The organism is Streptomyces sp. NPDC047917 (assembly GCF_043204345.1).
Classification (GTDB): domain Bacteria; phylum Actinomycetota; class Actinomycetes; order Streptomycetales; family Streptomycetaceae; genus Streptomyces; species Streptomyces sanglieri.
Genome location: NZ_JBIDCA010000004.1, coordinates 261,527 through 374,616 on the forward strand (window position 1 = coordinate 261,527; position 113,090 = coordinate 374,616).

99 protein-coding genes, 3 pseudogenes and 1 riboswitch (2 of these 103 running past the window's edge) are annotated in these 113,090 nt (G+C 70.7%); of the genes and pseudogenes, 50 read left to right on the plus strand and 52 right to left on the minus strand.

Annotated elements, in window-relative coordinates:
• Positions 1–503, minus strand: partial view of an SDR family NAD(P)-dependent oxidoreductase gene (locus ACGF8B_RS10940; protein ID WP_392736849.1) — the start only. It extends 6,310 nt beyond the left edge of the window; only the first 503 of its 6,813 coding nucleotides appear in the window; the start codon lies at positions 501–503; the stop codon falls past the left edge of the window.
• Between the two features lie 863 nt (positions 504–1,366).
• Between ACGF8B_RS10940 and ACGF8B_RS10945 the strand changes: the two genes are divergently transcribed.
• Both ACGF8B_RS10945 and ACGF8B_RS10950 read left to right on the plus strand, forming a co-directional pair.
• Positions 1,367–1,831, plus strand: coding sequence for a hypothetical protein (locus tag ACGF8B_RS10945; RefSeq protein WP_392736851.1), 465 nt, complete (start codon positions 1,367–1,369; stop codon positions 1,829–1,831).
• 215 nt (positions 1,832–2,046) lie between these two features.
• Entirely contained in the window at positions 2,047–2,886 is an 840-nt protein-coding gene (locus ACGF8B_RS10950) for an SGNH/GDSL hydrolase family protein (RefSeq protein ID WP_392736852.1), read from the plus strand.
• A gap of 221 nt (positions 2,887–3,107) precedes the next feature.
• Here ACGF8B_RS10950 and ACGF8B_RS10955 read toward each other — a convergent pair whose 3' ends face one another.
• The 4 genes and pseudogenes from ACGF8B_RS10955 to ACGF8B_RS10970 form a co-directional block, all read right to left on the minus strand.
• Positions 3,108–4,139, minus strand: a complete 1,032-nt coding sequence (locus ACGF8B_RS10955) for an alpha/beta fold hydrolase (protein ID WP_392736854.1) — start codon at positions 4,137–4,139, stop codon at positions 3,108–3,110.
• Positions 4,140–4,207: 68 nt separating this feature from the next.
• The gene (locus tag ACGF8B_RS10960; RefSeq protein ID WP_392736856.1) at positions 4,208–5,497 is read right to left on the minus strand and encodes an esterase/lipase family protein; all 1,290 of its coding nucleotides are present in this window, start codon (positions 5,495–5,497) and stop codon (positions 4,208–4,210) included.
• Positions 5,498–5,587: 90 nt separating this feature from the next.
• Entirely contained in the window at positions 5,588–5,866 is a 279-nt protein-coding gene (locus ACGF8B_RS10965; protein WP_392736858.1) for a hypothetical protein, read from the minus strand.
• A gap of 196 nt (positions 5,867–6,062) precedes the next feature.
• Positions 6,063–6,226, minus strand: a pseudogene (locus tag ACGF8B_RS10970) (pirin family protein); the annotation flags it as partial.
• A gap of 93 nt (positions 6,227–6,319) precedes the next feature.
• Here ACGF8B_RS10970 and ACGF8B_RS10975 point away from each other — a divergent pair.
• On the plus strand, positions 6,320–6,832 hold the full coding sequence (locus ACGF8B_RS10975; protein ID WP_392736860.1) for a hypothetical protein: 513 nt from the start codon (positions 6,320–6,322) through the stop codon (positions 6,830–6,832).
• 327 nt (positions 6,833–7,159) lie between these two features.
• Here the strand turns inward: ACGF8B_RS10975 and ACGF8B_RS10980 are convergent, their stop codons facing one another.
• Positions 7,160–8,035 carry an SCO0930 family lipoprotein gene (locus tag ACGF8B_RS10980; RefSeq protein WP_392736862.1) on the minus strand — a complete coding sequence of 292 codons (876 nt, stop codon included), beginning with the start codon at positions 8,033–8,035 and terminating at the stop codon, positions 7,160–7,162.
• A gap of 343 nt (positions 8,036–8,378) precedes the next feature.
• On the minus strand, positions 8,379–9,974 hold the full coding sequence (locus ACGF8B_RS10985; RefSeq protein ID WP_392736864.1) for a hypothetical protein: 1,596 nt from the start codon (positions 9,972–9,974) through the stop codon (positions 8,379–8,381).
• Between the two features lie 158 nt (positions 9,975–10,132).
• Between ACGF8B_RS10985 and ACGF8B_RS10990 the strand changes: the two genes are divergently transcribed.
• From ACGF8B_RS10990 to ACGF8B_RS11000, 3 genes are all read left to right on the plus strand, one after another.
• Entirely contained in the window at positions 10,133–16,222 is a 6,090-nt protein-coding gene (locus ACGF8B_RS10990; RefSeq protein ID WP_392736865.1) for a hypothetical protein, read from the plus strand.
• A gap of 97 nt (positions 16,223–16,319) precedes the next feature.
• Positions 16,320–16,616, plus strand: coding sequence for a hypothetical protein (locus ACGF8B_RS10995; RefSeq protein ID WP_342281611.1), 297 nt, complete (start codon positions 16,320–16,322; stop codon positions 16,614–16,616).
• A 97-nt stretch (positions 16,617–16,713) separates the two neighbouring features.
• Positions 16,714–21,102 (plus strand): FtsK/SpoIIIE domain-containing protein, encoded by a 4,389-nt coding sequence (locus ACGF8B_RS11000; RefSeq protein WP_392736867.1) that lies wholly within the window; start codon positions 16,714–16,716, stop codon positions 21,100–21,102.
• A 162-nt stretch (positions 21,103–21,264) separates the two neighbouring features.
• On the opposite strand, the gene ACGF8B_RS11005 is transcribed toward ACGF8B_RS11000, so the two are convergent.
• The 3 genes from ACGF8B_RS11005 to ACGF8B_RS11015 all read right to left on the minus strand — a co-directional run bounded on the left by ACGF8B_RS11005 (position 21,265) and on the right by ACGF8B_RS11015 (position 22,944).
• Positions 21,265–21,891: a hypothetical protein gene (locus ACGF8B_RS11005; protein WP_392736869.1), complete on the minus strand. Its 627-nt coding sequence runs from the start codon at positions 21,889–21,891 to the stop codon at positions 21,265–21,267.
• An 80-nt stretch (positions 21,892–21,971) separates the two neighbouring features.
• The gene (locus ACGF8B_RS11010) at positions 21,972–22,307 is read right to left on the minus strand and encodes a hypothetical protein (RefSeq protein ID WP_392736871.1); all 336 of its coding nucleotides are present in this window, start codon (positions 22,305–22,307) and stop codon (positions 21,972–21,974) included.
• A 139-nt stretch (positions 22,308–22,446) separates the two neighbouring features.
• Positions 22,447–22,944 (minus strand): hypothetical protein, encoded by a 498-nt coding sequence (locus ACGF8B_RS11015; protein ID WP_392736873.1) that lies wholly within the window; start codon positions 22,942–22,944, stop codon positions 22,447–22,449.
• Between the two features lie 204 nt (positions 22,945–23,148).
• Here ACGF8B_RS11015 and ACGF8B_RS11020 point away from each other — a divergent pair, with 204 nt between their 5' ends.
• The 5 genes from ACGF8B_RS11020 (at position 23,149) to ACGF8B_RS11040 (ending at position 28,251) form a co-directional block, all read left to right on the plus strand.
• Complete coding sequence (locus ACGF8B_RS11020; RefSeq protein WP_392736875.1) at positions 23,149–24,075, plus strand: CHRD domain-containing protein; 927 nt, start codon at positions 23,149–23,151, stop codon at positions 24,073–24,075.
• An 87-nt stretch (positions 24,076–24,162) separates the two neighbouring features.
• Positions 24,163–25,161: a DUF1996 domain-containing protein gene (locus ACGF8B_RS11025; RefSeq protein WP_392736876.1), complete on the plus strand. Its 999-nt coding sequence runs from the start codon at positions 24,163–24,165 to the stop codon at positions 25,159–25,161.
• A 122-nt stretch (positions 25,162–25,283) separates the two neighbouring features.
• Positions 25,284–25,856 carry a sigma-70 family RNA polymerase sigma factor gene (locus ACGF8B_RS11030; RefSeq protein ID WP_392736878.1) on the plus strand — a complete coding sequence of 191 codons (573 nt, stop codon included), beginning with the start codon at positions 25,284–25,286 and terminating at the stop codon, positions 25,854–25,856.
• Positions 25,853–26,572 carry an anti-sigma factor family protein gene (locus ACGF8B_RS11035; protein ID WP_392736880.1) on the plus strand — a complete coding sequence of 240 codons (720 nt, stop codon included), beginning with the start codon at positions 25,853–25,855 and terminating at the stop codon, positions 26,570–26,572. The genes ACGF8B_RS11030 and ACGF8B_RS11035 overlap by 4 nt, the downstream gene beginning before the upstream one ends.
• 620 nt (positions 26,573–27,192) lie before the next feature.
• On the plus strand, positions 27,193–28,251 hold the full coding sequence (locus ACGF8B_RS11040; protein WP_392736882.1) for a zinc-dependent alcohol dehydrogenase family protein: 1,059 nt from the start codon (positions 27,193–27,195) through the stop codon (positions 28,249–28,251).
• Between the two features lie 141 nt (positions 28,252–28,392).
• On the opposite strand, the gene ACGF8B_RS11045 is transcribed toward ACGF8B_RS11040, so the two are convergent.
• From ACGF8B_RS11045 to ACGF8B_RS11055, 3 genes are all read right to left on the minus strand, one after another.
• On the minus strand, positions 28,393–28,518 hold the full coding sequence (locus tag ACGF8B_RS11045) for a hypothetical protein (RefSeq protein WP_392736884.1): 126 nt from the start codon (positions 28,516–28,518) through the stop codon (positions 28,393–28,395).
• A gap of 502 nt (positions 28,519–29,020) precedes the next feature.
• Complete coding sequence (locus ACGF8B_RS11050) at positions 29,021–29,242, minus strand: helix-turn-helix transcriptional regulator (RefSeq protein ID WP_342281601.1); 222 nt, start codon at positions 29,240–29,242, stop codon at positions 29,021–29,023.
• Positions 29,242–29,733, minus strand: coding sequence for a DUF2975 domain-containing protein (locus ACGF8B_RS11055; protein WP_342281600.1), 492 nt, complete (start codon positions 29,731–29,733; stop codon positions 29,242–29,244). Before ACGF8B_RS11055 ends, ACGF8B_RS11050 begins: the two co-directional genes overlap by 1 nt.
• A 539-nt stretch (positions 29,734–30,272) precedes the next feature.
• On the opposite strand from ACGF8B_RS11055, the gene ACGF8B_RS11060 reads away from it, so the two are divergent.
• The 4 genes from ACGF8B_RS11060 to ACGF8B_RS11075 all read left to right on the plus strand — a co-directional run bounded on the left by ACGF8B_RS11060 (position 30,273) and on the right by ACGF8B_RS11075 (position 33,870).
• Entirely contained in the window at positions 30,273–30,500 is a 228-nt protein-coding gene (locus ACGF8B_RS11060; RefSeq protein ID WP_342281599.1) for a ferredoxin, read from the plus strand.
• Positions 30,490–31,884, plus strand: coding sequence for an NAD(P)/FAD-dependent oxidoreductase (locus tag ACGF8B_RS11065; protein ID WP_392736886.1), 1,395 nt, complete (start codon positions 30,490–30,492; stop codon positions 31,882–31,884). Before ACGF8B_RS11060 ends, ACGF8B_RS11065 begins: the two co-directional genes overlap by 11 nt.
• Before the next feature lie 40 nt (positions 31,885–31,924).
• Positions 31,925–33,133 carry a cytochrome P450 gene (locus ACGF8B_RS11070; protein WP_392736887.1) on the plus strand — a complete coding sequence of 403 codons (1,209 nt, stop codon included), beginning with the start codon at positions 31,925–31,927 and terminating at the stop codon, positions 33,131–33,133.
• 137 nt (positions 33,134–33,270) lie between these two features.
• The gene (locus ACGF8B_RS11075) at positions 33,271–33,870 is read left to right on the plus strand and encodes a GPP34 family phosphoprotein (RefSeq protein ID WP_392736888.1); all 600 of its coding nucleotides are present in this window, start codon (positions 33,271–33,273) and stop codon (positions 33,868–33,870) included.
• 464 nt (positions 33,871–34,334) lie between these two features.
• On the opposite strand, the pseudogene ACGF8B_RS11080 reads toward ACGF8B_RS11075, so the two are convergent.
• Positions 34,335–34,627: pseudogene (locus ACGF8B_RS11080) on the minus strand (UBP-type zinc finger domain-containing protein); the annotation flags it as partial.
• Positions 34,628–34,833: 206 nt separating this feature from the next.
• Between ACGF8B_RS11080 and ACGF8B_RS11085 the strand changes: the two are divergent.
• Entirely contained in the window at positions 34,834–35,766 is a 933-nt protein-coding gene (locus tag ACGF8B_RS11085; protein ID WP_392736889.1) for a Crp/Fnr family transcriptional regulator, read from the plus strand.
• Positions 35,682–36,473 (plus strand): NAD(P)/FAD-dependent oxidoreductase, encoded by a 792-nt coding sequence (locus ACGF8B_RS11090; protein ID WP_392736891.1) that lies wholly within the window; start codon positions 35,682–35,684, stop codon positions 36,471–36,473. The genes ACGF8B_RS11085 and ACGF8B_RS11090 overlap by 85 nt, the downstream gene beginning before the upstream one ends.
• Before the next feature lie 550 nt (positions 36,474–37,023).
• Here ACGF8B_RS11090 and ACGF8B_RS11095 read toward each other — a convergent pair.
• The gene (locus tag ACGF8B_RS11095; protein ID WP_392736893.1) at positions 37,024–37,989 is read right to left on the minus strand and encodes a pirin family protein; all 966 of its coding nucleotides are present in this window, start codon (positions 37,987–37,989) and stop codon (positions 37,024–37,026) included.
• A 178-nt stretch (positions 37,990–38,167) separates the two neighbouring features.
• Here ACGF8B_RS11095 and ACGF8B_RS11100 point away from each other — a divergent pair, with 178 nt between their 5' ends.
• Both ACGF8B_RS11100 and ACGF8B_RS11105 read left to right on the plus strand, forming a co-directional pair.
• Positions 38,168–38,551, plus strand: a complete 384-nt coding sequence (locus ACGF8B_RS11100; RefSeq protein ID WP_392736895.1) for a tetratricopeptide repeat protein — start codon at positions 38,168–38,170, stop codon at positions 38,549–38,551.
• A gap of 167 nt (positions 38,552–38,718) precedes the next feature.
• Entirely contained in the window at positions 38,719–39,225 is a 507-nt protein-coding gene (locus ACGF8B_RS11105; RefSeq protein ID WP_392736897.1) for a GNAT family N-acetyltransferase, read from the plus strand.
• Positions 39,226–39,305: 80 nt separating this feature from the next.
• Here ACGF8B_RS11105 and ACGF8B_RS11110 read toward each other — a convergent pair whose 3' ends face one another.
• Positions 39,306–40,079: a CbtA family protein gene (locus ACGF8B_RS11110; protein ID WP_392736899.1), complete on the minus strand. Its 774-nt coding sequence runs from the start codon at positions 40,077–40,079 to the stop codon at positions 39,306–39,308.
• Between the two features lie 27 nt (positions 40,080–40,106).
• The gene (locus tag ACGF8B_RS11115; RefSeq protein WP_124720415.1) at positions 40,107–40,322 is read right to left on the minus strand and encodes a CbtB-domain containing protein; all 216 of its coding nucleotides are present in this window, start codon (positions 40,320–40,322) and stop codon (positions 40,107–40,109) included.
• 262 nt (positions 40,323–40,584) lie between these two features.
• On the opposite strand from ACGF8B_RS11115, the gene ACGF8B_RS11120 reads away from it, so the two are divergent.
• The 3 genes from ACGF8B_RS11120 (at position 40,585) to ACGF8B_RS11130 (ending at position 45,132) form a co-directional block, all read left to right on the plus strand.
• On the plus strand, positions 40,585–41,184 hold the full coding sequence (locus ACGF8B_RS11120) for a histidine phosphatase family protein (protein ID WP_392736901.1): 600 nt from the start codon (positions 40,585–40,587) through the stop codon (positions 41,182–41,184).
• Positions 41,185–41,296: 112 nt separating this feature from the next.
• Positions 41,297–41,513: riboswitch (cobalamin riboswitch) on the plus strand.
• Between the two features lie 161 nt (positions 41,514–41,674).
• The gene (gene metE, locus ACGF8B_RS11125) at positions 41,675–44,011 is read left to right on the plus strand and encodes a 5-methyltetrahydropteroyltriglutamate--homocysteine S-methyltransferase (protein WP_392736903.1); all 2,337 of its coding nucleotides are present in this window, start codon (positions 41,675–41,677) and stop codon (positions 44,009–44,011) included.
• Between the two features lie 257 nt (positions 44,012–44,268).
• A complete protein-coding gene (locus tag ACGF8B_RS11130; protein WP_392736905.1) occupies positions 44,269–45,132 on the plus strand; it encodes a family 16 glycosylhydrolase in 864 nt (287 codons plus the stop codon).
• A gap of 128 nt (positions 45,133–45,260) precedes the next feature.
• Here the strand turns inward: ACGF8B_RS11130 and ACGF8B_RS11135 are convergent, their stop codons facing one another.
• Entirely contained in the window at positions 45,261–46,703 is a 1,443-nt protein-coding gene (locus ACGF8B_RS11135) for a dihydrolipoyl dehydrogenase family protein (RefSeq protein WP_392736907.1), read from the minus strand.
• 113 nt (positions 46,704–46,816) lie between these two features.
• Between ACGF8B_RS11135 and trxA the strand changes: the two genes are divergently transcribed.
• The gene (gene trxA / locus ACGF8B_RS11140; protein WP_342281585.1) at positions 46,817–47,188 is read left to right on the plus strand and encodes a thioredoxin; all 372 of its coding nucleotides are present in this window, start codon (positions 46,817–46,819) and stop codon (positions 47,186–47,188) included.
• Positions 47,189–47,326: 138 nt separating this feature from the next.
• Here the strand turns inward: trxA and ACGF8B_RS11145 are convergent, their stop codons facing one another.
• Both ACGF8B_RS11145 and ACGF8B_RS11150 read right to left on the minus strand, forming a co-directional pair.
• Positions 47,327–47,662 carry a hypothetical protein gene (locus ACGF8B_RS11145; protein ID WP_392736909.1) on the minus strand — a complete coding sequence of 112 codons (336 nt, stop codon included), beginning with the start codon at positions 47,660–47,662 and terminating at the stop codon, positions 47,327–47,329.
• 90 nt (positions 47,663–47,752) lie between these two features.
• A complete protein-coding gene (locus ACGF8B_RS11150; protein ID WP_392736910.1) occupies positions 47,753–48,775 on the minus strand; it encodes a LacI family DNA-binding transcriptional regulator in 1,023 nt (340 codons plus the stop codon).
• A 49-nt stretch (positions 48,776–48,824) separates the two neighbouring features.
• On the opposite strand from ACGF8B_RS11150, the gene ACGF8B_RS11155 reads away from it, so the two are divergent.
• From ACGF8B_RS11155 to ACGF8B_RS11165, 3 genes are all read left to right on the plus strand, one after another.
• Positions 48,825–49,043, plus strand: a complete 219-nt coding sequence (locus ACGF8B_RS11155; RefSeq protein WP_392736912.1) for a hypothetical protein — start codon at positions 48,825–48,827, stop codon at positions 49,041–49,043.
• Positions 49,044–49,182: 139 nt separating this feature from the next.
• On the plus strand, positions 49,183–50,697 hold the full coding sequence (locus tag ACGF8B_RS11160) for a flotillin family protein (RefSeq protein WP_392736914.1): 1,515 nt from the start codon (positions 49,183–49,185) through the stop codon (positions 50,695–50,697).
• A gap of 93 nt (positions 50,698–50,790) precedes the next feature.
• The gene (locus tag ACGF8B_RS11165) at positions 50,791–51,258 is read left to right on the plus strand and encodes a type II toxin-antitoxin system PemK/MazF family toxin (protein ID WP_392736916.1); all 468 of its coding nucleotides are present in this window, start codon (positions 50,791–50,793) and stop codon (positions 51,256–51,258) included.
• Positions 51,259–51,389: 131 nt separating this feature from the next.
• Here the strand turns inward: ACGF8B_RS11165 and ACGF8B_RS11170 are convergent.
• Positions 51,390–52,205: pseudogene (locus tag ACGF8B_RS11170) on the minus strand (TIGR02452 family protein); the annotation flags it as partial.
• 148 nt (positions 52,206–52,353) lie between these two features.
• Here ACGF8B_RS11170 and egtA point away from each other — a divergent pair.
• Genes egtA through egtD form a run of 4 tightly spaced genes read left to right on the plus strand, consistent with a single transcriptional unit; the run spans position 52,354 to position 56,727 of the window.
• On the plus strand, positions 52,354–53,673 hold the full coding sequence (gene egtA, locus ACGF8B_RS11175; RefSeq protein ID WP_392736917.1) for an ergothioneine biosynthesis glutamate--cysteine ligase EgtA: 1,320 nt from the start codon (positions 52,354–52,356) through the stop codon (positions 53,671–53,673).
• The gene (egtB, locus tag ACGF8B_RS11180) at positions 53,670–55,013 is read left to right on the plus strand and encodes an ergothioneine biosynthesis protein EgtB (RefSeq protein ID WP_392736919.1); all 1,344 of its coding nucleotides are present in this window, start codon (positions 53,670–53,672) and stop codon (positions 55,011–55,013) included. The genes egtA and egtB overlap by 4 nt, the downstream gene beginning before the upstream one ends.
• On the plus strand, positions 55,013–55,768 hold the full coding sequence (gene egtC, locus ACGF8B_RS11185; protein ID WP_392736921.1) for an ergothioneine biosynthesis protein EgtC: 756 nt from the start codon (positions 55,013–55,015) through the stop codon (positions 55,766–55,768). The genes egtB and egtC overlap by 1 nt, the downstream gene beginning before the upstream one ends.
• A complete protein-coding gene (gene egtD, locus ACGF8B_RS11190; protein WP_392736923.1) occupies positions 55,765–56,727 on the plus strand; it encodes an L-histidine N(alpha)-methyltransferase in 963 nt (320 codons plus the stop codon). The genes egtC and egtD overlap by 4 nt, the downstream gene beginning before the upstream one ends.
• Here egtD and ACGF8B_RS11195 read toward each other — a convergent pair.
• From ACGF8B_RS11195 to ACGF8B_RS11205, 3 genes are all read right to left on the minus strand, one after another.
• Positions 56,670–57,584: a lysophospholipid acyltransferase family protein gene (locus tag ACGF8B_RS11195; protein ID WP_392736925.1), complete on the minus strand. Its 915-nt coding sequence runs from the start codon at positions 57,582–57,584 to the stop codon at positions 56,670–56,672. The two genes, egtD and ACGF8B_RS11195, sit on opposite strands and share 58 nt — an antisense overlap.
• Positions 57,581–58,405: a GNAT family N-acetyltransferase gene (locus ACGF8B_RS11200; protein WP_392736927.1), complete on the minus strand. Its 825-nt coding sequence runs from the start codon at positions 58,403–58,405 to the stop codon at positions 57,581–57,583. The genes ACGF8B_RS11195 and ACGF8B_RS11200 overlap by 4 nt, the downstream gene beginning before the upstream one ends.
• Positions 58,406–58,716: 311 nt before the next feature.
• Positions 58,717–59,973: an extracellular solute-binding protein gene (locus ACGF8B_RS11205; protein ID WP_392736929.1), complete on the minus strand. Its 1,257-nt coding sequence runs from the start codon at positions 59,971–59,973 to the stop codon at positions 58,717–58,719.
• Positions 59,974–60,174: 201 nt separating this feature from the next.
• On the opposite strand from ACGF8B_RS11205, the gene ACGF8B_RS11210 reads away from it, so the two are divergent.
• Positions 60,175–60,390 (plus strand): dodecin, encoded by a 216-nt coding sequence (locus ACGF8B_RS11210; protein WP_093546549.1) that lies wholly within the window; start codon positions 60,175–60,177, stop codon positions 60,388–60,390.
• A gap of 83 nt (positions 60,391–60,473) precedes the next feature.
• Here the strand turns inward: ACGF8B_RS11210 and ACGF8B_RS11215 are convergent, their stop codons facing one another.
• Together ACGF8B_RS11215 and ACGF8B_RS11220 are read right to left on the minus strand one after the other, a co-directional pair.
• Complete coding sequence (locus ACGF8B_RS11215) at positions 60,474–60,962, minus strand: hypothetical protein (protein WP_392736931.1); 489 nt, start codon at positions 60,960–60,962, stop codon at positions 60,474–60,476.
• Positions 60,963–60,974: 12 nt separating this feature from the next.
• On the minus strand, positions 60,975–62,054 hold the full coding sequence (locus tag ACGF8B_RS11220; RefSeq protein WP_392736933.1) for a hypothetical protein: 1,080 nt from the start codon (positions 62,052–62,054) through the stop codon (positions 60,975–60,977).
• Between the two features lie 252 nt (positions 62,055–62,306).
• On the opposite strand from ACGF8B_RS11220, the gene ACGF8B_RS11225 reads away from it, so the two are divergent.
• From ACGF8B_RS11225 to ACGF8B_RS11235, 3 genes are all read left to right on the plus strand, one after another.
• A complete protein-coding gene (locus ACGF8B_RS11225) occupies positions 62,307–63,698 on the plus strand; it encodes a polysaccharide pyruvyl transferase family protein (RefSeq protein WP_392736934.1) in 1,392 nt (463 codons plus the stop codon).
• 151 nt (positions 63,699–63,849) lie between these two features.
• Positions 63,850–66,279, plus strand: a complete 2,430-nt coding sequence (uvrA, locus tag ACGF8B_RS11230) for an excinuclease ABC subunit UvrA (RefSeq protein ID WP_392736936.1) — start codon at positions 63,850–63,852, stop codon at positions 66,277–66,279.
• Between the two features lie 248 nt (positions 66,280–66,527).
• A complete protein-coding gene (locus tag ACGF8B_RS11235; RefSeq protein WP_392736938.1) occupies positions 66,528–68,294 on the plus strand; it encodes a glycosyl hydrolase family 18 protein in 1,767 nt (588 codons plus the stop codon).
• Positions 68,295–68,390: 96 nt separating this feature from the next.
• Here ACGF8B_RS11235 and ACGF8B_RS11240 read toward each other — a convergent pair whose 3' ends face one another.
• Positions 68,391–68,570 carry a fumarylacetoacetate hydrolase family protein gene (locus tag ACGF8B_RS11240; RefSeq protein ID WP_392737420.1) on the minus strand — a complete coding sequence of 60 codons (180 nt, stop codon included), beginning with the start codon at positions 68,568–68,570 and terminating at the stop codon, positions 68,391–68,393.
• Here ACGF8B_RS11240 and ACGF8B_RS11245 point away from each other — a divergent pair.
• Positions 68,498–69,004, plus strand: coding sequence for a DUF6537 domain-containing protein (locus ACGF8B_RS11245; protein WP_392736940.1), 507 nt, complete (start codon positions 68,498–68,500; stop codon positions 69,002–69,004). The two genes, ACGF8B_RS11240 and ACGF8B_RS11245, sit on opposite strands and share 73 nt — an antisense overlap.
• Positions 69,005–69,060: 56 nt before the next feature.
• On the opposite strand, the gene ACGF8B_RS11250 is transcribed toward ACGF8B_RS11245, so the two are convergent.
• Genes ACGF8B_RS11250 through ACGF8B_RS11260 form a run of 3 tightly spaced genes read right to left on the minus strand, consistent with a single transcriptional unit; the run spans position 69,061 to position 72,462 of the window.
• A complete protein-coding gene (locus ACGF8B_RS11250) occupies positions 69,061–69,807 on the minus strand; it encodes a succinate dehydrogenase/fumarate reductase iron-sulfur subunit (protein ID WP_392736942.1) in 747 nt (248 codons plus the stop codon).
• Positions 69,804–71,753, minus strand: coding sequence for a fumarate reductase/succinate dehydrogenase flavoprotein subunit (locus ACGF8B_RS11255; RefSeq protein WP_392736944.1), 1,950 nt, complete (start codon positions 71,751–71,753; stop codon positions 69,804–69,806). The genes ACGF8B_RS11250 and ACGF8B_RS11255 overlap by 4 nt, the downstream gene beginning before the upstream one ends.
• A gap of 1 nt (position 71,754) precedes the next feature.
• Positions 71,755–72,462 carry a succinate dehydrogenase gene (locus ACGF8B_RS11260; RefSeq protein WP_392736945.1) on the minus strand — a complete coding sequence of 236 codons (708 nt, stop codon included), beginning with the start codon at positions 72,460–72,462 and terminating at the stop codon, positions 71,755–71,757.
• A gap of 96 nt (positions 72,463–72,558) precedes the next feature.
• Between ACGF8B_RS11260 and ACGF8B_RS11265 the strand changes: the two genes are divergently transcribed.
• The gene (locus tag ACGF8B_RS11265; RefSeq protein WP_392736947.1) at positions 72,559–73,449 is read left to right on the plus strand and encodes a LysR family transcriptional regulator; all 891 of its coding nucleotides are present in this window, start codon (positions 72,559–72,561) and stop codon (positions 73,447–73,449) included.
• Between the two features lie 48 nt (positions 73,450–73,497).
• Here the strand turns inward: ACGF8B_RS11265 and ACGF8B_RS11270 are convergent, their stop codons facing one another.
• Together ACGF8B_RS11270 and ACGF8B_RS11275 are read right to left on the minus strand one after the other, a co-directional pair.
• Complete coding sequence (locus ACGF8B_RS11270) at positions 73,498–75,672, minus strand: putative bifunctional diguanylate cyclase/phosphodiesterase (protein WP_392736948.1); 2,175 nt, start codon at positions 75,670–75,672, stop codon at positions 73,498–73,500.
• Positions 75,669–76,487 carry an SAM-dependent methyltransferase gene (locus ACGF8B_RS11275; protein ID WP_392736950.1) on the minus strand — a complete coding sequence of 273 codons (819 nt, stop codon included), beginning with the start codon at positions 76,485–76,487 and terminating at the stop codon, positions 75,669–75,671. The genes ACGF8B_RS11270 and ACGF8B_RS11275 overlap by 4 nt, the downstream gene beginning before the upstream one ends.
• Positions 76,488–77,605: 1,118 nt before the next feature.
• On the opposite strand from ACGF8B_RS11275, the gene ACGF8B_RS11280 reads away from it, so the two are divergent.
• The 3 genes from ACGF8B_RS11280 (at position 77,606) to ACGF8B_RS11290 (ending at position 79,226) form a co-directional block, all read left to right on the plus strand.
• Positions 77,606–77,737, plus strand: a complete 132-nt coding sequence (locus ACGF8B_RS11280) for a hypothetical protein (RefSeq protein ID WP_384751064.1) — start codon at positions 77,606–77,608, stop codon at positions 77,735–77,737.
• A gap of 16 nt (positions 77,738–77,753) precedes the next feature.
• The gene (locus ACGF8B_RS11285) at positions 77,754–78,521 is read left to right on the plus strand and encodes a hypothetical protein (RefSeq protein ID WP_392736952.1); all 768 of its coding nucleotides are present in this window, start codon (positions 77,754–77,756) and stop codon (positions 78,519–78,521) included.
• A gap of 174 nt (positions 78,522–78,695) precedes the next feature.
• Positions 78,696–79,226 (plus strand): hypothetical protein, encoded by a 531-nt coding sequence (locus tag ACGF8B_RS11290; protein WP_392736954.1) that lies wholly within the window; start codon positions 78,696–78,698, stop codon positions 79,224–79,226.
• A gap of 197 nt (positions 79,227–79,423) precedes the next feature.
• On the opposite strand, the gene ACGF8B_RS11295 is transcribed toward ACGF8B_RS11290, so the two are convergent.
• The gene (locus tag ACGF8B_RS11295) at positions 79,424–80,266 is read right to left on the minus strand and encodes a polysaccharide deacetylase family protein (protein ID WP_392736956.1); all 843 of its coding nucleotides are present in this window, start codon (positions 80,264–80,266) and stop codon (positions 79,424–79,426) included.
• Positions 80,267–80,431: 165 nt separating this feature from the next.
• Between ACGF8B_RS11295 and ACGF8B_RS11300 the strand changes: the two genes are divergently transcribed.
• The 3 genes from ACGF8B_RS11300 (at position 80,432) to ACGF8B_RS11310 (ending at position 83,396) form a co-directional block, all read left to right on the plus strand.
• On the plus strand, positions 80,432–80,893 hold the full coding sequence (locus ACGF8B_RS11300) for a universal stress protein (protein WP_259929010.1): 462 nt from the start codon (positions 80,432–80,434) through the stop codon (positions 80,891–80,893).
• Between the two features lie 108 nt (positions 80,894–81,001).
• On the plus strand, positions 81,002–82,444 hold the full coding sequence (locus ACGF8B_RS11305) for an amino acid permease (RefSeq protein WP_392736959.1): 1,443 nt from the start codon (positions 81,002–81,004) through the stop codon (positions 82,442–82,444).
• Between the two features lie 382 nt (positions 82,445–82,826).
• Positions 82,827–83,396 carry a sigma-70 family RNA polymerase sigma factor gene (locus ACGF8B_RS11310; RefSeq protein ID WP_392736961.1) on the plus strand — a complete coding sequence of 190 codons (570 nt, stop codon included), beginning with the start codon at positions 82,827–82,829 and terminating at the stop codon, positions 83,394–83,396.
• On the opposite strand, the gene ACGF8B_RS11315 is transcribed toward ACGF8B_RS11310, so the two are convergent.
• Entirely contained in the window at positions 83,330–83,527 is a 198-nt protein-coding gene (locus tag ACGF8B_RS11315) for a zf-HC2 domain-containing protein (RefSeq protein ID WP_392736963.1), read from the minus strand. The genes ACGF8B_RS11310 and ACGF8B_RS11315 overlap by 67 nt on opposite strands.
• 125 nt (positions 83,528–83,652) lie before the next feature.
• Here ACGF8B_RS11315 and ACGF8B_RS11320 point away from each other — a divergent pair, with 125 nt between their 5' ends.
• Positions 83,653–84,171, plus strand: a complete 519-nt coding sequence (locus tag ACGF8B_RS11320; RefSeq protein ID WP_392736964.1) for a hypothetical protein — start codon at positions 83,653–83,655, stop codon at positions 84,169–84,171.
• Positions 84,172–84,190: 19 nt separating this feature from the next.
• Here the strand turns inward: ACGF8B_RS11320 and ACGF8B_RS11325 are convergent, their stop codons facing one another.
• From ACGF8B_RS11325 to ACGF8B_RS11370, 10 genes are all read right to left on the minus strand, one after another.
• Complete coding sequence (locus ACGF8B_RS11325) at positions 84,191–85,381, minus strand: sensor histidine kinase (protein ID WP_392736966.1); 1,191 nt, start codon at positions 85,379–85,381, stop codon at positions 84,191–84,193.
• Positions 85,378–86,859, minus strand: coding sequence for a cation acetate symporter (locus ACGF8B_RS11330; RefSeq protein WP_392736968.1), 1,482 nt, complete (start codon positions 86,857–86,859; stop codon positions 85,378–85,380). Before ACGF8B_RS11330 ends, ACGF8B_RS11325 begins: the two co-directional genes overlap by 4 nt.
• Positions 86,856–87,218, minus strand: a complete 363-nt coding sequence (locus ACGF8B_RS11335; protein ID WP_124720456.1) for a hypothetical protein — start codon at positions 87,216–87,218, stop codon at positions 86,856–86,858. Before ACGF8B_RS11335 ends, ACGF8B_RS11330 begins: the two co-directional genes overlap by 4 nt.
• Positions 87,219–87,280: 62 nt before the next feature.
• On the minus strand, positions 87,281–88,033 hold the full coding sequence (locus ACGF8B_RS11340; protein WP_342280958.1) for a LytTR family DNA-binding domain-containing protein: 753 nt from the start codon (positions 88,031–88,033) through the stop codon (positions 87,281–87,283).
• 88 nt (positions 88,034–88,121) lie between these two features.
• Positions 88,122–88,982 carry an Fpg/Nei family DNA glycosylase gene (locus tag ACGF8B_RS11345; protein ID WP_392736971.1) on the minus strand — a complete coding sequence of 287 codons (861 nt, stop codon included), beginning with the start codon at positions 88,980–88,982 and terminating at the stop codon, positions 88,122–88,124.
• Positions 88,983–89,015: 33 nt separating this feature from the next.
• Entirely contained in the window at positions 89,016–89,873 is an 858-nt protein-coding gene (locus ACGF8B_RS11350) for an amidohydrolase family protein (RefSeq protein WP_392736973.1), read from the minus strand.
• Position 89,874: 1 nt separating this feature from the next.
• On the minus strand, positions 89,875–90,186 hold the full coding sequence (locus tag ACGF8B_RS11355; RefSeq protein ID WP_392736975.1) for an L-rhamnose mutarotase: 312 nt from the start codon (positions 90,184–90,186) through the stop codon (positions 89,875–89,877).
• A 1-nt stretch (position 90,187) separates the two neighbouring features.
• The gene (locus ACGF8B_RS11360; protein ID WP_392736977.1) at positions 90,188–91,180 is read right to left on the minus strand and encodes an aldo/keto reductase; all 993 of its coding nucleotides are present in this window, start codon (positions 91,178–91,180) and stop codon (positions 90,188–90,190) included.
• 146 nt (positions 91,181–91,326) lie between these two features.
• The gene (locus tag ACGF8B_RS11365; RefSeq protein WP_392736979.1) at positions 91,327–92,715 is read right to left on the minus strand and encodes a wax ester/triacylglycerol synthase family O-acyltransferase; all 1,389 of its coding nucleotides are present in this window, start codon (positions 92,713–92,715) and stop codon (positions 91,327–91,329) included.
• A 211-nt stretch (positions 92,716–92,926) separates the two neighbouring features.
• Positions 92,927–94,993 carry a SpoIIE family protein phosphatase gene (locus ACGF8B_RS11370; RefSeq protein WP_392736981.1) on the minus strand — a complete coding sequence of 689 codons (2,067 nt, stop codon included), beginning with the start codon at positions 94,991–94,993 and terminating at the stop codon, positions 92,927–92,929.
• Between the two features lie 259 nt (positions 94,994–95,252).
• Between ACGF8B_RS11370 and ACGF8B_RS11375 the strand changes: the two genes are divergently transcribed.
• Positions 95,253–96,620 (plus strand): FAD-dependent oxidoreductase, encoded by a 1,368-nt coding sequence (locus ACGF8B_RS11375; RefSeq protein ID WP_392736983.1) that lies wholly within the window; start codon positions 95,253–95,255, stop codon positions 96,618–96,620.
• A gap of 104 nt (positions 96,621–96,724) precedes the next feature.
• Here the strand turns inward: ACGF8B_RS11375 and ACGF8B_RS11380 are convergent, their stop codons facing one another.
• Positions 96,725–97,777, minus strand: a complete 1,053-nt coding sequence (locus tag ACGF8B_RS11380) for a chitinase (RefSeq protein ID WP_392736985.1) — start codon at positions 97,775–97,777, stop codon at positions 96,725–96,727.
• A gap of 409 nt (positions 97,778–98,186) precedes the next feature.
• On the opposite strand from ACGF8B_RS11380, the gene ACGF8B_RS11385 reads away from it, so the two are divergent.
• The 6 genes from ACGF8B_RS11385 (at position 98,187) to ACGF8B_RS11410 (ending at position 104,802) form a co-directional block, all read left to right on the plus strand.
• Positions 98,187–99,236: an iron-siderophore ABC transporter substrate-binding protein gene (locus ACGF8B_RS11385; protein WP_392736987.1), complete on the plus strand. Its 1,050-nt coding sequence runs from the start codon at positions 98,187–98,189 to the stop codon at positions 99,234–99,236.
• A 17-nt stretch (positions 99,237–99,253) separates the two neighbouring features.
• Positions 99,254–100,291: a FecCD family ABC transporter permease gene (locus ACGF8B_RS11390; RefSeq protein WP_392736989.1), complete on the plus strand. Its 1,038-nt coding sequence runs from the start codon at positions 99,254–99,256 to the stop codon at positions 100,289–100,291.
• Positions 100,288–101,352 carry a FecCD family ABC transporter permease gene (locus ACGF8B_RS11395; protein ID WP_392736991.1) on the plus strand — a complete coding sequence of 355 codons (1,065 nt, stop codon included), beginning with the start codon at positions 100,288–100,290 and terminating at the stop codon, positions 101,350–101,352. The genes ACGF8B_RS11390 and ACGF8B_RS11395 overlap by 4 nt, the downstream gene beginning before the upstream one ends.
• A gap of 627 nt (positions 101,353–101,979) precedes the next feature.
• Positions 101,980–102,825, plus strand: coding sequence for a YndJ family protein (locus ACGF8B_RS11400; RefSeq protein ID WP_392737422.1), 846 nt, complete (start codon positions 101,980–101,982; stop codon positions 102,823–102,825).
• Positions 102,822–103,346, plus strand: a complete 525-nt coding sequence (locus ACGF8B_RS11405) for a DUF1990 family protein (protein ID WP_392736993.1) — start codon at positions 102,822–102,824, stop codon at positions 103,344–103,346. The genes ACGF8B_RS11400 and ACGF8B_RS11405 overlap by 4 nt, the downstream gene beginning before the upstream one ends.
• A 19-nt stretch (positions 103,347–103,365) precedes the next feature.
• On the plus strand, positions 103,366–104,802 hold the full coding sequence (locus ACGF8B_RS11410) for a lipase maturation factor family protein (RefSeq protein WP_392736994.1): 1,437 nt from the start codon (positions 103,366–103,368) through the stop codon (positions 104,800–104,802).
• Here the strand turns inward: ACGF8B_RS11410 and ACGF8B_RS11415 are convergent.
• From ACGF8B_RS11415 to ACGF8B_RS11445, 7 genes are all read right to left on the minus strand, one after another.
• Positions 104,780–107,143, minus strand: a complete 2,364-nt coding sequence (locus ACGF8B_RS11415; RefSeq protein ID WP_392736996.1) for an alpha-L-fucosidase — start codon at positions 107,141–107,143, stop codon at positions 104,780–104,782. The two genes, ACGF8B_RS11410 and ACGF8B_RS11415, sit on opposite strands and share 23 nt — an antisense overlap.
• A 141-nt stretch (positions 107,144–107,284) precedes the next feature.
• Positions 107,285–108,634, minus strand: a complete 1,350-nt coding sequence (locus ACGF8B_RS11420; RefSeq protein ID WP_392736998.1) for an ammonium transporter — start codon at positions 108,632–108,634, stop codon at positions 107,285–107,287.
• Between the two features lie 70 nt (positions 108,635–108,704).
• A complete protein-coding gene (locus ACGF8B_RS11425) occupies positions 108,705–109,670 on the minus strand; it encodes an urease accessory protein UreD (protein ID WP_392737000.1) in 966 nt (321 codons plus the stop codon).
• A 1-nt stretch (position 109,671) separates the two neighbouring features.
• On the minus strand, positions 109,672–110,292 hold the full coding sequence (ureG, locus tag ACGF8B_RS11430) for an urease accessory protein UreG (protein WP_342280940.1): 621 nt from the start codon (positions 110,290–110,292) through the stop codon (positions 109,672–109,674).
• Positions 110,293–110,325: 33 nt separating this feature from the next.
• On the minus strand, positions 110,326–111,093 hold the full coding sequence (locus tag ACGF8B_RS11435) for an urease accessory protein UreF (RefSeq protein WP_392737002.1): 768 nt from the start codon (positions 111,091–111,093) through the stop codon (positions 110,326–110,328).
• 4 nt (positions 111,094–111,097) lie between these two features.
• Positions 111,098–112,822, minus strand: coding sequence for an urease subunit alpha (gene ureC / locus ACGF8B_RS11440; RefSeq protein ID WP_392737004.1), 1,725 nt, complete (start codon positions 112,820–112,822; stop codon positions 111,098–111,100).
• On the minus strand, positions 112,822–113,090 hold the 3' portion of the coding sequence (locus tag ACGF8B_RS11445; RefSeq protein WP_392737006.1) for an urease subunit beta. Its footprint extends 211 nt past the window's final position; the window shows 269 of its 480 coding nt (coding positions 212–480); its start codon lies beyond the right edge, outside the window; the stop codon is at positions 112,822–112,824. The genes ureC and ACGF8B_RS11445 overlap by 1 nt, the downstream gene beginning before the upstream one ends.

The window sequence follows — 113,090 nt, forward strand, 5'->3', positions numbered from 1 at the left end:
GCGACCGCCGCCGCCGCGGTGTACGCGCCGATTCCGCCGCAGGCCCATACCGGCAGCCCGTCGGCTTCGTCCGCGAGCAGCCGCTGGAGCAGCACGAACGTGCTCAACTCACCTACTCTGCCGCCTGCTTCATGGCCACGGGCGATGAGTCCGTGGGCCCCGGCCGCCACGGCGTCCCGCGCCTCGGAGCCGGAGGTCACTTCGGCCAGCACGCGACGCCCGGGGAAGTCGGTGGCGGTCGCCTCCGCCCCGGCGGCGAGGACCACGGTGTGGACACATGCGGGAAGGTCCGGCGCAGGGATGCCGTGCCCCTCGCCCAGCCGTACGCCGAATCCGGAGCGTGTCCACTCGGCGGCCAGGCGCAACTGCTCACGGGCGGACCTGACATCACCCGTCAGGTCGAGTACTCCCAGGCCGCCCGCACGTGCGGCGGCCGCGGTGAACCGTGCCGACGCGACACCGAACGGATGCACTGCGAGAACGAGATCGGTCGTCGCGGACATGCCACGATCAATGCCGAAACAGGGCGTGCGCATGGAAACACTCCAGGGGACGAGAAGGCGCGCGAAATCAAATATCCAGCAACGACGCCAGTCACTCTCTTCACAGGGCGCGCGAAAGCACGCGAGCCTGACTCGGTCTCTAAAAGAGGAGCGATCTGTCGCGAATCAAGCGCCTCGTGGGGGGTTGGGGAAAGGCATTCGAGGACAGGCAGTCGCGATCGTACTACGGAGTACGGCAATCCACTCGGCTCTCGCGGTTACAGCTTGACATCGGCGGATTGAATTTCCGGGACATCGAGTCCACAACTTCTCTTGATACGAGTCAACCCGACATTGAAGTGAATTAAGCAACAAAATTTCCCAAATCACCCGAACATGCCATTCCGAATGTGCCCGCATGATCAACATGGATACGCATTCACCATTCACGGCAGCCATCGCCACTCGACACAGGGAAAGACGACCGGGACCTGACACACCACGGGCACCCGCACCACACGGATTGCGCCAAAGCTGAACGGCATGCCTATACCAATGAAAGCGGAGGTGGCGTGATCATTTATCCACGCCGATCGCCGGATCCGGCTCACGAGAATCCCGAGAAGCGCCTCGACACCGGCCGACTAAAGAACGTCTCGGATTCAACAATTACGACATTGACGCGTACACGTCGCTTGAGATAAGGTCCGCCGAATTAGCGCGCAACCCCCCACACAAACAGCTTCCGCTTCGGTGGCTTGAGGCGGGAGCTGGAAGGAGACATTTCAATGTCCAGCCTGCCCAAAATGTCTCGATTACGGTTTCCCGGAACATTCGCACGTGCAGTAATTGCCTTGGCAGCGGGAGTTCTGCTCGCAGGGAACGTGACTGCGGGGACCGCTTTCGCGGACACCGGCGATGCCCCCCGCCACCGCGCAAACGCCGAACTCCAGGACATCCGCTGCGCGGTTCCGGCGGACCGCGCCCTGGACATCACCCAGACCGTGTACCGGACAGCGGCCGGGCGCGGCGTCACCGCCAAGGTGCTGCTCGCCGCGTTCGAGACGGGCTGGGTGGAGTCCCACATGAACAATCTGGACTGTGGCGACCGCGACTCGCTCGGCGTCTTCCAGCAGCGCCCGAGCCAGGGCTGGGGCACCCCCGAAGAGTGCATGGACCCGGTGCACGCCACCAACGCGTTCCTGGACCAGGCCATTCCGAATGATGCCGGCAACCCGGAATTCACGGCGGGTGAACTGGCGCAGAGCGTACAGCGATCGGCGTTCCCGGACCGGTACGACGAGAGCGAGGCCAAGGCCCTCTCGCTGATCGCGGAAGTTCAGGGCTGACACTCCCCGGACACGCCAGCCGATCGGCTTCCTGCGCCGACGGGGCGCCGGGCCGCACGGACAGCTCGTCGCCCCGGACCGCCGCCCCGGGAAGCACCACGCTCCGCACACTGCCGACTCCAGCTCCCGGTCGCGCAGCGCCCTTGGTCGTCCACCTGCTCCCGCAGGTCCTCCAACAGGTCCTCCAGCACCCTCACACACTCCAGGAGTGAAACATGCGCTCATCACGAGCCCGCAGACGCCTCGCGTCCCTATCCCTCGCGTTGGCTGCCGTCTGCCTGTCTGTCCCGGCTGCCTCAGGTGCGTACGCCGCGGACATCGAGCCGACGACCGCCGCCGGCAAGTACGTGGCACTCGGCGACTCCTACGCCGTCGCGCCCGGCACACGCGAATACGACAACCCCGACGACCCGTGCCGTCGTGGCCCGTCGACGTACTCCCGGTTGTGGGCCCAACAGCACCCCTCGTACTCGTTCGTGGAGGCGTCGTGCTCCGGCGCGACCACCGCGGAGCTGACCAGCCAGCAGGTTCCGCAGCTCACGACGGACACCACACTGGTGACGGTGCATGTGGGCGGCAACGACGTCGGTTTCGTCGATGTGCTGAAGAACTGCATCCTCACCATCGACGACAAGGACTGCATCGCCGGGGTGGAGGCCGCGAAGGCCGCCGCGACCAGCAGTCTGCCGACCGCTCTGGCGAGCACGTACGCGGCGATCCGGGCAAAGGCGCCGAGCGCCAAGGTCGTGGTGGTGGGATACCCCCGGCTGTACACGATCGGCGGCAGTTGCGGCATTCTCGGTCTGAGCGACCGCGAGCGGACAGCGCTCAACTCGGCCGCCGACACCCTCGCCTCGGTCCTGTCGGCCGAGGCCGCGAAGGCCGGATTCACCTTCCTCGACCCGCGTGCCGCGTTCGACCCGCACACCATCTGCTCCGACAACCAGACCTGGGTGACGAGCCTGGAGTGGGACAAGATCAACGAGTCCTACCACCCCAACAAGGCAGGGCACAGCCAAGGTTACCTGCCGTTGTTGAACGCGATCACGGGCTGATCGCGTTCAACGACGTCGGGCTGTTCAGCGGGGCCGGACACCCGGTGGACTCGTGAATCCGGTGGCACAACCTCCGGCACGCCGGTGTGCCACCGTTCTCCGACCGCGGGTTCGCACCGCACCCCGCCGGCACCGGTTCGGCCTCCTGCGGGCCGGTCCCCCGGTCGCTGCTGTGGCTCGGTTGTCCAGAGCCGCAGCAGCGACCGGGACCACGCTGTGCGTCATGTCGCCATGACGTCCAGCAGCGCCGTCAGGAACTCGTCCGGGCGTTCCAGATGTACCGCATGCCCGGCGTCGGCGACCACGACCTCCCTCACCGCACCGCCCTCGGCCGCGTAGCGGGCCAGGACGTGGCGGGTCTGCGCCACCATCGGCTGGGCCGGGGTGCCGTCCCAGCCGGGCACCGCACCGGTCGCGCCCAGGTGTGCCAGGTCGAACATCGAGGTGTCCGAGACGATGACGTCGTCCTCGCCACGGATCCAGAGCACCGGTGGCTTCGGGGCGATCACATGCAGGTCGTCGAGGCGGATGTGAAGCGGGGAAAGACAGTTGAGCACCCCTCGGGTGCCGGGCGCGACCCCGGGCCAGGACGGGGACGGCACGCTGTCGCCCGGGTAGTGGTCGTCGCCCGTCCGCGTGGTGAGCATCGACTCGACATAAGCGTCCTCGCGCTCGGGCCGCCAGTGCGCCTTGCCGTAGTAGTTCGTCAGGACGGCGCGGGGTGAGAACGGAGAACCGTCTCCGCGGTCGCTCTTGGCGAGCCCCGCCACGAAGTCGGGGTTGGCCGTACCCCCGCCCGAGCCTGCGCCGTCGGGCGAGTTGAGAACGCCGTCGTTCCCGTGCGTGCCGCCGAAACCGTATGGGGACACCGGGTTCACCAGGGTCATGGAGCGAACGGCAGCCGGATGGTCGCGCAGGTACTGCATGGCCACTCCCCCGCCCATGGACCAGCCCACGAGGTGCGCCCGCTCGATCCCGAGGGCCGTCAGCAGCGCCGCGAGGTCATCGGCATGGTCACGCAGACCGCGGGTGGCGTCGATGGGCAGTGGGTCGGTGGCGCCGAATCCGCGCAGGTCCGGCGCGATGGGACGGTAGCGGTCCGGGAGCAGCTGAAGTGTCGGGTGCCAGAAGGCGGCGGAGGAGACGTTGCCGTGCAGGAAGACGACCGGTTCACCTTCGTCCCGGACCTCGGTGATCTGCACGGTCAGCCGCTCGGTGGGCACGCGGCGGGTGCGGTTGCCACTCGTGGTCATGTGCGGTCCTGCCTTTCACACGTTCTCTGAACAGTCACGTCGGTGGGCACTCACGCCGGTCCACGTTGCTACGCAAGCCAGGCGGCGATCTGGGCGGCGGCCGAGGAGTTCCATCCCAGTTCGAGGTGGTTGGCGCCGAGGACGGTCTTCCTGCCGCCGACCGTGGGGATGCCGGTGGTGTCGAGCGCGCTGTCGATGAAGACGACACCGTCGCTGGGTCCGCGGTTCTCATTGAAGATGCCGAGCACGTCCGGGGATCCGCCGGCCAGCAGATACGTCGTGACCGAGGCCGGCACCGCGGCGTCGTGCAGCGGCTCGATCAGCGAACCGGCGTCGATCGCGGCCTGGATTCCGCTGCCAGCGGTGTAGAGGCCCCGGCCGCCGTAGTACGTCGTGTACCAGTCCTGGGCTGCGCCGTCGACTCCGTACACACCGTCCCAGCGGGCCAGCATCTGCCGCTGGCCGGGGTAGTTGTCGTGTCCGCCGGAGGGTGTCATCGAGAATTCCGGGTGGGCCGTGTACTGCCCGTAGCACGTCATGTGCGAGTGCGGGGAAGGAGCGTTGACCTTGCCTCCGCACTCCGGCCAGATGGAGAAGTCGTGCGCCCAGCCGTGCGCGTAGGGGTAGTCGTAACCGCCGTTCGGGCCGCCGACGGTCATGAGCTTGCGCACGTCACCGGCGTACGCCCGTCCCCAGCCCGGCTTCACGGACGACACATACGCACGGGCCGACATCTCGCCCTTGCTCCAGCCGACCAGGTCCACCTTGTCGACACCCAGTTTCGCCTTGATGACAGCGATCGCGTCGCCCACGATCTGTGCCTGCCTGAGGTTGTCGCCCTGCTTGTGCGCGAAGCCGACGGCGAAGACGCGGTGACCGCGCTCGGCAAGGTACTGCATCAGCCCGGTGGACGGGCAGGCGGCGGCGCCGCATCCGTAGCCGCCCGCCTCGCCGGGGTTGGCCCAGGCACGGTCCGCGGTGTCGTTGGCGCCGTGCACGAGGAGGACGGGGGTGGTCCGGCTGCCGGTGTTCCAGCCGGGTGCCGAGTAGAGCAGGAACCTGCCCGAGGAAGGCCGGGGCACACCGCCGAAGTACGTGACGCGCTTGCCGTCCTGATCACCGCGGCCGTCCGACGGGTAGTTCTCGGTGCCGAATCCGCTGGTCGTGTCGAGATAGCGCTCGACGGAGTCCCAGCCGTTGGTGACGGTCCCCGCTCCAAAACTCGCTTCGAGGGAGAGATGGGAGGGCAGTTGCGTGGCCGACGCGGTTCCGCTGGTGATCGGCCACCCGACAGCCGCTGTCAGCAGGAAGGTGAGCAGTAGGCGCCATTGCCTTGTCCGGCTTCGTCTGTGCCCCATCGTCCCGTCCCCATCTTCCCTGTCGTCCGTCCGACCGGTTTCGCCACACTGCTCTGCGAAGCGCACGTTAGGTGAGGGGTGCGGACGAACCTATGTGGGTGGCCGCCACAGGAAGGGCCACATGTATGGGGCGGCAAGGGGGCGGCTGACGAAGTCGCCGTCGTTGATACGCAGGTGGCCGAGGAGCCTCTCGTCCCGCTTCAGCGTGAGGGTGCCGCCTTCCGCATCGGTCCACGTGGTCGCGAGTTCGGTCGCTTCCAGAACGACCGGCTCGCCGTCGGGCGGCGGCATGACGGTGAACCTGCCGCAGGCCGTCAGGGCGAAGGCCATGACGAGGAAGACCAGCGCGGTACGGCTGCGACACAACACGCTCCACCCCCGGCGGGCCCTGCGGGCCGCGTGCGCGACCGGTGGACTCAGGAACCCACGCCGTACCCTGACACGCGGTTTGAACATGTTCAAGTCCGGGTTCTCGGCGGCCACCCCGGGCCCGGGAACGGGCGGGGCGCCCTGGGCGGCGCCGGCTCACTGGCTCGCGAGCCGGCGCCACCCGCAGAAGACCACGTCAGCGCACCCGGCCACGCGGCTTGAGGGGGCCGGGCGGAAGTTCGGGGCGGGCAGCCGGTCACCGTCACAACCCGTCACCTCACCGAACCGCGAGGTCTCCGTCCAGGCCCGCCGGGCCTCCTCGATCTCCTCGTGGGAGCGCCCGATGAAGTTCCACCACATACCATGCATTTCCCGTTTCTTCCCAGCTCAGGAACGTGACGGACCATCCTGGGTCAGCAAAACGTCAGCATTGGCAATCCGGGAGTCGAACCAGTGGCAGCCAAGAGCCTGGCCCACGGCATGGGCGTTTTCTTCAAGGACTGCGAGCACCCGCAGTCCAGGTGGTCCAAGTGCCCCCACGAGTACAAGTTTCGCTACCGCGACGCAACCGGCAAGCAGACCCAGGAGTCCGGGTTCCCCACCCAGGACAGGGCCATCAACCGGTTGACGGAGGTCTACAACAGCAAGAAGGTCACCCCGAGGAACCAAGCCAGGGCCGAACGCATCAAGAAGCACGGAGCGGCGCACTTCAGCGAGTACGTCGCCGAGTGGAAGGCCCGCCGGCGTCACCTCGCCGACTCGTCGGTCAGGAATCTCGACTCGCTACTGGAGCACCACCTGTTCCCGGCTTTCCGAAGCCCGGACGGCACCAAGGAGCTGATCGCCATGAGCGAGGCTACCGAGAATCAGGAGGCCTGCAGACAACGAGATCGCTCCTGCGGGCGGTTCAACTTCAGGTCAGCCACCAGGGCGTGTATCGGAAGTGTTCCAGGTTGGCCCGCGTGAGTGTGCAGGGGCAGAGAAGCCGATATGCCGGACCGTGCTCCACTTGCTGGTTGACCTGGTCGACGTGCTGTCGCAGCCGTTCACGCTGCGGTTCCTTACGCAAGAGGGGCGACAGAGGCACACCCCAGATCTCCTGGTCCCTTTCGTGGATGTGCCCCGGCCGCCAGAGGTGCTGCGGCCGGGGTTGTTCCGCTCGGGCAACGGCGCGTTCGAACCGAGCGGAGTCCGGAAGGCGTCAGCTCGGGGCAGGGCCTCTTCGTCCGGGCAGACGGGGCGTGGCCCTGCCGTGCATGGTCGGGCTGACGGTCGGCGTATGCCTGAGGCCAGTCACTTGGCGAGTGTGCCGTCCCCCCGCACGGAAAACCAAGTGCCCTTCACGCCCTGCCCGTTGGTTTCACCGGGCTGCTCGTCACCGGTGTACCAGTAGAGCGGCCAGCAGTCGATGGTGAGCTGCTCAGTGCCGTCGGGGCGGGTGTACTTGATGAGGAGCTTGGACGCGATGCCCTTGATGTTCTTCTTGTCGACGAGCTTGGCCGGCTTCCACTGCTTGAGGCAGTCGCCCTGACAGTTCGACTTCATCGGCCAGGCGGTGTCCTTGGTGAAGCGGTAGAGCGTGCGGCCCTTGCCGTCGCGGACGATCTCGCCGAGTTCCTTGTCCTCGACCGTCGACAGCGCGGGAAGTGCCTTCGGGGCACTCTCCGTCTGCTTCGCCTTCGACCCGTCGGGGGCGCCCGCGAACCACGTGCCGCCGACGCCCTGGCCCCGGGTCTGCCGGGGCACCGTGTCCTGCACATAGCGGTAGAGCGGCCAGCCCGCAAGCGTGAGCTGCCTGGTGCCGTCGGGACGTTCGACCGAGCCCAGCAGCGACGGGTCGAGGCCGCGGCCCGCCTTCGCACTGTCGGCGAGCACCGGAGGCCAGGTGGCGGCGCAGTCGCCCGCGCAGTTGGACGCGGGGGGCTCGGCCGTGTCTTTGTCGAAGCGGTACAGGGTGAAGCCCGCTCCGTCTGTCACGACCGATCCCAGATTCGCGCTCTTCCACACGCTCAGGCGTCCCGCTTCCTTGGGCTGCGCCCCGCCTTTCGAGGCGGAACGCTTGGCGGAGCCGGCGGTTGTTGCCGCCGTGCTCTGGGAGCTGCCGCACGCCGCTGTGGTCAGGACCGCGGCAAGGGTGATCGCGACCGGTGCGTAGGCGAATTTGCGCATGGGGATCCCTCTTTCGGAATTCTCGATGAATGCGTGAAATGAATTGCTGAGCTGATTGCCCAGGTGGTTGTGCGGCCTCTTCGGCGTCTTTTGATGTGCTCGATGTGCGCCTGAAGGCCCGCTCCGGCAGCCAGGGAGGAGGTCGGCCGACTGCCGGAGCGGAGTTTCTGGACCCGGAATCCGTCCTGGCCGGTCACCGTGAAAACGGCTTCGGCTGCAGAACGGTTCAATGCCGGGGGACTTCTTTTCTCGGGTCGCCTCTATCGGCGTGCGCCCGCATGCCACCATCACAACGCGCCCGGCCGTACACGCGCAGCCACACGCCTTGTCGTGCGGGGGCGCGTCACACACGTCCCGTGCCCGCCCCCGCCAACGTCTGTGTCGGGACGACCACTTGGATGCCGAGCACGCCCAGGTCCACGCTTCCGTCGCTCTCCGCGTACCACCGCCAGTGCGCGCCGGGGATGTCGCCGACGGTGAGGACCGTCCAGCTGCCGGCCTCCGGTGAGGAGAGGTCCGCGAGGGCCCGTGCCTCCTCGGCCGTCGGCGCGTCCTGGAGGACGACGAAGCCCGTGACCTCGCCGGTACGGGCCGCGCCGCGTACCAGGCCGATGCCCAGTTCCTCCGCCGAGTTGAGGATCTCGTCCGGCGCCTTGCCCTGCACATCGGTGACCGAGCGGACCCGGACCAGGCCGTTCAGGCCGGGCAGGGCGCTTGCGCTCGGGTCCACCGACACCACCACCGTGCTCTGCCTGGGAAGTTCGAGCAGACCGCGGACCAGGGCCGCCACCGTGTCCTGCGCAACGACGAGGTCACCGCTGATGCTGAGCGCACCGTTGATCTGCCCGAGGTCCACCATGACCTGCGCGCCCCGCTCGCTCACCCCGATCCGGGCGAGGTGCGGCAGTGCGAGGGTCACGTCGGCCGTCGGATCGCCCTCGATGACGGAGGTCAGCCCGGTGCGCTCCCAGCGATTGGGTTCGAGCGCGGTCCACGGCACGGGCGCCGTGTGCGCCCCCGACACCGACGCGAGCAGCTTCGTTGGTTCGGCGAGGACGCTGTAGACCCGCACCGGACGCTCCGCCTCCGCCGCGTCGGCGGGGATCAATTCGCGCAGGGCCTGCCGCACCATCACCGGCGTACGGGTGTCCGCCGCGAGCCGCCGCGCGAGCGCGCCCCGCCGACGCCGCCGCAGCGCGAGGGCCAGGCGGCGCGGCAGCCGCGGCCGCAGCACCCGGGCGGCCCGCGCGATCCCGGATCCGGTGGCGCGCACTGCCCGGCCGATCGGACGCCGCGCGACGATCACCACGGTGAGTACGGCGGCGCCGGCGACACCCCCGATCAGCCACGGCGACCCGAGCCGTTCGCCGAGCCCGGCGAACTGTCCCGAGCCCCGGCCGGCCGCGGCACGAGGCGCGGGGGAGGCGCTCCGTGCGGGAGGCTTCGCCGCGTCGGCGTTCTCCTCGGGCAGAACACCGAACTCCACGCCGGGCCCGTCCGCGTCCTCCGGCAGGATCAGCGGGAAGCCCGGGGTCAGCTGATCGGGGCTCACGAAGGCAGAACCGTCCGGCAGCTGGCGCCCGCTGTTGAGGACCAGGATCTCCTCGAACCGGTCGCCGTCGCCGAGGGTGCGCTGGGCGATCCCGAACAGCGTCTCCTGCCCACCGCCGTTCTCCTGAGCGGACTTGACCACGTAGTACTTCGTCACCTCGTCGGCCCGCAGGGCCCGGGAAGGCTGCATCCGCAGGGCCGCCGGTGCCGGTGCGGAGTCCAGAGCCCGTACGGAATCCGGAGCCCGTACGGAGCCCAGCGCCTGCGCCGGTGCGGGCAGCGCCAGCCAGGTGACGGCCGCCAGACCGCACACCGCCGTCACCCGTGCCGTCGTGCGCCACGGCGCCGACCGCCGCGCGTCGTTCGTTGTCCTCGGGGCGTCGCGCATCTTTCTCGTCCTCCTCCGTACGGGGCCTGGTGACGCGCACTGCAGATGCGTCGGCCGTCACACGCGTGGATCCCCGGAGCGGTTCAACGAGCTGAACCGAAACGTCGACCGCCCCGTTAGGTGGTGCCGAACGAGCGTGCAGCCGAGAGGAGTTGGACATGGCGCGTCGGCATACCACGGGCTGGGAGGTGCTCGGGTTCGGGGAGGACCCGACCCCCGGGAACCCGGAGGCGATCAGAACACTGGCCAGGACCTATCAGGAACTGGGCGACGGGGCGGGCGAGGCGGTCGACCTGCTGCGCGCCGACGGGGCGCTGCGCCGTGGCAAGGGCCAGGCGATGGACGCCCTGAAGACGCGGATCACCAAGGACCTGCCGGGGCTCCTGGAGAAGACCCGGGACTCCTTCCGTACCGCCGCGGGCGCCTACGACGAGTACGCGAACACCCTGACCGACGCCCAGGACCTGCTGGACCGGGCCATCGACCAGGGCGATGAGGTCGCCGCCACCGCGAAGACGGAGGTCCCGGAGCTCGCGGCGGACGCCACTCCGGAACAGGCCGAGACCCGCCAGACACAGCAGGGCGAGGTGAACGCCGCGAAGGAGGCGCTGTCCGCCGCCGAGGAGCTCGGCCGCGCGGCGCAGCGGATGCGCGAGGACGGGTCCAACAAGGCCACGGTCATCCTCGACGAAGCCGCCGAACAGGCCATCCCCGCACGGGACTGGGTGAAGCAGTTCGGTGACTTCCTCGCGGACAACCCGCTGGTGGAGATCATCGCCGGGGTCATCATCGGCATCGTCGCCGTGTTCTTCCCGGTCGTGGGTCTCATCCTGGGCGCGATCCTGTTCGCCGTCTCGGTGATCCGGATGGTGTCGCAGGGCAAGATCGACGCCGGTGAGATCATCATCGGCCTGCTCACCCTCGTGCCCGGTGGTGTGCTGCTCGGCGGGCTCGGGAAGATCGTCGGGGCGGCGGGCAAGCTGGCGAAGTTCGCGCCGTTCCTGGCCAAGGTGGGCAAGGGTGTCGGGACGGCGTCCGGGGCGGTCTCGGCCGCTCTGAAGAACTCGACGTTCGTCCGCAAGATCATCGACCCGCTGGCCAAGGGGCTCGTGGGTCTCAAGGCGTCCCCCGGCCTGGCCCTCGGCGCCAAGTTCGCGATCGATGTGACCACCGAGTTCTCCCTCGGATTCCTGGCGAGCGGGATTACGGCGGCGGTCGACGGGAAGAAGTTCGACGCGGCCTCGGCCGCCACGGGCGCCGCGCTCGGCGCCGCCACGGCCGGTGCCCTCACTTTGTTCGGCGGGACGAAGTTCGCCACCAGCATCAAGGACGCCTTCACCACCAAGGGCAAGTTCAAGAGCAACATCGACAAGGCGTTCTCCGTGAACAGCCTCGGTGTCGTCGACGGCACGTTCAAGCCCAGCAACGTCCTGTTCACCGACACCAAGGGCGCGCAGAAGACCGGCTTCCACGGCATCAACGGCACGACCAAGTCGGACCCCACCACGGGCGAGGTCAAGACGAAGGTCACGACCCCGGACGGCGCGAAGACCGAGACGAAGATCACCCCGCCCGGCCCCAAGGCCGACCAGGTCCAGGCCCCCGACGACCTGCCCTTCGGAGTCCCGGCGCCCCAGACGTCGACGACCACCACGACGCCCGACGGGTTCACCTCGACGACCGCGGACGGCACGAACACCATCAAGAGCCCGGACGGGGACGTCATCACCTCGAACGGCGCCACGACGACGATCGACACCCCGATCCAGGGCCCGACCACGAAGGAGAAGATCTTCGACGGGCTCGGCGGCGAGTTCGCGCCCGCGCACTCCGAGAAGCCCGCGCTCTCCACGGAGCTGGGACCGAACGGCGGCTTCACGACCTCGGGACCGTTCGGCGAGGTCAACAAGGGGCCCGACGGCACCACGACGTTCAGCTCGCCCGGCGGCGACGGCGGTGGTCCCACGCCGGAGTTCACCGTGAACAACAACACGGTCGCCACCCCGAACGGCCTCTCCGTGACCGACAACGTCGGCTCCACGACGGTGGGCGGCGGCGGGCTCAGCGCGGACAACGCGAACGGTGTCAACTCGGTGTTCAACGGCCCCCCGGCGGGCCAGCCGGTGGTGACCCACAACCCCGCCGACGGCAACGTCGACATCAACTTCGGCAACACCACGCTCAACGGCAACGCGGGGAATCCCGGCGGCGGATTCGCCCTGCCGGACGGCACACAGGCCAACGTCGGCAACAACGGAAACGTGAGCGTCGTCAACGGCGACGGCGGCGGCCAGAACGTCAACCTGCCCCCGGCAGGCGCGGGCGGCCCGGTCACCTTCACCGACACCAACGTCAGCACCAGCATCCCGCCGGGCGGCGGCGCCACCATCACCACGCCGGGCGGCGCCGCCACCACGCTCGACAACACGGGGTTCACGGTGAACACCGGCGGCCCCACCCCCGACACGGTGCAGTTCAACGGTCCGGGCAACTCGCTCGACGTGACCCCGCCCGGCGGTCAGCCGCAGGTCTCGGTCGGCCCGGACGGCGGCATCACCACCGGCAACATCACGACCGACGGCGGTGGCGGCGGTACGGCCACCGGCGGCGGGGGGAACGTGGCGTTCTCGCCCGCCGACATCAAGTTCGGCACGCCCGACGGCGGAACGATCGCCGTCAACCCGCAGGGACAGTTCGACCTGAACCCCTCCGGCACCCAGCCGCCGATCACGGTCAACCCGAACGGGGACATCTCCGTGGGCCCGAACGGCGTGGCCCCGGTCACCTTCAACGGCCCCGACGGCACCGCCGTCACCACCAAGCCGGGCGGCGGCCTCGACGTGACGCCGCCCGGCGGCCAGCCACAGGTCTCGGCGGGACCGGACGGCGGCGTCACCGTCAGCGGGATCACCACGGACGGCAACGGCGGCGGTACGGCCGCGGGCCCAGGAGGCAAGGTCGACTTCTCGCCGCTCGACATCAAGTTCAGCGCCCCGGACGGAACGACGTTCACCATCAACCCCAACGGCAAATTCCATGTCGACGGGATCAGCCACGGCGCGGACGGCGTCACCATCGGCGGCTCGACCACGGTCAACAACGACGGCTCGGCGAGCATCGCGCACGGCGACCAGGCGATCGACGTCGCTGCCGACGGCACCATCACGGCCAAGGACGCTCAGGGCAACCCGGTTCCGCCGGCCCTGCCGCAGCCGACCCCCGGAAATCCGGTGAACGCGGGCAACACCACCATCTCCGTGGACAACGGCGGCGGCCACTCGGTCACCGTCCACGGCCCGAACGGCGCCACCGTGACGGTCGGCAACAACGGGACCACGACCGTCAGCAACGGTCCCATCCAGGCGAGTCACGGCCCGAACGGCATCAGCGGCAGCGTGGGCACCGCCAACCCGGTCCAGGTCAGCCAGGGTCCGAACGGTGTGACGACCGTCAGCCAGAACGGTACGTCGGTGAGTACGGGTGGCAACGGCCCGACCACGGTCGCACCGCAGGGCGGTCCCGCCTCGGTCACCGTCAAACCGCCCTCGGGCGGCAACCCCGCCCAGGTCACCACCGCCGACGGCAGCACCACCAGCGTCCACGGCGACGGCACCGTCACCAAGTCCGCGCCCGGCGGAACCGGCACCCAGACGGTCAACACGGGTGGCCCGGACAACACCACGGTGACGGTCGGCAACAACGGCACCACGACCGTCAGCAATGGCCCCATCCAGGCGAGTCACGGCCCGAACGGCACCGGCGGCAGCGTGGGCACCGCCAACCCGGTCCAGGTCAGCCAGGGTCCGAACGGTGTGACGACCGTCAGTCAGAACGGTACGTCGGTGAGTACGGGTGGCAACGGCCCGACCACGGTCGGACCGCAGGGCGGTCCCGCCTCGGTCACCGTCAACCCGGCCGACGGAGGCAACCCGACGCAGGTCACCACCTCCGGCGGCAGCAGCACCACCCTGACGGGGAACGGCGCCCAGACGGACGTCAACGGCAACAACACGGCGAACAGCACGATCAACAACGACGGCACCATCAGCAACAACGCTCCGGCAGGCCCCAACAGCACCGTCGTCACCGGGGCGAACGGCACCACCGCCGCCGACAACAACGGCAACTTCAGCGTGGACAACACCGGCACCGTCACCGACGGCCCGGTCACCATCACCGCCAACACCGACGCCAACAACAACCCCGTGGCCACCTTCACCGACACCTCGGCCGGCGGTGCGCAGGCCGATGTCGGCACCAACGGCGTCAACGCCCAGGGCGTCAACACCACGGTCAACCCGGGCGGCGATGTCACCGTCACGCACAGCCAGGCACCCGGCGGTCCGCCCACGACCGTCAACTCGGGCGCCGACGGCACGATCACCGCACAGACCCCCGACGGGGCCGAGGCGAAGGTGCCGCCGCCCCCGAACGCCGTTGGCGGCGGACCGGTGCCCGCACCGGCCCCGAGCACGATCACGAACAACAACGGCGCCACCATCTCGTCGGACGGACAGACCACCACATTCACCAGCGACGGGTTCACGACCACCATCGGCAACGACGGCACCGGCCCGGCCACCACCACCGTCCACCACGACTCCGGCGTCAGCCACACCGTCGACAACAACGGCCAGGCCACGGTCGGCAACTCGCCGAGCGGCGCCGGCATCACCGGCACCAACACCCAGGTGACGGTGAACACCCCGCAGCAGGAGGGCTGGGGCCTGTTCGGCTCACCGGAGATGACCGGCGGCCAGAACACCCTGTCCAACGGCCCGGCCGGACCCACGATCACCACACACGGCGCCGACCCGGTCCACGAGCCCGGCAGCACCGTCGTGCACGGCCCGAACCCGGGCGGACCCGACGGCGAGTTCTCCGTCACGTACGGGCCGGCCACCGGCACCTTCGCCCCCGGCGGTGTCACCGGCCTCGGCCCCTCCGGCACCCACGTCGACCCGGTCACCAACCTTCCGATCGACACGGCGGGCAACCCCATCGGCAACAACCCCGGCAACACCACCATCAGCACCGTCACCGGCGACGGCAACAGCGGCATCACCGTGCCCACGCCCGGTGGCGGCCCCGTCGTCCAGCACGACGGCTTCTACGGCGGCAACACCAGCGTCGACACCAACAACACCAGCATCGGCAAGAGCCCCGGCGACGTGGAGAACGCCGGTACGCCGGGCCAGAAGTCCGACATCCTGGACGGCCCGCACAACCCCTACAACCGCGGCCCCGCGCCGGGCCCCGAGACCTTCACGGTCGGCGGCAACGGCGGCGGTCCCTCCGCGGACATCCCGGTCGGCGGCAAGGGCGCCTCCACCGTCCACGGCGGCCCGTTCGACGTGAAGGCCAACGGCAACGGCAGCTTCGACGTGTCCGTGCCCGGCAGCAACCAGCCCGGCGACACGGTCACCGTCGGACCGGACGGCAGCCTCACCGGGCCCGGTGTGGCTCAGGCGCAACCCGGAGCAGGACAGGAGGGGCCCGCCGGGCCCCCGCTGGTCACCTTCAGCAACAACACCACCGTCACCGGCGGGCAGGGCGCGGCGCCGGTCGTCACCCCCGAGGGCGGCGGGGCCACCACCACCTTCGCCAACGGCGGCGCCACCACCACCGACCAGGCGGGGAACGTCACCATCACGCAGAACCCGGACGGCACCACCACGTTCAGCAACAACGCGGGCGGCGAGAACACCACCTTCACCGTCACCGAGGACGGCGTGGAAGGCACCGTCACCACGACCGACAACAACGGCAACCCGGCCACGTTCGACGTCAAGGTCAACAACAACGGCTCCGCGCAGGTGAAGGACGCCAACGGCAAGACCCTCACCGAGGTCGACGCCAACGGCTCCTTCAACGAGCAGCACACCCCGATCCACGACTACCACGCCTACGCGGGCGGCCCCACCTCCGTAACCGAGCTCCACGAATACGGCTACGAGGCCCTCACCAGCATCCTCAAGGGCGCCGTCGGCCAGGCCGTCAGCGTCGGCTACGAGGTGGGCGCCAAGGGAGCCGACGCGCAGACCACCCTGGAGAACGCGGGCATCAAACTCGGCTACGGCGTGGGCAATTCGCTGGCCGGCAAGAAGGTCGAGAACGACCACGGATTCAAGACCAAGGGCCCCGAGGTGCCGCTCTCCTCGCTCCCCACGAAAACCATCGGCGCCGTCAACTCCAACCAGGACACCGAATTGGCGAATCCGCCGGAAGAAGTACCCATCAAGGTCTGAACCGAATGACCCCACCCGTCGTGTGTAGGGCGCGGGTCCACGAACGGTCCATGAAATACCCATCCGCATCACCGACTTGGAAACAGGAGAAATTCCGATGGCCGATTACATCGTCAACGACGAGAAGACCAGCGCCGCCGCCTCGCAGACCATGAACGAGTACGAGATCGCGGTCGCCCAGCTCAACAAGATCAAGTCCGACCTGGACGCCCTCACCGCCGACGGCTACAACACCCCGTCGGCCAAGAACGACTTCCAGCCCTTCGTGCAGGAGTACACGGACAACTACGGCAAGGTCACCGAGGGCCTCACCGGCATCTCCGAGTACATCAAGAAGTACGGCGAGGGCATGACCCAGTTCGACTCCGAGATGGGTGGCAGCCTCCGCAAGTGACCCCTCCCGGACATCGGCCGGGCCGGCCCCCTCCCCGGTCCGGCCCGGCCGATGTCCCGCACAGCCTGGTGACCCCCGTGCCCAAGGAGCACTGACGATGCGTCTGACCGTCACCGCCGTCGACCCGGAGCAGGGTCAGACCGCGGACATCATGATCGAGGCCGACCCCGCGGCCCCCGCGGGCGAACTCGCCGAGCAACTGCACCGGCGGCTGCGCGGCGGCACCCCGGACACCCCGCCCGTCCTGTACCACGGGGCCACCCCGCTCCCCGCCGACCAGCCGATGGCCGCCGCCGCCCTGCGCTCGGGCAGCCTGCTGTCCCTGGACGCTCCCGCACCCGAGGCGGGCCCGGAGCCGGACGGCGTCGTGGAACTGCGCGGCATCGGCGGCGCCGACGCCGGGCTGGTTTTCCGGCTGTCGCCCGGCGACTACGAGATCGGCTCCGCCGCGTCCTGCCGCATCCAGCTCCGAGCCGAAGGGCTCGCGAAGACCGCGGCGCGCCTGAAGGTGCACGCCGACGGCACCGCGACCGTACGCTCGGTCGACCAGGACGGCGTCACACGGGACGGCACCGAGGCGCGGGACTGGACGGACTGGCCGCTCGGCGGCGTCCTCACCGTCGGCCCGGCCCTGCTCGAACTGGCCGCGCCCTCCGTGCCCGACGCCGCCCTCCAGCCCTCCGACGACGGCGTGGGGCTCGACTACAACCGGCCGCCCCGGCTGCTGCCCCCGCCCGTCAACAACCGCTTCCAACTCCCCGTACCACCAGGCAAACCCACCCGCAACAAGCTCCAGTTCGTGCTGATCTTCGCACCGTTGATGATGGCGAGCGTCTCGTTCGTCATCTTCAACAACCCCAGGTTCCTGATCTTCGGTGTCCTCTCCCCGGTCGTCGCCCTCATTTCCCAGTTCTCCAACAAGCGCCGCGGCAAAGAGAGTTACGAGGACCAGCTCAAGGAGTACGAGGAGAAGAAGGCCGTCCTGGAACAGGACGTGGACGAGGCGGTGCTCGCCGAACAGCACGCCCGGCGCCTCGCCGCCCCGGACCCGGCGTCGGCCCTCCTGATCGCCACCGGCCCACGTCAGCGGCTGTGGGAGCGCCGCTGGCGCGACGACGACTTCCTGCTGATGCGGCTCGGCGTCGCCGACCGCCCCGCCTACGTGGAGCTCCAGGACCCCGCCGAGCCGGAACACCGCCGCCGGGTCGACCGCACCACGCACTCCGTGCCCGTGACCGTGCCGCTGCGCGCCTCGGGCGTCATGGGCGTCGCCGGAGGCGACATCGCCGAGCCGCTGGTGCGCTGGCTGATCGCCCAGGCCGCCGTCCTGCACAGCCCCTCCGACCTGCGGATCTGCGTACTGTCCGGCACCGGCGGCGCGGACCGCTGGTCCTGGGTGCACTGGCTGCCGCACTGCGCGCCGCTCGGCGAGGACACCATCTCCCTGGTCGGCGCGAGCGCCGAGTCCGTGGGCCGCCGCATCGCGGAACTCACCACCGTGATCGCCGCCCGGCAGCAGGCCGGCGACCGGGCGCCGCGCGGCGGTGCCGTGGGCGAACCCGATGTCCTGGTCGTCCTCGACGGCGCCCGCAGGCTGCGCTCCTTGCCCGGCGTCATCCAGATCCTCCGCGACGGACCGGCCGTCGGCGTGTACGCGCTGTGCGTGGACGACGAGGCCCGGCTCCTGCCCGAGGAGTGCCGCGCCGTGGCCGTGGCCGGGCCGAAGTGGCTGCGTGCCGAGCAGGACAGCGCCGACCCCGTCGACGAGGTCCGCATGGACGCGCCGACCCGCTCCTGGTGCGTGGGCGTGGCCCGCGCGCTCGCGCCGATCCGCGACGTGGGCGAGGACGCCGACGAGAACCTGCTGCCCGCCTCCGCCCGGCTCCTCGACGTACTCGGTCTCGAACCGCCCACCCCCGACGCCGTCGCCGCGCGCTGGGTGATCGCCGCCCGCAGCACCCGAGCCGTGCTCGGCGAGGGCGTGGACGGTCCGTTCGCCGTCGACCTGGCCGCCGACGGGCCGCACGGCCTGATCGCGGGCACCACCGGATCCGGCAAGTCCGAACTGCTCCAGTCCCTGGTGGCGAGCCTCGCCGTCGCCAACCGGCCGGACGAGCTGAACTTCGTCCTCGTCGACTACAAGGGCGGCAGTGCCTTCGCCGAGTGCGAGGACCTGCCGCACACCGTCGGCATGGTCACCGACCTGGACACCCACCTCGTGGGGCGGGCCCTGGTCTCCCTCGGCGCCGAACTGAAGCGGCGCGAGCACATCCTCGCCGAGGCCGGGGCCAAGGACATCGACGACTACACCGACAAGCGCACCCGCCGCCCCGAGCTCGCCGCCATGGCCCGGCTCGTCCTCGTCATCGACGAGTTCGCGTCGATGGTGCGCGAACTCCCCGACTTCGTCTCCGGACTCGTCAACATCGCCCAGCGGGGCCGCTCCCTCGGCATTCACCTGATTCTCGCCACCCAACGGCCCTCCGGCGCCGTCACCGCCGACATCCGCGCCAACACCAACCTGCGGATCGCGCTGCGCACCACCGACACCGGCGAGAGCCGCGACATCATCGACGCCCCCGACTCCGGGCAGCTCTCGCCCCGCACCCCCGGCCGCGCCCACGCCAGGCTCGGCCACGCGGCGCTGCTGCCGTTCCAGACCGGCCGGATCGGCGGCCGCCGCCTCGACGCCTCGGACACGGACGAGGAACGCCCGGCGCCGATGCTCACCGAACTCCACTGGGAGGCCCTCGGCGCCCCGATACCCAGGCCGGACGCCCAGAAGGACGCGTTCCAGCCGGTCACCGACCTGTCGGTGCTGGTCGCGGCGGTACGCGACGCGGCCACCCGGCTCTCCGTACCGCCCGCCCGCCGCCCGTGGCTGCCCCCGCTGCCCGACACCCTCACCCTCACCGACCTGCCCACGCCCCCCGAGGCGTCCGACGACGGCCGGCTCGCCCCGGTGGCCTACGGCCTCGTGGACGTACCCACCGAGCAGACCCAGCGTCAACTCGCCTTCGGCCCCGACGAGATGGGCCATCTGTACATCGTCGGCTCACCGCGCAGCGGCCGGTCCCAGACGCTGCGCACCCTCGCCGCCGCTCTCGCCGGCGCGCACCGCTGCGCCGACGTCCACCTGTACGGACTCGACTGCGGCAACGGAGCCCTCCAGGCCCTCAGTGGACTGCCGCACTGCGGTGCCGTGGTGGACCGGGGACAGGTCGAGCGGGTGGCCCGCCTCCTGAACCGCCTGGCCGCCGAGGTCGGGCGGCGCCGCGAACTCCTCGGCAGGCGGGGCGTCGCCGACCTCACCGAGCTGCGCCGCGCCCTGCCCGAGGCGGAGCGGCCCCCGCACATCCTGCTGCTCGTCGACCGGTTCGAGGCGTTCGAGCGGGACTTCGCCAACTACGACCAGGGCAGCCTGATGGACGCCATGACCCTCCTGATGCGCGAGGGCGCGAGCGTCGGCGTGCATCTGGTGCTGTCCGGCGACCGCATCCTCGGCCAGAGCCGGTTCTCCGCCTCCACCGAGGACAAGCTCGTCCTGCGCCTCAACGACCGCTCCGACTACTCCATGGTGGGCCTCAACGCCCGCAATGTCCCCGAGGACCTCCCGGCCGGCCGCGGTGTCCTCGCCAGGGACACCAACAGCGCCCAGGTCGCGTTGATCCCCGGCACCGACGGCACCGACGCCACCGGCGCGGGCCAGGCCCAGGCACTCGGCGCACTCGCCGAACGGGTCGCGGAACGCGACGCCGACGTACCCGCCGAGCGCAGGCCGTTCCGCGTGGACGTCCTGCCCGACGAACTGGACTTCGCGGACGCCCTCGCCCGCAAGCCGCGGAACACCTCCCCACTGTGGGCGATGATCGGCGTCGGCGGCGACGAACTCGCCGCCATCGGAACCGACTTGTCACAGGTGCCGTCCTTCGTGGTCGCCGGTCCGCCGAGGTCGGGCCGCAGTACGGTGCTGCTCGCCATGGCGAAGTCGCTGACCGATGCCGGCACGAAGATCGTGGTGATCGCGCCGCGCAATTCGCCGCTGCGCGGCCTCGCCGGACAGCCCGGCGTCGTGGAGGTCTTCACCGACGCAGACGTCGCGGTCGCCGACTTCCGCGCCGCACTCGGCAAGGTGGACAGCCCCGCCGGAGCCATCCTCGTCGACGACGCGGAAATGATGATCAACTCCGAGCTCGACACCGACTTCGTCGCGCTCGCCCGCGGCAGCGCCGGGGACGGCTGGGGCCTGATCGTGGCCGGGAACAACGAGGCACTGCTCGGCGGCATCGGCGGCTGGCAGGCAGCCGTACGCCGCAACCGGTGCGGCGCCCTGCTCGCGCCCCGCCTGATGGGCGACGGCGAACTCGTCGGCGCCCGTCTGCCACGTGGCCTGATGGGCCAGGACAGCGAACCCGGCCGCGCCCATCTGCAGCTCGGCGACGGCCGCTTCACCACGGTCCGCGTGCCCGCCACGACGGTGGACTGACCGGCAGTACGGCGTACCGCACCACGGAGCAAGGCCGGAAGGCCTCCGCTCCCCTCCGGCCACCGGGGGGAGCGGAGGCCTTCCGGCCTTGGGCACACACGAAGAAGAGGGCCCGGCCGTTCCTCCCAGGAACGGCCGGGCCCTGTGCGAGGCCGGCGTCGGTCAGGTGGCCGCCGCGCCGGCGGCCACCGGCGCCTCCTCACCGAAGGCGAACGTCGAGGTGATGGCGTCGAAGAGGTCGCACAGCGGCTCGGCAAGCGGAATGTTCGGGCTGAAGCAGGTGATGATCAGGACCCGCTCACCACCGGGAACCGGCACGAACGTGTGCGTCACCACCATCTTGTACGAGATGCCGTCGGCGATCTCCGTCTCCTCGATGCCGCTCATCCGGCCGACCGGACCGACACCCGGCAGCGTCGCCGTCGTGAGGGTCCGGGTGGTGCCCTCGCGGCGGCGGCCCCCGGTGGCCGAGAACTGTTCGGCGATGCCCTTGGCGGAGAAGTCCTCACCGGGCGGCGGATTCACGCTGAACACCATCAGCCCCGCCATCAGCAGGCCGTCCTCGTACATGGCGGTGGTGCCCGCCGCATAGACGGCGCCGCGCATGCGGGCGCCCTCCATGATGCGCCGCGCGCTGCGGAACGTGTGGTTGATGGCGTCCCGGGTCTCCTTCTGCGGAGCGTGCCGCAGCATCTCGGCGCGGCGCTCGGCGAGCGTGTCGCCGTGCAGGTCGTACTCCGTCCAGTTCTCCGGGATGGCGATCCCGAAGGTGTGCGAACCAGTGGTCATGGGACCGTTCTCCTCAGTTCGTTCCGGGGCCGGGCCCGTGTCGGGCCAGGCGGACAGGGGGAAGCGATGAGGCCGTCGTCCTAGGACGACGGCCGGGCGGCGCCCCCGGCGGGTGTTGCGTCGCCGCCACTGCCCTGGCTGCCGCTTTCCTTGAGCGAAGAGCCCATCTTGGTGTCGAATTCGGCGAAGGCCTTCACGATGGCGTCGCAGCCGTCCTTGAGGTCCTTGCTGTTCCGCTTGACCTGCACGCGCCCGTCCTTCCACGCGTCGTCGAAGTTCGTACCGGGGCGCACCAGCGGCGGGCCGACGTCCTCGGGGTTGTAGCCCGACGGCCGGGTGTCGATGAGCTCCACCACCCGGCCCAGCAGTTCACCGAGACGTTGCACCTCGTCTCCCGGCATCTCTATCTCGGCCAAGGCTCCTCCCTCGTACGCGTCGTCCGGCGGGCGTGTCCCGCCCCGCTCCACACGACCGTGGACGCGGAACGGTTCAACGACCCGCCGGAGCAAGGGCGTACGGGACACGGAGCGGCACGGGACCGGGCCGCGGAGACGGTCACGCGGACTTGCGGACCAGCTTCCCGTCGGGCGACACGGCGAACCACTCGCCGTCCAGGCCCTGCCCGTTGACATCACCGGGCGCCATGTCGCCGACGTAGTAGTACAGCGGCCAGTCCCCGTACGTGACCTGCACGGCACCCCCCGACTGCTTCGCCTCGCGCAGCAGCGACTTCTCGACGCCCTTGCCCGCGGAGGCAGGGGAGGGGCTGGTCAGCGCTGGCCACACGGCGATGCACTCCGCGTCGCAGTTGCTGGTGGCCTCCTTGTCCTTGGTGAAGGCGTACAGGGTGCGGCCCTGGCCGTCGACCAGGATGGAGCCGAGCCCGACATCCGTCACGGAGACCTCGGTGCCGGGCGCCGCCCTGCCGGGCACTGCCTTGCCCGGCGCCTTGTGGCCGCCGGTGCTGCTGCCGGTGCCGCCGTCGCTCCCGGCACCGCAGGCGACAAGTGCCAGGGCCAGCGGGATCGCGAACAGAGCCTTGCGTGCGCGCATGGTGATGACCTCTCGTACGTCGTGAAAAGCGGCGGGGCGATTTCCCCGTGGCCCACACGTGCAGCCCGCCGTACGGGTTCAGCGAACGCCGCCCTCTCGGCGGCCGGCCCGCCGAATCACGAGCGGCGTTGAACCGGTTCGGCCGTCCGTCCGTTGATCGACGCGAAGGGCCCTGGAAGCCCAACTCCCGGAAGGACGAAAGACATGCGCAGGCTCACTGTCACGGCGGGCGTCGCCGTGCTCGTCGCCGGTCTCACCGGTTTCGCCGGTACGGCCCCGGCATCGGCCGAGGACGACCCCGGCGCCCGGGTCTCGACGGCCGCCGCCGAAGCGGCTCGGGCGCCGGCCGTCTCCCTGATCGCCCGGCTCACCGGTGACCAGGGAGTGCAGAAGAAGGACGGGCCCGCCGAGGACGGCAAGGCCGTCGCGCTCATCAAGGTCAAGGGCGACCGCGTCACCTTCGCCCTCACCTGGAACGGCATCGGCAGGCCGGCGCGCGCCCATCTCCACCAGGGCCGGGCCGGCCGTGACGGCGGGGTGAAGGCCGAGCTGTTCGGCACGGCCATGCCCGCCTCGGTGAATTCCGCCGCCGGGCAGACCTCGATGTCCTCCGCCGCGCTCGCCCGGCGGCTGCGCACCGACCCCGGCGGCTTCTACATCGACCTGCACTCCAAAAAGTCCCCCGGCGGCACGGTGCGCGGACAGCTACGGCTCCTGGACAAGCCGGTGAACCCGCTCAGCATCATCAGGGGCGGCAAGTTGCGCGCGCTCGCGGACGGCGGCCAGGAGATCCCGGCCGACGACGCCGGAAAGGCGGGCGACCCGGACGGGCACAGCACCACGTTCCTGCACCCGAGGCCGGACCGCGTCGACTACTCCATGGCCTGGGTGAACATCGGGGCGCCGCTGGCCGGACACATCCACGAGGGGGTGCTCGGCGAGAACGGCGACGTACGGCTCCCGCTGTTCGTCACTCCCGTACCGAAGAACGTCTTCGCGATCTCCGGCAGCGTCAGCACCCCCGACGCCGAGCTGATCGCACGCCTCAAGGGGAGCCCGACCAGCTTCTACTCGGACGTGCACACCCGTGAGTTCCCCGACGGCGCCGTACGGGGGCAGTTGTTCCTCTGACGTTCGCCGGAAGGGAGTTGATGGAGGTTTGGCGGGCGGATTGCGGGCAATCTTGCCTGCCCCGGTCACTGGTGCCAGTCTGCTTCCGTGCGGATCAAGCTGCCCTTCTCCCACTCCCGCCTGCTCTGGGGGATTCTTCCCCTGACGCTCGGGCTGGTCGTGTTCCTCGGCGTCATGACACTCGGCGCCGACGGGGCCGCCAGGGTGTCCAACGCGCCCGCTGACAGCAAGTATGTGGACATCGGAACCGTTGCGCCGACCCAGAGGGCCGCTGCCGGACCCGACGCATCCACCGGCTCGTACACCGTCGACTGCGGCCGCAACGAACAGGGCCACTACAACATGGACAACGTCGTGACCTCCCCGGGCGTCGTGAACGGCGCCCACCACACCCACGACTACGTCGGCAATCTCTCCACCAACGCCTTGTCCACCGACCGGACTCTGGCCGCCGCCGAGACCACCTGTGCGGGCGGCGACCGGTCCACTTACTACTGGCCGGTGCTGCGCCGCCTCGACCGCACCGGCGAGGCCCACAAGGCCGGCGTCGGCGCCCACGGCAACACCGGTGAGGCCGTCACCGCCTCCTCGGTGCGGGTGGAGTTCCGTGGCAACCCGGTCAGCTCGGTCGTCGGCATGCCCCGCTTCCTGCGGCTGATGACGGGCGACCCGGTCGCGGCCACCACGGACAGCATGAACGTCCGTGCACAGTGGGGCTGTTCCGGCTACCCGGACCGGTTCACCCGGAACTACGCACGCTGCCCGCAGGGCAGCGGACCGACCCGCACCCTGGACTTCCCGAGCTGCTGGAACGGCCTCGCCACCGACAGCCCCGACCACCGCGCGCACACACCGTTCCCCGCCGCCGACGGCGCCTGCCCACGGGCCACGTTCCCCGTTCCGCAACTGCGCGTCACCCTCACCTATGAGCTCCCGGAGGGCACGCCGTTCGCCGTCGACTCCTTCCCGGAGCAGCTGCGCGACCCGATCACCGACCACGCGATGTTCGTGAACGTGATGACCGGGGACCGCATGGCGGAGCTGGTGCGCTGCATCAACGAGGACCGGCAGTGCAAGGCGGGGTGACCAGGACCCCTCGCACAACCCCCGACCGACCTGTGACTTGTCGCACATCTGCCGGGAATTGAACCGCCCCGGCCCGCCGTCCGTGTTCAGCGCATCGGCCCAGGAGAGGACGGAGAAGATGGATGGCGGCATTGTGGTCCCGCAGCCGGCAGAGACAGGACAACGGTGACGAGGCACTGATCCGGTCCCTCTACGAGGAACACGGCAGAGCCCTGCTCGCGTACGCGCAACGCCTGACCGGCGATCGCAGCGCCGCCGAGGACGTGGTCCAGGAAACCCTGATCCGGGCCTGGAAACATCCGGACGCGCTGGTCAACGGCAAGGGCTCGGTACGTGGTTGGCTGCTCACCGTGGCCCGCAACATCATCACGGACCGGTACCGGGCCAAGGCCGCGCGCCCCACGGAGGTCGCCGAGTCGGTGACCACCCAGCCCGTCGAGCAGGACCACGCGGACGCCGTGGTCGACTCGATGGTCGTCATGGAGGCGCTCGACCGGCTCTCCCCGGACCACCGGGACGTACTCATGGAAATCTACTTCCAGGGCAGGAGCGTCGCCGAGGCGGCGAACAGACTCGGGATACCACCCGGGACGGTCAAGTCCCGGTCACACTATGCATTGAAGGCCCTGCGGGACATGTACGCGGACAGACCGACGGCAGTGAAGCTGGTGGCGTTGAAGGGGGTGGCGGTGTGAGCACCAGGGAACACGACAGCGAACTGCTCGGCGCCTATGTCCTCGGCGCGCTCGATGAGCAGGAGGTGCGAACCATCGACGAACACACGGCTTCGTGCCAGAAGTGCCGCGACGAACTGGACGGGCTGCGGGAGATGGAGTCCGCGCTCGGCGAAATGCCCCCGGAGGCGTTCCTCGACGGGCCCCCGGAAGGCGGTGACCTGCTGCTCCAGCGCACGCTGAGGCAGGTCCGCAACGAACGCGCCGGGCAGACGCTGCGGCGAAGAGCGGTCCTGGGCGCGGTCGCGGCGGTCGCAGCGGGCGCCGTGCTCGGTGGCGGCATACTGATCGGACAGAACACGGGCGACGGCCGCGCCCTGGAGGCCCGCCCGCCAGCACCCTCGGTCACGGCCACCGCGCCGGCCACGCCCCCGGGGAGCGTGAAGGTCGTCGAGGGCCACAGCACCAGAACCGGCAGCGAGATGCGCCTGAAGGTGACGCCGGCAGTCGACTGGATCCGCCTCAATGCCTCGGTCACCGGCATCCCGGCGGGAGAGCGCTGCCGCATCGTGGTTGTGGCGAAGGGCGGCAAGCGCGAGATCGCCGGCAGCTGGCTGGTCGCCAACAAAGAGAAGGGGGCGAACCTCGACGGCTCGGCAGCCGTCCCCCTGGACGACGTCGAGAAGGTCGTGGTCGAGAACGACAAGGGCAAGGAGTACGTACAGGTCAGGATCTGAGCACGCGCCGGGCCCGCACAGCCCATGCCCTTGCCGCGCCGCGGACGTACCCGGGGTGTGGGGCCACCACACCCCGGGTACGCCCACGGCCGACGCGACCGCCCGGCCTGGTGCCGGCAGGAGCGCGGCAGTGGGGGCGGTGCGCTCGTCGTCAGGGTCCGGAGGGCGGTCACGGCGGCCACCCCCACGGAGGCGCCGGTCACGATGCGCCAGATCCCGGCCCAGGCTCCGCCGCCGAGTCCGATGCGGTCCAGCAGGAGGAAGCTGAGCATGGCGCCCGGCGGGTGTCCGGCGACATGGGCGGGCCAGTTGCCCGGCGGCGAACGACGGGCTGCTCACCGAGGCCCGGTTGTACGCGGGCACCACCAAAGAGCGCGACCCGATCGACGGTCTCCGGCCGTATCCCTCGGCGGCCTGCTGAGCACCTGAACCGGCGCGGCTGGCATTCGCGCCACGCTTCGTCGTCCGTCGCCGGGAATCTTGCCGGGGCCGGGCGTAGCGTGAAGGAAGGGTCCGAAGCCTGGGAGCCGACGAGGGCCGACGCCAGCATCGTTCTTTTCCAGAAAGCCTGCCGGGTTCCTCGGGCGCTGAGGGACGAGAGGACACTCATGCCTCAATTCATGCGTGCGCTCGTAGCCGGAAAGGTCGGCGAGCCTGCCGACGTTCTGCGGCTGGAGTCCCGGCCCGTTCCCACTCCGAATGCCGGTCAGGCGTTGATCCGTGTGAAGGCGACTCCGATTCACGCCAGTGATCTGCACGTGCTGCGTGGCCGCTACGGTTTCTCCCCCGAGTTTCCCACCGTTGGGGGGCACATGGAATGCGTCGGCCGTATTGAGGCCCTGGGCCCGGATACCGAGGGCCCGGAGATCGGCGAGCGTGTGGTGGCCGCTGCGGTCCCGGCGGTCCCCGGGCCCCATGTGGCCGGCACTTGGCAGGAGTATCTTGTTGCCGATACACGAAGGCTTCTGCCGGTCCCTGACCGTCTGAGCGACTCCAGCGCCTGTCAACTCGCCGTGAACCCGTTGACCTCGCTGCTCCTCGTCACGCACGAACTCGACGTACAGCCCGGTGAATGGTTGTTGCAGACGGCCGCGGGCTCCACCGTCGGCCGGCTCGTCATTCAGCTGTCCAGGCATCTGGGTATTCGCACGATCAATGTCGTGCGGCGGCGCGATGCCGTCGAGGAGATCAAAGCGCTCGGTGGTGACGGGGTCATTTGCACCAAGGACGAGGACCTGTTGCAACGTGTGGCTGAGATAGCGGGACCGGTCGGCGTGCGTAAGGCCATCGACTGTGTCGCGGGCCCCGTGGGTGCCCAGGTGTCCCAGGCTTTGGCTCCCGGAGGAGAGGTCGTGGTCTACGGCGCGCTCTCCACCCATCGGCAGACCGACCCGGCAGCACTGACGATCCCGCTGCAGGCACGCTCGGTCATCTACGAGACCAAAGCAGTCCGCGGCTTCTGGCTGAACCGCTGGTTCGGCACTGCCTCACCTGAGGAAGTACTGCGCGCGCTGTCCCAGGTTCGAAGTCTCGTCGCTGATGAAGTGCTGAGCATCCCCCAAGGCCGGCCGTTCCCGCTCGAACGCTTCACTGAAGCCATCTCGCTCGCCGAAGCACCCGCACACGGCACCAAACCACTCTTCGTCTTCGAAGAAGGCCGGGACGAAGACGACAGGTAGGAAGCGGCTGTGCCGGTACTGGCGGCGGGCAAGGCTGCCAACCCGCGGCGCCACCCAGCTCGGGCAGACCCACCCCTCGGTCAGCCGGGCAGGGGCACCGAACCAGGACTTCGCCGCAGTCGCGTGCCGTCCGATTCGTGATCACGTGAGTCCGAGAAGGATGAGCGGCCGGCCGGCGTCGCGGGCGTTGTGCCGGAGGCCGGCGGCGATGCTGCTCTTCCCGGCGAGGCGAAGAGCACTGGCGGCGAGGTTGCGCCAGGTCGCCATGGCGCCGGGTGCTGAGCCGGTCGCAGCTGGGAAGCCTCCTCGGCGATCGTCGTGCTGCCTGCAGCGGAATCTGCTTCCAGGGAAGGGATTTGATCTGCTTGTAGAGCTTCCTGTGAAGCCTCTTCTGGTTCCGTTTCACGATCACGATGTACTGCGTCGCCGTCGATGCGGCCCAGCAGCCGACGCACCGCCGACTCCGCCGGCAGGCACCGATTCGGGAACGGCGGATCGGTCCGTACGCCGAGACGCTCCAAGGACGGACGACGGGGCGTCGGTGATCCACTCACCCACCGCCGACAGAAAGACCGCTCCGGCCGGGAACGCGCACGCGGACAGCGCAAGCATGACGACCAGAGCGTGCCGTACGCCGCGTGGATCGCGAGGGCCGGGCACCTCGGCAGGACGCTCCAGCCGGCCCGGGATGTCTCCGGGTACGCCCGGGACGCTCGCGAAGTTGGTCAAAGGCAAGCGGGATCGGCGATGACGCGTCGGCAGGCACGGTTCATTCGCCCGCGGTGTCCTCGGCCTCCCAGCGAAGCAGATCGCCTGGCTGGCACTGGAGCACCTCGCAGAGTGCTGCGAGCGTCGTAAAGCGCACCGCCTTGGCGCGGCCGTTCTTGAGTACCGCCAGGTTGGCGGGCGTGATCCCTACGCGGTCTGAGAGTTCGCCCACGGACATCTTCCGCCTGGCCAGCATCACGTCGATGTCGACGGCGATCGGCATCAGATCACCTCGTCCAACTCGGCCTGCATCTGCGCCGCTTCGACATCGCGGGCGACGGCCTGGGCGAGCAGCGTCCGCAGTACGAGCACGATGAGCGCGACCCCCAGGATGGCCACGCCAATCCCGCCCATGATGAGAGTGACGCCCGGGTCTTCCCGCTGGCCGGGCGCATTCACGGCCGTGACCGCGAACCACACGAGGGCAGCCGCGACGATCGCGCCGATGATGACGTCCACGTACCGGAAGGCGGCGTGGGAGAACACAGTTCCGCGCCGCACCATCGCCACCAGTCGCCATACGCAGACCAGGGCGACCTGAGCCGTCCCGATGCCCAGGATCGTGATCACGCGCAGTGCGGTCAGCGGGAGCGACCCGTCCTCCGGATCGTTTCCGCTGACCAACGCCCACACCATCAATGCCTGTACGAACACGGTGCCGGTGAGCACCACCACGAGCACGGTGCGCAGCGCGCGCACGGTCAGCTTTCCCATGACTCATCCTTCCATCGAAATACGATGGAAATCTATCGAATATCGATATGTGAAGCAAGGGCTGAGCCGAAGGGCGAATTCATACCCTGGTGGGACGCCCCCCTCCCGCGACCGGCGAGATGCGAAAGTTTTCGATCTTGCCGAAGTCGACCTCACTCAGTCACAGACCGGACGCCGTGCGACTACGCCGAAGCCTCCGGCACCAGGCCGCTGTGGGCGATCAGGTTCGGCTCATCGAACGCGGCCGGGACCGGGATCAGATCGAGAGGGGTAACGATGGACGACCCATGGACTGAGCGGGAATCCGGCGTGGACTCCGGTCGCTCTGCTCGCGCCCGAGCAGCGCGCTCGGCTCGGGGCGATCGGTTCGGACCTGGAGGAGCAGCCCGAAGCCGATCGACGCAGCGGCCCCGCACCCGGTTTGCGGGCCGCTGCGAGGGGACCGATCCTGAAGGAAAGGCATGCCGACCGATCGTGTGGACCGAGCACAAGGGCTGCGAAGCCCAGGACCGCGGCCCGATCCAGGGAGCGGGTTCCAGATGAGGCTTGTCGTCGATCTCAACCGATGCCAGGGATTCGCTCAGTGCGTCTTTCTCGCCCCGGACGTCTTCGCTCTGCATGGCGACGAAGCGCTGCTGTTCTCCCCGCACTTCGACGAGGCGCAACGTGACCGGGTGGAAAAGGCCGCTGCGGCCTGCCCGGTCCAGGCCATCCTCGTCGACTACTCCGACGAGCCGACGAAGGGCGTGGAGCCCCATGTCCGCTGAGACCGACGTCGAGGTCTTGCGGCGCCAGGGCCGCATTGTCGTCGTCGGTGCCTCGCTGGCCGGTCTGCGCGCGGCGGAGACCTTGCGCGACAAGGGCTTCACCGGATCGCTGACCATGATCGGCGACGAGCCGTACGAACCCTACGACCGGCCGCCGCTGTCGAAGCAGGCGCTGCTCGGGCGGGCGCGGGCCGAGGACACGGCATTGCCGCGGCGGCGCGACATCGATGCCGAGTGGCGTCTGGGCGGCGCCGCTGAGGGCCTGGACCGGGAGGCGAAGCGGGTGCGCCTGGCGAACGGCGACACCGTGCCCTACGACCGCCTGCTGATCACCACCGGGACACGAGCTCGGCCCTGGTTCCACCCGGAAGAGGCTGCACTGGACGGGGTTTTCGTGCTGCGTACCCGCGACGACTCAGCACGCCTGCACCGAAAACTGACCGGGGGCGCCTCCAGGGTGCTGGTGATCGGAGCCGGTTTCACGGGCTCCGAGGTCGCCTCCGCCTGCCGGGAGTTGGGCCTTGAGGTCACAGTTGCCGAGCGCGGCCCGGCACCGCTGGTAGGCGCGCTCGGTGGGGTGATCGGCGCGGTCGCGGACCGGCTGCAGCGCAAGCACGGAGTCAATCTGTGCTGCGGAGTCAGTGTCACCGCTCTCGAAGGCGACTATGCGGGACGACTCAGGCGCGCTCATCTGTCCGACGGTTCGGCGATCGACGTGGAGGTGGCGGTCGTCTCGCTCGGTGCCGTCCGGAACACGGAATGGCTCGCCGGTTCGGGGGTGGCCGCGGGCCCCCGGGGGATCGCGTGCGACGCCGGGTGCCGGGTGTTCGACGTCAATGGCATCGTCACCGACGACATCTACGCCGCCGGTGATGTCGCACGCAGCCCCCACCCGCTGTTCGACTACCAGTTCCTGGCGCTGGAGCACTGGGGCAACGCGGTCGAACAGGCCGAGATCGCCGCTCACAACATGATCTGTGCAGGTCCGAAGCGCCGTCCGCATCTGTGGCTGCCGATGTTCTGGTCATCCCAGTTCGGTGTCAACATCAAGTCGGTGGGTGTTCCCTCGCTGGGCGACCAGCTGGTCGTCGCCCAGGGGACGCTCTCCGAGGAGCGGTTCGTAGCGGTGTACGGGTACCGCGGCCGCGTCATCGCCGCGGCGTCCTTCGACGGAGCCAAGTGGCTGGGGTTCTACGAGCAGCAGATCGCGGCCGGCGCGCCGTTCCCGCCGGAGTACGACACGGTCGACCGTCGCACCGAAACTCTGGAGTCGGTCGACCCGGCCTTCCCCGACCCCCATCTGCCCACCCACGGGCCCACCGTCACGCTGACGGGTCACTCACCGGACGAGCGGCGTGTCGAGTTCGTTCCGTCGCATGCCTGATCACCGGCCCTGTGCCGCCCGGAGCCCCTCAGGAGACACCATGACCCCAGGCACCATCACTGCGCAGATCGCCGACTACGCCAATCGGGCCGATCCGTACCCGCTCTACGCAGAACTGCGCAAGACACCGGTCAGGCGGGAGGACGACGGCACCTTCCTGGTCAGCACCTACTACGAGGTGCGGAACCTGGCGAACGACCCGCGGCTGAGCAACGACACGAGCAACCGTCCGCCGGGCTACGCGCGCGTCGGGCACCCGGCGGAGGAGACCGGTCTGCCACCCAGCTTCATCTTCACCGACCCGCCCGTGCACGACCGGCTGCGCGACACCATCAACCGGCCGTTCGGTCCTCCGCACAGCCCCAGATTCCTCGATGGCCTGCGCGGAGAGCTGGCCCAAGTCGTCACCGAGCTGCTGGACGCCTTCGACGGCAAGGACCAGGTCGACATCGTCGAGGACTTCTCCTATCCCCTTCCCGTCACTGCCATCTGCAAGGTTCTCGGCGTGCCTCGCGAGGACGAACCGCTCTTCCACGGCTGGGCCGACGCCCTCGCGTCCGGAATCGATCCCCAAGCCGCCGGCCGGAGCGGCCAGGAAAAGGCACAGCAGGCGCGCCAGGACATCGGCGCCTATCTGTCCGACCTGATCGAGACCAAACGCCGCCACCCCGGCCCCGGAATACTCAGCGCGCTCGCCCCCGACATGACACCGGCAGACCTGGAGGCCACCGCGGTCCTGCTCCTGGTCGCCGGCCACGAGACCACCGTCAACGCGATCACCAACACGACCCTCACCCTGCTGCGCCACCCCGACGTCCTCGACCGGTTCCAGAAGGAGCCGGAACTGGCCGTCCCCCTCATCGAGGAAGTACTGCGCTACGAGCCCCCGGTCCAGTTCGTCCCGTGGACCACCGCCCTGGCCGACATCGACGTCGCCGGCACCACGATCCCCAAAGGCTCACCGGTCTGGCTCATGCTGGCCGCGGCCAACCGCGACCCCAAACGCTTCAAGGAGCCCGACCGGTTCGATCCCGACCGCAAGGACAACGAGCACCTGGGTTTCTACACCGGCATCCACTACTGCTTCGGCGCCCCGCTCGCCCGTATAGAACTACATGTGGCTGTGCCCGAACTGTTCCGCCGGGTCAAGTTCTCCCGGCTGATCGAGGACCCGCCGCCGTACCGGGCCAACGCAGTGCTGCGCGGCCCCCGCCACCTTCCCGTGGCGATCGAAGGCCTCACTGCCTGATCGTCACACAAGCCCTCCCAGGGGTGTCGGCGTATGTACTGACCGGCAGAGGGCGTCATTGAGGCCGCCGACGAGCTGCGTCACCCCGTATCCGGTGGGGGACGCACCTTTCTCGATGTCTCCGAGGGGAGCCGTTCATGACCACGGCGAAAGACCTGTTCATCATCTCCATGGACCTGAAGCATTCCGTGGGGCAGGGCGATCTGTCCCTCGCGCTCGCGGGAGCCGAGCTGATCGATCTCATCGGTGCGGGTGCGGTCGCCTTGGACGGAGACCGCGTCGTGCCGGGTGAACCTCCGGCGCTGGACGACCGGTTCATGTGCGAGGCCGCGGCAGGGCTCACTCGGCAGGCGCCCTACGAACGGGTCGAGGACTGGCTGTGGCGCCGTGGCCGAGACCTCTCGGCCGCGTACCAGGCCGCCTTGAAGGAGAACGGTGAGCTGAAGCCGCAGCGAAGCAGTCGGTTGTCCTTCGGCTCGGGACGCGTGGAACCGGTCGATACACCCGCCCGCCGCCGTGCAGCCGACCGCTGGAACGATAAGGAACCCGTCCTGGCCGCCCTCGCCTCGGTCGTGGGCATCGACGACGAACGATCCGACGACGAGACCGGCCTCGATGACGAGGCGGTGACGACCGTGGTGGCCGCCGTCCACGACGCGGTGATGGAGCTGGAGGCCGTACGCCAGAGGCGGGCCATCGAGAACGCCGCCTTCGCCAACGTCTGGCGCGGACCGTGAACCGAGACCGCCTTCAGCAGCGCGCTCGGTTCCGACATCGACGCACGGCCGTCGGGCAACTCCCCATGCTTGTCCGTGGACCAGTATCGGTCAGGGGCCCGCGGACTACACCTGGAAACTGAGTGCGCGTCCGGCCCACCGTTCGATCGCGGTGTTCCATGGACACCGCCAAGTCTGGAGTAGGACGGTCACCGGACCGCGCTGCAACTTACAACTGACACCGTGATCCTGTTTGCGCAGTCCGGCAGGATCGTCACCCAGCACTCATCGGACCTGGTCGTCCCAGCCTCGTCGCGCGCAGTGCGGAGTGGGCCCGGCCCGCGCTTGATGGGCAGCAGCACAGTGGACCGCAGTAGCGCGTACGCGCCGAACAAGCGAGATCCGCGATTCACGGCCCGCCAGGAACAACGCGCGCAGTCACTCATCGACCGGGTGTGGCCGGCAGGCAAGCCGGCGGTCTTCCGTCAGTGCCGGTCCAGCTGCTCCGCCCAGTCGGCGGGCACCCTCCCAGTGGGGCCCGGGACCGGCTGGTCGAGGGGGTGGCTGTCGGGTGGAGCCAGTTCGGGTCCGGTCTCGGAATACTCCGAGGTGTCGCAGTTCCAGAACCAGCCCTCGCCCGGTTCGAAACTGCGGATCACGGGTGTCCGGTCGCCGTCCAATGGGCGGTGGCGTGCTTGGCGGGCGAGTCGTCGCAGCACCCGACGTGGCCACACAGCGCGCAGCGCCGCAGGTGTACCCACCATCCGTCGGCGGCGTCCCACCCGAGCACACGTACCAGCTCGCCAACGGCCTGGCCGCGCACAAGGTCCCGCACAGCGGTTCGGGGTGTCACGAAGCGCCGCCGAGCAGGAATGTGCCGTAGGCCTCACGGTGCGCGGCGCCGTTTCCTCACCCGCACGGGTGACAGACCGGGCGGACCGGCGGCACGCAGGATGGGACCGGGGTCAGATCGAGAGGGTGGCGATGGACGACCATGGACTGAGCGGGAATCCTGCGTGGACTCCGGTCGCGCTCCTCGCGCGCGAGCAGCTCGCACGGCTCGGGGTGGTCGGTTCGGAGCACACCGCAGCCGCCGGGGACGTCCTCTTCGCGGCCGGCGACGCGTCCTACGACTTTTTCGTCGTCCTCGACGGGGCGGCGGACATCGTGGAACGGCTCGGTGAGACGACCGAGCGGGTAGTGGCCTCGTACGGTCCGGGCGAGTTCCTGGGCGAGATCGGCATGCTCACCGGCGAGCGCGCACGCCTCGCCGGCGTCATGCGGAGCGCGGGCCGCGTGCTGCGCGTCCCGCTGCGGCAGATCCAGGTGCTGATGACGCAGGACACCGACCTCAGCGATTTCGTTCTGCGAACGTTCCTCGAACGCCGGGCGAACCTGTTGCGCAAGCGCGCCGGTCTCACGTTGGTCGGATCCCGGTACGACCCACACTGCCGGGCACTGCTGCAGTCGTTCTCACGCAGTCGGACCGCTGTGAACTGGCTGGACCTGGAGGATCGGCCAGAGGCCGAGGCGCTGCTTCGGGAACTCCGGGTGCCCGTCGCGGACCTCCCCATCGTGCTCGTCCCGGGGCGGCCGATGCTGCGCAACCCGCAACCGGCCGACATCGCCGCAGAGTTCGGGGAGCCACCCGCCGAGGCCGACGACGACCGGGACGTCTGCGACCTGCAGGTCGTCGGAGGCGGCCCGGGCGGCCTGGCGGCGGCGGTGTACGGCGCGTCGGAGGGACTGCAGACGGCTCTGCTCGACGCGGCGGCCTTCGGGGGCCAGGCCGGCACCTCCTCGCGGACGCCGAGCTCGCCGCCCGCGGTGTCGTGCAGGCGGCCAAGTTCGGCGTCCGGTTGCACCGCAACGCCCGCGCTGCCGCCTTCGCCGGCCGCCCCGGCAGACGCTGCGTGACCTGCGACGACGGGCGCGTGTTCAGGGCCCGGGACGTCATCATCGCGACCGGCGCCGAGTACCGGCGCCTTACCGTGCCCGGAGCCGAGTCATGGGAGGGAAACAGCGTTCACTACGCCGCCACCGTCGCCGAGGCGCAGTCCTGCCTCGGCAAGCCGGTCGCTGTCATCGGCGGGGGAAACTCGGCGGGACAGGCCGCGATGTTCCTGTCGCGGACATCCGGTCCAGTACATCTGCTGGTCCGGGGCGAGGATCTGGAACATTCGATGTCGCGCTACCTCATCGAGGAGATCACGGCCAACCCGAGGATCCGGGTGTGGCTTCGGACGGAGACGGTCGCCCTCGTGGCGGACTCGGAGATCACCGCAATCGACGTCGTCGACCGGAAGGCCGGCCGGCGTTCGCGCCTGGAGGCCGGCGCCGTCTTCGTCTTCATCGGCGCAACGCCCTGCACCAGCTGGCTCGGCGGTCGGCTGGCGACGGATCGCAACGGCTTCCTGCTCTCCGGACAGGATCTCGACAGCGCCTGGGAAGCCGACCGGGCACCACTGCCCTTCGAAACGAGCGAGCCGGGCGTGTTCTGTGTCGGCGACGCACGCAGCGGCAGCGTGAAGCGGGTCGCCGCCGCCGTCGGCGAGGGATCCGCCGCCGTCCGGCTCGTCTTCGAACGCCGACGACTGGACGGCGATCGTCACCTGCTCATGTGAGGGAAGAACACGGACGGAATCGACACCATGGAACCGGCGAGGATCTCCGGGACGCGGGATTCACACCTGCATCCACGGCCGACGAGCCCGGAACGCCGATGAGCGTCCGAGAGGAATGGCCACCGACGGGTCCAGCACAGCACCACGGCGGTGTGACAGAGCCAGGCGGAGGCGACTCTCCGGATTGTAGAAGTCACACAGCAGTGCATGCTCCTTCGTGCTGCAGGAGGGAGGAGCCGTAGGTTGCCGGGCGTCGGTCGACACGCGGCTGGGAACCGCCGTGGTGGGCTCAGCGCCCCGGGCCGCAACGCGGTCGCGATGGCAGCCCGGGCGGGTGTCGTAACCCCGGCGCCGGAAGCTGACTGGCCATCAGGGAAGTCGGCGTCGGGTCAGCATTGATCCGAGCAGCCCCTGCACCAGCTGGCCACACCCACGACTCTCGGGGTCGCCTGCCGACCACCGCCGGCCGGTTCGTTCGATACCGCCCGAGGTGCCGCAACCAGCGCCGGCTCACTGGCTCGCGAGCCGGCGCCACCCGCGGAAGGCCACGTCAGCGCACTCGGCCACGCGGCTTGAGGGGGCCGGGCGGGAGTTCGGGGGCGGGCAGCCGGTCGCCGTCGTAGCCCTTCACCTCGCCGAAGCGCGAGGTCTCCGTCCAGGCCCGCCGGGCCTCCTCGATCTCCTCGTGGGAGCGCCCGATGAAGTTCCACCACATGACGATCTCCTCCTCGAAGGGTTCGCCGCCGAGGAGCATGAGGCCCGCGTCGCTGTCCGCGCGCAGCGGGAGTTCGGAGCGGCCGCAGCCGAGGTAGAGCATGGAGCCGGGCTGCACGGGCACGCCGTCGACCTCGGCGCTGCCGGACATGGAGAGCACCGCGTACTCGAAGTCCGGGTCCAGCGGCAGCCGGGCCTCGGCGCCGGCGGCCAGGGCGAGGTCGGCGCCGACGATCGGGGTGTACGCGGTGCCGGGAGAGGTGGTGCCGTCCAGCTCGCCCAGGATCAGGGTGGCGGTGAGGCCTGGGGCGGAGACGGTCGGCAGGTCGGTGTGGTGCTGGAAGTGGGGCTCGACGTGGCGGTGGGCGGACGGGAGGGCGACCCAGAGCTGGGCGCCGTGCAGGAACCTCGCGTGGGCCTTCGGGCTCTCCTCGGAGTGGCTGATGGCCCGGCCGGAGGTCATCAGCCCCAGTTCGCGCGGGCGGATCGTGCGCAGGCTGCCGACGCTGTCCCGGTGCAGGACCTCGCCCTCATGCAGCCAGCTGACCGTCTGCAGGCCCATGTGGGGGTGCGGCGGCACCTGCATCCCGGGTTCGTCCGCGATGTCGTCGGGACCGTAATGATCGACGAAGGCCCAGGCGCCGACCATCCGGCGGCCCAGGTTGGGCAGCAGTCTGCGGACCTCGGTGGACTCACCCAGCCGGACGTGGCGAGGGGTGAGGAGTTCACGCACGGGCTCGGCGACGACAAACCCCCGTCCTCCACAGACGGAGAGTGCGGCCTGGCGATCGAGATTGCTCATGGCGCTCAACCTATTCCTGAGCGGGTCCGGGAGAGCCGGTACCCACGCCGACAAGTTAGTGGAATATTCAATCATCATGCGCCGTTGGGCCAGTCACAGGGTGGTTGGGCAGCGGCTCGGCCACCGGTCGGACGGAGCGGGGCAGGAGCCCGGCGCGATCCGTTACCGAGGAGGTCAAGTGAGCGACACCTACTTCGAGTTCGGCACGGCTGCCGACCGCTGGGACCGTGCCCGGATGTTCTTCGAGGCCAAGGAGTACATGAGCGCGGCCCGGATCCTGGAGGGACTGGTCGAGGAGGTCCCGGAGCAGGTGTCGACGCGTCTGCTGCTGGCCCGGACCTACTACCACTCGGCACGGCTCGGCAAGGCCGAGACGGAGCTGCGGGCGGTGCTGGAGCGCGACCCGGTCGAGCACTACGCGCGGCTGATGCTCGGCCGCACCCTTGAGCGTCAGGGGCGGAGTGCGGAGGCGGCCGGTCATCTGCGGATGGCCGCGGCGTTCTCCGGGGACTTCGGCTCCGCTCCGGACGGAGCGGCTGCTCAGGGGCCGTCGGGCACCTGAGTCCGGGAGGGGCACGGTGCGGGCGGCGGGCGCGGCGCCCGCACGGCACGGGCGGCCGGCGCGGCGTCGTGTGCGCATCGCCCGCACACCGGAATCGACGCCGTCGGCGGCCGCCCGGCCGATTTTCGGATGCCGTGTGCTCGTCCCGCGTGATATTCCACTCGCTCATGACCGACCTTGAGACCTCTCGCCTCCTGCTCCGCCCGATGAACGCCTCCGACGCCCTGCGGGTGATCTCCGGCACGCCCGGTGAGGGGGCCCGCTGGGCGCCCGGCTATCCGTCCCCCGGGGAGAAGTCCGCGGCCCAGCGCTTCCTGGAGACCTGTGAGACGACCGGCGATCCGAGTCCCTTCTGCTCGTACGAGATATGTCGCCGCACGGACGGACTGGTGATCGGCGGGATGGGATTCCACGGCGCGCCGGACGAGGACGGGGACGTCACGATCGGCTACGGCCTCGTCCCCTCGGCACAGGGAATGGGTTACGCCTCCGAGGCGTTGCGCGCCCTGCTGCTGTTCGCCCGTGAGGAGGGGGTGCGTCGTGTGCACGGTGACACCGACCTGGACAACGTCGCGTCCCAGCGCGTCATGGAAGCCGTCGGCATGCGTCTGGAGAAGCAGGACGAGCGGCTGAAGTACTACCGGACCGACTGGGGCCCGCGGTCCGAGGAGTGATCCGGTGCGGGCGGAACGCCGGAACCCCGACGGGAGGTCCCGTCGGGGTTCCGGCGTTCCGCCCGCGTGTGTGGTGCCGGTCAGCCGGCCGCGGTGGCCGGGCGGTTCGCGCCGCTGCCTCCGGTGGTGACGGTTCCGGTCCTCGGTGCGAGCAGCCGGTCCGTCAGATGGCCGAAGAGGAGCCCGAAGCTCACCCAGAGGGTGGTCTGCACGGCGAGGGTGCTCAGTCGGAACTCCCAGAGCAGGGAGGCCGGGAAGTCCTTGCCGACTTCGTTGTACGAGGGCAGGAACGCGTAGGCGACCCCGATCACCAGGACGTACGCGGCGGATGCCGTGACCGTCGCGTTCCAGTTGCCCAGACGGGGAGCCAGCCGTTTGCCGAGGATGACGGCGGCGACGGCCAGCAGCACGCTGAGGGCGACCATCAGGAAGAACAGCGCGGTGCGCGGACCGATGGTGTCGGGGTTGCCGACGGCCGGCGGGTTGGCCGGGTACTTCAGGAACGGGACGACGTACACCGTCAGCAGTGCCGCGCCCGCGATCAGCGCGGCCGTGGCCCGGGGGCCGAACCTGCCGATCCGGCCGAGGGCATAGCAGAAGACGAGTGCGGCGATGCCGCCGATGGCGACGCCGAAGACCAGTACACCGGTGGCGAGGCCGGCGGTCGACTGCATGGTGCGGCTGACCAGTTCCTCGCCGCCGTCGTGGTGGTGGCTGTGCGCCTCCTCCAGGGCGATGGCCGCGTCCACACGCGACTCACCGAGGAAGTAGGCGACCAGCAGAGCGAGCGCGCCCGCGGCGAGTCCGGCCAGCATGCCGCGGACGAGCAGGGCTCTGACAGATATGGAGTTCATGAGGTTTCCCCAGGATCGGACGGTACGTCAGTGGCAGGGGAATCCGAGGAGGTGGCGGCCGTCGTGGACCCACTCGTGGACACCTTCGCCGGAGATGACCGCGGTGGCGCCCTGCTCGGCACCGACGAAGTACAGCAGTACGAGCATGAGGATCCCGAAGAAGACCGCCCAGGGGGCGATGGCCTTCAGGGAGATGGGGGTGATCGCCGGTACGGCGGTGGCGGGGGCAGCAGTCTGTGCCATGACAGAACCTCCTGAGGGAACACGCGTCCCGATCGTGGTGCCTGAGACGTGGGTGCTGGGTCTGACTTCCCGCACAGGTACGGGTTCACAGTGGCGCGACCGTGCCGGATTCTCACCGGACTTCCGTCACACCTACGTCATGTTCGCCGTGACCATACCGCTTGGGGACAGGTGCCGCCATGGTGCCGGTGACGGGGCCCGACCGCCCGGATGCCATGGTGGGCACACCCGAGGGGCCAGAGTTCAGGGAGTTGACCGGGCCATGGCAGTACAGGTGATGTTGGTCTCACCGGCGCTCAACGCCGCGCTGCGCGAGGCCCGGTTCGACGGTGACGCGCCGTTGGACGCGGCCGGGGTCCGGCGGGCGGAGGCGGTCGCGGCCGCGGTGCCGGCCGCCGACCGGTATCTGCGCGGGCCGTCCGAACGATGTGCCGGGACCGCCGACGCGCTGGGGCTGCGGGCCGGACCCGAACCCGCCGTCCATGGCTGGGACATGGGACGGTGGAGCGGTCGGCGGCTGGCGGCGGTGAGCGCGTCCGAGCCGGAGGCGGTGTCGGCCTGGCTGACCGACCCTTCGGCGGCTCCGCACGGTGGCGAGTCCCTGCTCGAACTCTGCGCCCGGGCCGGACGCTGGCTGGACGCGCTGGAATCCACCGGGGACCGCGGGGGCGGCCGCGTGCTGGCGGTCGTCGAGCCGGCGGTGGTGCGGGCGGTGACCGTCGGGGCACTCGCTCTGCCGGTGGAGGCGTTCTGGCGGCTGGACGTCGCCCCGCTGACGCTGACCGCGCTCAGCGGCCGTTCCGGTCGGTGGAACCTGCGGTGCGGGCAGCAGCTGTCCCCCGCGACCGGCCCCGCCGTCTGACCCGGCCGACCGATCCGATCCGGTTGACCGATCCGATCCGGCCCGCGGTCCGGTCGGCCCTGCCGATCCTGCCGATCCGAATGTGCTGTCCGGGATCCGGAGCGGACCCCCTATGGTGATGGGCGCAGCTGGTTCGCCCTGTCCGCCAGGCAGGCGCGTCGCAAGAGGGAACCCGGTGGGAATCCGGGACTGCCCCGCAGCGGTGAGTGGGAACGACCGCCGTCATCGAGCACTGGACCCGACGGGTCCGGGAAGCGACGGCCAGTAGGTGTCTCGTACACGGGACGCGCCCACGAGTCCGAAGACCTGCCACTGCCCGTGCGCGTCGGACGCGCACGGTGATCCCGGTGACCTCGTGGGCGGGTCGGCGTACATATCGAGCAGGTCACGCGCGTCGGCACGGCGCCGCGGATCCGCCCGGTCCGTCATCCCTTCGCGTCTGCGATCCGTCCCGGGGTCGTACCAGGACACGCTCGCGAAGGAGAGTCACGTGACCACCGAGTCCGCAGTCGCGGCAGCCCGGGCCACCGTGTACGGCTACCCCCGCCAAGGGGGCGACCGGGAACTGAAGAAGGCCGTCGAGGGTTACTGGAAGGGCCGCGTCACCGCAGCCGCCCTCCGGGAGACCGCCGAAGAACTGCGCCGCGCCAACTGGCAACGGCTTGCCGACGACGGCATCCACGAGGTCCCGACCGGTGACTTCTCGTACTACGACCATGTGCTGGACACCAGCGTGATGGTCGGTGCCGTGCCCGTCCGGCACCGTGAAGCCGTCGCGACCGACGCGCTGGACGGCTATTTCGCGATGGCGCGCGGTACACAGGACGTGGCGCCGCTCGAAATGACCAAGTGGTTCGACACGAACTACCACTACCTGGTGCCGGAGCTCGGCCCCGACACCGTCTTCGCCGCCGACTCCACCAAGCAGGTCCGGGAGTTCGGGGAGGCGCTGGCGCTCGGGCACGACGCCAGGCCGGTGCTGGTGGGTCCGGTCACCTATCTGCTGCTGGCCAAGCCCGCTCCCGGTGTCGCCGCCGACTTCGAACCGCTGACCCTGCTCGACCGGCTGCTGCCGGTGTACGCCGAGGTGCTGGCCGATCTGCGTGCGGCCGGTGCCCAGTGGGTTCAGCTCGACGAGCCCGCGCTGGTGCAGGACCGTTCCCCCGCGGAACTGAACGCCGTCGCACGTGCCTACCGCGATCTCGGTGCGCTCGCCGACCGGCCGCGGCTTCTGGTCGCCTCGTACTTCGACCGGCTCGGTGACGCACTCGCCGTACTGGCGAATTCTCCGGTCGAGGGCCTCGCGATGGACTTCACCGGTCCGGCGGCCGCCAATCTGCGGGATCTCGCCGGGGTCGGCGGTCTGCCGGGCAGGCGGCTGGTCGCCGGGGTCGTCGACGGCCGCAACGTGTGGATCAACGACCTCCAGCAGTCCCTGGCCACGCTCGGCACCCTGCTCGGTCTGGCCGGCCGGGTCGATGTGGCGGCCTCCTGCTCGCTGCTGCACGTGCCGCTCGACCTGGCCGCCGAGCGCGACGTCGACCCACGGGTGGGGCGCTGGCTGGCCTTCGCCCGGCAGAAGTCGGCCGAGATCGCCACGCTCGCCAGGGGGCTTGCCCGGGGCACCGCGTCGATCGCCGCCGAACTCGTCGCCAACCGCGCCGACCTGGCCTCCCGGGCGGGTTCCGCGATCACCCACGATCCGGCGGTACGGGCCCGCACCTCGGCCGTCACGGCGGCCGACTCGCGCCGTGAACTGCCCTATCCGCAAAGGGCGGTGGCTCAGCGCGCCCGGCTCCGGCTACCGCTGCTGCCGACGACCACGATCGGCTCGTTCCCGCAGACCTCTCAACTGCGCACCGCACGAGCCGACCTGGCGGCAGGGCACATCGACGCCGCCGCGTACGGCAAACGCATCGAGGCCGAGATCCAGGAAGTGATCGCCTTCCAGGAGGCTGCTGGCATCGATGTGCTGGTGCACGGCGAGCCGGAACGCAACGACATGGTGCAGTACTTCGCCGAACGGCTCACCGGCTGCCTCGCCACCCGGCACGGCTGGGTCCAGTCGTACGGCACCCGGTATGTGCGGCCGCCGATCCTGGCCGGGGACATCGCGCGCCCGGAGCCGATGACGGTCCACTGGACCACGTACGCGCAGTCGCTCACCGGCCGGCCGGTCAAGGGCATGCTCACCGGCCCCGTCACCATGCTCGCCTGGTCCTTCGTCCGCGACGACCAGCCGCTCGGCGAGACCGCGCGCCAGATCGCCCTCGCCCTGCGGGACGAGGTGAACGACCTGGAGGCAGCCGGCAGTTCGGTGATCCAGGTGGACGAGCCCGCGCTGCGCGAGACACTGCCCCTGCGGGCCGCCGACCGAGCCGGGTACCTGGCCTGGGCCACCGAGTCGTTCCGGCTGGCCACCGGCGGCGTACGCCCGGACACCCAGATCCATACGCACATGTGCTACGCGGAGTTCGGCGACATCGTCCGGGCGATCGACGACCTGGACGCGGATGTGATCAGCCTGGAGGCGGCCCGCTCACACATGCGGGTGGCCGACGAGCTGGCGTCCGCCGGCTACCCGAGGGAGGTCGGCCCCGGCGTGTACGACATCCACTCCCCCCGGGTGCCGAGCGGCGGGGAGGTGGCCGCCCTGCTGCGCAAGGGCCTCGAAGCGATTCCCGCCGAGCGGCTGTGGGTCAATCCCGACTGCGGTCTGAAGACCCGGGGCTGGCCGGAGGTGCGCGCCTCGCTGGAGCACCTCGTGTCGGCGGCCGCCGAGGTGCGGGCCACTCTGCCCGGCAGCGCCGGTCCGCGGGTCCGCTGACGGTTCCGCGGCCCGGGGCGGGTGCCCGTTCGGGTGCCCGTCCCGGGCCGCGCCACGCCGCGTCACGGGGCACCATGCCCGAGCGGGCCGGCGGTGATCGGATGCAAGAAGTGTGGTCCGTACCAAGGTATTGACAGCTCCTTGGTTCACTTCTTAAATCGCATGAAGAACCAAGACCTCTCCCTGCTCCCCCACAACGGGCCTTTGTCATAGCCATGACATTCGGCTCGCTCCATTCCGCACGGGAAGGACCCCCCATGACCTCTCCCCGTCGTCTGCTGGCGGCCGCGCTCTCCGCGCTCGCTCTCGTCTCCGCCTCGTCCGCCCTCGCCTCCGGAGCGCCCGCACCCGGACCCCGCACCACCGCGGCCACGTTCACCGACGACTTCGACGGCCCGGCGGGCGCCGGCGTGGACGGCGCCAAGTGGCAGATCGAGACCGGCGACAACGTCAACAACCATGAACGGCAGTACTACACGGCCGGGAACAACAACGCGGCACTCGACGGCCAGGGCCATCTGGTCATCACCGCGCGCCGCGAGAACCCGAACAACTACCAGTGCTGGTACGGGACTTGCGAGTACACCTCGGCCCGGCTGAACACCTCCGGCAAGTTCACCCAGACGTTCGGTCACGTCGAGGCGAGGATGAAGGTGCCGCGCGGCCAGGGCATGTGGCCGGCCTTCTGGATGCTGGGCGACGACATCGGTCAGGTCGGCTGGCCGAACTCGGGCGAGATCGACATCATGGAGAACGTCGGCTTCGAACCGTCCACGGTCCACGGCACGTTGCACGGTCCGGGCTACTCCGGCTCGGGCGGCATCGGCGCCGCGTACACCCTGCCTGGCGGCCAGGCGTTCGCCGACGACTTCCACACCTTCGCCATCGACTGGGCTCCCGGCTCGGTGACCTGGTCCGTGGACGGAACCGTCTACCAGCGCCGCACACCCGCCGACCTGGGCGGCAACAACTGGGTGTTCGACAAGCCCTTCTTCCTGATCCTCAACCTCGCGGTGGGCGGCTACTGGCCGGGCGACCCCGACGGCAGCACCTCCTTCCCGCAGCAACTCGTCGTCGACCACGTGCGGGTCACCACCAGCGATCTCCGGCCGCCGGCCTGACCGCACGGCACGCACGACACGCACGGCACGCACGACACGCACGATCTGCCGGTGGCTCGTAGGACCGGTGGCGGGCCGCCGGTGACCTGTCACCGGTGACCCGCCACCGCCGGGCCCGCAGCGCGGGCCTACGCGTCCCGGTAGGACTCCAGCAGACGCAACCAGACCTCGCTGATCGTCGGGTACGCGGGAACGGCGTGCCACAGCCGGTCGACGGGGACCTCGCCCGCGACCGCGATCGTCGCCGAGTGCAGCAGCTCGCCGATGCCCGGCCCCACGAAGGTGACGCCGAGCAGCGTCTCCCGGTCGAGGTCCACGATCATGCGGGCGCGGCCCCGGTATCCGTCCGCGTACAGGCCGGAGCCGGCCACCGCGGCGAGGTCCTGGTCGACGGCCCGGACCCGGTGGCCGGCCCGTTCGGCCTCGGCGAGGGTGAGGCCGACCGAGGCGGCCTCCGGGTCGGTGAAGACGACCTGGGGGACGGCCGCGTGGTCGGCGGTGGCCGCGTGGGCGCCCCAGCGGTCGGTCTCCAGTGGCGGTGCGCCGGCGGCACGGGCGGCGATCGCGGCGCCCGCGATGCGTGCCTGGTACTTGCCCTGGTGGGTGAGGAGCGCCCGGTGGTTGACGTCGCCGACGGCGTAGAGCCAGGTGGTGCCGTCCACGCGGCAGCTGTCGTCGACGGTGAGCCAGGTGCCGGGCTCCAGGCCCACCGTCTCCAGTCCGAGGTCTTCGGTGCGCGGGGCCCGGCCGGTGGCGAAGAGGATCTCGTCGGCCTCGATCTGTTCGCCGCCGTCCAGCTCCACGGTGACCGGGCCGTCCGGGACCGCGCGCCGCACGGCGGCGGCCGAGACCCCGGTGCGGATGTCGGCGCCCGCCTCGGTGAGCGCCTGCCCGACCAGTTCGCCGGCGAAGGGCTCCATCTTCGGCAGCAGGCCCTTGCCGCGGATCAGCATCGTCACCCGGGCGCCGAGGGCCTGCCAGACGGTGGCCATCTCCACACCGACCACACCGCCGCCGACGATCACGAGGCGACCGGGCACCTTCTTGGCGCTCGTCGCCTCCCGGCTGGTCCAGGGACGGGCCCCGTCGATGCCCGGCAGGTCGGGCACGACGGCGCGGCTGCCGGTGCAGACGGCAACGGCGTGGCGGGCGGTGAGCCGGTGTTCGGTGCCGTCGGGCGCGGTGACGGAGACCGTTTTCGTGCCGGTGAGCCTGCCCCGGCCGCGGTAGATGTCCGCGCCGATGCCCTCCAGCCAGGCGACCTGTCCGTCGTCCTTCCAGTGCGATGCGTACGCGTCGCGATGGGCGAGGACCGCCGCAGTGTCCAGCGGTCCCCGCACGGCCTCGCTGAGGCCCGGGACGCGGCGGGCGTCGGCGCGGGCCACCACCGGGCGCAGCAGGGCCTTGCTGGGCATGCACGCCCAGTAGGAGCACTCGCCGCCGATGAGCTCCACCTCGACGACCGCGGTGCTGAGCCCGGCCGCACGGGCCCGGTCGGCGACGTTCTCACCCACCGGCCCCGCTCCGATGACCACGACGTCGTACTCGGCGTTCACTGAAGGATCTGTCATGGGGACAGTCTGGTCGTGGGTGTGCGCCGCGGCCACATGGGCAGGCGGAATAGCGCAGGTGCAGGCACCGTTGTTCGGACAGATCCGAGCGGGCACAGGAAGAGGTACAGACAATGAGCACCGTTGAGCTCACCAAGGAAAACTTCGATCAGGTCGTCAGCGACAACGACTTCGTCCTGATCGACTTCTGGGCTTCCTGGTGTGGCCCGTGCCGGCAGTTCGCACCGGTGTACGACGCGGCTTCGGAGCGCCACGACGACCTGGTCTTCGCCAAGGTCGACACGGAGGCGCAGCAGGAGCTGGCGGCGGCCTTCGAGATCCGTTCCATTCCCACGCTGATGATCGTCCGGGAGAACGTGGCGGTGTTCGCGCAGCCCGGAGCGCTGCCGGAGGCGGCGTTGGAGGATGTGATCGGGCAGGCGCGGAAGCTGGACATGGACGAGGTCCGCAAGTCCATCGAGGGGCAGCAGAAGGACGGGCAGTAGGCGCCGTACGCCGCCGGAGCCTCCTTGGCTCCCGCGTTTGCCGCGTTTACCGCGCGGGTGAGGGGCCCGGCCGGGCGGGCCGGGTCCTTCGTCGTGTCCGGCCGTGGCCGGCCGGGTCCGGGAGCGCCTGGTTCGGCCTCAGCGGTCCGCGTCGGTTCCGGCTCCGGCCTCCCTCGCCCGGATCCGGGCCGAAAGGCCGAAGGACAGCTCGGCGCCGTCGACCAGCAGGGCCTCCACCGTGTGTGTCCCGGTGTCGATGTCCGCGACGATGCCCTCGCCGGAATAGCGGGGGTAACCAGACGCTCCCGTCTCACCTGTCGCCGACACCACGGCCGAGCGGACGGCCCCGCCGGGCCCGGCGTCATCGGGTTCGGCGGCATCGGACTCGGCGGTGTCGCGCTCCGCGTCATCGGCGGTGGCGTCCTCGGCGAAGCTCGGGACCAGCAGGATCTCGTAACTCTGCGGATGGCTCATGGTCATGACGCTAGGCATGCGGCGGGTGGTGCGCACGTTGCCGCGCTGGCACATGGTGCGGTCCGGCCCGCCGTGTCCGTTCCCGGTGCCTCAGGCGGATTCGCGCCCGACCGCCCCGACCCGCAGCAGGTCGTGGTGTTCGGGGGCGGCTGCGGGGTGCCGCACCAGCCGGTCGACGAGGTCCGCCAGCGGCTGGGCCGTGGCCAGCTCCATCCGTACGGTGCTGAGCCGGGGCCGCAGCAGCCTGCCCAGCATCAGATCGTCGGCGCCGACCACGGCGGTCTCGCGGGGCACGTCGATGCCCGCGTCCTGGAGGGCCCGCATCAGGAGCATCGCGTATTCGTCGTTGTAGGCGAACACGGCGTCGAGGTCCAGGGCGCGCCAGCGGTCCGCGAGCCGGGCGGCCGACTCCTCCTCGTAGCGCAGTGGCAGTGGTTCGATCCGGGCCCCGTGGGGCCGGGCGGCCTGCCGGGCCCCGGTCAGCCGGGGCTCGGCGAACAGGGCGAGGCCGCTCTCCTCGGGCATCACCACACCGATCCTGCGCCGTCCGCGCTCCAGCAGCAGGCCCACCGCGCAGCTGCCGACCTCCCGCTGGTCCATCACCAGCGCGTGGACACCGGGCACCGGCCGCGGGCCGAGGGTTATCACGGCCTTGGCCCCGGATCGTCTCAGCAGACCCGCCCCCTGAGGGGTGAGGGGGATCGAGCCCGGGGCGATCACGGCGACGGGACGCAGTTCGGCCCAGGCGCGGGGCGCGTCCTCGGGGTCCAGGCCGGTGCTGCCGTACTGGACGACGGTGTAGTCGAGGCGGCGCAGCCCCGATTCCAGTTCGTGGAAGAACCGGTGGTGGAGCGGGCCGGTCGGGAAGGCCACGGTGGGCAGCAGCACCATCCGGGTGTGTCCGGCGCGCAGGCTGCGGGCCGCGGCGTGCGGGACGTAACCCAGTTCGGTGGCTGCTTCCCTGACCCGGCTGCGGGTGGACTCGCTGATCCGCACGGTGGGGCTGTTGTTCAGCACGTACGAGACGGTGGCCCTGGAAACCCCGGCGAGCCGTGCGACGTCGGCGCTGGTGGGGACGGGGCGTTGGGCGGGCTGGTTCGGTAACTGGCTCATGGCGTCGGGCAGTCTTCCAGACCCGTCGTGCGTGGGTACGCTCCGGGGCATGGATGAATCCTCGATGGTGGGGCTGATCGGCCGGGTGACCGGAACGGTGGGGCCGGGGCTGGTCGGCGAGGTGATGGTACGGATCCGGGGCGGCGCCGAGCACTTTCTCGCCCATCCGGCGTCCGCGAAGGAGCGCATCGAGGTGGGTACGGTGGTGACGGTGATCGAACATCTGCCGCCACGCACGGTCCATGTGGCTCCCGCGTACGGGAGTTGAGGCCCGCGCGGGGTCCTCTTGACGGCATTCGTCGTCAAGAATTCGGCAAGGATCCGCATGCGCCTTCTGCGCCGTGGCGAGCAGGAGAAGACTCCCCGGTGTTCAGCGGTGCCGACGGGGTGCCGCGATAAGGGGGCGCATGCCGATGGTCATCGGCGTCACGGCGGGTCTCGCACTCGCCGCCATCATGGTGTTGTTCGGCCTGTTCAAACTGATGTGGCGAGTGGCCGAGCCGAACGAGGCACTGGTCATCTCGGGTTCCAAGCACAGGACCGAGGGCCTGGGGCAGGGCATGGGGTTCCGGATCGTCACCGGTCACGGCACGCTGGTCCTGCCCGGGGTCCAGGCGGTGCGGAAGATGTCCCTGGATCTCAACGAGACCGAGCTGTCGGTCGATTGCGTCACGCAGCAGGGGATTCCGCTGCGGGTGCGGGGCGTTGTCATCTTCAAGGTGGGCGACGACTCCGTGTCGATCGCCAATGCGGCCCGGCGCTTCCTCGATCAGCAGAAGCTGATGCCGGAGCGGGTGCACAACGTGTTCGCCGGTCATGTGCGCTCCATCGTGGGCGGGTTGACGGTCGAGGACATGATCCGGGACCGGGAGAAGCTGACCGGGCAGACCCGGGCCGCGTGCGGCACCGAGATGGAGAAGCTCGGGCTCATCGTCGATTCGCTGCAGATCCATGAGATCGAGGACCCGACGGGCTACATCAAGAATCTGGCGATGCCGCATGCGGCGGCCGTGCAGCGGGACGCCCGGATCGCGCAGGCCGAGGCCAACCGGCTGGCCACCGAGGCGGAGCAGCAGGCCGCCGCCCGGATGTCCGAGGCGACCCGGGACAGCGAGATCCTGCAGGCCGGGTACCAGGCCGAGCGCGACAAGGCGGCGGCCGGCTCCCGGCAGGCCGGTCCGCTGGCCGACGCGGCGGCCCGGCAGGAGGTGGTGGTCCAGGAGACCCGGGTCGCCGAGCTGGAGGCCCAGCGGCGCGAGCAGCAGCTCCAGGCCGATGTCCGCAAGCCTGCCGACGCCCGGGCGTACGAGAAGCGCACCCTGGCCGAGGGTGAGCGCGACGCCCGGATCTCGGCCGCCGAGGCGCAGGCGCGGGAGACGGAACTCGCCGCGGTCGCGGAGGCCAACCGCGTGAAGACGGCGGCGCTCGCGGAGGCCGAGGCGACGAAGGCGCGCGGCGCGGCGTCCGCGACGGCGACCAGGGCGACGGGCGAGGCGGAGGCCGCCGCCGACCGGGCCAAGGGGCTCGCGCTGGCGGAGGCGGCCCGGGCCAAGGGACTTGCCGAGGCCGAGGCGATCAAGGCGCGGGCCGCCGCGCTGGCGGAGAATCAGGAGGCGGTCGTCGCCCAGCAGCTGGCCGAGAAGTGGCCGGAGATCGTCCGGGCGGGCGCGGGTGCCTTCGGCAGTGTGGACCACATGGTGCTGCTGAACGGGGCCGACGGCATGTCGGACATGTTCGCGAAGGCGCTGACCATGGGCGGCACGGGTCTGGGCCTGGCCCGGCAGTTGCTGGCGACGATGGGCCAGAGTGGTCCGGCCGAACCCGCGCCGCGGGTGAACGGGGTGGCACCGGGCACCGGGGCCCCGCCGCAGAAGCAGCGGATCCCGGTGACGGGTGATCAGGAGGACGGCTCGCCCTCCTGACCGGACCGGCCGGCGGTGGCCGGTGTGCCCCCGATCCGGGCGCGCACCGGCCCCGCTCCACGGATTCGGCCGCACAGGTCATACGGTGTGGGGATGACCATCCAGCACCGTGACGCCAGCATCCACACCTCGGCGGACTTCCCCGGCCGCACCGGCACGACCGCCACCTCGGAGGCCGACCCGCGCGATGTGGGGCCGGTCCGCACCTCGTACGCCCCCGACCGGGACGGCGACCCCGACCCCGGCGAGATCGTCTGGACGTGGGTGCCGTTCGAGGAGAACGACGGGCGCGGCAAGGACCGCCCGGTTCTGGTGGTGGCCCGCGAGGAGGCGGGCACGCTGCTCGCGGTGCAGCTCTCCAGCAAGCAGCACGACCAGGACCGCGAGTGGGTGGCGCTCGGGGCCGGCCCGTGGGACAGCTCCGGCCGGCCGTCGTGGGTCGATCTGGACCGGGTCCTGCGGGTGCACGAGGACGGCATGCGGCGCGAGGCCTGTGCGCTGGACCGGGACAGGTTCGATCTGGTCGCCGGCCGGCTGCGGGAGCGCTACGACTGGAGGTAGGGCCCCTGGCCCTGTCCCGGCCCGCGCTCCTCGCTCCGGCCCGGTTCCTCCCCGTACTCCTCGCCCCGGCCCGGTTCCTCTCCGCGCTCCTCGCCCCGGCCCGGTTCCTCTCCGCGCTCCTCGCTCCGGCCGAACGTCCGCTCGAAGGCGGTCCGGGTGGTGGCTTCGGGGCTGCGGTCGAGGATGCCGAAGACGATCTGCTCGAAGTGACCGGCGAACCTGCCGCCGTCCAGGAGCAGCGCCCGGAACACTCCGGCCACCTGTGCCGGATCGTTGCGGAACACCCCGCAGCCCCAGGCGCCCAGCACCAGCCTGCGGTACCCGCGTACCGCCGCGACCTCCAGCACCCGCTCCGCCCGGGACGCGAGTGCGGCGGGGATGCGGTGGACCTCCTCGGGGGTGCGGCTGCCGATGACTCCGGCGTTGGGCGCCGGGGAGGTGAGGAAACCCGCGGTGTACGGCGTGTCGAGCAGCCGCCCGCGGTCGTCGCGGAACACCGGCACACCCGGTGAGTGAATCACCCGGTCGGTGTAGAAGGCGCTGCGTTCCGCGCGGTGGTGGGCGTAGTAGTCGGGGGCGCGCAGCAGGGTGGCGTACAGGGCGGAGCCCCGGCACAGCGCCTCTTCCTGGGCCTGGGCGCCGTTGAGGTAGCCGCCGCCGGGATTGCGGGCGGAGGCGTAGTTCAGGACGGCGACCTTGCCGGGGCCCTCGCCGGTCATCCGGTGGGCCGCCCGCAGGCTGCTCTCGCCGGTGACCTCGACGGCCGTGGTGCGGTCGGAGTCCAGCGCCGCGACCGGCACCGGCTCGGGGCCGTACAGCCTGGTTCCCGAGAGCGCGGTGGTCAGGGCGCGCTCGATGCTCACCTCGCGCCCGTCCGGTGTGCGGTAGCGGCCGGCCTCGACGATGGCCTCGGTCTCACGCGCGATGCCACGCAGTCGTGCGCTCATCGGTACTCCCCCGTGTGGTGCATACGGGGCATGCTCGGCGCTCCGACGGCATGGACGCAACCGGATTTCCGATCCGAAGGGGCACTCTTGTGCGATCCATCCGCAGGGGTTTGGGTGGTGGGGAGGCACCGAGAAGAGGAGGCCCGGCATGTCGTCCGACACCCCCGGGAAACACGGCCCGCCCGGCCAGCCCCCGCCGCTCGGCGAGGGCGAGGCCGAGGATTTACTGCGCTGCATCTGTTTCAAGACGGGACCGCCCCGCAAGGTCGGTGTGGAACTCGAATGGCTCATCCACGACCGGGATCGACCTCACGTCCCGGTACCGCACCACCGTCTCGACGCGGCCGCCGGCATCGTCCGGGGCCTGCCCCTGAGCGCGGCGCTCACCTTCGAGCCCGGCGGCCAGCTGGAGCTCAGCTCGCGCCCGGCCGACTCACTGATGGCATGCATCGACGCCACCGCCGGCGATCTCACCGCGGTACGCGACGCCCTGGACGGGGTGGGTCTCGTGCCGGTGGGGTTCGGCGTCGACCCGTGGCACCCGCCACGTCGTCTGCTGCGTGAACCCCGCTACGACGCCATGGAGGTCTCCTTCGACCGGTCGGGACCGGCCGGTCGCGCCATGATGTGCACCACCGCGTCCGTCCAGGTGTGTCTGGACGCCGGGGAGGAGGAACCTGGTCCTCTCGGCTACGGGCGGCGCTGGCAGCTGTCCCATCTGCTGGGCGCGGTCCTGGTGGCGGCGTTCGCGAACTCCTCCTTCCGGCACGGTCGCCCGACCCCCTGGCGGTCCGCCCGGCAGTCGCTGTGGGCCGACCTCGACCCGTGGCGGCCGCTGGCACCGCCCGGCCTGCTGCCGCCGCGCGAAGCCTGGGCGACACATGTGCTGGACACCCCGGTGATGTGCATCCGGGAGGAGACCGGCCCCTGGTCCGTGCCGGAGCGGCTGACGTTTCGCGAATGGATCCGTACCGGCGCGCCGAGACCACCGGTGCGTGCCGATCTCGACTACCACATCAGCACGCTCTTCCCGCCGGTGCGGCCGCGCGGCCATCTGGAGCTGCGCATGATCGACGCCCAGCACGGCGCGGACGGGTGGCTGGTGCCGCTCGCCGTCACCACTGCCATGTTCGACGACCCGGAGGCCGCCGAGACCGTGTACCGCACCGTGAAACCGCTGGCCGAGACGGCCGGGGCGGAGCCGGCGCCGCGCAATCCGCTCTGGGTCCGGGCCGCCCGTGACGGCCTGGCCGATCCCGAACTGCGGGCGGCGGCGGTGGCCTGCTTCGGCGCCGCGCTGGAGGCGCTGCCCCGGTTGGGGGCCACCACCGCCGTGCAGGACGCCGTGGCCTGCTTCAACGACCGTTTCGTGGCCCGGGGCCGATGTCCGGCCGACGAACTTCCCGAACTGCTCGCGCCGGGCCTGTCCGGTGGTCCGGGCCGCCCCTGGGAGGGGTCCCGCTCATGACCGATTCCGCCACACCCACCGGCTCCGCACCCGAAGGGGCGGACCCCGAGGCATTGCGGCAGCGCGCCCTCGCCGCACTGCTCACCGCCCGGGAACGCACCGCGCTGCTCACCGACAGCGTGGACGACCACGAACTGACCGCCCAGCACTCGCCGTTGATGTCCCCGCTGGTCTGGGACCTCGCGCACATCGGCAACCAGGAGGAGCTGTGGCTGCTGCGCGCGGTGGCCGGGCGGGAGGCGATGCGCCCGGAGATCGACGGGCTGTACGACGCCTTCGAGCATCCCCGGGCGACCCGCCCCTCGCTGCCGCTGCTGGCCCCCGCCGAGGCACGTATGTATGCCGCGGAGGTACGCGGCCGGGCCCTGGACGTCCTCGACGGTGCCGTACTGGACGGCGACGGTCCGCTGGTGCGGTCGGGGTTCGCCTTCGGCATGGTCGCCCAGCACGAACAGCAGCACGACGAAACGATGCTGATCACCCATCAGCTGCGCTCGGGTACGGCCGTGCTGACCGCGCCCGTGCCGCACGCCGCCACCGACGCCGCCGGCCTGCCGGCCGAAGTCCTCGTCCCGGGCGGCCCGTTCACCATGGGGACGTCCACCGAGCCGTGGGCCCTGGACAACGAACGCCCGGCGCATGTGCGCGACGTACCGGGCTTCTTCATCGACACGACCCCGGTCACCTGCGGCGCGTACCAGGCGTTCATCGAGGACGGCGGCTACACCGAGCGGCGCTGGTGGCAGCCCGGGGGGTGGGAGATGGTCCGTGAGCACGAGCTGGCCGCTCCCCTGTTCTGGCACCGGGACGCCGGCCGGTGGCTGCGCCGCCGCTTCGGGGTCACCGAGGAGGTGCCCGCGAACGAGCCGGTGCTCCACGTCAGCTGGTACGAGGCCGATGCGTACGCCCGTTGGGCCGGGCGACGGCTGCCCTCGGAAGCGGAGTGGGAGAAGGCGGCGCGCCACGACCCGGCGTCGGGGCGTTCGCGGCGCTACCCCTGGGGCGACGAGGACCCGTCCCCGGAGCTGGCGAACCTGGGGCAGCGCCATCTGCGGCCCGCGCCGGCCGGCGCGTACCCGCAGGGACAGTCCCCTTGCGGCGCCCGGCAGTTGATCGGTGATGTGTGGGAGTGGACGTCGAGCGACTTCCTCCCCCATCCCGGCTTCTCGCCGTTCCCGTACCGCGAGTACTCCGAGGTGTTCTTCGGGCCGGACCACAAGGTACTGCGCGGCGGTTCGTTCGCCGTGGACCCGGTGGCGTGCCGGGGGACGTTCCGCAACTGGGACCTCCCGGTGCGACGGCAGATCTTCTCCGGCTTCCGCACCGCCAGGGATATGTGATGTGCCGTCATATCGCCTACCTGGGGCCGCCGGTGCCGCTGGGCGAACTGCTGACCCGGCCGTCCCACTCACTGGTACGCCAGTCCTGGCAGCCGCGGGAGCAGCGGCACGGGACCGTCAATGCCGACGGTTTCGGTGTCGGCTGGTATGCGGAGGGCGATCCGGTGCCCGGACGCTACCGGCGCCCGGGGCCGGTCTGGGGCGACCAGACCTTCGCCGACCTGACCAGGGTGGTGCGCAGCACGGCGCTGCTCGCCGCTGTCCGTGATGCCACCCATGCGGACGCCGACGGCGAGGCGGCGGCCGCGCCGTTCGCCGCCGGGCCGCTGCTGTTCAGCCACAACGGTGCGGTCAAGGGCTGGCCGCACTCCTTGGCCCCGCTCGCCGCGGGCCTGCCACCGGCCGAACTGCTCGCCCTGACCGCCCGCTGCGATTCGGCCCTCGTCTGGGCTCTCGTGCGGCACCGTCTGGCCGTGGGCGACCCACTGCCGCAGGCCGTCGCCGACACCGTGGCGGAGGTGGCGGCCGCGGCGCCGGGGTCCCGGCTGAATCTGCTGCTCACCGACGGCGCGACGATCGTGGCGACGGCCTGGGGCGACACCCTGTCGTACCTCGCGGAGCCCGGTCTGCGCACGGTGGTGGCCTCGGAGCCCTTCGACGACGATCCGCGCTGGCGCCCGGTCCCCGACCGCAGCTTGCTGACGGCGACCCGTACCGACGTTCTGCTGACCCCGCTCAAGGAGCCCACTGCGTGAGTCCCTTTCTGCTGACCCGCACCCTGCCGGTGGACGCGACGGACGCGGCGCTGCGCGCCGACGTGCTGCACGGTCTGACCCGGCACCCGAAGACACTGCCGCCCAAGTGGTTCTACGACGCCCACGGCAGTGAGCTGTTCGAGGAGATCACCCGGCTGCCCGAGTACTACCCGACCCGTGCCGAGCGGGAGATCCTGATCGACCGCGCCGACGAGATCGCCCGGGCCTCCGGGGCACGGACCCTGATCGAGCTGGGCTCCGGCTCGTCGGAGAAGACCGGGCACCTGCTGGACGCGCTGGACGCGCTGCACAGCTACGTACCGGTCGATGTGAGCGAGAGCGCGCTGCGCGGGGCCGCCGAGGCCCTGCTCGCACAACGGCCCGAGCTGTCCGTGCACGCCCTGATCGCCGATTTCACGGGTGGTCTGGCGCTGCCGGGCACGCCGGGACCCAGGCTGATCGCGTTCCTGGGCGGCACGCTCGGCAATCTGCTGCCCGCCGAGCGTGCGGTGTTCCTCAAGTCGGTACGGTCGCTGCTGGCCCCCGGCGACGCGCTGCTGCTCGGCACCGATCTGGTGAAGGAGGAGAAGGTGCTGGTCGCCGCGTACGACGATGCGGCGGGGGTGACCGCGGAGTTCAACAGGAACGTGCTGCGGGTCGTGAACCGGGAGCTGGGGGCCGACTTCGACCCCGCCGGCTTCGACCATGTGGCGCTCTGGGATCCGGAGCACGAGTGGATCGAGATGCGGCTGCGGGCCCGCCGGGCACACACCGTGAAGATCCCGGAGCTGGATCTGGTGGTGCCCTTCGAGGCCGGCGAGGAACTGCGTACGGAGGTCTCGGCGAAGTTCCGCAAGGAGGGGGTCCGGGCGGAACTGGAAGCGGCCGGGCTCCGGCTCGATCAGTGGTGGACGGATTCCGGCGGCCGGTTCGCGCTCTCGTTGGCGATGGCGGTCTGAGCCCGGCGGGCCAGGTCGCGGCGGTCCGGCCGGCCGGCCGCCGGGATCTGCGGAAGTACGCGGATCTCGGCGGTCAGACCCGCCGCCGTCACCACCCGCCACAGTGAGGCGATGAGCGGATCTTCCCCGACGAACGCGGCCGCTCCGGCCGGGGCGGTGTTCTCGTGACCGGTCCGGCGGCAGCCGCCGACGGGCCCGGTCCGGCCGGTCGTTCCGGTGGTCCGGGGCGGCTCGACGCGGTAGCCGATGCGTACCGGCCGGACGGTGGCGCCCGCGTCGATCGCGGCCTGGAAGGCGGCCGGTGCGAAGCGGCCGCCGGAGCCGCGCCCGCACCAGGTGGTGCCCTCCGGGAAGACGACCACGCGTGAACCGCCCTGCAGCGCCGAGCCGATGGTACGCACGGTCGTGGGCAGTGCGCGCAGTCGGTCGCGTTCGACGAAGAGCGTGCCGCCCCGGGCGGCGAGCGGGCCGAGCAGCGGCCAGCCACGTATCTCGCTCTTGGCGAGCATCCGGCCGGGGAACACGGCCGCGACCAGCGGGATGTCCAGCCAGGAGATGTGGTTCGCGACGACGAGCGTGCCCGCCGCCCCGGATGCCGTGCCGGGTCCGGCCGGTGTGCCGACGATCCGCACCCGCACCCCGAAGGCGCGCACGACGCCGTACGCCCAGCGCCGGATCAGCCGTTCCCGCCGTGCCGTGCCGAGCACCGCCACGAACGGTGCGCCCAGCGCCCCGGCCGCGATCCACAGGCATCCGGCGAGCAGCAGGGCGGCGGCGGCCGGGCGGCCCCGTACCCGGCCGTCGTGACCGGCGCAGGTGTCCGGAGTGCAGGGGGCGGTGGGCAGCCAGGGGTTCATCGCAGCGGGGCGAGGGCGAGGAAGTGGCGCAGGTAGCGCGGGTCGGTGCGGCGCAGCGACAACAGTACGTACAGGTCGGCGACGTTGAAGTCGGGGTCGTGGGCGGGTGCTCCGCACACCCGGGCGCCGAGGCGCAGATAGCCGCGGAGCAGCGGGGGGAGCGTGGCGAGACCGGTGGGCGGGGCGGCCTGGTCGGCCGGGGTGGGCTGCCAGAGACGGTGCGGGGTGACCCAGTGGTCCTCGGGGGCCAGGTACTTCGTCCGTACGGTCTCCCAGGCGCCGGCCGCGGCGGCGCCGCCGTCGGCCAGCGGGATGGAGCAGCAGCCGGCCAGCCAGTTGTGGCCGGTGCGTTCCATGTAGCGGGCGAGTCCGGCCCAGATCAGCGCGATGACGGCGCCGTCGCGGTGGGCCGGGTGGACGCAGGACCGTCCGACCTCGACCAGGTCGTCGCGGATCGGGTCGAGCCGGCCGAGGTCGAACTCGCTCTCCGCGTAGAGACGCCCGGCGATCCGCGCCCGGTCGGGCGGCAGCACGCGGTAGGTGGCGACGATGTCGCCGGTGGTCTGCTCCCGGACCAGCAGATGGTCGCAGTACGCGTCGAACGCGTCGCTGTCCAGGCCGGGTTCGGGCCCCTCCAGCCTGGCACCCAGCTCACCGGCGAAGACCAGATGGCGCAGCCGCTGGGCGGCTCGGACCTCGTCCTGGTCGGTGGCGAGCGACACCCGGTAGCGCGGCGGGGCGGAGGTGGTGGGGGTGGGAGGGACGGGCTGCGCGGGAACGACGGGAGCGGTGGGGAGGGATGTGACGGGCAGCGCGTTCATGACGGTCTCCGGGGACGGATCGGCAAGGGCGGCCGCCGGGCCGTCGCACTGGGTACGACGGCCCGGCCCCTTACTTCTTCCGTGACCGGCTGGATTCGACATGACCGCTCGGGAGAGCCGAAATGTGCGAAGGCTGAATCCCGGGGGTGGCCGACGACGGACCGCTGCGCCGCCGCCGGCGGACCACAACACCCGGCAGTGACCGGCACCCGACCACTGCACCGGGAACGGCCGGCGCGCCGGACCACAACAGCCGGGTGCGGTCGGCGCAGGACCACAGCAGCCGGGCGCGGTCCGGCGGGGCGCGCGGGTCAGCCCCCGGCGAGCTTGGAGGTGATCTTCGCCGAGGCGGACTTCGCCTCCTGCTGCGGGTCGCCGCCCTCCAGCACCGCCGTCATGTAGGGCTTGATCGGGTTGTCGGCCTCGACGTCGGCCCACTGCGGCGAGTTGGGGGTCGCACGGCCCTGGGTGGCGCCACGGGCCATCGCCGCGGTGCCCTCCTGTCCCACGATGACACGGGCGAGTGCGGGCTTGTTGGGCACATAGCTCATCGTTCTGGCGAGCTCCTCCTGCCACTTCCGGCCCGCCAGCGCCTTGATCACTTCGATGCCCTCGGCGCGCTGGTCCGCCTTGTCCGGGACGATCAGGTCGGATCCGCCGGTGAAGACGGAGCCGGGCGCCTTCGCGGTCTTGCCGGGAATCGGGAAGTAGCCGAGTTTTCCCTTGAGTTCGGGATTCTTCTTCTCGATCTGCGCGACGGTTCCGGGTACCGAAATGATCTGTGCGACATTCCCCTCGGCGAACACATCGGCCTGCGGGGGCTTTTCCTCGTCGGCGTCCTTGGGGCCGTCACCGAGCGCCTGGAGTTCTTTGTAGAAGCTCATGCCGCGCAGCGCGGCGGGGCTGTCCAGGGCGCCTGCCCACTGGCCGCTCTTCTCATCGGCGAGTTCGCCGCCCTCGTCCCAGATGAATCCGGCGAGGACATACCAGTTCTGGCCCGCGAGGTAGATCCCCTGATTTCCGTTGCTGTTCAGCGACCGGCTGTCCGCGATCCACTCGTCGCGGGTCTCCGGCGGGTTCTGTATGCCCGCCTGCTCGAAGAGATCCTTGTTGTAGATGACCACTCGGTTGGCCGCGTACCAGGGAATGCCGTACTGCATGCCGTCGATGCTGCCCGGCTCGGCGAGGCCCGGCAGCCAGTCCTCGCTGCCGAGGTCACGTACGGACTCCAGGGTCAGATCGCGCAGGCCGCCGCTCTCCGCGTACTGGGCCACCTGGGTGTTTCCGACCTCGATGACGTCCGGGGTGTCCTTGCCCTTGAGGGCGCCGATGACCTTGGGACCGATTCCGCTCCAGCTCTGGAACCTGAAGTCCAGCTCGATGGACGGGTGCTCGTCCTTGTACGCCTTTGTGAACCGCTTCAGGAAATCGGCGGAGACACTGTCCTTCATCAGCCAGATCGTGACCTTCTTGCTTCCGGACGCCTCCGAGCCGGAGCCCAGGCCGCAACCGCCCAGTGCAAAGGTGGAAACGAGCGCGACGGCTCCGACGAGTATGCGGTTCTTCACCAGGTTCACCTTCTGCGAAACGGCACGACTTAATTCAGGACCCGGTGTGGGGGACTGCGGGCGGCGCTCGCACGGGCGTGGCTGGATTTTGGTATGGACCATTGATTTGGTCAAGGCCCGTTCACGGCACATTCTGCACATCGACCCCTCGCGGACTCGGTCCGGGTGGGGCACCGTGGTAGGGACGAGAGGAGACATAAGATGTCAAATCACACCTATCGGGTCACCGAAATCGTCGGAACCTCGCACGAGGGCGTCGACGATGCCATCCGCAGAGGCGTCGCGAGAGCTTCGGAAACGTTGCACAATCTCGACTGGTTCGAGATCACGCAGGTGCGCGGAGAGATCAAGGACGGCCGGGTGGAGCACTACCAGGTCGGCCTGAAAGTGGGCTTCCGGCTCGACGAGACGAGCTGATCCCGCCGACCGGCGCCGGTTGCGGCACCGGCAGGAGGGCCGGCACGGACGAGGCCGTGTCCGGCCGGTCGCACCCGCCGGGTTCAGGTACGGCCCTCGCGCTCCTGCGCGTCCCTGAGCGTGGCCGAGGCCTCCGCCCAGCGGGCCCGCACCACGGTGAATCCGGCCTGCTCCGCCGCGTCGCAGACGAGTTCGTCGTCGTCGATCAGCATCCGGATCTCACGGTCCCGGCCCAGCCGCTTCAGGATCTGCAGCTTGGTCTGCCGGGCCGGCCTGCGGTCGTCGTCGCGGCGCATGTACACCTGTCCCTCGGGCAGTCCGTGCGCGGCCAGCCAGGCGACGGTGTCCCGGCGGCACCGCTCGGGCCGCCCGGTGAGATACCTGACCTCACAGCTCTCGGCGCTGTCGAGCGCCAGTCGTACGCCTTCGGGCAGCGGCGGGTCGTCGACGGCCGCGGAGAAGAAGCCGTTCCAGTCGCGCCGGCGGCCCTCCAGGTAGTGCTGCCGGTGGCCGCTGTCCGCGAGCGTGCCGTCCAAGTCGAATACGGCCAGGGGCCGGTGGTCGCCTCTCATGCCGCCAGCAAATCAGACCAGCGCGGCCACCAGGAGCAGCACGACCACGATCCCGGCCACCACCGCGGCGACCCGCAGGGACCTGCGCCTCGACCAGACCGGGAGCACCTCGGCGCCGCCCGGCCCGGGGAAGACGTGGAAGACGTGGTCGGGGTCGTCCGGGATCGTGACCGCCACCAGTTGCAGCCACTCGATCTCGGCGCGTCTGGCCACCTCGTCCGGCCGGGGCGCGAGCGCCGCCTCGACGGCCTCCACATGGGCGGGGTCCAGCGCCTCGGGTATCGGCTCGTCGGCCGAGGTCAGTGTGGCCCGCCGCCACGCTCCGGTGCGCCCGGTCTGCTGGCGGACCCGCAGTGGCGGCGCCGGGTCCGGCAGTCTCAACGCGCTCCGCCGCGGCGCCTGTCCGACCGATCCGCCCGTCCACCGGGTGACCAGTCCGGTGCCCTCGCAAGGGGTGTGCTCCGTGGAACGCTTCCCCTCGCAGACCGGACAGTCCCGGAAGCCGGTGTCGTCACACTTCGGGCACTTCTCGGTGCCCCGCCCCTGGCATTGCGGGCAGGCGGTGCGCGGCTTGCGGCACTTCAGACAGGTGGTCCGTCCGGCCGCGTTCCGTTCCCGCGGCGAACCGGCCGGCGCATCGTCCTTGCGGCGCCGGCCCGTGCCGTCGCACCAGGTGCACGGTTCGACACCCTTGCACGCCGGACACAACGGGCCGGTCTCGCAGCTCAGTTTCCCGCTGGCCCGGCAACGCGAGCACGGCTGCCGGCCCTCGTCGCAGCCACAGGCCTCCGTCCGTACCGAACCGTGGAGCACCAGCTCCACCTTCCGCGACCGGGCCGGGTCCTTCGGCGGATCGACCGGATGGTCGCGGAGTTCGCCTTCGTACGTCGCCCGTTCCGATATGTCGTACTTGCCGGGCCTGGACTCCGGTCGTGTGCTGCGGGTCTCGACGGAACGGACGATGCGCAGATCCAGCATCGGAAGCCGGGAGATGCCGGCGCCGTCCTGCCGCAACCGCGGCCCCTGCCCCGGACGGCCGATGTGCCGGGCCACCGCTTCGAGGATTTCGTCGTCGGACAGTGAGTCGGCCATGATGGCGCTTCCACCTCCCCGGTAGGCGCGCCGACGCGCACGAGGCAGCGTACGGGCGGGGCCGCCGGGGGCTCAAGAGGGCCGCGCGGGGAAGGCCGTGGGCGCCGTACCGGCACCCGTCACCACTTTCACCGCGCGCACGCCCGCTCGCGCGCGGATGGGCGATCCACCCGTCACGTTCCGGGCGGATCGCAAAAGGTTGTACAGGATCCGCATGGATCGACAAGCGTTTGTAAAGCTATATTCAGGTTTGTGGCATCCAACGTTAACGATGTGAAGCGAATACTCCTGCGTTCAGGGAAGAGCCCCTACGACGTCGTCCCTGTCGAGCGCGCTCTCCATGAGGACGTGTTCGCCACCAACTCGGGCAACCTGATCTTCAGCGATGCCACTCACAAGATCCTTGAGACGCCGCGCGCCAAGGTGGTGTCGAACGGCATCACCACGCGGGTCGCCGACGCCGACCGGATCAACAGCGAGTACGACGTCTTCGTCATTCCGCTCGCCAACGCCTTCCGGCCCTCCTTCGAACGGCAGCTGGAACGGCTGACCCAGCTCATCTCGAAGCTGAAGATACCGGTGGTGGTCCCGGGCGTCGGCGCCCAGACCGGCGTCAACTACTCCGCGGACCGGCTGAAGCCGATGCAGCCGACGGTCTACGCCTTCGTCTCCGCCGTGCTCGACCACAGCGCCTCCATCGGTGTGCGCGGGGAGTTCACCGAGCGGTATCTGCGGGACATGGGATTCCGCGACGTGGACGTCATCGGCTGTCCCTCGATGTTCCTGGGCGGCAGCAGGCTCGTCGTCCGGGAGGACGGCCGGGCGCTCGGGCCCGAGTCCCGCATCGCCGTCAACGGATCGCACGACGCGGTGCGCAAGCACAAGCTCGGGCAGATCATCGACCGCACCCACGCGCGCTACCCGCACCTGCGGTTCATCGGCCAGAACCTCTCCGACGCCCGCCAGCTGCACTGGCGCGACCTGTCCCACCAGAACGCCGCGGTGACCGGCATCCCCACCCACCCCGACCACCCCATGTACGGGGAGGGCAAGGTGCGGGTCTACATCGACCCGGTCACCTGGATGGACGACCTGCGGGGCTTCGATTTCTCCTTCGGCTCCCGGATCCACGGCAACATCGCGGCGCTGCTGGCCGGAACGCCGGCCACGGTGCTCTGCGGCGACTCCCGGACGCTGGAGCTGTGCCGCTACTTCGACATCCCGCACCGGATGCTCTCCAAGGTCCCGGCCGACCTCGACCCCGCCGACCTCCACGCCACCGCCGACTTCGGGCCGCTGATGCGCGGTCATCAGGAGCGGTTCGACCGTTTCGTGAACTTCCTCGACAAGAACGGCCTGGAGAACACCTTCACCCACGGCGACGGCGGCGCGGCCTTCGACAAGCAGATGAGCGGGCTGACCTTCCCGCCGGGCGTCCGCCCCTGGGTCGGCTCCGACCCCGCCACCATGGCACCCCGGCTGAACTGGCTCCAGAGCCAGCTGACGGAACTCACCGCCGAGAACGCCCAGCTCAAGCGGAAGCTCCTGAAGAACGCCTCGCTGCCCGCCCAGCGGTCCACGTACCAGCGGGCCCGCAGCGTCGTGGGCAGGCCGATCAAGCGCGCGCTGCGTCCCTCCCGGTAGGTCCGGGGAGTCCGCCGCCGGTCGGCGGGGCAGGTCCGGCCGGGTCGCCGGAGTCACGGGACGGCCTCCGATGCCTAGAATCGGAGTGTTTGTCCCCGGCCCGTCGGCCCTGCCCCGGCTCTGCCCCGATCCGTACGGAGTCCCCGCGCACATGTCCACCCCCCACGACCCGTACGTCCGGGTGCGCGGCGCCCGCGAGCACAATCTCCAGGACGTCTCGGTCGACATCCCGCGCGACACCCTCACGGTCTTCACCGGGGTCTCCGGCTCCGGGAAGTCCTCGCTCGCGTTCGGGACGATCTACGCCGAGGCCCAGCGCCGCTACTTCGAGTCGGTCGCCCCGTACGCCCGCCGGCTGATCCATCAGGTCGGCGCGCCCGCGGTCGGTGAGGTCACCGGACTGCCGCCCGCCGTCTCGCTGGAGCAGCGCCGCTCGGCGCCCGGGGCCCGTTCGTCCGTCGGTACGGTCACCACGCTCTCCAACTTCCTGCGCATGCTCTTCTCGCGGGCCGGTGACTACCCGGCCGGTGCGGAGCGGCTCGACTCCGACGCCTTCTCGCCGAACACCGCCGCCGGGGCGTGCCCTCGGTGCCACGGGCTCGGTCTCGTCCACCGCACCACCGAGCAGTTGCTGGTCCCCGATCCCTCGCTGTCCATCCGGGACGGCGCGATCGCCGCCTGGCCGGGCGCGTGGCAGGGCAAGAACCTGCGCGATGTGCTGGACGCGCTGGGTCACGACATCGACCGGCCGTGGGGCGAGCTGGGTGCCGAGGAGCGGGAGTGGATCCTGTTCACCGACGAGCAGCCGGTGGTGACGGTCCATCCGGTGCGGGAGGCGGGGCGCATCCAGCGCCCCTACCAGGGCACGTACATGAGCGCCCGCCGCTATGTGATGCACACCTTCGCGGACTCCAAGAGCCGCACCCTGCGGGCGAAGGCCGAGCGGTTCCTGACCAGTGCCCCGTGTCCGGCCTGCGGCGGCAGCCGGCTGCGCCCCCGGGCGATGGCCGTGACCTTCGCCGGCCGTACGATCGCGGAGCTGGCCGCACTCCCGCTGACCTCTCTGTCCGAGCTGCTGCGCACGGCGGGCGGCAGCGACACGGCGCGGGTACTGACGGCGGATCTGCTCGCCCGGATCGAGACGGTCACCGAACTCGGCCTGGGCTACCTCAGCCTCGACCGGACCGCTCCGACGCTCTCCTCCGGCGAGCTGCAACGGCTCCGTCTGGCCACGCAGTTGCGCTCCGGTCTCTTCGGGGTCGTCTATGTGCTGGACGAGCCGTCGGCCGGTCTCCATCCGGCGGACACCGAGTCGTTGCTCGGGGTGCTGGGACGGCTGAAGGAGGCCGGGAACTCGGTCTTCGTCGTGGAGCACCAGATGGATGTGGTGCGCCGGGCCGACTGGCTGGTCGATGTGGGACCGCTGGCCGGTGAGCACGGGGGCCGGGTGCTGCACAGCGGTCCTCCGGCCGGGCTCGCGGAGGTGACGGAGTCGGCGACCCGGCGCTTCCTCTTCGACGAGGAGCCCGTGCCGGTACGCGAGGTGCGTGCGCCGTCGGGGTGGCTGCGGCTGAACGGGGTGGACCGGCACAACGTGCGGGGAGTGGACGCCGCGTTCCCGCTCGGTGTCTTCACGGCCGTCACCGGGGTCTCCGGGTCGGGGAAGTCGACGCTGGTCGGTCAGGTGCTGGCCGGTGCGCTCGCCGACCGCCAGGGCGGCACCGGAAAAGACCCGGACCCGGCCGCGGAGCGCCCGGCGCCCTGGTGCGACTCGGCGCAGGGGCTGGAGGCGGTGGACCGTCTCGTCCAGGTCGACCAGCGGCCGATCGGCCGTACCCCCCGGTCCAATCTGGCCACGTACACCGGGCTCTTCGACGTCGTGCGCAAGCTGTTCGCCGGTACGGAGACCGCCCGGGAGCGCGGCTACCGGGCCGGACGGTTCTCCTTCAACGTGGCGGGCGGGCGGTGCGAGACCTGCCAGGGCGAGGGGTTCGTCTCCGTGGAGCTGCTCTTCCTGCCCAGTACGTACACGCCCTGTCCGGACTGTCACGGCGCGCGGTACAACCCGCAGACCCTGGAGGTCACGCTGCGGGGTCTGGACATCGCGCAGGTGCTGGATCTGACGGTGGAGTCGGCGGCCGGGTTCTTCGCGGGTACGCCGGCCGCCGAGCGCAGTCTGCGGACCCTGCTCGATGTCGGGCTCGGCTATCTGCGGCTCGGCCAGCCCGCGACGGAGCTGTCCGGCGGTGAGGCCCAGCGGATCAAGCTCGCCACCGAACTCCAGCGCACCCGCCGGGGCCACACCCTGTACCTGCTGGACGAGCCCACGACGGGGCTGCATCCCGCCGATGTCGAGGTGCTGATGCGGCAGTTGCACGGCCTCGTCGACGCGGGCGACACGGTGGTGGTCGTGGAGCACGACATGGCGGTGGTCGCGGACGCCGACTGGGTGATCGACCTCGGCCCCGGTGGCGGCGGCCGGGGCGGCCGGATCGTGGCGGCGGGAACGCCCGATGAGGTGTCCCGGGTTCCGCAGAGCCGTACGGCTCCGTACCTCCGGGCCGCGCTCCGTCGCGACTGATCGCCGGGCCGTCGTCAACTCCCCCATTCGCCACGCGAGTTGCCGGTCCAGGCAAGCAAAGGGGAATGAAACGGCAAAGAACATTGACAGCCATCTGGTCCAGACCAATTATGGGCATGCCTCACGGCCGCTCCTCGCCGTGCGGCACGTGACCCCGGCCGGGAATCACAGGAACGGGCCGCGTCCGGCGACGGGCGCGGCCGAGCCGTGCGATCCGCCCGTTGTCTCACCCCGCTGGGAGCTGCCCCATGAGACGTCCAAGAAGAGTCGGCGCCGTCCTGAGCGCCTTGGCCACCGTCGTCGCGTCCGCAGGCCTGATCCTCGGATCGGGCGCCGGCGCGCAGGCCGCCGCGACCGCCGCCACCCCCCTGCCCGCACACGTCTTCGCCCCGTACTTCGAGGCGTGGAACGGCGACAGCCCGGCCGCGCTCTCGCAGGCGTCCGGCGCCAAGTACCTGACCATGGCCTTCATCCAGACGGAGGCCCGCGGTTCCTGCACCCCCTACTGGAACGGGGATTCGGGCACGCCCATCGCCCAGTCCGAGTTCGGCGCCGACTTCACCACCATCCGGTCCCGCGGCGGCGATGTGATCCCGTCGTTCGGCGGCTACACGGCCGACAACGGCGGCACCGAGATCGCCGACAGCTGTACGAGTGTCGACTCCATCGCGGCGGCCTACGAGAAGGTCATCACGACCTACGACGTGTCCCGCCTCGACATGGACATCGAGGACAACTCGCTGGAGAACAGCGCCGGGATCGACCGTCGCAACAAGGCGATCAAGAAGGTGCAGGACTGGGCCGCCGCCAACGGGCGCTCGGTGCAGATCTCGTACACCCTGCCCACCACCACGAGCGGTCTGGCCGACAGCGGTCTCGCGGTGCTGGAGAACGCGGTGTCCAACGGCGCCAAGGTCGATGTCGTGAACCTCATGACCTTCGACTACTACGACGGCGCCTCGCACAACATGGCGCAGGACACCCAGACGGCGATCACCGGGCTCAAGGGCCAGCTGGCCGATCTGTACCCGTCGAAGACCGACGCCCAGCTGTGGGGCATGACCGGCATCATCGAGATGCCGGGCATCGACGACTACGGCCCGGCCGAGACGTTCACCACGGCCGACGCCACCTCGGTCTACAACTGGGCCGTCGCCAAGGGCGTCAGCACCCTGTCGTTCTGGGCGCTCCAGCGCGACAACGGCGGCTGCCCCGGCACCGGGGGCAGCGACACCTGCTCCGGCATCGCCCAGGACACCTGGTACTTCACCCACACCTTCGCCCCGTTCACGGGCGGCGGCACCGGTCCGGTGACGGACGACTACTCGGTGGCCGTGGCCCCCGCCTCGGCGACGGTCGCTCCCGGCGGCACCACGACGGCGACGGTGAACACGGCGGTCACCTCCGGCAACGCGAAGACCGTCGCGCTGACGGCGAGCGGGGCGCCCGCCGGTGTGACGGCGACGCTCAGCCCGACCACGGTCACCGCGGGCGGGGCGTCGAAGCTGACGGTCGCCGCCTCGGCGTCCGCGGCCCCCGGCACGTACCGGATCGAGGTGACCGGCACGGCGGGCACGCTCAGCCACGCGGCGGCCTTCACCCTCACGGTGTCGGGCCCGGGCGGCGGCACCGGGGCCCTGGTCAACGGTGACTTCGAGTCGGGTTCGCTCGGCCCCTGGACGTGCGAGTCCGGTGGCGCGGTCGTCTCCACCCCGGTGCACGGCGGTACGCACGCACTCGCCGCGGCGGCCACCGCGTCGCAGACCGGCGAGTGCGCGCAGACGCTCACCCTGTCGCCCGGCACCGAGTACACCCTGAGCGGTTGGGTGCAGGGCAGTTACGGCTACCTCGGTGTGCGGGGCGACGCGACGGCCAGCGCCTGGGGCTCGTCGAGCGGTTACGCCAAGCAGTCGGTCGCCTTCACCACCGGCTCCACCGGCAAGGTGACCGTCTATCTGCACGGCTGGTACGGACAGGGCACGGTGTACGCGGACGACCTCTCCGTGACTTCCTGACCCCGCGAGCCGTCCGGGACTTCCCGGCTCCGGAGGCGGGCGGCCTCCGGAGCCGGGAACAGCACCGCGCCGGGGCACTCCCGGGCGGCTCGGCGGTCAGGCCGCCACCACGCCGCCGCGCAGCGATCCGATGCCTTCCACCTCGACCTCGACGAGGTCGCCGGGCCGCAGGAAGCGGTCGGAGAAGACACCCGCACCGCGCGGTGATCCGGTGCAGATCACATCGCCCGGCTCAAGGGTCCGGTATCGCGAGAGGAACGAGATCAGCTCGGGCAGGCGGTGACGTACGGGCGAGGTTCGGGGAGGGCGCCCGGATTTTCTACCGCCTTCACCCGCCCGTGCTCCGCGCGCTCGGGATGGACCGGAAGATCGTGCTCGGCCCGTGGTTCAGGCCCGTCTTCCGCGTGCTCGCGGCGATGCGCCACGTCAGGGGTACGTGGCTGGACCCGTTCGGTGCCGCCCGGATGCGCCGGGTCGAACGGGCGCTGGTCGTCGAGTACGAGGACATGATCGCCCGGGCGTGCCTGGCGCTGGGCCCGGAGAACCACGCCCTGACCGTCGAACTCGCCGAACTGCCCGACATGGTGCGGGGGTACGAGGAGATCAAGACGGCGGCGGTCGCCCGGTACCGTGCCGAGGCCGCCGGGCTCCTGGAACGGCTCGGTCAACCGCTCCAGGACGCTGCCGCGGCGGGCACTCCGGCCGGGTAGTCGCGGGGCGGCCCCGATGCCGGGGCCGCCCCGGCCCCCGCCTCGGACCGGCGGCTCTACCGGCGCACCTTGCGGGTGGCGCGCAGCCACTCCTTGTTCATGGCCGAGATCGACGGCAGCGGGATGCCCTTGGGGCAGGCGGTGGCGCACTCGCCGGTGAGCGTGCAGCCGCCGAAGCCCTCGCTGTCCATCTGGCCGACCATGTCGAGCACCCGGGTCTCGCGCTCCGGGGCGCCCTGCGGCAGCACGTTGAGGTGGTTGACCTTCGCCGAGGTGAAGAGCATCGCCGAGCCGTTGGGGCAGGCCGCCACGCAGGCGCCGCAGCCGATGCACTCGGCGTGCTCGAAGGCGAAGTCGGCGTCGGGCTTGGGCACCGGGGTGGCGTGTGCCTCGGGGGCGGTGCCGGTAGGGGCGGAGATGTAACCGCCCGCCTGGATGATCCGGTCGAAGGCCGAGCGGTCCACGACCAGGTCCTTGACGACCGGGAAGGCGGAGGCGCGCCACGGTTCGATGTCGATCGTGTCGCCGTCCTCGAAGGACCGCATGTGGAGCTGGCAGGTGGTGGTGCGTTCGGGGCCGTGGGCATCGCCGTTGATGACGAGGCTGCACGCGCCGCAGATGCCCTCACGGCAGTCGTGGTCGAAGGCGACGGGGTCGTCGCCGGCGAGGATGAGCTCCTCGTTGAGGGTGTCGAGCATCTCCAGGAACGACATGTCCTGCGAGATGCCGTCCACCTGGTAGGTGGACATGGTGCCGGGTGCGTCGGCGTTCTTCTGCCGCCAGACGCGCAGGGTGAGCTTCATGCGTAGCTCCGCTGAGTGGGGTGGACGTACTCGAAGACGAGGTCTTCCTTGTGCAGGACGGGGGGCCGGCCGGTGTCGGCGAACTCCCAGGCTGCGGCGTAGGAGAACTCCTCGTCCCGGCGGGCGGCTTCGCCGTCCGGGGTCTGCGACTCCTCGCGGAAGTGGCCGCCGCAGGACTCGGCGCGGTGCAGTGCGTCGAGGCACATGAGCTCGGCGAGCTCCAGATAGTCGACGATGCGGTTGGCCTTCTCCAGCGACTGGTTGAACTCGTCGCCGGTGCCGGGGACCTTGATGCGTCGCCAGAACTCCTCGCGGATCTGCGGGATGCGTTCGAGCGCCGTGCGCAGTCCTTCCTCGGTGCGGGCCATGCCGCAGTACTCCCACATGAGTTCACCGATCTCGCGGTGGAAGGAGTCGGGGGTGCGGTCGCCGTCGACCGCGAGCAGCAGGTTCAGCCGGTCCTCGGTGTCGGCGACGGTCTCCTCCACGGCGGGATGCGAGGCGTCGACCGGCTCGTGGTGCGGATTGCGGGCCAGGTAGTCGTTGATCGTCGACGGGAGGACGAAGTAGCCGTCGGCGAGGCCCTGCATCAGCGCGGACGCGCCGAGCCGGTTGGCGCCGTGGTCGGAGAAGTTGGCCTCGCCGATGGCGAAGAGGCCGGGGACGGTGGTCTGGAGGTCGTAGTCGACCCAGAGGCCGCCCATCGTGTAGTGCACGGCGGGGTAGATCCGCATCGGGGTCTCGTACGGGTTCTCCGCCGTGATCCGTGCGTACATGTCGAAGAGGTTGCCGTACTTCTCCTCGACCTTGTCCCGGCCCATCCGCGCGATGGCCTCGGCGAAGTCCAGGTAGACGCCCTGGCCGCCGGGGCCGACGCCGCGTCCCTCGTCGCAGACGTTCTTCGCGGCACGGGAGGCGATGTCCCTGGGCACCAGGTTGCCGAAGGCGGGGTAGATGCGCTCCAGGTAGTAGTCGCGCTCGTCCTCGGGGATCTCGTTGGCGGGACGGTCGTCGCCCCTGGCCTTCGGGACCCAGATCCGGCCGTCGTTGCGCAGCGACTCGCTCATCAGGGTCAGCTTGGACTGGTGGTCGCCGGTGCGCGGGATGCAGGTGGGGTGGATCTGGGTGAAGCAGGGGTTGGCGAAGTAGGCGCCGCGGCGGTGGGCGCGCCAGACGGCGGTGGCGTTGGAGTTCATGGCGTTCGTCGACAGGTAGAAGACGTTGCCGTAGCCGCCGCTGGCCAGGACGACCGCGTCGGCGAAGTACGTGTCGATCTTTCCGGTGACGAGGTCGCGGGCGACGATCCCGCGGGCCTTGCCGTCGACGACGATCAGGTCGAGCATCTCGGTGCGGGCGTGCAGTTCGACGTTGCCCGCGGCGATCTGCCGGGACAGTGCCTGGTAGGCGCCGAGCAGGAGCTGCTGTCCGGTCTGGCCGCGGGCGTAGAAGGTGCGGGAGACCTGGACGCCGCCGAAGGAGCGGTTGTCGAGAAGACCGCCGTACTCGCGGGCGAAGGGGACGCCCTGGGCGACGCACTGGTCGATGATCTCGACGGAGATCTGGGCGAGCCGGTGGACGTTGGACTCGCGGGCGCGGAAGTCCCCGCCCTTGACGGTGTCGTAGAAGAGCCGGTGGATCGAGTCGCCGTCGTTGCGGTAGTTCTTCGCGGCGTTGATGCCGCCCTGGGCGGCGACCGAGTGGGCACGGCGGGGCGAGTCCTGGAAGCAGAACTGGACTACGTGGTAGCCCTGTTCGGCCAGGGTCGCACCGGCCGAGCCGCCGGCCAGGCCGGTGCCGACGACGATGACGGTGTGCTTGCGGCGGTTGGCCGGGTTGACCAGCTTGGCCTGGAAGCGGCGGGTGTCCCAGCGCTCGGCGACGGGGCCCTCGGGGGCCTTGGTGTCGACGACGGGTGCGCCGGTCTCGTAGTGCGAGTAGTCGGTCATGTCAGCTCACGACTCCGGTCATGACGGCGACGGGTACACAGATGAAGCCCAGCGTCAGCACCGCGGCGAGGGCGTTGGCGACGGTCTTGAGGACGCGGTCACGGGTCGCGCTTCCCGCGCCGAGGGTCTGGGCAGCGCTCCAGAAGCCGTGCTGGACGTGGAGTCCGAGGGCGAGCATGGCGACGATGTAGATCGTGTTGCCGTACCAGGTGGAGAAGGTGTCGATGACGTTCTGGTACGGGTGCCCGGACTGGAATCCGCCGGGGTGCACGGTGCCCGTCGTCAGGTCGAGGATGTGCCAGACGATGAAGAGGGCGAGGATGATCCCGCCCCAGCGCATCGTCCGGGTGGCATAGCTGGCGCGCGGCCTCTTGTGCACGTACTTGGCGGGACGTGCCCGGATGTCGCGTCGGCTCAGCTGGTACGCGGAGACGGCGTGCAGCACCACTGCCGCGACGAGCACGACGCGGACGATCCACAGGGCCCACTCGTAGTGCAGGAAGGGCTCGCCCATGGTCCGCAGCCAGTGCGCGTAGTGGTTGAACTCGCCGGACCCGAAGAAGATCTTCAGGTTGCCGATCATGTGGACGACCAGGTAGAGGAGCATGATCAGGCCGCTCACGGCCATGACCGTCTTCTTGCCGAGGGACGAGTCCCAGAGCGTACGCGTCATGGACGGCCGTCGGTCCGTCCGGGTTGCCAATGCCATGGACACGACGCTAAGTCCGATCCACCTGATCAGTCCAAGACATGGAATGGCTCATGTTCATAGGCTTGGACTATCGTGGCCGATCGAGGTGGGCGTATGCAGTTCCAGCAGCTGATGTATTTCGTGGCCGTGGCCGAGACCCGGCACTTCACCCGTGCCGCCGAGGAGGTGCATGTCTCGCAGCCCTCGCTCTCCCAGCAGATCCGGGCGCTGGAGAGTGAGCTGGGGGCCGAGCTGTTCAGCCGGGCGCGCGGCAACATCACGCTCACCGACGCGGGCGAGGCCCTGCTGCCGCTGGCCCGCCGGATCCTCGCGGACGCGGACACCGCACGCCACGAGGTGCAGGAGCTGGCTCAGCTGCGCCGGGGCCGGGTCCGGCTCGGTGCCACCCCCAGCCTCTGCACCGGCCTGCTCCCGGACGTGCTGCGCGCCTTCCACGACCGGCATCCGGGGATCCAGCTGCTGCTGGAGGAGGGCGGCTCGCTCGACCTGGTGCGGGAACTGGCGCGCGGCGCGCTCGATCTCGCGCTGGTGGTGCTGCCGCTGCCGGCCGCGTCCCCCGCGCTCACGACCGTGGAGCTGCTCCAGGAGGACCTGGTCGTGGTGTCGTCGGCGCGGGCCCCGCGACCCGGCCGGGGCGGGAGCGTACGGATCGCCGATCTCCAGGGCGCACCGCTGGTGATGTTCCGGCACGGGTACGACCTGCGGGAGCTGACGGTCGCCGCCTGCCGGGCCGAGGGCTTCGAGCCGTCGTTCACGGTGGAGGGCGGCGAGATGGACGCCGTGCTCGGCTTCGTCCGGGCGGGGCTCGGGATCGCGGTGGTGCCGAGCATGGTGGCCGTCCGGTCCGGTCACGAGCTGCGGACCACCCCGCTGGCCCGTCCTGGGCTGCGGCGCACGATCGCGCTCGCGCACCGCAGCGATGTGGCTCCGCCGCGCGCGGCACGCGAGCTGCAGAAGGTGCTGCTCACCGCCGGACGGGCCTGAGCAGGCCCGTCCGGCGGGAGCGGGACGGGAGCCGGGGCCCGCCCGGCCTCACACCGCGTCGGCCAGCAGCAGCGAGTGGATCCGGTCCGGCGCGCCCGGCCGGGCGTAGTACCAGCCCTGTGCCGTGTCGCAGCCCAGCTCGCGCAGCTGCTCGGCCTGGGCGCCGGTCTCCACGCCCTCGACCGTGACCGCGAGGTCCAGGCTGTGCGCCAGGGAGACGATGCCCTCGACGATCTTGAGATCGACCGGGTCCGCCGGATGCTGCTGCATGCCCATGGTGAAGGAACGGTCCAGCTTGAGCACGCTCACCGGCAGCCGGCGCAGGTTCGCCAGGTTCGAGTACCCGGTGCCGAAGTCGTCGAGCGCTATGTCGACCCCCATTTCGGCCAGTTGCCGCAGCGGTTTGAGCAGGTCGTCGTCGGCGCCGATGAGCGCGGACTCGGTGACCTCCAGGCAGAGCGCCCCGGGTTCGAGCCCCGAGCGCTCCAGCACGTCGACCGTCTCGGCGACCAGCCGCGGGTGGTGCAGCTGGGTCGGTGAGAGGTTGACGTTGATCCGCAGCGGGCCGCCGTCGGTGTGCCGCTTCTGCCAGAAGTTGGCCTGCCGTACGGACTCCTCCAGCACCCAGCGGCCCAGCGGCACGATCAGTCCGGTGTGCTCGGCGAGCGGGATGAACCGGTCCGGGCCGAGCACCCCGTGCTGCGGGTGGCACCAGCGCACCAGCGCCTCCGCGCCGTGCACCGTGCCGTCGCCGAGGTGGACCAGCGGCTGGTACTCGATGAAGAACTCGCCGCGTTCCAGGGCGGCGGGCAGTGCGGTGGTCAGCCCGTGCCGGGTGATGGCGCGGGCGTCGGCCTCGGCGTCGGCGAGTTCGAACCGGTTGCCGCCCGCGGACTTGGCCCGGTACATCGTGATGTCGGCGCTGCGCAGCACCTCGGCGGCGTTGCGTTCGCGGGCGGGCCCTTCGACGACCCCGATGGAGCCCCGTACGGTCAGCTCACGGCCGTCCAGGCGGATCGGGCTGCCGAGCACGCCGAGGATGCGGCAGGCCAGTTCGACGACCTCCGTCTCGGTCCCGGGACCGGTGGTCAGGGCCACGAACTCGTCGCCGCCGAGCCGCGCGACCATCTCGCCGGGCGCGGTCGCACAGCTCTGCAACCGGTCGGCGACCTCGACCAGCAGCCGGTCCCCCGACGCGTGGCCGAGGCTGTCGTTGATCGCCTTGAAGCCGTCCAGGTCGAGGTAGCAGAGGCCGAAGCGGCTGCCGTCCTCGGCGGACAGTGCCTTCTCCAGCCGCTCGAAGAACAGCGTCCGGTTGGGCAGACCGGTGAGCGCGTCGTGGGTGGCCTCGTACCGCAGCCGCAGATTGAGCAGCCGGCGCTCGGTGGTGTCCTCCATCAGCGCCAGCTGGTACTGCGGCTCGCCCTCGGCGTCACGCAGCAGCGACACGGTCAGATTGGTCCACAGCACGGTGCCGTCGTTGCGGTAGTACGGCTTCTCGACCCGGTAGTGCTCGCGTTCGCCGCGCACCAGCTCGTCGTAGTACTTCCACACGTGCGGCGAGTCCTCGGGGTGGACCCACTCGTTGACCTTGTGGCTGCGCACATGGTGGTCGAGCCCGCCGAACATCCGGGTGAGGGTGTCGTTGACCTCCAGGACATTGCCGTCCAGGTCGGCGATGCCGATGCCGATGGCCGCGTCCTTGAAGACCGCGCGGAACCGTGCCTCGGTCGCGTGCAGCGCGTGTTCGGCGTCGGTGCGGGCGGTCAGCGCGGAACGCGCGATGGCCTCCTGCTCGGCGAGGGTGCGCTCGCGCAGCGCCTGGGTGAAGCCACCCGCGAGGGTGTGCTGGATCCGGGCGCAGCGGGCCCTGCTGTCCTCGGTCGACAACGCCGTCACGCCGTTGCTTCCGCAGTAGAGCACCAGATACGAGTCGATCACGCCGAGCGTGCTGCTGAGCGCGTCCGGATCGGTGCAGTGCGCGGAGACGAGGGCGGCGCCCACTTCGCCCGCCGGTGCCGCGTCGAAGGGCCGGGCGTGCAGGATGTCGCTGAGATCGCGGGCCAGCGGCAGCAGATGCTGTTCGAACTCGGTGCGCGTCAAGGAGGTGGCCGTCGAGGGGAAGATGGCCCGGCTCCATATGGTGGCGAATCTCCGGAGCCGGTCCTCGGGACCGTCGGGCTCCGTGTCCGGCACACCGGACGACTGGGCGGGGATGCTCACGCCTTGCGTCCCACTCCCGCGAAGCCCGAGAACGCGAATGGGTCCTCCTGCTCCGTCACCACCGGTGCGTCCGGCCGCCAGTGCGGCATCGACACGAGGCCGGGCTCGATCATCTCGTATCCCTCGAAGAAGCCGGCGATCTCGGCGCGGGACCGCATGACCAGCGGGTTGCGGATGTTCTTGTAGACCTCCACCGTGCCGCCCGCCTCTTCCCGGGGGAGCGGAATGCCCTCGTACGAGGCGTGGGTCATGACGACGATGCTGCCGGGTGCGAGTGCTTCCCGCAGTTCGGCGACCGCGCTCTGCGGGTCGTCGGCGTCCTCGATGAAGTGGAGCACCGCGACGAGCAGAAGGGCCACCGGGCGGTCCAGGTCGAGCAGTCCGGTGATCTCCGGGTTCTTCACGATCTCCCGCGGGTGGCGCAGATCGGCGGCGGCGATCACGGCCCGGTCGTTTCCTTCGAGTACGGCCCGGCTGTGCGCGACCGCGACCGGGTCGTGGTCGACGTACGCCACCCGGGCCTCGGGGTCGGCCGCCTGGGCGACTTCGTGAACATTGCCGAAGGTCGGTATTCCTGAACCGATGTCCAGAAACTGACTGATGCCCTGGCTCACCGCGTAACGCACGGCTCGGCGCATAAAGGCGCGATTCGCCTGCATGATCTTGGGGAGTCCCGGCATGAACTCCATGGCCTTGCGCGCCGCTTCCCGGTCCACCTCGAAATTGTGCGATCCGCCCAGATAGAAGTCGTACATGCGAGACACGCTCGGCACCGAAATGTCTATGCCTTGCGGTGCCCAGGCGGGACGCTCCATCAATGTCTCCAACAAGTCGCCACGGCGATCCGGCCATGTTCATGGTCAGTGTTGACCAGAGGCTACTGATCCACTGCCAAGAGAGCGAGCGGAAACGGAAATTAGCCGTCCGTTATTGGTCACACACCAGTGGCATGTGCAACCACGCCGTCGCTGCGTGTGACATTCGACGCCGAACGGCTCCGGCGGAGGTGTTGCCGGGCACCATGGGCCGTCCCACTCCCGGCCGTTGATGAATCCGGTGATGCAGCCGGTTTCTCATCGGGCATTAGGTCTGGACCGGATGACGGCCGATGTCCCGGCAGTTGAGTCGGCCGGGTCGATTGAGGGTGACAAATGCCTTGGCGGTGACGCCTTTGGAAGCATTCTTTACCAATGAGGCAATGCCCGGTCACTTCATCGACCGCTTCAACGTTCGCCTCGTCGGCGGTTTCACCGGGCGCTCGGTCCGTCGCTCGGTCCGTCGCTCGACCGGTCACGTGGTGGCACAGGAGCCGGCCCGGCACCGGACCACCGTTGCGGCCGGGGGTCCGCGTCAACCTCCGTACGGCACGTCCCGGTTACGCGGGGCGCCACCGCCACCCACGACACCGGGCGCCCGCCCCGTCCCCGCCGGATCCGTGCTGGTCCCGGGCGCTCCCCCGACGGTAAACACCCGTCACTCCAGATCCCCACCATCAGGCGAAACACACCTTCTGTCCGCGTGTCCCGCGACCGGCCGGAACATGCTCCCGGTCGTGTACGGATCACTCATAGGACGGCTCACGGCAGCCGTCGCCCTTCTCTGGCTGCTCTCCGCCCCGGCTCCCGCCGTCGCGGACAGCTGCGCATACGCCTCCATCGGTGAGAACGGGGGCAGTTCGTCGGTCGCCACGTCGGGCGACGGCAGTTGCCACGCGGGCCCGATTCCCGAACCGACGCCACCGCACACCCCACGGCCGTCGCCTCCGCCGCCCCCACCGCCGCCACCCCCGCCACCGCCCGCACCGCCCGCACCGCCGCGAGCGGAACCGGTGCCCGTACCGCCACCGCCCGCCCCGGCGCCCACACCCACGCCCTCGCCCACACCTCCTCCCCCGCCCTCCCCCTCCCCGTCCGTACGCCCCACGCCCCGGCCCGTGGCACTGCCCACCTACCGCAAGCCACCGAGCAAGGTCGTGCGACACGGCACCTCCCTGGTCAACCTCACCCTGCTGATCACGGCACCCGCGGTCTTCGCCGTCGCCGTACTGCGTCCCCGCTCCCGCTGACCTCCGGAGGATCACCATGTCGGAATGGCTTGTTCTCGCCCTCGCCATGGCGGCGGCCAGCGCCGTCGTCCTGACCATCGCCGTGCTCAACAACCGCCGGATCGGAGAGGATGACGACCCGTCCGAGACGCCTGACGTCATCGAGTACATGACGATGATGATCGGCGTGGTCTACGCGATCGTCCTGGGCCTCGCCATCGCGGGCGTCTGGGAAGGACGCGGCGCCGCGCAGGAATACGTACGTCAGGAGGCCCAGGCGCTGCACGAGGTGAGTGTCCGCTCCGCCGTCTACCCGGCCGATGTGCGCTCCCGCATCCGCGCCGATGTCGATGCCTACGTCCACCACGTCGTCCACGACGAGTGGCGGGCGATGAGCGAGCACGGCGCCCTCACCGAAGAGGGCACCCGCCTACTGGCCAAGGTACGCACCGATGTCACCCAGTACCGGCCGCGGAACGACCACGAGGGGCAGGCATATCAGCCACTGGTCGACGAGGTGGCCGCGGCCGACGACGCCCGCAGCGCACGCGGGCAGAGTGCCGGTGCGACCATGCCGGGCGTGGTCTGGTTCGGCCTGATCATCGGAGCCCTGGTGACCGTGGGGCTGTTGTTCACCCTGCAGATCCGCAGAACCTTCCGCGAACTCCTGCTGGCGGGCCTCTTCAGTGTTCTGATCGCCTTTCTGCTGTTCCTGATCTGGGACTTCGACTCCCCCTTCGGCCGGGAGATCTCGGCCACCGCGGCGCCGTTCCTCGACCTGTTCCCCCGTGCGGCGGGCGGATAGCGGTCCGTCGGAACACGGGCGGTGCGCCGCTCGGGCGAACCCGGCGCCCGCGCGGCGCACTCCGATCGCGAGCGTGGTGGACGGCTCCTAGCGTTTGGCGCGTCGAGGTGCATTTCTGACGCTTTGTGGAAATTCGTTCCGCAAGTGCTCCTCGGGGATCCGGAGGACTCACCCATGCGCGCAATAGGCGTCGCACCCGTCGCCCTGCTCGGCGCCGCCGCTCTCGCCCTGACCGCTCCGTCCGCAACCGCGTACGCCGCGACGTCAGGAGGCGCGTCCTCCGCGACCGGATTCACCGTCACTCCGTCGGTGATCACGCCGGGAAGCCGGGTCACCCTGGCCGCCCGGGGGTGCTCCACAACCGCAACCGCCGGCTCCGGCGTCTTCGACACCGTCACCATTCCCGCAGGTGGCTCCGTCAGCGCCACGGTCGACTGGGACGCGAGACCCGGCGCCTCCTACGAAGTGACGTTCAACTGCGGCACGTCGTCCGGCTCCGCGGCGAAGTCCGGTCTCACCATCGCCGCGGCTCCGGCACCGACCGCCCGTCCCACGGTGGCAGCGGCCGGCCCGCAGGGCGGACCGGGCGACGCCACCGGCACGACGAACGGTGTGAAGATCGCCGCCGGCGCGGCGTTGGCGGTGGCAGCGGCCGCCGGCGCCGTCCAGGTGGCGCGCCGTCGCGGGGAGAGCCGTTCGCACTGACGGCAGGACAGTGCCGACCGAGAAGTCGCCCCGGGTCCCGGTACGGGCCCCGGGGCGACGGCGTACCGGGCCGGCCGCCGATGCCCGCCCCGGCAGGATCGCCCCGGGCTCCGCCCTTGACGGACCCTCACCGGCCCCGCCCCGTCTCGTCCCGGCACGGCGCGGGCGCCTCACGGACCCGCCCGGTCCTGTCGCCCTCAGCTGCGCCGGGGCACCGTGATCCGGTAGCCGTCGTCGAGCAGTTCGGGCAGGTACCGGCGCAGTGCGGCCACGCTCTGCGAGCGGTCGCCCCCGGCGTCGTGCGACAGCACGACGACACCGGGGGCGGCCCCCTCCCGGACCCGGCGGACAATGGTGCCGACGCCGGGTTCGGTCCAGTCCAGCGTGTCGAGGGTCCAGGCCATGGGCTCCATTCCCATGGCGGCACCGATCTCGAAGGAGTTGCGGTTCCACGCTCCGTACGGTGCCCGGTACCAGAGGGGCGCGGCGCCGGTGATCTTCTCGATCACCTCACTGGTGGGGCCGAGCTCGTCGCGGACACCGGCCCGGGAGAGCCTGGTGACCAGGGGATGGCTCCACGAGTGGTTCCCGATGGTGTGCCCGTCCTCGGCGATGGCCCGCACCAGGTCCTGGTTGTCGTTGGCCATCTCTCCGCAGAGGAAGAACATCGCGCGGACATCGCGCTCACGCAGGGTCCTGAGGATGTGCGGGGTGTGGAGCGGGTCCGGCCCGTCGTCGAAGGTGAGCACCATGGCCCGCCCGATCCCGGGAAGTTCCTCGATCGGCCTCGTACGGACCTGCGGTGCCGCCGGGCGGAAGCGGGCCGGGGTACCGGCCGTCATGGGCTGGAGGCGATAGCCGGCCGGCCGGGCCCGGACGGCCGACGGAGGCCCGGCCGCCCCGGCCATGGGCGCGTCGAGGTACCGGACCGGCGTCCCGGCCGGATCCACGACGGTCATGCGCACGGCGGCGGCCGCACCGAGTCCGGCGGCCAGTCGCAGCAGCGTCCTGCGCCCCGGCAGCCTCTGATCACTTTTCATGACCAACTGCTCGCACGGCGCCGCTCCCGCCGCGGCCGCCGACACCGGCCGCGGACGGTTTTGCACCCGATGGAGGGATCCCGGGCAGGGCATCCGGCAGCCCCGGCCGAGACCGTGCCGCAGCCCGCTCCGGAGTCCGCCCGGACAGCGGATAGCCTCACTGCCGTGACAGAACCGCAGCCTCATAAGTTCGAACGTGGCACTGATGGTCCGAAAGTGATCGTCGCAGGCCTCGACGGGTCCGATTCCTCCATGCGCGCCGCGGCCTACGCTGCGGGGCTGGCCCGCCGCCAGGGCGCCATGCTCGCCCTCGTCTACGTCCAGCCGGTGCTGCCCGCGGGGGCCGCTCTCGGCGCACCGATCGCCGACACGACCGGCGAGGTCGCGGAGGGGCTGGTGAGCGAGATCCGGGAGGCGACCCGGCGGATGAAGGACATATGGGACGTGCGCTGGGAGTTCCACACCTTTCGCGGCGACCCCTACAACGGGCTCGTGACCGCCGCGGACGAGCTGAAGGCGGATGCCGTGGTCGTGGGCGCGTCGGAGTCGGCCGGGCACCGGTTCATCGGTTCGGTCGCGATCCGGCTGGTCAAGGCGGGCCGTTGGCCCGTCACGGTGGTCCCCTAGGCGTCGCGGAATCCTCCGCTCCGCCGGACGGCACGCCGTCTTCCGCACCGGCTCCGCCTGGGCCATCATGAGCGCCCGTCAGGACAGCCGTCAGCGGAGAGGTGACTCATGGCAAGGCTCCGAGTGGGCGAGGGTGTACTGCGCCGCAAGCCGATCGAGCACATCGACGAGAAAGGGCCTGCGGGGGAAGTCGCCACCCAGCTCACCAGAACGCTCGGGCTGTGGCAGCTCACGGCCATCGGCGTGGGCGGCATCATCGGCGCGGGCATCTTCACCCTGGCCGGCACGGTGGCGAACGGCACCGCCGGTCCCGCGGTACTGCTCTCGTTCCTGATCGCGGGCGTGGCGAGTGCCGCGGCCGCGTTCAGCTACGCGGAGTTCGCGGGCCTGATCCCCAAGGCCGGCTCCGCCTACACCTACGGGTACGCGGTGCTCGGCGAGCTGGTGGGCTGGTTCATCGGCTGGGACCTGCTGCTGGAGTACACCGCGATCGTGGCGGTGGTCGCGATCGGCATCTCCGGCTACTTCAGCTTCCTGCTCGGGGAGATGGGGCTCGAAGTGCCTAAGTGGATGCTGGGCGCGCCCGGCACCGGCGACGGCCACAAGGTGGATCTGTTCGCCGCGCTGCTCTGTCTGCTCGTGGCGTATCTGCTCACCCTCGGGATCAGGAACGCGGCCCGCTTCGAGACCGTCGTGGTCGTCCTGAAGGTCCTGGTCGTCCTGCTCGTCATCGGCGTCGGCGTGTTCCACATCAACACCGCCAACTACAACCCGTTCTTCCCGTTCGGGGTGAGCGGGGCCTTCACCGGTGCGGCCACGGTGTTCTTCGCGGTGTTCGGGTACGACGCCATGTCGACGGCGGCCGAGGAGTCCAAGGACGCCCAGCGCCACATGCCGAAGGCGATCCTGTACTCCCTCGCGATCTCCATGGTCCTCTACGTGGCGGCCTGCCTGGTACTGACCGGGATGCAGAGCTACAAGGACATCGACCCGGAGTCCGGCTTCTCCACGGCCTTCAAGTCGGTGGGGCTCGGCGGGCTGGCCGATGTGATCGCGGTGGGCGCGATCATCGGCATCCTCACGGTGATGTTCACCTTCATGCTCGGCGTGACCCGGGTGTGGTTCTCGATGAGCCGTGACGGACTGCTGCCGAAGTGGTTCGCGAAGACCCACCCGACCCGGCACGTGCCGACCCGGGTGACCTGGATCGTCGGTGCGGCCTCGGCCCTGATCGCCGGTTTCCTGCCGATCGGCGAGGCCGCCGAGCTGACGAACATCGGCATTCTGCTGGCGTTCGTCGTGGTGTGCATCGCGGTGATCGTGCTGCGCTACAAGCAGCCGGATCTGCCGCGCACCTTCCGTACCCCCGGCATGCCGTTCGTCCCGGCCCTCGGGGTGGTGTTCTCGATCTGGCTGATCACCTTCCTCCAGTGGCAGACCTGGGTGCGGTTCGTGGTCTGGTTCCTGATCGGTCTGGTCATCTACTTCGGCTACTCGTACCGGAAGTCGAACATGGCAAAGACACCCGGAACGGACACGGGGACGAGCTGACCGGTCCGTCGGGGGGGGGGCGGGCGGGCCCCCCCCCCCCCCCCCCCCCGGCCCCCCCCCCCCCCCGGACCCCCCCCCCCCCCCCCCGCGGGGACCCGCGTACGTTCGTCGCCTGATCCGGCGTCCGGCGTACCGAAGGGGGGGGGGGGGGGGGGGGGGGGGGGCGCCCCCCCCCCCCCCGGGGGGGGGGGGGGGGCGCCCGCCCCCCCCCCCCCCCCCCCCCCCCCCCCCCCCCCCCCGACCGTTCACCGCACCATTCGCCGCACTGTGCGACCGCTCGTCGCACGAGGCCGCCCATCGCCTGTTGCTCGGCGCCCCGATGGGTTCGTATACGCCAGTCGGCAGCGAAGCCACAGGGACCTCGGCGGGAAGGGCGTTCACGATGACCATCACGACGACCGATGAGCGGGCCCTCGCCGATCTCCAGCGGGAGCACGGGCCCGCGCTGCTGCATTTCCTGCTCGGTCTGACCTTCGGCGACCGGCAGCGCGCCGAGGACCTGCTCCAGGAGACCCTGGTCCGCGCCTGGCAGCACCCGGAGGCCTTTGACTCCGCGTACGACTCGATGCGGCCCTGGCTCTTCACCGTCGCGCGGCGGCTCGCGATCGACGCCCGCCGCTCCCGGCAGGCCCGGCCCACCGAGGTCTGCGACACCGTGCTGGAGACCACGGCGGCCGGGGACGACACCGCGGAAGCCACGGTCTCGGCGCTCGATGTGCGCGATGCGGTGCGCACCCTCAGCCCGGAACACCGCGCGGTCCTCGTGCAGATGTACTTCCGCGGGCTCACCGTGGACGAGACCGCCCGGGCTCTCGGCATCCCGGCGGGCACCGTCAAGTCCCGGTCCTACTACGCGCTGCGCCAGCTCTCCCGCACTCTCCCGGGCTACTCCAGCAGGTCCTCCTCGCGCGACAGGGCGAGCAGGGAGACGGCCTCCGCGGCCTCCACGTAGTCGGCGGCGCAGCGGTCGCAGGACCGCAGATGACGGGAGACCGTTCGGGTCTCGTCGGCCGTGAGCGCGTCGAGTACGTAGGCACCCAGTTCATGGCGCACGTGCGGGCCCTCCCCGGGATCGGCGGTCATCGCATCCTCGTGTCGTCGACGCATCCGGTGGTGACGGATCCTGTCCTTCTGGCCACGCGGGGCGCGCTCCCCCGGTTCAATGCTCCGTGAAGCGCGGTACCGAACACAGAAAGAGGCGAGACGGGATGCGCCCGGAGCGTCAGGACGGAACCGGTGGGGGCGGCCTGCTGGTTCCGATGGACTGGATGTACGCGGAGTACATCGCCGACGATCTGCTGCGGACCGGCGATCTGATGGAGCCGTCCACGCTGGAGTACCGCGCGGGGCGCGACGCCCTGGCGCTGACCATATTCCTCTCCGACGGCTCGGTGGCCGACGCGCTGCCCGCGGCCCGGCTGGACGAACTGCGCCTGCTGACGGCGTACGGGGCCACGTGGTGCGGCTGGGTCCGTGAGAGGCTGGGCCCGCCGCACGCGGCCCCGGTGGGCGGGACGGCCGGTGCGGATCCTGATCTGGCGCTGGCCCGCGCGGCCTGGCGGTGGCTGGAGGAGACCGAGCTGCTCGCGGCCGACCTCGACGCGATCGCTCCGCCGCCGTGGGAGCCGGCTGGCGAGGAGCCGGACGCGGAGGAGGCGGCCCAGGTGTGGACGCCGGCCTGGCAGCTGGGGCTGCCGCTGGGGCATCTGGCGATCCATCTCCACTGACGGGAACCGGTCCGGCCGGTCAGGAACCGTGCACACCGGCGCGGTACTTCGGCAGCCGTACGGTGATCTTCATCCCGGCGCCGACACCCGTCTCGATGACCAGTCCGTAGTCGTCCCCGTACACCTGGCGCAGCCGTTCGTCGACGTTGAGCAGTCCGATCCCGGTGGAGCGGCCGCCCTCGCCGCGCAGGATGTGGCGCAGCCGTTCCGGGTCCATGCCGGTGCCGTCGTCCTCGATGACGACCTCGGCCTCGGAGCCGGCGTCCAGGGCGCTGATGGTGATGCGGCTGGAGGTGACGGCACCTTCGAGGCCGTGCTTGACGGCGTTCTCGACGAGCGGCTGGAGACAGAGGAACGGCAGGGCGACGGGCAGCACCTCGGGAGCGACCTGGAGGGTGACCAGGAGCCGTTCGCCGAAGCGGGCCCGTACCAGTGCCAGGTATTGGTCGATGGAGTGGAGTTCGTCGGCGAGGGTGGTGAAATCGCCGTGACTGCGGAACGAGTAGCGGGTGAAGTCGGCGAATTCCAGGAGGAGTTCGCGGGCGCGTCCCGGATCGGTGCGGACGAACGAGGCGATGGCGGCGAGTGAGTTGAAGATGAAGTGCGGGGAGATCTGGGCCCGCAGCGCTCGGATCTCGGCCTCGATGAGCTGGGTGCGGGAGCGGTCGAGTTCGGCGAGTTCCAGCTGTACGCAGACCCAGCGGGCCACCTCTCCGGCGGCCCGTGCCAGCACCGCGGACTCGCGCGGGGCGTAGGCGATCAGGGTGCCCAGCACCCGGTTGTCGACGGTGAGCGGCACGGCGACGGCCCAGCGCAGCGGGCAGTCCAGGTCGTCGCAGTCGCTGCGGAAGGCGGTGTCCCGGCCACTGGCGAGGAGGTCCCCCACCTGGTCCATGACGTGGCGGCCGTGGTGTTCGCCCTCGCCGTCCCAGACGAGGACCCGGTCGCGGTCGGTGAGGCAGAGCGCGTCGGTGCCGAGCAGGGAGCGCAGCCGGCGGGCGGATCGGCGGGCACTCTCCTCGGTGAGACCGGCGCGCAGCGGGGGCGCGGCGAGCGAGGCGGTGTGCAGGGTCTCGAAGGTGGCGTGCTCGACGGGTGTTCCGACGTCGCTGGTGCGGACGGGCCGGGCGGTGCGCCGGCCGAGCAGGAATCCGGCAGCGAGCAGCAGGAGGGTGAGCAGGACGAGTACGGCGTAGCCGGCGCCGGTCATCGGTGCCTCCCCGATGTCAGCGCCTCGGGCAGGTGGAAGCGGGTCATGGCGGCGTTGGTGCCGGGGGGTATCCGGCCGGGGGTGGCGAGGGACACCAGGATCATGGCGAGGAAGCCCACCGGCACCGACCAGACGGCGGGCCAGGCGAGCAGGGTGTGCGGCCAGCCCGGTGGGCGGACCGCGCCGCTGACGGTGATGGCGACGGACAGGAACGCGGAGCCGCCGCCGAGCAGCAGTCCGGCGATGGCGCCGGGCGGGGTCAGCCGCCGCCACCAGATGCCGAGGACCAGCAGTGGGCAGAAGGAGGACGCGGAGACGGCGAACGCCATGCCCACGGAGTCGGCCACCGGCACCCGGCTGACGACCAGCGAACCGGCCAGCGGTACGCACATGGCGAGGACGGTGGCGAGCCGGAAGTGCCGTACGCCGCGCGAGGGGAGCACGTCCTGGGTGATGACCCCGGCGACGGCCATGGTGAGCCCGGAGGCGGTCGACAGGAACGCGGCGAAGGCGCCGCCCGCGATGAGCGCGCCGAGCAGGTCCCCGCCGATCCCGCCGACGATCCGGCCGGGCAGCAGCAGCACGGCGGCGTCCGCGTCCCCGCCGTGGATCAGCTCGGGGGCGTACAGCCTGCCCAGTGCGCCGTAGACCGGGGGCAGCAGATAGAACACGCCGATCAGGGCGAGGACGGCGACCGTGGTGCGGCGGGCGTCGCGGCCGTTGGGGCTGGTGTAGAAGCGGACGACGACGTGCGGCAGACCCATGGTGCCGAGGAAGGTCGCGACGATCAGCCCGTAGGTGGCGTACAGCGGGTGGTCGGCGCGGAATACGGTGAGCTGCTCGTCGAAGGTGACGCGGGGCTGCCCGTCGCCCTGCCAGGCGAGTACCAGGAAGATCGCGGGGACGAGGAGCGCGGTCAGCTTCAGCCAGTACTGGAAGACCTGCACGAAGGTGATGGACCGCATGCCGCCCGCGGCGACGGCGATGACGACGACGGACGCGACGAGCACGTCGCCGAGCCAGCCGGGCGCCCCGGTGAGGGTCTTGAGCGTCAGCCCGGCGCCCTGGAGCTGCGGTACGAGGTAGAGCCAGCCCGCCGCGACCACGAAGACGCTGACCAGTCTGCGCACCTGCCGTGACTCCAGCCGGCCCTCGGCGAAGTCGGGCAGTGTGTACGCCCCCGAGCGGCGCAGCGGTGCGGCGACGAAGACCAGCAGGACCAGATAGCCCGCGGTGTAGCCGACCGGGTACCAGAGCATGTCCGGGCCGTGTACCAGCACCAGGCCCGCGATGCCGAGGAAGGAGGCCGCGGAGAGGTATTCGCCGCTGATGGCCGCGGCGTTGAGCCGGGGCCGTACGGTGCGTGAGGCGACGTAGAAGTCGGAGGTGGTGCGGGAGATGCGCAGTCCGAAACCGCCGACGAGGACGGTCGCCAGGACCACGGCGGCGACCGCGGCCACCGCGTACGTACGGCTCACTGTGCGGGGCGGCCTTCCACGAGCCGGGCGAAGTCGCGTTCGTTGCGCTCGGCCCGTCGCACGTACCACCAGGCGATCAGGGTGAGCGGCGGGTAGGCGGCGAATCCGAGTACCGCCCAGACGAGCGCGGCGCTGTGCAGTGCCTCGAAGACCAGGGGAAGCGTCCCGACGACCACGGCGAGGACCGCGAACGCGGTGAGTCCGGCGCGCAGTTGGCTGCGCATCAGCGAACGGACGTACGCGCCGCCGAGCGCGGTCTGCTCGTCGATCTCCGACTGGGTGCGGTAGCGGGGCAGCGGGCGCACCCGCCGGGGCTCCCCCGTCACCACTTCGCGCCGGGGCGCTGGCTCTGCGGACATGGGCCCGGAGTGTATGCGGCACCGGACTGCCGTGGGAAGGGCCGGATCCTGGTAGGCGCTGGTCAGCGGCCGGTCTGGCGCATCAGCAGATCACGCAGCGCACGGGTGTGGCGGCGGCTGACCGCGAGCTCCGCGGAGCCGATGCGGACGCTCATGCTGCCCGCGTCCAGGCGGAGTTCGTCGATCCGGCCCAGGGCGACGAGGTGGCGACGGTGGATGCGCACGAAGCCCCGGGAGCGCCAGCGCTCCTCCAGGGTGGTGAGGGGGACGCGGACGAGGTGGCTGCCGGTGGCGGTGTGCAGCCGGGCGTAGTCGCCCTGGGCCTCGGCATAGGCGATGTCGTCGATCGGGACGAACCGGATGACGCCGCCGAGTTCCACCGGGATCTGGTCGCCCGCCGTGTCGAGCACCGGCGCGGAGCGGTCGCCGACCTGTTCGGCGACGCGGCGCACCGCCTCGGCCAGCCGCTCGCGGCGTACGGGCTTCAGGACGTAGTCGACGGCCTTCAGGTCGAAGGCCTGGACGGCGAAGCCCTCGTGGGCGGTGACGAAGACGATGAGCGGGGGCGCGGCGAACCCGGCCAGCAGCTGCGCGACGTCGAGGCCGGTGAGGCCCGCCATGTGGATGTCCAGGAACACGACGTCGATGGCGGCCGGGTCGTCCGGGCCCGCCTCGACGGCGGCACCGATGCGGCGCAGTGCCTCGGTGGCCCCGGTGGCCCCCTCGGCGCTGCTGATCCGGGGATCGGCGCGCAGGAGGTAGAGCAGTTCCTCCAGGGCGGGTTCTTCGTCGTCGACGGCGAGTACGCGCAGCATGGGCCGGAGTGTAGAGCGCGCACGGGTGTGCGGGGCCGGGTGATTCACCTCTTCTTCGCGCACCGTCCGGCCCCCGCACCCCGGCGGGTCATTTGAGGAGCCTGGACAGGCGGCGGTCGGCCAGCGGCCTGCCGCCGGTCTGGCAGGTCGGGCAGTACTGGAGCGAGGAGTCGCTGAACGACACCTCGCGGATGGTGTCCCCGCAGACCGGACAGGGCTCGCCGGTGCGTCCGTGGACCCGCATCCCGCTCTTCTTCTCGGCCTTGAGCTTCCCGGCCGCGACGCCGCTGGAGCGGGCGACCGCGTCCTGGAGCGTGGTGCGCAGCGCGGTGTGGAGGGTGGTGATCTGCTCGTCCTTGAGGTTCGCGGTGAGCAGGTACGGCGACATCTTCGCGGCATGCAGGATCTCGTCGCTGTAGGCGTTGCCGATGCCTGCGATCAGCGACTGGTCGCGCAGGGCGCCCTTGATCCGGCGGCGTTCCCCGGCGAGCAGCGCGGCGAACGCGTCGCGGTCGAAGGAGCCGGCGAGGGGGTCGGGGCCCAGCCGGGCGATGCCGGGGACCTCGGCCGGGTCGTGCACCAGGTACACGGCGAGACGTTTGGTGGTGCCCGCCTCGGTGAGGTCGAAGCCGTCACCGCCGGTGAGCACGGTGCGCAGTGCCAGGGGGCCCTTGCCGGGGCGCGGCGGCTCGGCGGGGAAGGCGTCCTTCCAGCGCAGCCAGCCGGCCCGGGCGAGATGGGTGACCAGGTGCAGTGGCCCGGCGCCGATGTCCAGGAACTTGCCGTGCCGGGCGATGCCGGTGACCGTGGTGCCGTGCACGGCGGACAGCGGTGGGTCGTACGTCTTGAGGACGCTGACGTTGAGCGGCAGGACGCGGTCGATCTCCTTGCCGACCAGGTGGTCGTCGAGGAAGACCCGCAGGGCTTCGACTTCCGGCAGTTCGGGCATGGTTCCAGACTGCCGGAAGCCTCGGCGGGATGCCTATCCAAGGCCGTAGACCCGCTCGGCCGTGGTGGCGAACACCCGGTCCTGTTCGTCCTCGGTGAGGGAGTCGGTGAGGGCGCGTGCCGCGTCGACGACCTCCCCGTACGTCGCCGCGAGCCGGCAGACGGGCCAGTCCGAGCCGAACATCAGCCGGTCGGGGCCGAAGGCGTCGAGGACGGTGTCGGCGTACGGGCGCAGGTCGCGCACGGTCCAGGCGCGCGGGTCGGCCTCGGTGACCAGCCCGGAGAGCTTGCAGACGGTGTTGGGGCGGGCGGCCAGGGCGCGTACGTCGTCGGCCCAGGGGCGCGTCCGACCGGCGGCGACGGGCGGTTTGCCGGCGTGGTCGAGCACGAAGGTCAGCTCGGGGAGCAGAGCGGCGGCCTGGACGGTGGCGGGCAGCTGGCGGGCCTGTACGACGACGTCGTGGACGAGTCCGGCGGCGGCGACGGCGCGCAGTCCGCGCAGGACGTCGGGGCGCAGCAGCCAGCCGGGGTCGGGTTCGCCCTGGACCTGGTGGCGGATGCCGGCGAGCCGGTCGCCGCCGGGGAGTTCGCGCAGCGCGGCCAGGGTGTCGGCTACGTCCGGCGCGGTGAGGTCGCACCAGCCGACGACGCCGGCGACGAGGTCGCTGCCGTGGGCGAGGGCCAGGAACTCGGGGGTCTCGTCGGGGACGGTGACGGTCTGGACGAGGACGGTGGCGCACACTCCGGCGGCGCGCGCCTCGGGCTCCAGGTCGGCGAGAGCGAAGTTCCTCCGGAGCGGGGCGAGTTCGTCGCCGTTGATCCAGTCCTGGTCGCGTACCGACAGGTCCCACACATGGTGGTGGGCATCGACGATCCGCTGCCGGCCCGCCATGTCACAGCTCCCAGGCGACCGGGAGCCCGGCTGCGGCGCCGTCGGCCGAGTAGTCGTGGGACACGTCGAGCAGCTCGTCCATCCTGGCCTGCCAGGCGACGTTGACGGGGAGCTGCTCCAGCTGTGCGAGGAGTGCGGCGTAGTCCTCGCAGTCGATGACGTGGAAGAGGTCGGTGCCGCTGCGCCAGATCGTCCAGGAGGTGGCGCCGGCCGCGCGGATCGCGGCGGTGAGCTCCGCCGGGACTTCGCGGTGTGCCGCCTCGTACTCCTCGATGCGGTCGGCGCGGACCTTGGTGTGCAGGGCGATTCTCATGTCAGTGTCCGTTCTCGGTCAGCAGGCCCTCGGCGCGCAGTTCGTCCCAGAGCTCGTCCGGGATCTCGCGGCGGAGCAGGGCGGCGGCGTCGCGCACCTCGTCCGGGGAGCGGGTGCCCACCAGGACTCCGGCGACGGCGGGGTGGGCGAGCGGGTAGTGCAGGGCGGCGGCGCGCAGCGGGACGCCGTGGCCCTCGGTGACGGCCTTGATGCGCAGGGCCCGGTCCAGGAGGGAGAGGGGTGCGGCCGCGTAGTCGTACGTGGCGCCGGGGCGCGGGTCGGCGAGCAGCCCGGAGTTGAAGACGCCGCCGACGACCACGCTGCGGCCCCGGGCGGCGGCCTCGGGCAGCAGCTCGGTGAGCGCGGACTGGTCGAGGAGGGTGTAGCGCCCGGCGCAGAGCACCACGTCGGCATCGGTGTCGCGCAGGAACCGGGTCAGCATCGCCGTCTGGTTCATCCCGGCACCGATGGCGCCGACGACGCCCTGTGCGCGCAGCTTCTCCAGTGCCGGGTAGGCCTCGTGGAACGCGGCTTCCGCGTGGTCGTCCGGGTCGTGCAGATAGGCGATGTCGATGCGGTCGGTGCCCAGCCGTTCCAGGCTGTCCTCGATGCTGCGGTGTACGCCGTCGGCGCTGAAGTCCCAGCGGCGGCGGTGGGTGGCGGGGACGGCGAAGCCCTCGGACAGGGCGTCGGAGCCGTTCCCGGAGCCGGTGGCTCCGGCGGGCAGCGGGTCGAGCACCCGTCCCACCTTCGTGGACAGCGTGTACGAGTCGCGGGGCCGGCCGCGCAGGGCTTCGCCCAGTCGCCGTTCGGAGAGGCCGAGTCCGTAGTGCGGGGCGGTGTCGAAGTAGCGGACGCCCTCGTCCCAGGCGGCGCCGACCGCCGCTGCCGCCCGTGCCGGTTCGACGACGGTGAAGAGATTACCGATGGCCGCCGCCCCGAAGGACAGCTCGGTGACCTCGACCGCGCTGCTTCCCAGCCTGTTGCGCCGCATGCTTCCGCCGCCCTCCCCAATGATCGCTTCTTGCACACAGCGAATATTCATCGGATCACTTGGGCACGTCAACACCTCAGGCGCCACCAGCTGTGACACTTTCCCGGGCATCTGTCCGACCTATGACCATCGGAGCGGCGGGTCGCTCAGCGCGTCGCCAGCAGCGTGAGCAGCTCGGCCACCTCGTCGTCGGCGCAGCGCGCCAGCCGGTCCAGGTCGGGCAGCGCCTTGCCGTCGGCCACCAGCCCGACCCGCACCCGGCCGCCGTACGTGGACATCGCGACGGCGAGGGACTGCCCCCTGGCGAGCGGCGCCATCGGGTAGACGGCGCGCAGCGGGCAGCCGCCGAGAGAGAGCGCCGAGCGCGGCAGCGGCACGCTGGTGACCAGGACGTCGAAGAGCATCCGGGCGGCGCCCCCGGCGATCGGCGCTCCGAACCGGTGGGCCAGCGAGGGGAGTTGGTCGGCCAGCACGGCAACGGCACCGGCGCCGCGGAAGGGGCCGGCGGTCTTGTTGCGGTCCATGGCGGTACGGACCAGGGCGAGCCGCCGCCACGGGTCGGGTTCGCCGACCGGGAGCCCGAGCAGATAGGCGGAGAGCTTGTTTCCGCTCGCCGCCGCCTGGCCCGGCCTGCGGCGGGAGACCGGCACCAGGGCGCGCGGATCCTCGTCGGGCAGCGGCTCGCCGCGCTCCCGCATCCAGCGGCGCAGCGCTCCGGCGACGACGGCGAGCAGGACGTCGTTGGCCGTACCGCCCGCGGCGCGGCGGATCCGCTGGACGGCTTCGAGGTCCAGGTCCGCCGTGGCCAGGCGCCGGGTGCCGCTGGAGCTCGCGGTGAGCGCGGGCGCCCCGCGCGGGTCGAGGCGGCTGGCCCGCACCATGGAGGCACCGACGCCGAACGCCCGCCCGAGGTCCTCGATCCGGCCGAGCGCGAGACCGGCCACCTGGCGCGGGCCGGGCATCCAGGAGCGGGGCGGGACGGTGCGCGCGCGGCGGACGGGGGCCCCGGCGCGGGGGCGTCCGGCGGCGGCGATCTCGTCGAAGATCCCGGCGCCGATGGCGACCGCGCGCATGCCGTCGGCCAGCGCGTGGTGGAGCTTGACGAGCACCGCGAAGGACCCGCCGTCGGCGCCGCCGATCACGTACATCTGCCAGGGCGGCAGCCCGCGTTCGAGCGGCCGCTCCATCAGTTCACCGGCGAGCCGGGTGGCGCCCGCCATGAATCCGCCGTCCTCGTCCCGCGCCTCCGCGCCGGTCAGCCGTACCCGCTCGATGTGCCGGTGCACGTCGAAGTCCTTGTCCACGAACCAGGCGGCCCCGCCGACGGGCAGCAGGACGTCCCTGACCCGCATCCGCAGCCGGGGAATGGCGGCGGCGCGGGTGCCCAGCAGTTCGAGCACGGTCTGCGCGTCGGCGCCCTGCGCTGCGCCCGGGGCCGGGGCGAAGACGGCGAGTGCGCCGAGATGCATCGGGTGGGCATCGGATTCGAGGTGCCAGAAGGCCAGATCGAGAGGTGCCAGCAGCTCAGTTCCCAACGGGTCCTCATGTCATCGAAGACAAAGACTGACGGGTCGCAGTCAATCGCTCGCGGTCGGTTACGGTCAAGTACAGACATGTTACGTTCTGTTACTGTCGAGTAGGATGCACGTTTCCGGCATTGGAATTCCTTGTGGGCGGATAAAAGCATTTCCGTCACCTGCCGCGCGGCCGGGATCACGTTCGTCACGCGCGCCGGAATCGCCTTCGTCACTCGTGTGCCGGGATCACGAATTCGCACCAGACGCACTTGCCGCTGCCCCGGGACTCCACGCCCCACAGATCCGCCAGCCGGTCCACCAGCATCAGGCCCCGCCCGGAGACCCCCGCCTCCCCCGCGTCCCGGCGCCTGGGCAGCGCGCTGGACCGGTCCTCGACGTCGACCCGCAGCCGCCGCTCGGGGCCGGTGAGCACCCGGATGGTGACGATGGCCCCGCCGTCCGTGTGCATGAGCGCGTTGGTGATCAGCTCGTCGGCGGCGAGCTCGACCTCGTCGGCCCGCGCCTTGGCGCCCCAGGCACGTACCGCCGCCCGGATCATGTGCCGCGCCGAACTCAGTGCCTCCGGGTCGCTCTGCGCGACGTGCTGCTGGAGCCGGCCTCCCGGCTGGGGTGCGTGGGCGACCTTGCGGCGCAGCAGCAGGACCGCGACATCGTCCTCGCCGCCGCGCTCGTCGACCTCCTCGCAGAGCCGGTCGGCCAGCCGCTGGAGGTCCTGCGGGCCGTTGCGCACCATGGCCGTCAGCAGCTGTATGCCCTCGTCGAGATCGGCGCCCGGCAGCTCCACGAGCCCGTCGGTGAACAGCAGCAGGGTCTGGCCGGGATCCAGCTCGACGGTGCTGACCGGGTATTCGAGCCGCCCGAACTCGGCCGAGAGCCCCAGCGGCAGCCCGCCCTCCGCGGGAAGCCTGCGGCAGCTGCCGTCGCTCTCGCGCACCAGCGGGTCGACATGGCCGGCCCGGACCAGCTGCACCACCCCGGTGGTCAGGTCGACCTCGGCGTAGGTGCAGGTCGCGAAGCGTTCCGTGTCCAGCTCGTGGAGGAAGACGGAGGCCCGCGCCATCACCGTGGCGGGGCTGTGCCCCTCGGCCGCGTAGGCGCGCAGCACGATGCGCAGCTGCCCCATGACGGCCGCCGCATGGGTGTCGTGGCCCTGCACGTCACCGATGACGGCCCCGACCCGGCCGCCGGGCAGCGGAATGACGTCGTACCAGTCACCGCCGATGTCCCGGCCGAGCCGGGCCGATCGGTACCGGACGGCGACCTGCGCCCCCGGCACGTCCGGGATCCTGCGCGGCAGCATGGCCTGCTGGAGGCCCTCGGCGAGGTCGTGCTCCTGCTCGTAGAGCATGGCCCGTTGCAGGCTCTGCGCGATGGAGCTGCCGAGTGCAACCAGCAGATTGCGTTCGTCGCCGGTGAAACCGTCCTTGTCGCTGTAGAGCAGGCCGAGCGCGCCGATGGGGCGAGCCTGGGCGATCAGCGGCAGATAGGCGGCGGAGGTGATGCCGAGGTGGCTGATGTGGGGCCACAGGATGGGGTACGAGGTGGCGAAGTCGGTGGCGGACTCGATGAAGCGGGGCGCGAGCGTGCGCACCACCTCGCTCATCGGGTACTGCTCGTCCGTCCGGGTGTACCGGGTGCCGGGCACGAACGAGTCCTCCGGGCCGTCGGCCACCAGATGGATGCGTCCGGCCTCCATCAGCCCCATCACCAGGCTGGTCGCGCCGAGGTGCGCCAGGCCCTGGGAGTTCTTGAGCACCTCGATGACGTCGCCGACGGTGCGGGCGTGGGCCAGGGCGGCCGTGGTGCCGTCCACCAGGCTGGTGCGGCGGCGCCGCTCCAGGTCCAGCTCCCGGCGGGCGGTGGAGTCGGCGAGCTCCTGGGTCGCCTCGCGGACGATGCCGATGATGCGGTGCGGGCGACCGGTACCGTCCCGCCGGATGAAGCCCTGGGTGTGGGTCCAGCGGAGGCTGCCGTCGCGCCGTTTGATCCTGAAGTACGCGCCGTAGTTGCTCTGCCCGCTCTTGAGCGCCTGGGCGACCATGGCGTCGAGCCGCACGCCCTCGTCCGCCGGCACCCGCTGCCCGAGCGACTCCGGCCGGTCGTCGTACTCGTCGGCCCGCAGGTCGAACACGTCGAGCGCGGGCCGGTCCATGTGCATGAGGCCACTGTCGAGATCCCAGTCGAAGCTGCCCATACGGTTCAGGGCGAGGCTGAGATCCGGGTGGGCGGGCCAGTCGTCCGGGAGTGACAGGGCACCCGCTACCCGATCATCCATGTGGGTCACTCTGCCATCATTTGTCCGATTCTTCGAGCGAACCCCGCACGGCCGGGCGAATCCCTCACCCCGCGCCACCCGAGTGCACTTCAAGCCATTTCGGGCACCGGACGGCGGGCCCGGACGTCTCGTAGGGCGAACCGCCCCGAACTCGCGGACCGACACCGGTTACGGTATTCCGTGGAGCACGGTAAGCCCAGCCTTACCTTTACCCTGAGCTGCACTGTCCGCATCAGCACGTTCTAAGGACCAGCACCTGATGACCCGCCCCGTCCGCGTCGCCATAGTCGGAGCCGGCCCTGCCGGCATCTACGCAGCGGACGCGCTGCTGAAATCCGAGGCCGCCCAGGAACCGGGTGTTTCGATCGACCTGTTCGAGCGGATGCCCGCCCCCTTCGGCCTGATCCGTTACGGAGTGGCTCCCGACCACCCGCGGATCAAGGGCATCGTCCAGGCACTCCACCAGGTGCTCGACAAGCCGCAGCTGCGGCTGTTCGGCAACGTCGACTACCCCAACGACATCGACCTGGACGATCTGCGGTCCTTCTACGACGCCGTGATCTTCTCCACCGGCGCCGACGCGGACCGCGCGCTCGACATCCCCGGCAGCGCCCTGGACGGTTCCCACGGCGCCGCCGACTTCGTCTCCTGGTACGACGGCCACCCCGACGTGGCCCGCACCTGGCCGCTGGAGGCGGAGAAGGTCGCCGTCCTCGGCGTGGGCAATGTGGCCCTGGACGTGGCGCGGATCCTCGCCAAGACGGCGGACGAGCTGCTGCCGACCGAGATCCCCGCCAACGTCTACGAGGGCCTCAAGGCCAACAAGGCCCTCGAAGTGCACGTCTTCGGGCGCCGCGGCCCCGCGCAGGCCAAGTTCAGCCCCATGGAGCTGCGGGAGCTGGACCACTCGCCGAACATCGAGGTCATCGTCAATCCCGAGGACATCGAGTACGACGCGGGGTCGATCGAGACCCGGCGGAGCAACAAGCAGGCCAACATGGTCGCCTCCACGCTGGAGAACTGGGCCATCCGCGATGCCGGCGACCGGCCGCACAAGCTGTTCCTGCACTTCTTCGAGTCCCCGGTGGAGATCCTCGGCGAGGACGGCCGGGTCGTCGGCCTGCGCACCGAGCGGACCGAGCTGGACGGCACCGGCAACGTCAGGGGCACCGGCGGCTTCACCGACTGGGACGTGCAGAGCGTCTACCGCGCGGTCGGCTACTACTCGCAGGAGCTCCCGAAGCTCCCGTTCGACGTGGTCTCCGGCACCGTCCCGCACGCCGCCGGACGCGTCGTCGACGGCGGGGAGCACATGCCCTCGGTGTACGTCACGGGCTGGATCAAGCGCGGCCCGATCGGCCTGATCGGCCACACCAAGGGGGACGCCAACGAGACCGTGGCCTGCCTGCTGGAGGACCGGGCCGAGGGACGGCTGCCCGCTCCCGTCCGGCCCGAGCCGGAGGCAGTCACCGCCTTCCTGGAGGAGCGCGGCGTCCGTTACACCACCCGCGAGGGCTGGTACCGCCTGGACGCGCACGAGCGGGCCCTGGGCGAGGAGCAGGACCGCGAGCGGATCAAGGTCGTGGAGCGCGAGGCCATGCTGGACGCCTCCGAGCCCCGTTCCTGACGGTACGGCGCACCCTTCCGGCCGGCCGCCGTCACGGCCGGCCGGACCGGGCAGCTCCGGCCGCCTCGGCGGAGCTGCCCGGTCCCGGCGGGTGCCGCGGTGCCTCAGCGGCCCTGCAGCGCCCTGACGTTGTCCCCGAAGGTCCAGCCCTTCGAGCCGTCCCAGTTGAGCGACCAGGTCATCAGGCCCTTGAGGGCGTTGCCGTAGTGGTTCCAGGCCTGTGACACCTGGCCCGTCGACATGTGGCCGCCGCCCGCGCCCGGCTGGGCCGGCAGCCCCGGAACCTGCTTGTCGTACGGGACCCTGATCGTGGTGCCCTGGATGACGAGCCCCTTGTCCAGGCAGTCGGTCTGAGCGGTGAACCCCTCGACCGTGCCCGCCGAGTACGAATCGCCGGCACACCCGTACATGCTGCCGTTGTAGTACTGCATGTTGAGCCACCACAGGCGCCCGTTGTCCGCGTACTTCTTCACGATGGGCAGGTACGCGCCCCAGATCGAGCCGTAGGTGACACTCCCTCCGGTGACATAGGCCGTCTCCGGCGCCATCGTCAGGCCGAAGTTCGAGGGCATCTGCGCGAGTACCCCGTCGATGATGCGGATGAGGTTGCTCTGCGAGGCCGACAGCTGACCGATGTTGCCGCTGCCGGTCAGACCGGTCTCGATGTCGATGTCGATGCCGTCGAAGTTGTACTTCTTGAGGATCGGCACGATCGTCTCGACGAACCGGTCGGCGACGGCACTGGAGTTGAGGTCGATGCCGGCGGCCGCGCCGCCGATGGACATCAGCGTGGTGAGCCCGGACTCCTTCGCCCGGCACATCTCCTCCGGGGTCGGGACCTTCACGGTGGAGTCCATCCCGTCCTCCCACAGGACGGTGCCGTCCGAGAGGATGACCGGGAAGGCCGCGTTGATCACGTTGTAGCCGTGCTGCGGGATGCGGCTGTCGGTGACCGGGATCCAGCCGAGCGGCGGGTGCACACCGTTCGCCGCGCCGTCCCAGTTCTCCCAGTACCCCTGGAGCACCTTCCCGGCGGGCTTCGATTTGACCGCGCAGGTCTCGTCCTGCGCGCTGCTCGGCTCCGCGCCCACCAGCAGTTGTACGACACATGCCGCCGCGAGTCCGACCCCCAGCAGGCGCGATGTCCGACCGAACATGCTCAGTTCCCTTCGTGTCGAGACCGGGCGGCGCCGGGGCGGTACTGCTGCCCGAGGCGGCCCGGCACGGGGCGAGTTGGCGCGTGAATGGCGTGCCCCTGACAATTCCAGGCGGAATGCGGTCTCGCATTTCACGGCTCGCCACACGCTAGGGAGGTCCAGACCTTCCGTCAATAGGTCTGGACCAAAGTCGTGACCGGACGGCGGCGGCGAACCAGCCCCGAAGGGAACCCGAAGCACTTACCGGGGGGCCGGTTGTAGCTGCACAAAGGCTTAGCTTAGGCTTGCCTAACTCCTTGCGATCTGCATCGGGGGCCGCCCGCCGTACCCCGTACGGGCGCTCCTTCGGCATGCCCTCACGCGGTCCCGGGGAGCTGCTGCTCCATCCGTTCAAACATGAGGAACATCCATGTCCCGGTTCACCCGCGCGCGTCGCCGGACGCTCGCCGCAACTGCCGCCGCCGCAGCCCTCGTTCTCGCCCTCGGCGGCTGCTCGTCGAGCGACGACGGCAAGGAGACCTCCGGCGCATCCGGGAAGAGCAGCGGCGCGTTCCCCGTCTCCATCAGGAGCGCGCTCGGCACCGCGGAGATCAAGGAGCAGCCCGAACGGGTCGTCACGCTCGGCCAGGGCTCCGCCGAGACCGCCATCGCGCTCGGCCACACCCCGGTGGGCATCGAGAAGTACGAGTGGGGAAGCGACAAGACGGGCTATCTGCCCTGGATCCACGACGCGGTGAAGAAGTCCGGCGACAAGCTGCCGACCCAGTTCACGGGCGGTGAGGACATCGACTTCGAGGCCATCACCGAGCTGGAGCCGGACGTCATCCTCGCGCCCTGGTCCGGGATCACGCAGAAGGACTACGACATCCTCAAGGACATCGCGCCCACCGTCGCCTATCCCGATCTGGCGTGGAGCACGGACTGGGACCAGCAGATCGACATCATCGGCAAGGCGCTGGGGCAGACGGACGAGGCGAAGGGCCTCGTCTCGAAGATCGAGAAGCAGCTGTCCGACGCGGCGGCGACCCGGCCGAACTACAAGAACTACAAGTTCTCGTACATCTACAACACCGGCCCCGGCACCCTCGGTGTGTTCAAGCCCGAGGAGCAGCGCGTCAAGATGCTCACCTCGCTCGGTCTCACCGTCGACCCGGTGGTGAACTCCTTCAAGGAGACCAAGGGCACCGACTCGGCGCTCATCGGCCTGGAGAACGCCGAGAAGCTGAAGGACAGCGATCTGCTCTTCACCTTCTACATGGATGACAAGTCCCGCAAGGAGATCGAGGCCCAGCCGCTGTACGCGGCGATGCCCGCGGTCAAGAGCGGCGCCATGGTGTACAGCAACGACAACTCCTTCGTCACGGCCTCCTCGATCATCAACCCGCTCACCGTGCCGTGGGTGATCGACCGTTACCTGCCGCTGATCGACAAGGCCGTCGAGTCCGCCGACAAGGGCTGAGACGGACCACCACCCACATGGCCACCACCACGCACGCGCCGCCGAGCGGTGCCGGTACCTCACGGACCGGCGCCGCTCGGCGGGTGTTCTTCCTCGTCGTCGCAGTCGCCGTCCTGGTGCTCGCGGTGCTCGCGAGCGTCATGTTCGGCAGCCGCACCACCTCGTTCGGCGATGTGCTGGACGTACTGTCCGGCAACGCGGACCCGAACGTCACCACCATCGTCGAGAGCCGCTACCCGCGGACCGCGCTCGGTGTGCTGGCCGGACTCTGTCTCGCCGTCGCGGGCACCCTCATGCAGGGGGTGACCCGCAATCCGCTGGCCGATCCGGGCCTGCTCGGGATCAACGCGGGCGCCTCCGCGAGCGTCGTCGCCGCGACGGCGTTCCTGGGGGCGTCGGGCGCCACGGCCACCATGTGGTGGGCGCTGCCCGGTGCGTTGCTCGCGGGCCTGCTCGTCCATGCGATCGGTTCCGCGGGGTCGGGCGGCGGTCTCGTCCGGCTGGTGCTCGCCGGCGCGGTGCTCTCCGCCGTGCTGATGGCGTTCATCCAGGCGGTGACCCTGGGCCGCCCGAAGGTGTTCGACAGCTACCGGTACTGGGTCGTCGGAGCGCTCGGCGGACGGGACTTCGACGTCTTCTGGTCGGTGCTGCCGTTCGCCGTGGCCGGTCTGGTGCTCGCCGCGGTGCTCGGTCCCGGCCTCAACGCGCTGGCGCTCGGCGATTCGACGGCGGCGTCCCTGGGGGCGAATCCGGCGCTGGTGCGGGCGGGCGGGCTGCTCGCGGCCACGCTGCTGAGCGCGGCGGCGACGGCGGCGGTCGGTCCGATCGCCTTCGTCGGACTGGCCGTTCCGCATGTGGTGCGGGCCGTGGCCGGCGTCGATTTCCGCATGCAGATTCTCTTCTCGGCGCTGGCAGGTCCGGCGCTGCTGCTCCTCGCGGATGTCTTGGGCCGGGTGGTCATGCGCCCGCAGGAGCTGATGGTCGGTGTCGTGACCGCGTTCATCGGGGCGCCCGCCCTGCTCGTCGCCGTACGCAGGATGAGGGGCAACGCATGACGTCGCAGCAGGCCGCGGTCCGCACCGCTTCGCCCCGGAAGGTGCTCAGGGCCGGCCGGAGGGTGGCCGTGCCGATCCGGCGGGTGTCGGTGCTGACGGCCCTGGTGCTGCTGGTGCTGCTGGTGGCGGGCGCCGTCGCCACCTTGTCGCTCGGGCGGCTCGGCATTCCGCTCGCCGACCTGGCCGGGGCGGTGACCGGCGGGGCCGAGGGCAAGGACGCGTTCGTGCTGGAGCGGCTGCGCGGCCCCCGGCTGACGGTCGCCGTGGGCACCGGTGCGGCGCTCGGGCTCTCCGGGGCACTGTTCCAGTCCGTCACCCGCAATCCGCTCGGCAGTCCCGACGTGATCGGGCTGGCGTCCGGGGCCGGGGCGGGTGCCGCGATCACCGCACTGCTCTTCCCGGACACCGTGCCGGTGGCGCTCGGCGCGCTGATCGGCGCCGTCCTCGCCATGGTGCTGGTCTATGTGTCGACCGGCACCGGGTTCCGCAACCCGGCCCGGCTGGTCATCGCGGGCATCGGGGTCGCCGCGATCGGGACCGCGATCACCCAGTACGTCGTGTACGCCATGGAGCGGGACCGGGCCGCCGTCCTCAGCGCCTACGTCAACGGCAGCCTGTCGGCGCGGTCGTGGGAGGACGCCACCACCATCTGGCTGGTGTTGCTGGTGGTGGCCCCGCTCACCGTGCTCCTCTCCCGGCGGCTGGACATCGGCGAGATGGGCGACGACATCGCGGCCGCGCTCGGCTCGGAGCCCCGCCGCACCAAGACGGCCGCCGTGGTGCTGGCGATCGTGCTCTCGGCCGGGGCGGTCGGTGTCGCCGGTCCCATCGCGTTCATCGCGCTGACGTCCCCGCAGGTCGCCAAACGGATCACCCGGGTCTCCGGCCCGCACCTGGCACTGTCGGCGCTGACCGGCGCGCTGCTGCTGGTGCTGGCGGATCTGTGCGCCCAGCAGCTGCCGCTCTTCGACAATCTGCCCGTCGGGATCTACACGATGGCCATCGGAGGCGTCTACCTCGGCAGTCTGCTGGTACGGGAGTGGCGCCGGGGAGCTCTGTGAGGCGCGGCGCCGTACGCCACTCGCCGGCGAAACAGCCGTACGGCGCCACGGACACGCCCTCGACGACACACCTCGGGTCGTCCTCCCCCGCCGTCGGGTCCACCTCACGCGCCTCCAGCACGCGCATGGACCAGACGGAGAACCCGGCGTGGAAGTCGTGGCCGATGTCGCACGGTGTGCTGGTGTATCCCTTGGCGTGCGGTTCGGCCACGACGTCGTCGATCAACCGGTGGGTCAGCCGGATCCCGTCGTAGCTCGCCTCGGCCTCGCCGCCCTGCTCGCTGTAGCCGATCTCGACGAGTTCCACGGTGTCGTCGGGCGCGTAGGTGATCACGAGCGTCGGCGTGGTGTCGTACACGGCACGGCGGCCGGCGGCGGGGCCGGGGCCCGGCGGGCCGACGCGCCCCTCGACCCGGGTCCGGTGGTCGCCGGTCATGACGAGGCCGACGCCGCGCCCAGGGATGATCTCCATGCCGGGCATCCTGCCATCGGCGCCCGGGTCCTCCCTTCCCGCCCTTCGCGCGACCGGCCCCTCCCCGCCCTCGCACGCCCCTGCTTGAACACGTTCAAGAAAGCTCGTAGAGTCGGCGCCGAACATAGTTGAACACGTTCAAGTCGGGGGCGGCGATGTCCGTACTGGTCAATTCGATCGTGATGCTGGGCATGCTGGTGGTGGTCCCCGCGGGACTGCGGCTGACCGGCGCGGCCGAGCTGGACCGGATCCGGCGGCTCTGGCCGCTCTTCGCCGTTCCCGGCACCGTCTCGCTGTGGCTGCCGCGCGGCATCGCCGCCACCGCCCTCGCGCTCTGTTACGCGCTCGGCGCCGTACTCCTCGCGCTGCACGCCCCGCACCGGCTGCTCCGCGGTCCGTCGAGGTCCACGGCACCCGCCGAGATCGCCCTGCTCACCGCCCTGGTCACCCCGTCGGTCGCGGCCCTCGCGCTGGTCGCCGAACGCTCGGGTCACACGCTCTTCGGCTTCGGGCTCGGCATCCTCGCGCTGACCGTGCCGCACTTCCACTTCGCCGGATTCGCCGCCGCGCTGGTCGCGGGACTCGTCTGCCGGGTCGCCGACAGCACCGCGGGAAGGTTCGCCGCGCTGAGCGTCCCGCTGGGCACCCTGCTCGTCCTGATCGGCTACTTCATCGGGGACTGGGCCGAACTGGCCGGCGCGGTCGTACTGACGGCGGGAATGTGGACCGTCGCCCTCCTCACCTGGCGGTCCGTCCGCACCGGGCAGCGGGACCGGATCACCCGGAGCCTGCTCGCCGTCTCGTCCGCCGTCCTCGCCGTCACCATGGTGCTCGCCCTGAGCTGGGCGCTCGGCGAGGCCACCGGAATCCCGCACCCCTCACTGGCCTGGATGGCCGCCACCCACGGCCTCGGCAACGCGCTGGGCTTCGCACTCTGCTCGGTGCTCGCCTGGCAGCGGCTGCGCGAGCACACCGACCCCGTAGAAAGCAGGACCGCATGAGCACCCTCAACTATCCCGAGGTCGGCGCCACCCGTCTCGGCCCGCTCCCCGCCGGGTACCACCACCTCCACCACCGCACCCCGGTCGGGCGCGGCCGGGCCGACCTCGAAGCGGCGGGGGCGGCGATCACCGAATGGCGCATGCACCGCGCCGGCGGGGCCCAGGTGCGCGCCTCGGCGCCCCGCGCCGGGGACGGGGTACGCGTCCGGGTGTCGCTGGGCATCGGCCCGCTCAGATTCTCCGCGCCCTGCCGGGTCGTCTGGGCCGCGTACGAGCACAACCGCATCGGGTTCGCCTACGGGACCGAGGTCCGGCACCCGGAACGCGGCGAGGAGTGCTTCGTGGTGGAGTCGGCGGACGACGGGACGGTGTGGTTCACCGTCATGGCGTTCAGCCGCCCGGCCGCCTGGTACACCCGGATCGCCGGACCCGTCGTACCGGTGCTCCAGCGGCTGTACGCCCGGCGACTGGGCAGCACGCTGCGTCGCATCGTGGACGAGGAGCGCGGCGGGCGGGGCTGAATCGCCGATACTGGAGGTGATGAACTGGTTCACCGCAGACGGGTACTGGCTCAGCCGGCTGATCTTCCAGCGGGCGCTGGCCGCTGTCTACCTGGTCGCGTTTCTCACCGCCGCGCTCCAGTTCCGGGCGCTGATCGGCGAACGAGGCATGCTGCCGGTACCCGAGTTCCTGCGCCGGACCGACTGGCGCGACGCTCCGGGGCTCTTCCGGCTGCACTACTCCGACCGCTTCTTCGCATTCGTCGCCTGGACCGGCTGTGCGCTGGCCGTCGCCCTGCTCGCGGGCGCGGACTCGTACGTTCCGCTCTGGGCGGCGATGCTGCTCTGGGCCCTGCCCTGGGCGCTGTACCTCTCGATCGTCCAGGTGGGCCAGACCTGGTACGGCTTCGGCTGGGAGTCGCTGCTGCTGGAGACGGGCTTCCTCGCCGTCTTCCTCGGCAACGCGCACACGGCTCCCCCGGTGCTGGTGCTGTGGCTGCTGCGCTGGGTGCTGTTCCGGGTGGAGTTCGGCGCCGGACTGATCAAGATCCGCGGCGACGAGTGCTGGCGCAGGCTGACGTGTCTGTACTTCCACCACGAGACCCAGCCGATGCCGGGGCCGCTGAGCTGGTTCTTCCACCGGCTGCCGAAACCCGTCCACCGGGCCGAGGTGGCGGCCAACCATGTCACCCAGCTTCTGGTCCCGGTGCTGCTGTTCACCCCGCAGCCGGTGGCGAGCGCCGCCGCGGGGCTGATGATCGTCACCCAGCTGTGGCTGGTCGTCTCGGGGAACTTCGCCTGGCTGAACTGGCTGACGATCACCCTCGCCCTGTCCGCCGTCGACTGGTCCCTGTTCACCGCGCCGCCCGCGCAGTCCGCGCCACCGCTCTGGTACGAGATCGTGGTCCTCGCGGCGACCGCGCTGGTCGTCCTCCTCAGCTACCGGCCGGCGCGCAATCTGGTCTCCCGCCGCCAGGTGATGAACCGCTCGTTCGACCCGTTGCACCTGGTCAACACCTATGGCGCGTTCGGCAGCATCAGCCGGGTCCGGCTGGAGGTGGTGGTCGAGGGCACGGACGAGCAGGTGCTCCACGAGGGAACCCTCTGGCGGGAGTACGGCTTCCGGGGCAAGCCGGGCGATCCGCGCCGGATGCCCCGCCAGTTCGCCCCGTACCATCTGCGGCTGGACTGGCTGATGTGGTTCGCGGCGCTCTCCCCCGCGTACGCCCGGCCCTGGTTCGGCCCGTTCCTGGAGCGGCTGCTGGAGAACGACCGGGACACCCTGCGGCTGCTGCGTCACAACCCGTTCCCCGATGCGCCGCCCGCCCATGTCCGCGCCAGGGTGTACCACTACCGGTACACGACCTGGCGCGAACTGCGGGCCACCGGACGCTGGTGGCACCGGACCTATGTGCGGGACTTCATGCGCCCCGTCTCGCTCGGTCCCGCCCGGCTCAGCCCGACCAGGCGATCTTGAACACCCAGGCGTGCTTTCCGGTCCGGCGGGCCGCCGCCGGTACGTCGATCACCAGCGAGCCGCCCCGGACACGCCAGTTGAGCGGCCGGTCGTGACCGAGCAGGGTGACCCGGTCACCGCCGCGGACCGGCACCGGCGCCTCGACGGTGAGGGTCGCGCCGGGCCGTACCAGGGAGTGGATGTAGAACGCCCGGTTCGGCCGCAGGGTGAACCGCAGGTCCGCGCCCAGCTGCGGCATCCGTGACCAGTACGTGGTGTCGTAGACCGCCTCCCCGTTGGTCTTCAGCCACTCCCCCGTCTCGCGCAGCCTGCGCTGCATGATGTCGGGGATCGTGCCGTCGGCCCTGGGCCCGATGTCCAGCAGGAAGTTGCCGTTCTTGGAGACGATGTCGACGAGCGAGTGCACGATCTCCTCGGCCGTCATGTACTTCTCGTCCGGCGTCTGGGCGTTGTAGCCGTAGCTGAACGGATCGAGGCCGCGGCTGGACTCCCACTTGGCGGTGACGATCTGGTCGTACGTCGTGTACTCGGGCGTGGTGAAGTCGTACGCGCCGATACCGGAACGGTTGTTGACGGTGACCTCGACCGGGCGGGCCCGGTTCTTGGCATGGTTGAAGTACTCGGCCAGCACCCGGTGGCTGTCGTTGTCGCCGCCGATGTCGCACCAGAGGATCTCGGGGTCGTACCCGTGGATCAGCTCCAGCATCTGCGGACCCTGGAACTGGGTGACGTAGTCCTTGCCCGCCGTGTGACCGGTGTACGGGACGGGCTCCAGGGTGTACGGATTGCGCGGGGCGTGACCCATCCACGGGTGGTCGGGGTTGAACCATTCGGGCATGGAGAAGTACAGCCCGGGGTGGAGCTCGGGGGTGTAGCGGCGCGAGGCGTCGAAGAGCTCCTTGACCAGGTCGCGCCGGGGCCCCATCTTCACCGAGTTGCGGTCCGAGAGCTTGGTGTCCCAGAGCGCGAAACCCTCGTGGTGCTTGGAGGTGAGGACGTGGTACTGGGCGCCGGCGTCCCGGAACAGCTCCACCCAGGAGCGCGGGTCGAAGCGTTCGGCGCGGAACCGCGGGATGAAGTCGTCGTAGGCGAAGGACTCGCCGTAGGTCTCGCGGTGGTGGGCGTGGGTGGGGTTGCCGGGGTCCTGCATCTGGTTCCAGTACCACTCGGCGTACTGCGTGCCGACCGGCGCCCAGGCGGGAACCGAGTAGACCCCCCAGTGGATGAAGATCCCGAACTTCGCCCGCTGGAACCAGTACGGCGCCTGGTGGGTGGAGAGGGAGGCGTCCGTCGGCGTGTAGTCGGGGACGCCGAGCGTGAGCGAACGCCGGACCGTGGCCGCCCGCGCCCCTCGTCCGTGTGCGACAACGTCGCCTTCCCGGGCGGTGCCGGGTGCGGTGCCGGGTCTGCTGCGGATGCCGATGCGGACGCGGGCCTGTTCGCCGGGGGCGAGGCGGCTGACGCGGGCGGGCGCGACGGTGCGGGCTCCGGGCACGTCCACGGAGAGGGTGAGGCCGTCGGCGGCGAGGATGCCGACGGTGCCGGCGTTGACGACGGTGGCCTCTACGCTCTGGGCTCCGGAGTCCAGCAGCGAGGTGGTGGAATGGGCGTCGCGAAGCGCCAACGCCCTTCCCTGGGCGGCCGGCTGGAGCGAGAGCGCGAAGATGTGCAGGGACGGCTTGCCGGCCTCGGCGGGCTGGGTGGTCGGCAGGGTGAGCGCCACGGCTTCCCTGGCCGGGTCGAGCGCGATCTCGCCGACCGCGATGGACACCGGATGCAGGTCCTTGGCACCGTCGGCGGTGTAGCGGTACGCGGCGGTGAGGACGCCGCTGCCGCCGTACCAGTCGGGCCCGCCGAGCAGCGGGGTCGTCGTGGTGCCGTCCGCGTAGTGGACGGTGGCCCTGCCGGACGCGGCGCCGTAGCTGCACGAGGTGAGGAGGAGACCGGAGAGATAGCGGCCGGGCGGCAGGTCGATGCGCTGGCCGAGGGCGACGACATTGTTCTTGGTCCCGGCGGCGGAGCCGGGGAAGAGGAAGGCGGTGCCGCCGATCTCCCGTTCCCCTGCGGGGAGTTCCTCACCCGGGAAGGTGTAGCCGGATCCGTCGAAGTCGCCGCCGCGGGCGTCGGCGGTGTCGATTCCGTCGTTGTCGAACCACGTGTCGAGCGGCACGGGGACGGCGGCGGGAACGGTGCCCCACCCGCCGCCGTCCGTGCCCGATCCGGTGCGCGTGGCGGCTGCGGGGTGCGGGGCCGCATCGGCGGTGGCGGGGGTGAGCAGGGCGGCGCCGACTGCCGCCCCTGCCGTCATTCCGAGTACATGGCGCCTGGGAAGTTCGGTCATGACATCCGATGATTGAAGCGCGACGCGAACCTGTCAATGCAATCTTCCAGACAGAACGAAACACGCTTCCCGCATCCATCCGATGACTGAGTGGGGCCGCGATCGGTCCGGTCCTTCAGGATCCGGCCCCCGCAGGGTCCCTCACTTGGACTCCTCCCGGGCCCGCAGCAACTTGGTGATCTGTCTGACGAGTTCGTCGTCGCTGGTCACGGCCTTGCCTGAGACCAGGGCGCCGAGGCGCTCGGCGGTCTGGAAGTCGTACGCACGCTCCCGGTCCGTACCGGGAACGCGCTCGTACTCGTCCTCCGCGCGGAAGCCGACGGTCAGATGGACCACCTTCGCGATGATCCAGGTGAGGATGAAGGAGAACGCGATCACGGAGACGACGGCGACGAGCTGCTTGCCGAGCAGCCCCCAGCCGCCGCCGTAGAAGAGCCCCTTCTTACCGCTGATCCGCGCGGTGGCGAACAGACCGACCATGATCAGCCCGATCAGACCGCCGACGCCGTGCACACCCACCACGTCGAGGGTGTCGTCCACGTCGAAGCGGTATTTGAGCGTGATGGCGAAGGCGCACACCGCCCCGACGACGAGACCGGTGATGACGGCACCGAGCGTGTCGATCTCACCGCAGGCGGGGGTGATGGCGACCATGCCCGCGACGGCGGAGGAGACGACGCCCACGGTGGTGACCGTGCCGGTCCGCCACTTCTCGACCAGCGGCCAGGTGACCATGGCACCCGCCGCGCCGAGCTGGGTGTTGATGAACGCGGCGGACGCGGTGCCCTGGTCGCTGAGCGCCGAACCGGAGTTGAATCCGAACCAGCCGAACCAGAGGAGCCCGACACCGATCACCACGAGTGGAATGTTGTTGGGCCGCTCCTCACGGCGGGCGAAGTCGCGCGGTGCCCGCAGCACCAGCGCGACGGCGAGCCCGGCGACCCCGGAGTTGAGCTCCACCGGCAGACCACCGGCGAAGTCCAGCGCGCCGAGGTGCTTGACGATCCACCCGTCCGGGTCGAACACCCAGTGCGCGAGCGGGATGTAGACGATGAGCAGCCACAGGACGACGAAGACGATCCAGCCCTTCATCGTGGCGCGGTCGGCGATCGAGCCGCTGATCAGCGCGACCGTGATGATCGCGAAACCCATCTGGAACGTGCTGTAGACGTAGGTGGGAATGTGGCCGGTGAGCGTGTTCAGCTCGATGTCGTGCATGAACACGTGGTCGAGGTTGCCGATGAGCCCGGCGCCGCCGACGTCCGGCCCGAACGCCAGCGAGTAGCCGATCACCCACCACAGCAGGGTGCCGAAGGCGAGCGCGGCGAAGCTCATCTTGATCATCATCAGGATGTGCTTGGTGCGCACCATGCCGCCGTAGAAGAACGCCAGTCCCGGCGTCATCAGCAGCACCATGGCGGTGGAGGCGAGCAGCCAGGCGGTGTCGCCGGAGTCGTACGCGGCCGGCATCGGCGCGGGAGCGGTGTTCATCGGCGGATACCTCGGGATCGGGGTCGGGGAGGGGGTTCGAGTCGGAATCGGAGGGTTCGGCCGCCGTACGTCACGGCTTGCGCAGTGCGGGTGCGGGGTGGCCGGTGAGCAGTCGGCGCACGGCGTCCCAGGCGGTGTTGTGCGCTTCGGCGACCCCGACCGGGCTGTCGTCCAGGAGCCGGACCCAGGCACCGCAGTCCCGGGGCAGCACACTGACCCCGTACAGGACGCCGAGCCCGGCCAGCGCCCCGTGGAGGGTGTCGGCCACCTCGGCGGCCGGGGCACGGTCGGTGACCACGAAGAGCGACGCCACATGGTCGTGCCCGGCGAACACACCGGGGCCGACGACGCCGTTTGCGCCCGGCCCCGCCCCCGGTGCCAGGCGCAGGGTGTCGATGGCGAGGAGGGTGCCGTCGGGCCGGGCGATGTGCAGGTCGGTGGAGAGGACCCGGTAGTCGTGGCGCTCGCCGTGGGCGAGCCGCCCGGCGGTCAGGGTGTCACCGACGACCACGGTGGCTCCGGGCGCGACCGTGACCTCGGTGCGCTGGTAGAACCGCGAGCCCTTGAACGGGATCAGCGGATCCGGCAGGTACTCCACATAGGCGCCCTCGTCCGCCGTGATGTGCACGCGCTGGCTGGCGTAGTCGTGCTCCATGCGGAAGACCTTGGTCGCCGCCTGGGTGGTCAGGTGCACTTCGGTGCCGGGACCGCAGCGGAAGTCCATCCGGTAGCGGTCGGCCTGGGCGATGCCGCCGCCGGTCGCCATCAGATAGACGTAACTCATGCCGGGCGCCGCCGGGTCGATCCACAGCGGCCGCATGATCTGCAACGGGGTCTTCTGGTACCGCTCCACGAGTTCGGTGCGCCCGCCCCGTACGGCGAAGGCCAGGTCGAGGATGCCGACCTTGGCCGGGGAGCCGGGCCCGAGCGTGTCGGGCACGGAGGCCAGGGCGGCCACTTCCGGGGGGACGCGGACCGCGCTGTAGTAGTCGGGGACGAGCCGGTCCGGCCGGGACGGCGACGGGGCGGGGCGCATCTCAGATCAGCGCCTTGCGGCGGGATTCGAGGTAGCCCGCGACGTCCTCGATGCCGATGCCGGTGAGGCAGTCGGTGAGGACGACGGGGCGGTTGTCGCGGACCCGGTGGGCGTCGGACTCCATGACACCGATGTCGGTGCGCACGTACCTGGCGATGTCGATCTTGTTGATGACGAGCAGATCGGAGTCGGTGATGCCCGGACCCCGTTTGCGGGGCATCTTCTCGCCCTCGGCGGTGTCCAGGACGAAGATGAACAGGTCGACCAGGGCCGGGCTGAAGGTGAGCGTGAGGTTGTCACCACCGGACTCGTAGAGCAGCGTGTCGGTGTCGGGGAAGCGCTCCAGCATCTCGGCACCCGCCGCCAGGTTCATCGTGGGGTCGTCCCGCACGGCGGTGTGCGGACAGGCTCCCGTCTCGACCCCGACGACACGCTCCGGTTCGAGGACGCCGGCGAGGGTCCGGCGGACGTGCTGGGCGTCCTCCTGCGTGTAGATGTCGTTGGTGATGACGGAGGGACGGTGGCCGCGCTCGATCAGTACCGGTACGAGCGCCTCGATGAGCGCGGTCTTGCCGGATCCGACCGGTCCGCCGATGCCGACCCGAAGTACGTTGTCGTCCATGATGCTCCCTGACTCGTGGGGGGGGTGGATGGGTCAGCTGGCGAACAGGCGTGCCTCGGCGCGTTCATGACGGCCCGACATGATGTCCGAGGCGAAGACGGTGGCGCCGATGTCCGCCGCCTCGCGCCGCAGCGCCGCCTCCGTGGCCGCCTCGATGACGGGTGCGGCGTCCCGCAGCAGGGTCTGTGCCCTGCGGTGGTCGGTGAGCCGCAGCCGCAGGGCGGCGCCCGCGAAGCTGGCACAGAACGCGAACAGGTCCGCGGCGACCGCCTGGCGGACCGGGACGCCGGTCGCGGCGTTGATGACGCCGGCGGCCACCGCCTGGGTGCCGGGCGACTCACGGCGTTCGACACGGTCGAAGTGTTCGGCGATCTCCGGGCGGTCGAACACCTCCCGGGCCAGGTCGAGGAGCTGCCGTCCGGTCCGGGTGGCCGCCTGGCGCATCTCGCGTCCCAGCTTGGTGGCGAACAGGTGCTCGTCGACGCGGACGACGGCCGCCGCGTCGCCCGCGCGGGTCGCCCGGTGGGCGAGCGCGAGCGCGGTGGCGTCGGCCGGGCCGACGCCGTGCAGCAACAGGTCCTCCAGCAGCAGCGGCAGGCTCTCCTGGTCCACCGCCCCGGCGTGGGCGAACCCCTCCAGGCTGTGCGACAGCGTGTAGAAGCCGCTCGGGAACGCCGAGTCGGTCAGCTGGAGGCTGACCAGCAGCGGTCCGAGCGCCGACTCGGGTGTGCGCACCGGGGCGGTGGACGCGGCCGATGCCGGGGCGGGTTCGCCCAACGGGTCGCTCTCGTCGCGGTACATCGCCCTACACCAGGAAGTACAGGTGGTTGAGGGGGAGTTCCTCGGCCGGGTCGATGGTGGCGACCCTGCCGTCGAGCGTGACCCTGAACGTCTCCGGGTCGACCTCGATGTCCGGCAGCGCGTTGTTGCGGATCATGTTGTGCTTTCCGATGGTCCGGGTGCGGCTCACCGGCAGCACCATGCGTTCCAGGCCCAGTTCGGCCGGAACCCCGGCGGCGATGCCCGCCTGGGACATGAAGGTGACATGGGTCGCGGGCAGGGCCTTGCCGTACTGCCCGAACATCGGCCGGTAGATCACCGGCTGCGGGGTCGGCAGCGAGGCGTTGGGGTCGCCCATCTGCGCCCAGGAGATGATGCCGCCCTTGATCACCATCTTCGGCTTGGCGCCGAAGGAGTGGATGGGCCAGAGCACGATGTCGGCGAGCTTGCCCTTCTCGATCGATCCCACGTGGTCGGAGATGCCGGTGGCGATGGCCGGGTTGATGGTGACCTTGGCGAGGTAGCGCAGCACCCGCTGGTTGTCGTTGCGGGCGGAGTCGCCCTCCAGCGTGCCGAGTTTGTCCTTGCAGTGGTGGGCGGTCTGGAAGGCCCGGGTGACGGACTCGCCGATCCGGCCCATGGCCTGCGAGTCGGAGGAGAACATGCTGATGACACCGAGGTCGTGCAGCACCGACTCGGCGGCGATCGTCTCGGCGCGGACCCGGCTGTCGGCGAAGGAGACGTCCTCGGGGATCTGCGGGTCCAGGTGGTGGCAGACCATGACCATGTCGAGGAGCTCGTCCACCGAGTTCTTGGTGTACGGCAGCGTCGGGTTGGTGGAGGACGGCAGTACGTTCGGCTCGCCCGCCACCCGCAGGATGTCGGGGGCGTGACCGCCGCCCGCGCCCTCGCTGTGGAAGGTGTGGATGGCGCGGCCGTCGATCGCGGAGCGGGTGTCCTCGAAGAAGCCGCTCTCGTTGAGGCTGTCGGTGTGGATGGCGACCTGGACGTCGTAACGGTCGGCGACCTTCAGCGAGTTGTCGATCACGGCGGGGGTCGCGCCCCAGTCCTCGTGGACCTTCAGGGCACAGGCTCCGGCCTCGATCTGCTCGTCGAGCGCTTCGGGCAGGCTGCCGTTGCCCTTGCCCATGATGCCGAGGTTGACGGGGAAGGACTCGGCCGCCTGGAGGAACCGGGCGATGTTGTAGGGGCCGGGTGTGCAGGTGGTGCCGTTGGTGCCGTCGGCCGGGCCCGTGCCACCGCCGATCAGGGTGGTGATGCCGTTGGTGAGCGCCTGCTCCGCCTGCTGCGGCGAGATGAGGTGGACGTGCGGGTCGATGGCACCCGCCGTGGCGATGAGGTGCTCCCCGGCGATGGCCTCGGTGCCCGGTCCGATGACCAGGTCCGGGTGGACGTTGTTCTGCGTCTGCGGGTTGCCCGACTTGCCGATGCCGGCGATGAAGCCGTTCTTGATGCCGATGTCGCACTTGACGATGCCGACCACGGGGTCCATGACCACCACGTTGGTGATGACGGTGTCGAGCGCGCCCTGGGCGGCGGTGGCCTGCGGGTCGGAAGCCATGCCGTCGCGCATGGTCTTGCCGCCGCCGTAGACGACCTCGTCGCCGTACAGACCCTCGCTGTAGTCCTTCTCGACCTCGACGACGAGGTTGGTGTCGGCGAGGTGGAATCGGTCGCCGACCGTCGGGCCGAACATGTCGATGTACTGCTTGCGCGGCATGATGGACATCAGCGCGAACCCTTCTTCTTGGCCTTGGAGTCCTTCGGGCTCTTGGTGCTCTTGGCGCTCTTGGCGTTCGCGGTGCGTTCCTGGGGTGCGCCCGCGTCACCGCTCTCCTGCGTGCCCTGGAAGCCCAGCTCGATCGCCTTGCGCACGGCCTCGACCTTGATCGGGTGCGAGGCGAGGCTGCCGTTGAGCAGCCCGCTGAAACCGACGAGCCGGCCGGTTCCGGCGTACGTGCACAGCTGCACGTCGCGGGTGCCGCCGGGCTCGATGC

Coding starts and splice junctions, on each gene's coding strand:
- ACGF8B_RS10950 (WP_392736852.1), top strand. CDS start 2,047: ATGCGCTCATCACGAGCCCGCAGACGCCTCGCGTCCCTATCCCTCGCG.
- ACGF8B_RS10955 (WP_392736854.1), bottom strand. CDS start 4,139: ATGACCACGAGTGGCAACCGCACCCGCCGCGTGCCCACCGAGCGGCTG.
- ACGF8B_RS10960 (WP_392736856.1), bottom strand. CDS start 5,497: ATGGGGCACAGACGAAGCCGGACAAGGCAATGGCGCCTACTGCTCACC.
- ACGF8B_RS10980 (WP_392736862.1), bottom strand. CDS start 8,035: ATGCGCAAATTCGCCTACGCACCGGTCGCGATCACCCTTGCCGCGGTC.
- ACGF8B_RS10985 (WP_392736864.1), bottom strand. CDS start 9,974: ATGCGCGACGCCCCGAGGACAACGAACGACGCGCGGCGGTCGGCGCCG.
- ACGF8B_RS10990 (WP_392736865.1), top strand. CDS start 10,133: ATGGCGCGTCGGCATACCACGGGCTGGGAGGTGCTCGGGTTCGGGGAG.
- ACGF8B_RS10995 (WP_342281611.1), top strand. CDS start 16,320: ATGGCCGATTACATCGTCAACGACGAGAAGACCAGCGCCGCCGCCTCG.
- ACGF8B_RS11000 (WP_392736867.1), top strand. CDS start 16,714: ATGCGTCTGACCGTCACCGCCGTCGACCCGGAGCAGGGTCAGACCGCG.
- ACGF8B_RS11005 (WP_392736869.1), bottom strand. CDS start 21,891: ATGACCACTGGTTCGCACACCTTCGGGATCGCCATCCCGGAGAACTGG.
- ACGF8B_RS11015 (WP_392736873.1), bottom strand. CDS start 22,944: ATGCGCGCACGCAAGGCTCTGTTCGCGATCCCGCTGGCCCTGGCACTT.
- ACGF8B_RS11020 (WP_392736875.1), top strand. CDS start 23,149: ATGCGCAGGCTCACTGTCACGGCGGGCGTCGCCGTGCTCGTCGCCGGT.
- ACGF8B_RS11030 (WP_392736878.1), top strand. CDS start 25,284: ATGGCGGCATTGTGGTCCCGCAGCCGGCAGAGACAGGACAACGGTGAC.
- ACGF8B_RS11040 (WP_392736882.1), top strand. CDS start 27,193: ATGCGTGCGCTCGTAGCCGGAAAGGTCGGCGAGCCTGCCGACGTTCTG.
- ACGF8B_RS11045 (WP_392736884.1), bottom strand. CDS start 28,518: ATGGCGACCTGGCGCAACCTCGCCGCCAGTGCTCTTCGCCTCGCCGGG.
- ACGF8B_RS11050 (WP_342281601.1), bottom strand. CDS start 29,242: ATGCCGATCGCCGTCGACATCGACGTGATGCTGGCCAGGCGGAAGATG.
- ACGF8B_RS11055 (WP_342281600.1), bottom strand. CDS start 29,733: ATGGGAAAGCTGACCGTGCGCGCGCTGCGCACCGTGCTCGTGGTGGTG.
- ACGF8B_RS11060 (WP_342281599.1), top strand. CDS start 30,273: ATGAGGCTTGTCGTCGATCTCAACCGATGCCAGGGATTCGCTCAGTGC.
- ACGF8B_RS11065 (WP_392736886.1), top strand. CDS start 30,490: ATGTCCGCTGAGACCGACGTCGAGGTCTTGCGGCGCCAGGGCCGCATT.
- ACGF8B_RS11070 (WP_392736887.1), top strand. CDS start 31,925: ATGACCCCAGGCACCATCACTGCGCAGATCGCCGACTACGCCAATCGG.
- ACGF8B_RS11075 (WP_392736888.1), top strand. CDS start 33,271: ATGACCACGGCGAAAGACCTGTTCATCATCTCCATGGACCTGAAGCAT.
- ACGF8B_RS11085 (WP_392736889.1), top strand. CDS start 34,834: ATGGACGACCATGGACTGAGCGGGAATCCTGCGTGGACTCCGGTCGCG.
- ACGF8B_RS11095 (WP_392736893.1), bottom strand. CDS start 37,989: ATGAGCAATCTCGATCGCCAGGCCGCACTCTCCGTCTGTGGAGGACGG.
- ACGF8B_RS11105 (WP_392736897.1), top strand. CDS start 38,719: ATGACCGACCTTGAGACCTCTCGCCTCCTGCTCCGCCCGATGAACGCC.
- ACGF8B_RS11110 (WP_392736899.1), bottom strand. CDS start 40,079: ATGAACTCCATATCTGTCAGAGCCCTGCTCGTCCGCGGCATGCTGGCC.
- ACGF8B_RS11115 (WP_124720415.1), bottom strand. CDS start 40,322: ATGGCACAGACTGCTGCCCCCGCCACCGCCGTACCGGCGATCACCCCC.
- ACGF8B_RS11120 (WP_392736901.1), top strand. CDS start 40,585: ATGGCAGTACAGGTGATGTTGGTCTCACCGGCGCTCAACGCCGCGCTG.
- ACGF8B_RS11130 (WP_392736905.1), top strand. CDS start 44,269: ATGACCTCTCCCCGTCGTCTGCTGGCGGCCGCGCTCTCCGCGCTCGCT.
- ACGF8B_RS11135 (WP_392736907.1), bottom strand. CDS start 46,703: ATGACAGATCCTTCAGTGAACGCCGAGTACGACGTCGTGGTCATCGGA.
- trxA (WP_342281585.1), top strand. CDS start 46,817: ATGAGCACCGTTGAGCTCACCAAGGAAAACTTCGATCAGGTCGTCAGC.
- ACGF8B_RS11145 (WP_392736909.1), bottom strand. CDS start 47,662: ATGAGCCATCCGCAGAGTTACGAGATCCTGCTGGTCCCGAGCTTCGCC.
- ACGF8B_RS11150 (WP_392736910.1), bottom strand. CDS start 48,775: ATGAGCCAGTTACCGAACCAGCCCGCCCAACGCCCCGTCCCCACCAGC.
- ACGF8B_RS11155 (WP_392736912.1), top strand. CDS start 48,825: ATGGATGAATCCTCGATGGTGGGGCTGATCGGCCGGGTGACCGGAACG.
- ACGF8B_RS11160 (WP_392736914.1), top strand. CDS start 49,183: ATGCCGATGGTCATCGGCGTCACGGCGGGTCTCGCACTCGCCGCCATC.
- ACGF8B_RS11165 (WP_392736916.1), top strand. CDS start 50,791: ATGACCATCCAGCACCGTGACGCCAGCATCCACACCTCGGCGGACTTC.
- egtA (WP_392736917.1), top strand. CDS start 52,354: ATGTCGTCCGACACCCCCGGGAAACACGGCCCGCCCGGCCAGCCCCCG.
- egtB (WP_392736919.1), top strand. CDS start 53,670: ATGACCGATTCCGCCACACCCACCGGCTCCGCACCCGAAGGGGCGGAC.
- egtC (WP_392736921.1), top strand. CDS start 55,013: ATGTGCCGTCATATCGCCTACCTGGGGCCGCCGGTGCCGCTGGGCGAA.
- ACGF8B_RS11195 (WP_392736925.1), bottom strand. CDS start 57,584: ATGAACCCCTGGCTGCCCACCGCCCCCTGCACTCCGGACACCTGCGCC.
- ACGF8B_RS11200 (WP_392736927.1), bottom strand. CDS start 58,405: ATGAACGCGCTGCCCGTCACATCCCTCCCCACCGCTCCCGTCGTTCCC.
- ACGF8B_RS11210 (WP_093546549.1), top strand. CDS start 60,175: ATGTCAAATCACACCTATCGGGTCACCGAAATCGTCGGAACCTCGCAC.
- ACGF8B_RS11215 (WP_392736931.1), bottom strand. CDS start 60,962: ATGAGAGGCGACCACCGGCCCCTGGCCGTATTCGACTTGGACGGCACG.
- ACGF8B_RS11220 (WP_392736933.1), bottom strand. CDS start 62,054: ATGGCCGACTCACTGTCCGACGACGAAATCCTCGAAGCGGTGGCCCGG.
- uvrA (WP_392736936.1), top strand. CDS start 63,850: ATGTCCACCCCCCACGACCCGTACGTCCGGGTGCGCGGCGCCCGCGAG.
- ACGF8B_RS11235 (WP_392736938.1), top strand. CDS start 66,528: ATGAGACGTCCAAGAAGAGTCGGCGCCGTCCTGAGCGCCTTGGCCACC.
- ACGF8B_RS11250 (WP_392736942.1), bottom strand. CDS start 69,807: ATGAAGCTCACCCTGCGCGTCTGGCGGCAGAAGAACGCCGACGCACCC.
- ACGF8B_RS11255 (WP_392736944.1), bottom strand. CDS start 71,753: ATGACCGACTACTCGCACTACGAGACCGGCGCACCCGTCGTCGACACC.
- ACGF8B_RS11260 (WP_392736945.1), bottom strand. CDS start 72,462: ATGGCATTGGCAACCCGGACGGACCGACGGCCGTCCATGACGCGTACG.
- ACGF8B_RS11265 (WP_392736947.1), top strand. CDS start 72,559: ATGCAGTTCCAGCAGCTGATGTATTTCGTGGCCGTGGCCGAGACCCGG.
- ACGF8B_RS11275 (WP_392736950.1), bottom strand. CDS start 76,487: ATGGAGCGTCCCGCCTGGGCACCGCAAGGCATAGACATTTCGGTGCCG.
- ACGF8B_RS11285 (WP_392736952.1), top strand. CDS start 77,754: ATGTCGGAATGGCTTGTTCTCGCCCTCGCCATGGCGGCGGCCAGCGCC.
- ACGF8B_RS11290 (WP_392736954.1), top strand. CDS start 78,696: ATGCGCGCAATAGGCGTCGCACCCGTCGCCCTGCTCGGCGCCGCCGCT.
- ACGF8B_RS11295 (WP_392736956.1), bottom strand. CDS start 80,266: ATGAAAAGTGATCAGAGGCTGCCGGGGCGCAGGACGCTGCTGCGACTG.
- ACGF8B_RS11305 (WP_392736959.1), top strand. CDS start 81,002: ATGGCAAGGCTCCGAGTGGGCGAGGGTGTACTGCGCCGCAAGCCGATC.
- ACGF8B_RS11310 (WP_392736961.1), top strand. CDS start 82,827: ATGACCATCACGACGACCGATGAGCGGGCCCTCGCCGATCTCCAGCGG.
- ACGF8B_RS11315 (WP_392736963.1), bottom strand. CDS start 83,527: ATGACCGCCGATCCCGGGGAGGGCCCGCACGTGCGCCATGAACTGGGT.
- ACGF8B_RS11320 (WP_392736964.1), top strand. CDS start 83,653: ATGCGCCCGGAGCGTCAGGACGGAACCGGTGGGGGCGGCCTGCTGGTT.
- ACGF8B_RS11325 (WP_392736966.1), bottom strand. CDS start 85,381: ATGACCGGCGCCGGCTACGCCGTACTCGTCCTGCTCACCCTCCTGCTG.
- ACGF8B_RS11335 (WP_124720456.1), bottom strand. CDS start 87,218: ATGTCCGCAGAGCCAGCGCCCCGGCGCGAAGTGGTGACGGGGGAGCCC.
- ACGF8B_RS11340 (WP_342280958.1), bottom strand. CDS start 88,033: ATGCTGCGCGTACTCGCCGTCGACGACGAAGAACCCGCCCTGGAGGAA.
- ACGF8B_RS11345 (WP_392736971.1), bottom strand. CDS start 88,982: ATGCCCGAACTGCCGGAAGTCGAAGCCCTGCGGGTCTTCCTCGACGAC.
- ACGF8B_RS11350 (WP_392736973.1), bottom strand. CDS start 89,873: ATGGCGGGCCGGCAGCGGATCGTCGATGCCCACCACCATGTGTGGGAC.
- ACGF8B_RS11355 (WP_392736975.1), bottom strand. CDS start 90,186: ATGAGAATCGCCCTGCACACCAAGGTCCGCGCCGACCGCATCGAGGAG.
- ACGF8B_RS11360 (WP_392736977.1), bottom strand. CDS start 91,180: ATGCGGCGCAACAGGCTGGGAAGCAGCGCGGTCGAGGTCACCGAGCTG.
- ACGF8B_RS11370 (WP_392736981.1), bottom strand. CDS start 94,993: ATGGATGATCGGGTAGCGGGTGCCCTGTCACTCCCGGACGACTGGCCC.
- ACGF8B_RS11375 (WP_392736983.1), top strand. CDS start 95,253: ATGACCCGCCCCGTCCGCGTCGCCATAGTCGGAGCCGGCCCTGCCGGC.
- ACGF8B_RS11380 (WP_392736985.1), bottom strand. CDS start 97,777: ATGTTCGGTCGGACATCGCGCCTGCTGGGGGTCGGACTCGCGGCGGCA.
- ACGF8B_RS11385 (WP_392736987.1), top strand. CDS start 98,187: ATGTCCCGGTTCACCCGCGCGCGTCGCCGGACGCTCGCCGCAACTGCC.
- ACGF8B_RS11390 (WP_392736989.1), top strand. CDS start 99,254: ATGGCCACCACCACGCACGCGCCGCCGAGCGGTGCCGGTACCTCACGG.
- ACGF8B_RS11395 (WP_392736991.1), top strand. CDS start 100,288: ATGACGTCGCAGCAGGCCGCGGTCCGCACCGCTTCGCCCCGGAAGGTG.
- ACGF8B_RS11400 (WP_392737422.1), top strand. CDS start 101,980: ATGTCCGTACTGGTCAATTCGATCGTGATGCTGGGCATGCTGGTGGTG.
- ACGF8B_RS11405 (WP_392736993.1), top strand. CDS start 102,822: ATGAGCACCCTCAACTATCCCGAGGTCGGCGCCACCCGTCTCGGCCCG.
- ACGF8B_RS11410 (WP_392736994.1), top strand. CDS start 103,366: ATGAACTGGTTCACCGCAGACGGGTACTGGCTCAGCCGGCTGATCTTC.
- ACGF8B_RS11415 (WP_392736996.1), bottom strand. CDS start 107,143: ATGACCGAACTTCCCAGGCGCCATGTACTCGGAATGACGGCAGGGGCG.
- ACGF8B_RS11420 (WP_392736998.1), bottom strand. CDS start 108,634: ATGAACACCGCTCCCGCGCCGATGCCGGCCGCGTACGACTCCGGCGAC.
- ACGF8B_RS11425 (WP_392737000.1), bottom strand. CDS start 109,670: ATGCGCCCCGCCCCGTCGCCGTCCCGGCCGGACCGGCTCGTCCCCGAC.
- ureG (WP_342280940.1), bottom strand. CDS start 110,292: ATGGACGACAACGTACTTCGGGTCGGCATCGGCGGACCGGTCGGATCC.
- ACGF8B_RS11435 (WP_392737002.1), bottom strand. CDS start 111,093: ATGTACCGCGACGAGAGCGACCCGTTGGGCGAACCCGCCCCGGCATCG.
- ureC (WP_392737004.1), bottom strand. CDS start 112,822: ATGTCCATCATGCCGCGCAAGCAGTACATCGACATGTTCGGCCCGACG.